This window comes from Mycobacterium sp. 852002-51613_SCH5001154 (genome assembly GCF_001667425.1).
Taxonomy (GTDB): Bacteria; Actinomycetota; Actinomycetes; order Mycobacteriales; family Mycobacteriaceae; genus Mycobacterium.
In genome coordinates this window covers 55,758-137,605 of record NZ_LZII01000065.1, presented here as the reverse complement: position 1 = coordinate 137,605, position 81,848 = coordinate 55,758, and the positions used below count along the sequence as shown (strand labels likewise).

General features: G+C 68.1%; 77 protein-coding genes and 1 pseudogene (1 of these 78 only partly in view). 44 read left to right on the top strand and 34 right to left on the bottom strand.

All coding sequences use genetic code 11. From position 1 onward, the window contains the following. The 12 genes and pseudogenes from A5750_RS26400 to A5750_RS18190 all read left to right on the top strand — a co-directional run. Positions 1–273 (top strand): annotated as a pseudogene (locus A5750_RS26400) (hypothetical protein); the annotation flags it as partial. A gap of 115 nt (positions 274–388) precedes the next feature. Next, positions 389–1,300, top strand: a complete 912-nt coding sequence (locus A5750_RS18240) for a Rossmann-like and DUF2520 domain-containing protein (protein ID WP_066955520.1) — start codon at positions 389–391, stop codon at positions 1,298–1,300. Continuing rightward, the gene (panC, locus tag A5750_RS18235) at positions 1,297–2,235 is read left to right on the top strand and encodes a pantoate--beta-alanine ligase (protein WP_066955517.1); all 939 of its coding nucleotides are present in this window, start codon (positions 1,297–1,299) and stop codon (positions 2,233–2,235) included. Before A5750_RS18240 ends, panC begins: the two co-directional genes overlap by 4 nt. Then, positions 2,235–2,654, top strand: a complete 420-nt coding sequence (gene panD, locus A5750_RS18230; RefSeq protein ID WP_066955514.1) for an aspartate 1-decarboxylase — start codon at positions 2,235–2,237, stop codon at positions 2,652–2,654. The genes panC and panD overlap by 1 nt, the downstream gene beginning before the upstream one ends. Positions 2,655–2,656: 2 nt before the next feature. Further along, positions 2,657–3,472 (top strand): type III pantothenate kinase, encoded by an 816-nt coding sequence (locus A5750_RS18225; protein WP_066955511.1) that lies wholly within the window; start codon positions 2,657–2,659, stop codon positions 3,470–3,472. Between the two features lie 48 nt (positions 3,473–3,520). After that, a complete protein-coding gene (lysS, locus tag A5750_RS18220) occupies positions 3,521–5,023 on the top strand; it encodes a lysine--tRNA ligase (RefSeq protein WP_066955508.1) in 1,503 nt (500 codons plus the stop codon). Positions 5,024–5,147: 124 nt separating this feature from the next. Beyond that, positions 5,148–5,486 carry a histone-like nucleoid-structuring protein Lsr2 gene (gene lsr2 / locus A5750_RS18215; RefSeq protein ID WP_066955505.1) on the top strand — a complete coding sequence of 113 codons (339 nt, stop codon included), beginning with the start codon at positions 5,148–5,150 and terminating at the stop codon, positions 5,484–5,486. Positions 5,487–5,799: 313 nt separating this feature from the next. Beyond that, positions 5,800–8,334: an ATP-dependent protease ATP-binding subunit ClpC gene (gene clpC1, locus A5750_RS18210; RefSeq protein ID WP_066955496.1), complete on the top strand. Its 2,535-nt coding sequence runs from the start codon at positions 5,800–5,802 to the stop codon at positions 8,332–8,334. Positions 8,335–8,403: 69 nt separating this feature from the next. Next, positions 8,404–8,784 (top strand): YbjQ family protein, encoded by a 381-nt coding sequence (locus A5750_RS18205; RefSeq protein ID WP_066955493.1) that lies wholly within the window; start codon positions 8,404–8,406, stop codon positions 8,782–8,784. 139 nt (positions 8,785–8,923) lie between these two features. Next, a complete protein-coding gene (locus tag A5750_RS18200) occupies positions 8,924–9,139 on the top strand; it encodes a CbtB domain-containing protein (protein WP_066955490.1) in 216 nt (71 codons plus the stop codon). A 4-nt stretch (positions 9,140–9,143) separates the two neighbouring features. Continuing rightward, the gene (locus tag A5750_RS18195; RefSeq protein WP_067264692.1) at positions 9,144–9,935 is read left to right on the top strand and encodes a CbtA family protein; all 792 of its coding nucleotides are present in this window, start codon (positions 9,144–9,146) and stop codon (positions 9,933–9,935) included. Beyond that, positions 9,932–10,477, top strand: a complete 546-nt coding sequence (locus A5750_RS18190) for a histidine phosphatase family protein (RefSeq protein ID WP_066955484.1) — start codon at positions 9,932–9,934, stop codon at positions 10,475–10,477. The genes A5750_RS18195 and A5750_RS18190 overlap by 4 nt, the downstream gene beginning before the upstream one ends. A 24-nt stretch (positions 10,478–10,501) precedes the next feature. Here the strand turns inward: A5750_RS18190 and A5750_RS18185 are convergent, their stop codons facing one another. From A5750_RS18185 to mhuD, 3 genes are all read right to left on the bottom strand, one after another. Then, the gene (locus tag A5750_RS18185) at positions 10,502–10,942 is read right to left on the bottom strand and encodes a pyridoxamine 5'-phosphate oxidase family protein (protein ID WP_067264690.1); all 441 of its coding nucleotides are present in this window, start codon (positions 10,940–10,942) and stop codon (positions 10,502–10,504) included. Between the two features lie 259 nt (positions 10,943–11,201). Next, positions 11,202–12,566, bottom strand: coding sequence for a serine hydrolase (locus A5750_RS18180; RefSeq protein ID WP_067264688.1), 1,365 nt, complete (start codon positions 12,564–12,566; stop codon positions 11,202–11,204). Beyond that, the gene (gene mhuD / locus A5750_RS18175; protein ID WP_066955475.1) at positions 12,541–12,861 is read right to left on the bottom strand and encodes a mycobilin-forming heme oxygenase MhuD; all 321 of its coding nucleotides are present in this window, start codon (positions 12,859–12,861) and stop codon (positions 12,541–12,543) included. The genes A5750_RS18180 and mhuD overlap by 26 nt, the downstream gene beginning before the upstream one ends. A gap of 63 nt (positions 12,862–12,924) precedes the next feature. Between mhuD and A5750_RS18170 the strand changes: the two genes are divergently transcribed. The 8 genes from A5750_RS18170 (at position 12,925) to A5750_RS18135 (ending at position 21,146) form a co-directional block, all read left to right on the top strand. After that, positions 12,925–13,695: an alpha/beta fold hydrolase gene (locus A5750_RS18170; protein WP_067264677.1), complete on the top strand. Its 771-nt coding sequence runs from the start codon at positions 12,925–12,927 to the stop codon at positions 13,693–13,695. 101 nt (positions 13,696–13,796) lie between these two features. Then, positions 13,797–14,132, top strand: coding sequence for a lsr2/espR transcriptional regulator (locus A5750_RS18165; protein WP_066955470.1), 336 nt, complete (start codon positions 13,797–13,799; stop codon positions 14,130–14,132). A gap of 5 nt (positions 14,133–14,137) precedes the next feature. Continuing rightward, complete coding sequence (locus A5750_RS18160) at positions 14,138–14,617, top strand: NADH-quinone oxidoreductase subunit B family protein (protein ID WP_067264673.1); 480 nt, start codon at positions 14,138–14,140, stop codon at positions 14,615–14,617. A gap of 41 nt (positions 14,618–14,658) precedes the next feature. After that, positions 14,659–16,590 carry a proton-conducting transporter membrane subunit gene (locus A5750_RS18155; RefSeq protein WP_067264709.1) on the top strand — a complete coding sequence of 644 codons (1,932 nt, stop codon included), beginning with the start codon at positions 14,659–14,661 and terminating at the stop codon, positions 16,588–16,590. Between the two features lie 5 nt (positions 16,591–16,595). Then, complete coding sequence (locus A5750_RS18150; RefSeq protein ID WP_067264706.1) at positions 16,596–17,546, top strand: respiratory chain complex I subunit 1 family protein; 951 nt, start codon at positions 16,596–16,598, stop codon at positions 17,544–17,546. Then, positions 17,543–18,205: a hypothetical protein gene (locus A5750_RS18145; RefSeq protein ID WP_067264670.1), complete on the top strand. Its 663-nt coding sequence runs from the start codon at positions 17,543–17,545 to the stop codon at positions 18,203–18,205. Before A5750_RS18150 ends, A5750_RS18145 begins: the two co-directional genes overlap by 4 nt. After that, entirely contained in the window at positions 18,205–19,671 is a 1,467-nt protein-coding gene (locus A5750_RS18140; RefSeq protein WP_067264662.1) for a proton-conducting transporter membrane subunit, read from the top strand. Before A5750_RS18145 ends, A5750_RS18140 begins: the two co-directional genes overlap by 1 nt. Further along, complete coding sequence (locus A5750_RS18135) at positions 19,668–21,146, top strand: NADH-quinone oxidoreductase subunit C (protein ID WP_067264658.1); 1,479 nt, start codon at positions 19,668–19,670, stop codon at positions 21,144–21,146. The genes A5750_RS18140 and A5750_RS18135 overlap by 4 nt, the downstream gene beginning before the upstream one ends. A 7-nt stretch (positions 21,147–21,153) precedes the next feature. Here the strand turns inward: A5750_RS18135 and A5750_RS18130 are convergent, their stop codons facing one another. After that, complete coding sequence (locus tag A5750_RS18130) at positions 21,154–22,065, bottom strand: A/G-specific adenine glycosylase (RefSeq protein ID WP_066955455.1); 912 nt, start codon at positions 22,063–22,065, stop codon at positions 21,154–21,156. On the opposite strand from A5750_RS18130, the gene A5750_RS18125 reads away from it, so the two are divergent. Together A5750_RS18125 and A5750_RS18120 are read left to right on the top strand one after the other, a co-directional pair. Next, positions 22,064–22,681, top strand: a complete 618-nt coding sequence (locus A5750_RS18125; RefSeq protein ID WP_066955452.1) for a carbonic anhydrase — start codon at positions 22,064–22,066, stop codon at positions 22,679–22,681. The genes A5750_RS18130 and A5750_RS18125 overlap by 2 nt on opposite strands. Before the next feature lie 137 nt (positions 22,682–22,818). Continuing rightward, positions 22,819–23,631: a hypothetical protein gene (locus tag A5750_RS18120; protein ID WP_156659631.1), complete on the top strand. Its 813-nt coding sequence runs from the start codon at positions 22,819–22,821 to the stop codon at positions 23,629–23,631. On the opposite strand, the gene disA is transcribed toward A5750_RS18120, so the two are convergent. From disA to A5750_RS18105, 3 genes are read right to left on the bottom strand one after another with little or no spacing between them, the layout of a single operon-like run. Next, the gene (disA, locus tag A5750_RS18115; protein WP_066955447.1) at positions 23,628–24,701 is read right to left on the bottom strand and encodes a DNA integrity scanning diadenylate cyclase DisA; all 1,074 of its coding nucleotides are present in this window, start codon (positions 24,699–24,701) and stop codon (positions 23,628–23,630) included. The two genes, A5750_RS18120 and disA, sit on opposite strands and share 4 nt — an antisense overlap. Then, positions 24,698–26,128 (bottom strand): DNA repair protein RadA, encoded by a 1,431-nt coding sequence (radA, locus tag A5750_RS18110; RefSeq protein ID WP_067264653.1) that lies wholly within the window; start codon positions 26,126–26,128, stop codon positions 24,698–24,700. The genes disA and radA overlap by 4 nt, the downstream gene beginning before the upstream one ends. 59 nt (positions 26,129–26,187) lie before the next feature. Further along, positions 26,188–26,736, bottom strand: a complete 549-nt coding sequence (locus A5750_RS18105) for a hypothetical protein (protein ID WP_067264649.1) — start codon at positions 26,734–26,736, stop codon at positions 26,188–26,190. Positions 26,737–27,033: 297 nt separating this feature from the next. On the opposite strand from A5750_RS18105, the gene carD reads away from it, so the two are divergent. From carD to A5750_RS18075, 6 genes are read left to right on the top strand one after another with little or no spacing between them, the layout of a single operon-like run. Next, a complete protein-coding gene (gene carD, locus A5750_RS18100; RefSeq protein WP_007166539.1) occupies positions 27,034–27,522 on the top strand; it encodes an RNA polymerase-binding transcription factor CarD in 489 nt (162 codons plus the stop codon). A 16-nt stretch (positions 27,523–27,538) separates the two neighbouring features. Then, positions 27,539–28,225 (top strand): 2-C-methyl-D-erythritol 4-phosphate cytidylyltransferase, encoded by a 687-nt coding sequence (gene ispD, locus A5750_RS18095; protein ID WP_067264646.1) that lies wholly within the window; start codon positions 27,539–27,541, stop codon positions 28,223–28,225. Next, positions 28,222–28,701 (top strand): 2-C-methyl-D-erythritol 2,4-cyclodiphosphate synthase, encoded by a 480-nt coding sequence (gene ispF / locus A5750_RS18090; protein ID WP_066955433.1) that lies wholly within the window; start codon positions 28,222–28,224, stop codon positions 28,699–28,701. Before ispD ends, ispF begins: the two co-directional genes overlap by 4 nt. A gap of 50 nt (positions 28,702–28,751) precedes the next feature. After that, on the top strand, positions 28,752–30,170 hold the full coding sequence (gene cysS, locus A5750_RS18085; RefSeq protein WP_067264644.1) for a cysteine--tRNA ligase: 1,419 nt from the start codon (positions 28,752–28,754) through the stop codon (positions 30,168–30,170). Further along, on the top strand, positions 30,171–31,103 hold the full coding sequence (gene rlmB / locus A5750_RS18080) for a 23S rRNA (guanosine(2251)-2'-O)-methyltransferase RlmB (RefSeq protein WP_066955427.1): 933 nt from the start codon (positions 30,171–30,173) through the stop codon (positions 31,101–31,103). It begins immediately after the preceding gene. Positions 31,104–31,108: 5 nt separating this feature from the next. Next, positions 31,109–32,083 carry a glycerophosphodiester phosphodiesterase gene (locus tag A5750_RS18075; protein WP_231989243.1) on the top strand — a complete coding sequence of 325 codons (975 nt, stop codon included), beginning with the start codon at positions 31,109–31,111 and terminating at the stop codon, positions 32,081–32,083. Positions 32,084–32,085: 2 nt separating this feature from the next. On the opposite strand, the gene A5750_RS18070 is transcribed toward A5750_RS18075, so the two are convergent. Next, positions 32,086–33,483, bottom strand: a complete 1,398-nt coding sequence (locus tag A5750_RS18070) for an NAD(P)/FAD-dependent oxidoreductase (RefSeq protein WP_067264641.1) — start codon at positions 33,481–33,483, stop codon at positions 32,086–32,088. A gap of 247 nt (positions 33,484–33,730) precedes the next feature. On the opposite strand from A5750_RS18070, the gene A5750_RS18065 reads away from it, so the two are divergent. From A5750_RS18065 to A5750_RS18045, 5 genes are all read left to right on the top strand, one after another. Beyond that, positions 33,731–36,925: an adenylate/guanylate cyclase domain-containing protein gene (locus A5750_RS18065; protein ID WP_067264639.1), complete on the top strand. Its 3,195-nt coding sequence runs from the start codon at positions 33,731–33,733 to the stop codon at positions 36,923–36,925. Position 36,926: 1 nt separating this feature from the next. Then, positions 36,927–38,168: a glycosyltransferase gene (locus tag A5750_RS18060; RefSeq protein WP_067264638.1), complete on the top strand. Its 1,242-nt coding sequence runs from the start codon at positions 36,927–36,929 to the stop codon at positions 38,166–38,168. 91 nt (positions 38,169–38,259) lie between these two features. After that, positions 38,260–40,887, top strand: coding sequence for a LuxR C-terminal-related transcriptional regulator (locus A5750_RS18055; RefSeq protein WP_067264636.1), 2,628 nt, complete (start codon positions 38,260–38,262; stop codon positions 40,885–40,887). A gap of 88 nt (positions 40,888–40,975) precedes the next feature. Next, positions 40,976–42,391, top strand: coding sequence for a cytochrome P450 (locus A5750_RS18050; RefSeq protein ID WP_067264633.1), 1,416 nt, complete (start codon positions 40,976–40,978; stop codon positions 42,389–42,391). Beyond that, on the top strand, positions 42,388–42,699 hold the full coding sequence (locus tag A5750_RS18045) for a DUF3303 domain-containing protein (RefSeq protein WP_066955410.1): 312 nt from the start codon (positions 42,388–42,390) through the stop codon (positions 42,697–42,699). The genes A5750_RS18050 and A5750_RS18045 overlap by 4 nt, the downstream gene beginning before the upstream one ends. Positions 42,700–42,794: 95 nt before the next feature. On the opposite strand, the gene A5750_RS18040 is transcribed toward A5750_RS18045, so the two are convergent. From A5750_RS18040 to A5750_RS18000, 9 genes are all read right to left on the bottom strand, one after another. Beyond that, entirely contained in the window at positions 42,795–43,637 is an 843-nt protein-coding gene (locus tag A5750_RS18040; RefSeq protein WP_066955407.1) for an alpha/beta fold hydrolase, read from the bottom strand. A gap of 115 nt (positions 43,638–43,752) precedes the next feature. Next, entirely contained in the window at positions 43,753–46,923 is a 3,171-nt protein-coding gene (locus A5750_RS18035) for an adenylate/guanylate cyclase domain-containing protein (protein ID WP_067264631.1), read from the bottom strand. A gap of 227 nt (positions 46,924–47,150) precedes the next feature. Next, the gene (locus tag A5750_RS18030) at positions 47,151–48,392 is read right to left on the bottom strand and encodes an SLC13 family permease (RefSeq protein ID WP_067264701.1); all 1,242 of its coding nucleotides are present in this window, start codon (positions 48,390–48,392) and stop codon (positions 47,151–47,153) included. Positions 48,393–48,397: 5 nt separating this feature from the next. Continuing rightward, the gene (locus tag A5750_RS18025) at positions 48,398–49,315 is read right to left on the bottom strand and encodes an MBL fold metallo-hydrolase (protein WP_067264628.1); all 918 of its coding nucleotides are present in this window, start codon (positions 49,313–49,315) and stop codon (positions 48,398–48,400) included. After that, positions 49,315–50,073: a LamB/YcsF family protein gene (locus tag A5750_RS18020; protein ID WP_067264625.1), complete on the bottom strand. Its 759-nt coding sequence runs from the start codon at positions 50,071–50,073 to the stop codon at positions 49,315–49,317. The genes A5750_RS18025 and A5750_RS18020 overlap by 1 nt, the downstream gene beginning before the upstream one ends. A 58-nt stretch (positions 50,074–50,131) precedes the next feature. Beyond that, positions 50,132–50,842, bottom strand: a complete 711-nt coding sequence (locus A5750_RS18015) for a sensor domain-containing protein (protein WP_231989242.1) — start codon at positions 50,840–50,842, stop codon at positions 50,132–50,134. A 31-nt stretch (positions 50,843–50,873) separates the two neighbouring features. Further along, the gene (locus A5750_RS18010; RefSeq protein WP_066955395.1) at positions 50,874–51,734 is read right to left on the bottom strand and encodes a metal ABC transporter permease; all 861 of its coding nucleotides are present in this window, start codon (positions 51,732–51,734) and stop codon (positions 50,874–50,876) included. Beyond that, entirely contained in the window at positions 51,731–52,555 is an 825-nt protein-coding gene (locus tag A5750_RS18005) for a metal ABC transporter ATP-binding protein (protein WP_066955392.1), read from the bottom strand. The genes A5750_RS18010 and A5750_RS18005 overlap by 4 nt, the downstream gene beginning before the upstream one ends. Beyond that, positions 52,552–53,493 (bottom strand): metal ABC transporter solute-binding protein, Zn/Mn family, encoded by a 942-nt coding sequence (locus A5750_RS18000; protein ID WP_067264622.1) that lies wholly within the window; start codon positions 53,491–53,493, stop codon positions 52,552–52,554. The genes A5750_RS18005 and A5750_RS18000 overlap by 4 nt, the downstream gene beginning before the upstream one ends. A 129-nt stretch (positions 53,494–53,622) precedes the next feature. Between A5750_RS18000 and A5750_RS17995 the strand changes: the two genes are divergently transcribed. After that, positions 53,623–54,702 carry a LacI family DNA-binding transcriptional regulator gene (locus A5750_RS17995; RefSeq protein WP_067264621.1) on the top strand — a complete coding sequence of 360 codons (1,080 nt, stop codon included), beginning with the start codon at positions 53,623–53,625 and terminating at the stop codon, positions 54,700–54,702. A gap of 93 nt (positions 54,703–54,795) precedes the next feature. Here A5750_RS17995 and kstR read toward each other — a convergent pair whose 3' ends face one another. Continuing rightward, complete coding sequence (kstR, locus tag A5750_RS17990; protein ID WP_197505457.1) at positions 54,796–55,395, bottom strand: cholesterol catabolism transcriptional regulator KstR; 600 nt, start codon at positions 55,393–55,395, stop codon at positions 54,796–54,798. 337 nt (positions 55,396–55,732) lie between these two features. On the opposite strand from kstR, the gene A5750_RS17985 reads away from it, so the two are divergent. Continuing rightward, positions 55,733–57,856 carry an acyl-CoA dehydrogenase gene (locus A5750_RS17985; protein ID WP_067264619.1) on the top strand — a complete coding sequence of 708 codons (2,124 nt, stop codon included), beginning with the start codon at positions 55,733–55,735 and terminating at the stop codon, positions 57,854–57,856. A 7-nt stretch (positions 57,857–57,863) separates the two neighbouring features. Here A5750_RS17985 and A5750_RS17980 read toward each other — a convergent pair whose 3' ends face one another. The 3 genes from A5750_RS17980 to A5750_RS17970 form a co-directional block, all read right to left on the bottom strand. Beyond that, positions 57,864–58,691: a class I SAM-dependent methyltransferase gene (locus tag A5750_RS17980; protein WP_067264618.1), complete on the bottom strand. Its 828-nt coding sequence runs from the start codon at positions 58,689–58,691 to the stop codon at positions 57,864–57,866. Positions 58,692–58,781: 90 nt separating this feature from the next. Next, entirely contained in the window at positions 58,782–59,315 is a 534-nt protein-coding gene (locus A5750_RS17975; RefSeq protein ID WP_066955376.1) for a hypothetical protein, read from the bottom strand. A 50-nt stretch (positions 59,316–59,365) separates the two neighbouring features. After that, positions 59,366–60,448, bottom strand: coding sequence for a ferredoxin--NADP reductase (locus tag A5750_RS17970; protein WP_067264615.1), 1,083 nt, complete (start codon positions 60,446–60,448; stop codon positions 59,366–59,368). Between the two features lie 156 nt (positions 60,449–60,604). On the opposite strand from A5750_RS17970, the gene hsaA reads away from it, so the two are divergent. The 4 genes from hsaA to hsaB are packed head-to-tail and all read left to right on the top strand — an operon-like array spanning position 60,605 to position 64,135. After that, entirely contained in the window at positions 60,605–61,789 is a 1,185-nt protein-coding gene (gene hsaA / locus A5750_RS17965; RefSeq protein WP_066955370.1) for a 3-hydroxy-9,10-secoandrosta-1,3,5(10)-triene-9,17-dione monooxygenase oxygenase subunit, read from the top strand. A gap of 2 nt (positions 61,790–61,791) precedes the next feature. After that, a complete protein-coding gene (hsaD, locus tag A5750_RS17960; RefSeq protein ID WP_067264612.1) occupies positions 61,792–62,667 on the top strand; it encodes a 4,5:9,10-diseco-3-hydroxy-5,9,17-trioxoandrosta-1(10),2-diene-4-oate hydrolase in 876 nt (291 codons plus the stop codon). Further along, positions 62,667–63,569: an iron-dependent extradiol dioxygenase HsaC gene (gene hsaC, locus A5750_RS17955; protein ID WP_066955365.1), complete on the top strand. Its 903-nt coding sequence runs from the start codon at positions 62,667–62,669 to the stop codon at positions 63,567–63,569. The genes hsaD and hsaC overlap by 1 nt, the downstream gene beginning before the upstream one ends. A 2-nt stretch (positions 63,570–63,571) precedes the next feature. After that, the gene (gene hsaB / locus A5750_RS17950; protein WP_066955361.1) at positions 63,572–64,135 is read left to right on the top strand and encodes a 3-hydroxy-9,10-secoandrosta-1,3,5(10)-triene-9,17-dione monooxygenase reductase subunit; all 564 of its coding nucleotides are present in this window, start codon (positions 63,572–63,574) and stop codon (positions 64,133–64,135) included. On the opposite strand, the gene A5750_RS17945 is transcribed toward hsaB, so the two are convergent. The 3 genes from A5750_RS17945 to A5750_RS17935 form a co-directional block, all read right to left on the bottom strand. Beyond that, positions 64,132–64,590 carry a hypothetical protein gene (locus A5750_RS17945; protein ID WP_231989241.1) on the bottom strand — a complete coding sequence of 153 codons (459 nt, stop codon included), beginning with the start codon at positions 64,588–64,590 and terminating at the stop codon, positions 64,132–64,134. The two genes, hsaB and A5750_RS17945, sit on opposite strands and share 4 nt — an antisense overlap. Positions 64,591–64,769: 179 nt before the next feature. Further along, positions 64,770–67,919, bottom strand: coding sequence for a serine/threonine-protein kinase (locus A5750_RS17940; RefSeq protein WP_067264608.1), 3,150 nt, complete (start codon positions 67,917–67,919; stop codon positions 64,770–64,772). 149 nt (positions 67,920–68,068) lie between these two features. After that, positions 68,069–68,671 carry a DsbA family protein gene (locus A5750_RS17935; protein ID WP_066955353.1) on the bottom strand — a complete coding sequence of 201 codons (603 nt, stop codon included), beginning with the start codon at positions 68,669–68,671 and terminating at the stop codon, positions 68,069–68,071. 96 nt (positions 68,672–68,767) lie between these two features. On the opposite strand from A5750_RS17935, the gene A5750_RS17930 reads away from it, so the two are divergent. Next, complete coding sequence (locus tag A5750_RS17930) at positions 68,768–69,598, top strand: arylamine N-acetyltransferase (protein ID WP_066955350.1); 831 nt, start codon at positions 68,768–68,770, stop codon at positions 69,596–69,598. Here A5750_RS17930 and A5750_RS17925 read toward each other — a convergent pair. From A5750_RS17925 to fadD3, 5 genes are read right to left on the bottom strand one after another with little or no spacing between them, the layout of a single operon-like run. Beyond that, on the bottom strand, positions 69,595–70,752 hold the full coding sequence (locus A5750_RS17925; RefSeq protein WP_067264605.1) for a pyridoxal phosphate-dependent aminotransferase: 1,158 nt from the start codon (positions 70,750–70,752) through the stop codon (positions 69,595–69,597). The two genes, A5750_RS17930 and A5750_RS17925, sit on opposite strands and share 4 nt — an antisense overlap. Further along, the gene (locus A5750_RS17920) at positions 70,749–71,705 is read right to left on the bottom strand and encodes an acyl-CoA dehydrogenase family protein (RefSeq protein WP_156664355.1); all 957 of its coding nucleotides are present in this window, start codon (positions 71,703–71,705) and stop codon (positions 70,749–70,751) included. Before A5750_RS17920 ends, A5750_RS17925 begins: the two co-directional genes overlap by 4 nt. Continuing rightward, positions 71,702–72,646, bottom strand: coding sequence for an acyl-CoA dehydrogenase family protein (locus A5750_RS17915; protein WP_066955342.1), 945 nt, complete (start codon positions 72,644–72,646; stop codon positions 71,702–71,704). Before A5750_RS17915 ends, A5750_RS17920 begins: the two co-directional genes overlap by 4 nt. Further along, a complete protein-coding gene (locus A5750_RS17910; RefSeq protein WP_067264602.1) occupies positions 72,643–73,788 on the bottom strand; it encodes an acyl-CoA dehydrogenase family protein in 1,146 nt (381 codons plus the stop codon). Before A5750_RS17910 ends, A5750_RS17915 begins: the two co-directional genes overlap by 4 nt. A gap of 1 nt (position 73,789) precedes the next feature. Then, positions 73,790–75,334: a 3-((3aS,4S,7aS)-7a-methyl-1,5-dioxo-octahydro-1H-inden-4-yl)propanoate--CoA ligase FadD3 gene (gene fadD3 / locus A5750_RS17905; protein ID WP_067264599.1), complete on the bottom strand. Its 1,545-nt coding sequence runs from the start codon at positions 75,332–75,334 to the stop codon at positions 73,790–73,792. Between the two features lie 48 nt (positions 75,335–75,382). Between fadD3 and ipdE1 the strand changes: the two genes are divergently transcribed. From ipdE1 to fadA6, 4 genes are read left to right on the top strand one after another with little or no spacing between them, the layout of a single operon-like run. Next, complete coding sequence (gene ipdE1, locus A5750_RS17900; RefSeq protein WP_066955334.1) at positions 75,383–76,531, top strand: acyl-CoA dehydrogenase IpdE1; 1,149 nt, start codon at positions 75,383–75,385, stop codon at positions 76,529–76,531. Further along, on the top strand, positions 76,528–77,316 hold the full coding sequence (ipdF, locus tag A5750_RS17895; protein ID WP_067264596.1) for a (5R,7aS)-5-hydroxy-7a-methyl-1-oxo-2,3,5,6,7,7a-hexahydro-1H-indene-carboxyl-CoA reductase: 789 nt from the start codon (positions 76,528–76,530) through the stop codon (positions 77,314–77,316). The genes ipdE1 and ipdF overlap by 4 nt, the downstream gene beginning before the upstream one ends. A gap of 43 nt (positions 77,317–77,359) precedes the next feature. Continuing rightward, entirely contained in the window at positions 77,360–77,962 is a 603-nt protein-coding gene (kstR2, locus tag A5750_RS17890; protein ID WP_156664354.1) for a TetR family transcriptional regulator KstR2, read from the top strand. 3 nt (positions 77,963–77,965) lie between these two features. Further along, complete coding sequence (gene fadA6 / locus A5750_RS17885) at positions 77,966–79,126, top strand: steroid 3-ketoacyl-CoA thiolase FadA6 (protein WP_066955326.1); 1,161 nt, start codon at positions 77,966–77,968, stop codon at positions 79,124–79,126. A 39-nt stretch (positions 79,127–79,165) separates the two neighbouring features. Here fadA6 and A5750_RS17880 read toward each other — a convergent pair whose 3' ends face one another. The 5 genes in view from A5750_RS17880 to A5750_RS17860 are tightly spaced (at most 42 nt apart) and all read right to left on the bottom strand, a layout consistent with a single transcriptional unit that may run on beyond the window. Next, the gene (locus tag A5750_RS17880; protein ID WP_066955323.1) at positions 79,166–79,597 is read right to left on the bottom strand and encodes a VOC family protein; all 432 of its coding nucleotides are present in this window, start codon (positions 79,595–79,597) and stop codon (positions 79,166–79,168) included. Next, positions 79,594–80,067 carry a helix-turn-helix domain-containing protein gene (locus A5750_RS17875; protein WP_369829491.1) on the bottom strand — a complete coding sequence of 158 codons (474 nt, stop codon included), beginning with the start codon at positions 80,065–80,067 and terminating at the stop codon, positions 79,594–79,596. Before A5750_RS17875 ends, A5750_RS17880 begins: the two co-directional genes overlap by 4 nt. Positions 80,068–80,086: 19 nt before the next feature. Next, positions 80,087–80,827, bottom strand: coding sequence for a hypothetical protein (locus A5750_RS17870; RefSeq protein WP_066955318.1), 741 nt, complete (start codon positions 80,825–80,827; stop codon positions 80,087–80,089). Then, complete coding sequence (locus A5750_RS17865) at positions 80,824–81,471, bottom strand: SatD family protein (RefSeq protein ID WP_067264590.1); 648 nt, start codon at positions 81,469–81,471, stop codon at positions 80,824–80,826. The genes A5750_RS17870 and A5750_RS17865 overlap by 4 nt, the downstream gene beginning before the upstream one ends. A 42-nt stretch (positions 81,472–81,513) precedes the next feature. Then, positions 81,514–81,848, bottom strand: the 3' portion of a protein-coding gene (locus tag A5750_RS17860) for a nitroreductase family deazaflavin-dependent oxidoreductase (RefSeq protein WP_082948223.1). The gene runs 88 nt beyond the window's last position; only the last 335 of its 423 coding nucleotides appear in the window; the start codon falls outside the window, past its right edge — the gene reads right to left on this strand; it ends in the stop codon at positions 81,514–81,516.

The window sequence follows — 81,848 nt, the reverse complement described above, 5'->3', positions numbered from 1 at the left end:
TGTCACGGACGATTCGGAGCCGGTCCAGCTACTGCCCGGCGTTCCGGGCCGCCACCACAGTCGCCACCCCCCGCCGCCGAGCAACCACCGCGCCTGGCACCGCCGCCCGCGCCGGAACACACGCCCCGACACGGCGGCGTGGACCCGCAGGCGGAGGGTTTGAACGGGATGGGCGAGGGCCCCTCGACCGGAGGCCAGTCGGTTGCCGACCTGTTGGCGCGGTTGCAGGTGCAGCCGTCCGAGGGCGGCCGCCGCCGGCGCCGCGACGGCTGAGCTGGGAGCTTCCTCACATTGGGTGCCGCCCGGTAATCGACTACAGTTTTAGTGACCGAACGGTACCCACCACGTGGGACCGGAACGAACGAAGAAATCTGTGAGGTCGTCTGCGATGGTGCAGTTCGACGGTTTGCGCCCGGCCAGGCTCAAGGTGGGGGTCATCTCCGCCGGCCGGGTTGGCACCGCGCTCGGGGTCGCGCTGGAGCGCGCCGACCACGTCGTGGTCGCGTGCAGCGCCATCTCCCACGTGTCGCGACAGCGGGCGCAGCGTTGGCTGCCCGATACCCCGGTGGTGGCCCCGCCGGACGTGGCCGCCGGCGCCGAGCTGCTCTTGCTGGCCGTTCCCGACAGCGAGCTCGCCGGCCTGGTGTCCGGGCTGGCCGCGACGTCGTCGGTGCGGCCGGGCACGATCGTCGTCCACACGTCCGGCGCCAACGGGGTGGGCATTCTCGCGCCGCTGGCCCAGGACGGTTGCATACCGCTCGCGATTCACCCGGCGATGACGTTCACCGGCTCCGATGAGGACATCAGCAGGCTGCCCGACACCTGCTTCGGCATCACCGCGGCCGACGACGTGGGCTATGCGATCGGTCAGTCGCTCGTCCTGGAGATGGGTGGCGAACCGTTCTGCGTGCGTGAGGAAGCGCGCGTGCTCTACCACGCCGCCCTGGCGCATGCGGGCAACCACCTGGTGACGGTGCTCGCCGACGCGCTCGAGGCGTTGCGGGCCGCGCTGCGCGGCAGCGAACTGCTCGGGCAGCAGTCCGTCGACGACCAGCCGGGCGGGATCGCCGAACGCATCGTCGGCCCGCTGGCCAGGGCGGCGCTGGAGAACACCCTGCAACGCGGGCAGGCCGCGCTGACCGGTCCGGTCGCGCGCGGTGACGCCGCCGCGGTCGCCGGGCACCTTGCCGCGCTGGACCAGGCCGACCCGGAACTGGCGCAGGCGTACCGGGTGAACGCCCTGCGGACCGCCCGGCGCGCCCACGCCCCCGCCGACGTCGTCGAGGTCCTGGCGGGATGAGACCAGGCAAGCCGCCCGCCTTCAAGGCCGGCGACCTCAATGTGTACTCGCGGCCGCAGGACGTCAGTGACGTCAGCCGGGCCCTGCGCCACACCGGCCGCCGGGTGATGTTGGTGCCGACCATGGGCGCGCTGCACGACGGTCACCTCACCCTGGTGCGCGCCGCCAAGCGGGTGCCCGGCTCGGTGGTGGCGGTGTCGATCTTTGTCAACCCGCTTCAGTTCGGTGCCGGGGAAGATCTGGACGCCTACCCGCGGACCCTGGATGACGACCTGGCGCTGCTGCGCGGCGAAGGCGTCGAAATTGTTTTCGCCCCAACGGCGGCGGCCATGTATCCCGACGGTCTGCGCACCACCGTGCAGCCCGGTCCGCTGGCCGCCGACCTAGAGGGCGGTCCGCGACCCACCCACTTCGCCGGCGTGTTGACCGTGGTGTGCAAGCTGCTGCAGATCGTGCGCCCGGACCGAGTGTTCTTCGGCGAGAAGGACTATCAGCAACTGGTGCTGATTCGACAGATGGTCGCCGACCTGAACCTCGACGTCGCGGTGGTCGGTGTGCCCACCGTCCGCGAAGCCGACGGGCTGGCCATGTCGTCGCGCAACCGCTACCTCGACCCGGGGCAGCGCGAGGCGGCCGTGGCGGTCTCGGCGGCGCTCACGGCGGCGGCGCACGCCGCCGACGCCGGGCCGCAGGCCGCGCTGGCCGCGGCGCGCGCGGTGCTCGATGCGGTGCCTGAGCTCACGGTCGACTACCTCGAGTTGCGCGACGCGGACCTGGGCCCGTTGGGGGCCAACAGAATCGGCCGGTTGCTCGTCGCGGTCCGGCTGGGCAGCACCAGACTGCTGGACAACATCTCGATCGAGATCGAAACTTCGCCGGCACCCGTGGGGCCGGACGGATATCGGGACACCCGTGAATCATCTTGGAGGAATTGATGCTACGGACGATGCTCAAGTCGAAGATCCACCGCGCCACCGTCACCCAGGCTGACCTGCACTACGTCGGCTCGGTGACCATCGACGCCGACCTGATGGAAGCTGCGGACCTGCTCGAGGGCGAGCAGGTGACCATCGTCGACATCGACAACGGCGCCCGCCTGGTGACCTATGCGATCACCGGGGAGCGGGGCAGCGGCGTGATCGGAATCAATGGCGCCGCAGCCCATCTCGTGCACCCCGGTGACCTGGTGATCCTGATCGCGTACGGGACCATGGAAGAGGCCGAGGCGCGGTCGTATGAGCCGCGGATCGTGTTCGTCGACGCCGACAACAAGGCGATCGACCTGGGCCACGATCCGGCATTCGTGCCCGCGGACGCCGCCGAGCTGCTGGATCCCCGAATCGTTGCGCGGTAACAGTGCTGCTCGCCATCGACGTCCGTAACACCCACACCGTGGTGGGGCTGATCTCCGGGTCCAAGGAGCACGCAAAGGTCGTGCAGCACTGGCGGATCCGGACCGAGTCCGAGGTGACCGCGGACGAGCTGGCCCTGACCATCGACGGCCTGATCGGCGACGACTCCGAGCGGCTCACCGGCGCGGCCGCCCTCTCCACCGTCCCGTCGGTGCTGCACGAAGTGCGGATCATGCTTGACCAGTACTGGCCGTCGGTGCCGCACGTGTTGATCGAACCGGGGGTGCGCACCGGCATCCCACTGCTCGTCGATAATCCAAAAGAAGTCGGCGCCGACCGAATCGTCAACTGCCTGGCTGCATTTCACAGGTTTCAAAGCGCCGCCATCGTCATCGACTTCGGTTCCTCGATCTGCGTGGACGTGGTTTCGGCCAAGGGCGAATTTCTCGGCGGCGCGATCGCCCCGGGCGTGCAGGTCTCCTCGGACGCCGCCGCGGCCCGCTCCGCCGCGCTGCGCCGGGTGGAGCTGTCCCGCCCGCGTTCGGTGGTGGGCAAGAACACCGTCGAATGCATGCAGGCCGGAGCGGTATTCGGCTTCGCCGGTCTGGTCGACGGTCTGGTCGGGCGCATTCGCGAGGACGTCGAGGGCTTTGCCGGAGACGATGTCGCGGTGGTCGCGACGGGACACACGGCACCGCTGCTGCTGCCCGAGCTGCACACCGCCAGCCATTACGACCAACACCTCACCCTGCAGGGACTGCGCCTGGTGTTCGAGCGCAACCGGGACACCCAGCGCGGTCGGCTGAAAACCGCGCGCTGAGACCACGTCAACGCAAGCTCGAAGACCGGTCATTTAAGCTGGCACGTCGTGAGTGACGCCGACCCAGCAGACCTGCCCGAGCAGTTCCGCATCCGCCGGGACAAGCGCGCTCGCTTGTTGGCGGAGGGCCGTGAGCCGTATCCGGTCGCGATCGAACGCACCCACACCCTGGCGCAGGTCCGCGCCGACCATCCCGACCTGCCGATCGACACCGCGACCGACGACGTCGTCGGCGTCGCGGGCCGGGTGATGTTTGCGCGCAACTCCGGGAAATTGTGCTTCGCGACACTTCAGGAGGGTGACGGCACCAGCCTCCAGGTGATGATCAGCCTCGACAAGGTGGGCCCCGAAGCGCTCGATGCGTGGAAAGCCGACGTCGACCTCGGCGACATCGTCTACGTGCACGGCAACGTGATCAGCTCACGCCGCGGCGAGTTGTCCGTCCTGGCCGATTCATGGCAACTGGCCGCGAAATCGTTGCGACCGCTGCCGGTGGCCCATAAGGAGATGAGCGAAGAGGCGCGGGTGCGGCAGCGCTACGTCGACCTCATCGTCCGGCCCCAGGCCCGGACGGTGGCGCGGCAGCGGATCGCCGTGGTGCGCGCCATACGCAACTCGCTCGAACGGCGCGGGTTTCTCGAAGTCGAAACGCCGATGTTGCAGACGCTGGCGGGGGGCGCGGCGGCGCGACCGTTCGTCACGCATTCCAATGCTCTCGACATGGATCTGTACCTGCGGATCGCGCCGGAACTGTTCCTGAAGCGCTGCATCGTCGGGGGTTTTGACAAGGTCTTCGAAGTAAATCGAGTCTTCCGAAACGAAGGCGCCGATTCCACCCATTCTCCGGAATTCTCCATGCTGGAGACCTACCAGGCGTACGGAACCTATGACGATTCGGCAGTCGTCACGCGTGAGCTTATTCAAGAGGTCGCCGATGAGGCGATCGGAACCAGACAACTACCGCTGCCCGACGGGAGCGTCTACGACATAGACGGAGAATGGGCGTCGATTCAAATGTACCCGTCGCTGTCGGCGGCACTCGGCGAAGAGATCACACCCGAGACGTCGGTTGAGCGGCTTTGGGCCATCGCGGACCGGCTCGGAATCGAGATTCCCCGCGATCGCGGCTACGGGCACGGAAAGCTCGTCGAGGAACTCTGGGAGCACACGGTGGGAGATACGTTGACCGCGCCCACCTTCGTGCGGGACTTCCCGGTTGAGACAACGCCTTTGACGCGCCAGCACCGCAGCATCCCCGGTGTGACCGAGAAGTGGGACCTCTACGTGCGCGGCGTCGAACTGGCCACCGGCTACTCCGAATTGAACGACCCCGTCGTGCAGCGGGAGAGATTCGCCGCGCAGGCCCGCGCCGCGGCGGCCGGCGACGACGAAGCGATGGTGCTCGACGAAGACTTTCTCGCCGCCCTCGAGTATGCGATGCCGCCGTGTACCGGAACGGGAATGGGTATCGATCGGTTGTTGATGTCTTTGACCGGACTGTCAATTCGAGAGACAGTTTTGTTCCCGATTGTTCGGCCGCACTCCACTTGAAAAGTGCAACTGTGCGGCTTGGGGCCGGATTGAGTATGCTGCGTTGTTATGGCAGATTGATGACCCGGGGAGGCTCACCCAATCTGCTCGGCAACTGTTCAGGACGAAATGCGAGGATAAGCTAATGGCGAAAAAAGTGACCGTCACCTTGGTCGATGATTTCGACGGTGCGGGCGCAGCCGACGAAACTGTCGAATTCGGGCTCGACGGGGTGACCTATGAGATTGACCTTTCGTCCAAGAATGCCGCGAAACTCCGCAGCGACCTGAAGCAGTGGGTGGAAGCCGGCCGTCGGGTCGGTGGTCGCCGGCGTGGGCGTTCCGGTTCCGGCCGCGGCCGCGGCGCGATCGACCGTGAACAGAGCGCGGCGATCCGCGAGTGGGCTCGCCGAAACGGTCACAACGTCTCGACGCGCGGCCGCATCCCGGCCGACGTAATCGACGCGTTCCACGCGGCGACCTGACAAACCTCTCAACCGGCGTCCGGGCGGCAGGCCTGGGCGCCGGTTTGTCGTTTCGCTGGCCGCGAAAAATGTCGCCGGTGAGTAAGGAAACGAATTGCCACTCCGCCACGTTGATTCAGTTACGGCGCTGTAATCACAGGGGAATCGCCCTAAACCGGCCCTGCGGGTCTTGAAGAGCAAGGAACCGCAAGGTTATGCCCCCTGGCAGGCCGACCATTACAGTGGATGGCAGGTATGCGATTCCGGCCCCAACGGGGACCGGTGGGCCACTGAGAGGCTAGTACCGATGGTGAGGGAGAGCAGGTAACCACCGATGTTTGAACGATTTACCGACCGTGCCCGCAGGGTCGTCGTCCTGGCGCAAGAAGAGGCCCGGATGCTCAACCACAACTACATCGGCACCGAGCACATCCTGTTGGGCCTGATTCACGAGGGCGAGGGCGTCGCCGCCAAGTCGCTGGAGTCGCTGGGCATCTCCCTCGAGGGCGTCCGCAGCCAGGTCGAGGAGATCATCGGCCAGGGCCAGCAGGCGCCGTCGGGACATATCCCGTTCACGCCGCGCGCCAAGAAGGTTCTCGAGCTGAGCCTCCGCGAGGCGCTCCAGCTCGGCCACAACTACATCGGCACCGAGCACATCCTGCTGGGTCTCATCCGCGAGGGTGAGGGCGTGGCCGCCCAGGTGTTGGTGAAGCTGGGCGCCGAGCTGACCCGGGTGCGCCAGCAGGTCATCCAGCTGCTGAGCGGCTACCAGGGCAAGGAGGCCGCGGAGGCCGGAACCGGTGGCCGCGGCGGCGAATCGGGCAGCCCGTCAACCTCGTTGGTGCTCGACCAGTTCGGGCGCAACCTGACGGCCGCCGCGATGGAAGGCAAGCTCGACCCGGTCATCGGCCGTGAGAAGGAAATCGAGCGGGTGATGCAGGTGCTGAGCCGGCGCACCAAGAACAACCCGGTGCTGATCGGCGAGCCCGGCGTCGGCAAGACCGCCGTCGTCGAGGGCCTGGCGCAGGCCATCGTGCACGGTCAGGTGCCGGAGACGCTGAAGGACAAGCAGCTCTACACGCTCGACCTCGGTTCGCTGGTGGCGGGCTCGCGCTACCGCGGTGACTTCGAGGAACGCCTGAAGAAGGTGCTCAAGGAGATCAACACCCGCGGCGACATCATCCTGTTCATCGACGAGCTGCACACGCTGGTCGGAGCCGGTGCCGCCGAGGGCGCGATCGACGCGGCCAGCATCCTCAAGCCCAAACTGGCCCGCGGTGAGCTGCAGACCATCGGCGCCACCACGCTCGACGAGTACCGCAAGTACATCGAGAAGGACGCCGCCCTGGAGCGCCGCTTCCAGCCGGTGCAGGTGGGCGAACCGACGGTGGAGCACACCATCGAGATCCTCAAGGGTCTGCGCGACCGCTACGAGGCGCACCACCGGGTGTCCATCACCGACTCGGCGCTGGTGGCCGCGGCCACCCTGGCCGACCGCTACATCAACGACCGGTTCCTGCCGGACAAGGCGATCGACCTGATCGACGAGGCCGGCGCCCGGATGCGGATCCGCCGCATGACCGCGCCGCCAGACCTGCGCGAGTTCGACGAGAAGATCGCCGACGCGCGCCGGGAGAAGGAATCGGCCATCGACGCCCAGGACTTCGAGAAGGCCGCCAGCCTGCGCGACCGCGAAAAGAACCTTGTCGCCCAGCGCGCGGAGCGTGAAAAGCAGTGGCGTTCAGGCGATCTCGATGTGGTTGCCGAGGTGGACGACAACGAGATCGCCGAGGTGCTGGGCAACTGGACCGGCATCCCGGTGTTCAAGCTCACCGAGGCGGAGACCACCCGCCTGCTGCGCATGGAGGACGAGCTGCACAAGCGGATCATCGGCCAGGTGGATGCCGTCAAGGCGGTCTCCAAGGCGATCCGCCGCACCCGCGCCGGCCTGAAGGACCCCAAGCGGCCGTCGGGATCGTTCATCTTCGCCGGCCCGTCCGGTGTCGGTAAGACCGAGCTGTCCAAGGCGCTGGCCAACTTCCTGTTCGGCGACGACGACGCGCTCATCCAGATCGACATGGGCGAGTTCCACGACCGGTTCACCGCGTCGCGGCTGTTCGGCGCCCCGCCGGGATACGTCGGCTACGAAGAGGGCGGCCAGCTCACCGAGAAGGTGCGGCGCAAGCCGTTCTCGGTGGTGCTGTTCGACGAGATCGAGAAGGCCCACCAGGAGATCTACAACAGCCTGTTGCAGGTCCTCGAGGACGGCCGCCTCACCGACGGCCAGGGACGCACGGTGGACTTCAAGAACACCGTGCTGATCTTCACCTCGAACCTCGGTACGTCCGACATCTCGAAGCCGGTCGGCCTCGGGTTCACCCAGAGTGGTGGCGACAACAACTACGAGCGGATGAAGCAGAAGGTCAACGACGAGCTGAAGAAGCACTTCCGCCCGGAGTTCCTCAACCGCATCGACGACATCATCGTCTTCCACCAGCTGACCAAGGACGAGATCATCCAGATGGTCGACCTGATGATCGAGCGCGTCGGCAAGCAGCTCAAGGCCAAGGACATGGCCATGGAGCTGACCGACAAGGCGAAGGCGTTGCTGGCGAAGCGTGGCTTCGACCCGGTGCTGGGTGCCCGCCCGCTGCGGCGCACCATCCAGCGCGAGATCGAGGACCAGCTGTCCGAGAAGATCCTCTTCGAGGAGGTCGGGCCGGGGCAGATCGTCACGGTCGACGTGGACAACTGGGACGGCGAGAGCCCCGGCGAGGACGCGGTGTTCACCTTCACCGGGGCCCGCAAGCCGCCGGCCGAGCCGGACCTGGCGAAGGCCGGAGCGCACGCGGCCCCTGAAACGCCGTAGCACTGCAGCAAACGGGTGGTTAATCTCTGACGGGATTAACCGCCCGTTTCGCAGCTAAGGAGTCCGCCTGTGCTGATCGTCACCACCAACGACCTTCCGGGCTGGGAGATTCAGCGCGTCTGCGGCGAGGTATTCGGGTTGACCGTCCGCTCGCGCAACGCGTTCTCCCAGATGGGTGCGGGCTTCAAGGCCATGTTCGGCGGCGAGCTGGCCGGCATGACCAAGAACCTGGCCGAGAGCCGCAACGAAGCGATGGGCCGGCTGATCGACGAGGCGCGTAAACGCGGCGGCAACGCGATTGTCGCAATGCGTTTCGACACGACCGAGATCGGTGACGTGTGGACCGAGATCTGCGCGTACGGCACGGCGGTTCAGGCCACACCGGTCACCGAGGCCGCGAAATACACGGCGAGCCAGCTGGGCTACGGCGCCCCACCGCCGCAGCATTGACCCCCGGTTTACACTGACTTCGTCCTGACGGGCAACGGAATCTGGTGAAAGTCCAGAACGGTCGCGCCACTGTCGATAGTCAGACCCATGGCCCGTCATCACCAACGGGGACGCGTATATCCCCGGAAGGAGTGCCATCGTGTCGAATCCCGAGCTGACCGGCAGCCGCACCCGATCGGTTGACCTGTCGGCGGCAAGTGCCGCGGTCTGGTTGGCGGCAACCGCTTTCCTGGCGCTGTTGGCGCTCTACTTCGTCGGCGTCGACCAGGGCGCGGTGTCGCTCTTCGGCAGCGATTCGCACGTGCACGAGTTCATGCACGACGCGCGGCACCTGCTCGGCTTCCCCTGCCACTGATCGCGTGGAGAAGCGTCTGATCGGACGCGGCCTGCTGGCCGGTGCAGTCGGCGCGGTGCTGGCGTTCGCCTTCGCCCGCGTCTGCGCCGAGCCGGTGATCGGCCGCGCGATCGCTTTCGAGGACGGCCGCGCCGACGCCGAGAACGCCCATGGCGTGCACGAGCACGGCGCCGAGTTGTTCAGCCGCGGAGTCCAGTCCACTGCCGGGTTGGGCTTCGGTGTGCTCGTCTTCGGCCTCGCGATGGGCGCGCTGTTCGGAGTGCTGTTCTGCGTCGTCGCCGCGCGTGCGACAAATGTTGGGGCGCGGGCGCTTTCGCTGCTGCTGGCGACGGCCGCGTTCGTCGCGGTCTATTTGGTGCCGTTCGTGAAGTATCCGCCGAACCCACCGGCGGTGGGGCAGGCGGACACGATCGGGGCGCGCACCGGCTGGTATCTGGTGATGCTGCTGGCGTCAGTGGTGCTGGCCGCCGCCGCGGCGTGGCTGGCGCGGGGGCTGACGGCTCGGTTCGGCGCGTGGAACGGCCGGCTGCTCGCGGTGGGCGGATACGTCGCGGCGGTTGCGGTGGTGATGATGTTGCTGCCGAACGTCGACGAGACGCCCGGACCGCTGCGCGACGCGTCGGGCGCGATCGTCTATCCGGGCTTTCCCGCCGACGTCCTCTACGAATTCCGGATGCTGTCGCTGGCCACCCAGCTGGTGTTGTGGGCGACCATCGGCGTGGTGTTCGCGACGCTCGCCGGGCGGCTGCGACAGGAGCGCGCCGGGAGTGGACGGGCATCGAGCATCGCGGCGTGACGGAGGTCGTCCGGCTGACCTTGGTGTCGCACGCGATGACCGATGCCATGGCGGCCGCGCTTTTCCCCGCCGACGAACCCCTCAACGACATGGGCCGTCGGCAGGCCGAAGCCGTCGCCCAATTAGGCCGTGACGCACGACATTTCACCGGGCCCGAGCGACGGGCCCGGCAAACGGCGGAGCTGCTGGGATTGGATGCCGCAACCGATCCGCTGCTGGCCGACCTGAATTGTGGTCGATGGCGGGGGAAGGGGCTTCAGGACGTGCCCCCCGGCGACCTGAGGGTCTGGCTGACCGATCCCACCCGGGCGCCGCACGGCGGCGAGTCGATCACCGACCTGATGCGGCGGGTGGCCGGATGGCTGAATTCGTTGACCGAGAGCGCGTCGGCCGCCGTCGCGGTGACGCACCCCGCGGTGATCCGGGCGGCGATCCTGCACGGCCTCGACTCACCCCCGAAATCGTTCTGGGGCATCGACGTTGCACCGATGAGTCGCACCGGACTGCACTTTCGCAATGGCCGCTGGACGCTACGCCTCTGACTGCGGCCGGACCGACCGAGGCGGCTATTCTCCGCCAGCGTCGTCGACGATGCGGATGCCGGTGATGATCTCCGGCTGGATCGCGATCATGGTGTCCATGGTCATGTTGACCCACGGGCGTAAAAGTCGTTCGTAGCGTGCGTGTTGCTGGGGGTCGGTGATCGTGGTTGCCCACCCGGTGACCGCCACGGTCCAGCCGGCCCGCCGCTGGGGATCGAGGCAGTCGGCCTCGTAGGCGACCACCACACCGGCGTCGGCGCCCGACCGCACCACGGTGGACACCTTGGCTGCCAGGCGGGTACGCACGATGATCCGCCCGTCGTCGACGAGATGGTTGACCAGTCGGATCGCGGGCAGTGCCCTCTCGGTGAACACCACCCGACCATGGTCGATACTGCCCAGCAATCCCATCGCCTCGCGGTCATCGATTTGGATCACCTCGCGCGGCGGTGTCAACGCTGTCATTCGCCAGTCTCCGCTCGATGCGCGCCACCGCATGCGTGACCGGTGCGGTCGCGGCGATCATGAGGCGCAGCCACTCTCAATTGCCGCCGAAGGCCCATCTGCACATACAAAACCGCGCTACCTCCGTCCGGACCCCCGACTCTGGCAGGTTATGCAGTTTCGTCTGGCGCCGCCCCGTCGGGAAGGGCCAAAAGTCCCGCGTGTATGTGGTCTGCGTCACTTTAGCCATCGGACGAATACCCTGCCGCTCCGCCAACCGCTAGCGCGGTGCGATGAGCGCGAAGGTCTGCTTGGCGACCTGCAGCATCCACCCGGTGACCGTCGGCCCGTGGTCGCGCGGCCAGTTGAGCTGGAAGCTGACCACGTACGGCTGCTGGGTTTTGTCGACGGCGTACCAGCTGAAGGTCAGATCACCGGGCAGCCCACCGGCTTTGGCGCCGATGTAAGGCCAGACGTTGCGGTCCAGTTGGATGCCCGCGACCGCTGAAAGGATCTGTCTGACCGGTGCGGCCTTGCCGACGGCGTCGGCTTGCAGGGCCGCATGGATGCGGCAGATGTCCTCGGCGTTGCCGTACCACTCCGCGCCGTAGGACGATGCCGGGGAGTGGGCACGGACCGGATCAGGTTCGTAGGGAGTCGAATTCGCCTGCTCCAACAGCTGAGCGCGGACTTGTGCTGACCCATGCTGCCATTGGGTGCGCAAGTCCGGCTTACCCCAGCCGACCGAGAACAGCTCGTACATCGTGGGGAACGGCGTCATACTGGCCGGGTCGTGGTGGCCCGCCGTGGCGAGCGCTTCTTCGATGGCGTGCGTGCCCAGCTTTCCGATCAGCAGGTCGGTCGCCATGTTGTCGCTGGTCGCGATCATCTTCTCGGCGGCCGTCCGAACCGAAACCTGCGCTCCGGCAGGCAGTTGCAAACCGGACGAGCCCACCGCGCGGCTCTTGTCGGTGACAGTCAGCTGATCGTCCCAGGAGACCGTTCCGTCCTTGATGGCACCCGCCAGGGCGTGCAGCACGTACAACTTGAAAATCGATGCGAGCGGCAAAGATTCACCGGTGTTGGTACCCGCCACCGGATCGCAGCGCCCGTTGTCGACCTTGGCGACCTGGTAGGAGTAGCGGGCGCCGGTCTTGCTCAACACCGCATCGATGTCGTGCCACGAATCGATCTTTGGTGCCTGCGTGTCGAGGTCGAACCGATCGACCGAGCCGCCGTCGTCGGTGTGGATTCGGATGTCTTGTCGCGCACCGTAGGAGGACGTCAGGTGCAACGTGGCCACGCTGGCGCCCAGATCGACGCCGTTGAGGGTGAACGGCCGGTCCCACCAAAGCGACTCCATGGTGGTCTCCACCGATTTGACCATGCCGGGCGCGGCCAGGGTGCCCACACCGACCGGGCCGATGGGCCAGTCCGAGTTGAGCATGTCCAGCGTCTGCTGTGCCCGGATACCGGGCGGCGTCCGCACGTCGATCTGCCGACCGGGATTGGCCGCGTTCGCCTGCGGTGAGGGGGAGGAGGCGCAACCGGGCGCGAACGTGACTACCAGTGCGGCGGCGGCACTCAACGCCACCGCGCGGCGCCGGGCCGAGTACCCGCTAGCCAGCCTGCTTGTTGCCGGCAACGTCCATCACAACCTCGAATTCCAGCAGCGAGGCCCCGGTCGCCACCGGGTTGGCCCGCTCGCCCGCATGGGCAGCAATCGCGGGCCCCTGCGCCCACGCCTGAAATGCCTCCTCGGACTCCCACTGCGTCACGACGAAGTAGCGGTCCTCGCCCTTGATCGGGCGCAGCAGCTGAAACCCGAGGAAGCCGGGCTGGTTGTCGACCGCGTGTGCCCGGTGTGCGAACCGCTTCTCCAGCTCCGGGCCGGCGTCGGCGGGCACTTCGATTGCGTTGATCTTCACCACTGGCGGCATGCCGCTAGGCTACCCCTTCGCCCGGCCTGTCCATCTGCAGGGCGGGGCACGCAGGATGGTGACATGCCCAGTGAACTGCTGACTTGCCGCGGCGGCCAAGGCGAGCCGTTGGTGCTGGTGCACGGCCTGATGGGGCGGGGCACCACGTGGTCGCGGCAGCTCCCGTGGCTGACTCGGCTGGGCGTGGTGTACACCTACGACGCCTTATGGCATCGGGGGCGCGGCGTCGACGACCCGAACCCGGTCGGCACCGAACGTTTCGTGGCCGACCTGGCCGACGCGGTGAGCACCCTGGAAACGCCGGTCACGCTGGTCGGGCATTCGATGGGCGCGCTGCACTCGTGGTGTCTGGCCGCGGAGCGTCCGGAACTGGTCTCCGCGCTGGTGCTTGAAGACATGGCCCCCGACTTCCGGGGCCGCACCACCGGCCCATGGGAACCGTGGCTACACGCGCTGCCAGTCGAATTCGGTTCCGCAGAGCGGGTATTCGAGGAGTTCGGGGCCGTTGCCGGACGGTACTTCCTGGAGGCCTTCGACCGCACCGCCACCGGCTGGCGCCTGCACGGACATACCGCGCGGTGGATCGAGATCGCCGCCGAATGGGGCACGCGCCACTACTGGGAGCAGTGGCGGGCCGTGCGTGCCCCGGCGCTGCTCATCGAGGCCGGCAACTCGGTAACGGCGCCGGGGCAGATGCGGGAAATGGCCGAAATGAACTCGGCTGCAACGTATTTGCATGTCCCCCAAGCCGGCCACCTGATTCACGACGAGGCGCCGCAGGTGTACCGCGACGCGGTCGAGTCCTTCTTAGCGGCGTTGCCTGCACGCGACTGACTCCCGAGTGCCTGGCCGCTCGATGTGACGACCTGTATCACCATATGATAAATTCTTCAATCGTTCGAATATAGAATGCTTGTAGTCTTCAGGAGATTTGCGTGACGCAGCCGCTGTACAAGCTCAAGGCCGAGTTCTTCAAGACGCTGGGGCACCCGGCGCGGATCAGGATCCTGGAGCTTCTGGTGGTTGGTGACAAGTCGGTCGCCGAACTGCTGCCCGAGGTCGGGCTCGAAGCATCGAACCTGTCCCAGCAGCTCGGCGTTCTGCGCCGGGCCGGGGTGGTCGAGGCGCTGCGGGATGGCAACACGATGATCTACTCGATCGCCTCCCCGGACATCGCCGAACTGCTCACGGTGGCACGCAAGGTGCTCACCGGGGTGCTGAGCGACCGCGTCGCGATGTTGGAAGGCCTGCGCGCCGGCGGTGCGGGGTAGCGCCGATGGGCTGGATCAGCAAAGTATTGCGCGTCGGCCGGATCGCCGAACCCGCAGCCCCGCCACCGGAGGCGACGACCGAGCCGCCTGCCGGGGTGCGTGGTTCGCTACAGATTCGGCACGTCGACGCGGGTTCGTGCAATGGGTGCGAGGTGGAGATCGCGGGCGCCTTCGGGCCGGTCTATGACGCCGAGCGGTTCGGCGCCCGCCTGGTGGCCTCCCCACGGCACGCCGACGCGCTCCTGGTGACCGGTGTCGTGACACACAACATGGTCGGCCCCTTGCGCGCCACGATCGAGGCCACGCCGCGACCCCGACGGGTGATCGCCTGCGGGGACTGCGCCATCGATCGCGGGGTGTTCGGCGACGCCTATGGTGTGGCCGGCTCAGTCGGCGAGACGGTGTGCGTGGACTTGGAAATCCCGGGATGCCCGCCGACGCCGAGCCAAATCGTCGCGGCCCTGCGGTCGGTGACCGGCCGGTGACCGCTGCCTTGGCGGCCCGCGTGGCGCCGGAACCAAACCTGTTGCATGCCAAGTACTCTGGGTACGTCAGCGCGGGCGTGCTGACCTCGCTGCTGGGTGGGGCGGGGATATGGGCCGGTGGGCTCGGAATGTTCGGCCCGGTGCGCGCCGTCCGCATCGGATGGTTGCTTCCGCTGGCGGGCGTCGAGCTGAGGCTCGATCCGCTGGGCGGATTCTTCATGGCGATCACCGGGGCGGTCGCGCTGGTGGTCGGGCTGTACACGATCGGATACGCCCGACGCGAGCGGCTGGGCCCCGTCACCCTGGCCGTCCTGCCGGCGTTCGTCACGGCGATGCTGCTGGTGCCCGCCGCGGGGTCGGTCACCACCTTCCTGCTGGTGTGGGAGTTGATGGCGGTCGCGTCGCTGGTGCTGGTGCTGACCGATTACACCCGCCCGATGGTTCGCTCGGCCGGCCTGGTGTATGCCGTGATGACCCAGTTGGGGTTCGTGGCGATACTGGTCGGCCTGCTGATGTTGTCGGCGGCGGGGGGCGCGGACCGGTTCGCCGACCTGCACCGGATACCGCAGGGCGCGTGCACCGCGGTGTTCCTGCTGACGCTTGCGGGGTTCGGTTCGAAGGCCGGGCTGGTGCCGCTGCACGCGTGGTTGCCGCGCGCCCACCCGGAGGCGCCGAGTCCGGTTTCGGCGCTGATGAGCGCGGCGATGGTCAACCTCGGGGTTTACGGCATTTGCCGCGTCGACTTGCAGCTGCTCGGCCCGGGGCCGCGGTGGTGGGGGCTGACCTTGATGGTCGTCGGCGGGGTGTCGGCGCTCTACGGCGTGGTGCAGGCGTCGGTGGCCACGGATCTCAAACGGCTACTTGCGTATTCGACTACCGAGAACCTCGGATTGATCACGCTGGCGTTGGGAGCGGCCACGCTGTTCGCGGCCGCCGGCGCGAACGGGCCGGCGACGATCGCCGCGGCGGCTGCCATGCTGCACCTCGTCGCGCACGCGGCATTCAAGAGCCTCGGGTTCCTCGCCGCCGGGTCGGTATTGGCCGCCACCGGGCTGCGTGACCTCGACCGGCTGGGCGGCCTGGCCCGCCGGATGCCGGTGACGACAAGCCTTTTCGGAGTGGCCGCGCTCGGCGCGTCCGGGCTGCCGCTGGGCGCCGGGTTCGTCAGCGAGTGGCTGCTGGTGCAGTCGCTGATCCACACTGCGCGAGAGCATTCCGCCGTCTTGGCATTGACCACGCCGCTCGCGGTCGGCGCGGTCGCGCTCACCACGGGGCTGGGTGTGGCGGCCATGGTCAAGGCGTTCGGTATCGGGTTTCTGGCGCGGCCGCGCTCCGAACAGGCCGCCCAGGCACGCGAGGCGCCGCGCACCATGCTGGCCGGTATGGCCATCGCGGCGGCCGCCTGCCTGATGCTGGCCGTGGCGCCCGCCGTGGTGGCACCAGCGCTGCGCCAGGCGGTCGCCGCGCTGCCGGCGGCCCGGGCAATGGAATTCACCACCCTCGGCGCCATGGTGCGCCTCCCGGGCGTGCCGGGCTCGATCGCACCCGGCGCGATCGCAGTCGGCGTCGTGGTGGCCACGCTGACCGCGGCCGCGCTGGCCCGTTGGCGCCGTAGCCGGCGGCCGGCGCCCGCCACATTGCCGCTGTGGGCCTGTGGCGCCGACGATCTCACCGCGCGAATGCAATACACGGCCACGTCGTTCGCCGAGCCGCTGCAACGGATCTTCGACGACGTCCTGCGACCCGACACCGACATCGAAGTCACCCACAGCGTCGAATCCCGGTATCTGGCCGACAAAATCACCTACCGCACCAGAATCGCGGACGCGATCGAGGAACGCTGCTACACACCGGTGATCCGGGCGGTTTGGGCCGCGGCGGGCCTGGTGCGGCGCGCCCACACCGGCAGCGTGCACCTGTATCTGGCCTACGGTGCGCTCGGTGTGCTGATCGTGCTGGTGGTAGCCCGATGAATGTCCTGGCCTATGTCGCGGGCGCGGCCCAGATCGGCGGCGTCGTGGCCGGGTCGCCGCTGGTGGTCGGGCTGACCCGGCAGGTACGCGCGCGCTGGGAAGGCCGCGCCGGCGGCGGCATCCTGCAACCATGGCGCGACATCGTCAAACAGCTTGGCAAGCAACAGATCACGCCGCGCGGAACCACGGTGGTATTCGGGGCGGCACCCGCGATCGTCGCCGGAACCACACTGCTGATCGCCGCCATCGCACCGCTGGTCGCCACCGGATCGCCACTGGATACCAGCGCCGACCTGTTCGCCGTGGTCGGTTTGCTGTTCGTGGGCACCGTCGCGCTGACTCTGGCCGGCATCGACACCGGCACCTCGTTCGGGGGCATGGGTGCCAGCCGCGAGATCACCATCGCCGCGCTGGTCGAACCCACCATTTTACTGGCGGTGTTCGCGCTGTCCATGCCAGCGGGATCGGCGAATCTCGGTGCGCTGGTGGCGCATACGATCACCCATCCCGGGCAAGTGGTGTCGCTGGCGGCGGTGCTGGCGTTCTCCGCGCTGGTGATCGTGATCGTCGCCGAGACCGGACGGCTGCCGGTGGACAACCCGGCCACCCATCTCGAGCTGACGATGGTTCACGAGGCGATGGTCCTCGAATACGCCGGTCCGCGGCTGGCTTTGGTCGAGTGGGCAGCCGGGATGCGGCTGACCGTGCTCTTGGCGCTGCTGGCAAACCTGTTCGCGCCGTGGGGCATTGCGGGGGGTCAGCCCGGTGTCGTTGACATCGTCATCGGTGTCGCGGCCGTGGCGGCCAAGGTCGCGTTGCTGGCGGGGCTGCTGGCCACCGTCGAGGTGTTCGTCGCCAAGCTGCGGCTGTTCCGGGTGCCCGAGTTGCTGGCCGGATCGTTCCTGCTGGCGTTGCTTGCGGTCGTCGCCGCCAACTTCTTCGTGGTTCCGACATGACGTACGGCTCGTTTTCGGTACTCGTCGACCTCGCCGCCGGCGGGCTGCTCCTGGCCGCCGTGCTGATCGTGTGGCGCCGCGACCTGGTCGCCATCATCCGCCTGCTGGCATGGCAGGGGGTCGCCCTGGCGGCCATTCCCGTCCTGCGGGGGCTGTACGACGGCGACGGTGCGCTCATCGGTGTCGGTGTGGCCGTGCTGATCTTGCGGGTTGCGGTGCTGCCGCGGCTGCTGGCCCGCGCGGGCGGTGCCGAAGCGCGATCGCGCAGGGAAGCCACCCCGTTGGTGAACACCGCCACGTCGCTCCTCATCACCGCCGCGCTGACGTTGACCGCGTTCGCCACCACCCGGCCCCTGGTGAATCTGCAGCCGGCCGCCACGACCACCGCCGTCCCGGCCGCCACCGCGGTGGTGCTCATCGCGCTGCTCGTGATGGTCACGCGGCGGCATGCGGTGTCGCAGGCCGCGGGATTCCTCATGCTGGACAACGGGATCGCGGCCACCGCGTTTCTGCTCACCGCCGGGGTGCCGCTGATCGTCGAGCTCGGCGCCTCGCTGGACGTGTTGTTCGCGGTCATCGTGATCGGCGTACTGACGGGCCGGCTGTCCCGCGCGTTCGGCGGCGCGGACCTGGACGCGTTGCAGGAGTTGCACGACTGATGACCGGTTTACTGCTTGCGGCGATCCTTACCCCGGTCGGCGCCTCGGTCGCCGTCCTGATTGCCGGATGGCGCCGGGCGACAGCGACGCTGATCGTCCTCTCGGCGGTCACGGTGCTCGCGTGTGGCGCGGCGCTCGCGTTGCGGGTCGGGTCGGGAACGCGGTTCGCGTTGGGCGGCCTGCTGCGGCTCGACGCGCTCACCGTCACGATGTTGATCGTCATCGGAATCGTTGCCACACTGGCCACCTGGGCGAGCATCGGGTACCTCGATGCCGAAATCGCGCACGGCCACACGGACACGCGCGGTGCCCGGGCATACGGGGCGCTGACGGCGGGCTTCCTGTCCGCGATGGTTGTCGCAGTGTGCGCCAACAACATCGGCGTGATCTGGATCGCGATCGAAGCGACCACCGTGATCACTGCCTTTTTGGTCGGGCACCGCCGCACCCGCGGCGCGCTCGAGGCGACGTGGAAGTACGTCGTGATCTGCTCGGTCGGCATCGCCATCGCCTTCCTGGGCACGGTGCTGCTTTACTACGCCGCCGAGCATGCCGGGGCGCCGGCCGGCGCGGCCCTCAACCTCGATGTGCTGGCGGCGCATGCGGGCGGGCTCGATCCGGGCATCGCTCGACTTGCGGGTGGGCTGCTGCTCGTCGGCTACGGCGCCAAGGCCGGGCTGGTTCCCTTCCACACCTGGTTGGCCGACGCCCACAGCCAGGCCCCGGCTCCGGTGTCTGCTCTGATGAGCGGGGTGCTGCTGTCGGTGGCCTTCTCGGTACTGATCCGCCTCAAGCCGATCATCGGCACGGCCACCGGACCCACTTTCATGCGGTCGGGCCTGCTGGTGCTCGGGCTGGCGACGCTGCTGGTCGCCGCCCTGATGCTCACGGTGACAACGGACCTCAAACGCATGCTCGCCTACTCCTCGATGGAGAACATGGGCCTGATCGCGATCGCCGCCGCGGCCGGAACCACCCTGGCCATCGCCGCGCTGCTGCTGCACGTCCTGGCGCACGGCATCGGCAAGACGGTCCTCTTCCTGGCTAGCGGACAGCTGCAGGCCGCGCACAACTCGACCGCGATAGCCGACATCCGCGCCGTGCTGCAACGCTCCCGCCTCATCGGTGTGTCGCTCGCCGTCGGCGTGATCGTGCTGCTCGGCATGCCGCCGTTCGCGATGTTCGCCAGTGAGCTGGCCATCGGCCGATCGCTGGCCGACGCCCGGCTCACCTGGGTGCTCGCCACCGGCATGGCGCTGGTTGCGGTTGCCTTCGCCGCGCTGGCCCGCAACTCGGGCCGAATCCTGCTGGGCGGCCCCGGCCCCGCTCCCGAAATCGCCGTCCCGCGAACGGTGGCGGCCGCCCTGCTCGTCGGCATCGCCGCATCGATCGTTCTCGGTGTCACCGCCGGTCCACTGACCGACCTGTTCACCGCCGCGGCCAGCAGCGTCGGGGGACCGCTATGAAGCCGCAATGGCAGCGCCACCGGCTGTCTCAGGGCAGATTGGCCGAAACGACAGAAGACCTGCTGGGCAAGGGGTTTCGGTTGGCCCTGGTGGCCGCCCACGACGACGGTGCCGCTCTACGTGTCGTCTACCTGTTCCTCGCCGGATATCCCGATCGCCGCGTCGAGCTCGAATGCGTTGTGCCTAAGGATGACCCGACGGTCCGATCGCTGGCCTACCTGTCCTTTCCAGCCAGCCGGTTCGAGCGCGAAATTGCGGACCTGTACGGCATCCGGTGCGTGGGCCACCCCAAGGCGCGCCGGCTGGTGCGCCACGCCCACTGGCCCGAGGACTGGTATCCCATGCGCGGTGACGCGTCGCCCGCCCCCAAGTTCGATGGCGCCGGCCGCTTCCCGTTCGTCACCGTCGAGGGTCCCGGCGTGTACGAAATCCCGGTGGGTCCGGTGCACGCGGGGTTGATCGAACCCGGCCATTTCCGTTTCTCCGTCGCCGGCGAAACCGTGCTGCGGCTCAAGGCCCGACTGTGGTTCGTCCACCGCGGCATCGAGAAGCTGTTCGAGGGCCGGCCGGCCGGCGCCGCGGTCGGTCTTGCCGAGCGCGTCAGCGGCGACACCTCCGCCGCGCACGCGCTCGCCCACTGCCTCGCCGTCGAAGACGCGCTCGGAATGGAGCTTCCCGACGAGGTGCACCGGTTGCGGGCGCTACTGGTCGAACTCGAACGTCTCTACAACCACGCCGCCGATCTGGGCGCGCTGGCCAACGACGTCGGGTTCGGGCTCGCCAACGCCCACGCTCAACGCATCCGCGAACAACTGCTGCGGCTCAACGAAAATGTCACCGGGCACCGGCTGCTGCGTGGTGCCATCCGCCCCGGCGGGGTCGCGCTGCGGGGGCTACCCGACGTCGGCGACCTGCGGTCCATTGCGGCCGACGTCGCGGAGGTTGCCGAGCTGACCCTGCGCAACTCCGTGGTGTACGACCGATTCGCCGGGACCGCCGTCCTACAGCGGGACGACGCTCAGGCGCTCGGTTGCCTGGGCTACGTCGCTCGGGCCAGCGGTATGCGCACCGACGCCCGGCTTGAACACCCCATCACCGCATTGCCCGTCACCGAGACCGACGCCGCCGGCGGTGACGTGCTGGCCCGATACACCGTGCGGCGCGAGGAATTCGCCGCGTCCACCGAGCTGGCCTGCCATCTGATCGAATCACACAGCGGGCCAATCGAATACGCCGAAGACGTGGCCGCGCCGCGCACACCCGGCAGCGGCATCGGCATCGTCGAAGGCTGGCGCGGCACCACCGTCCACCGCGTCGAAACCGGCGCCGCCAACCGGATCACTCGCGCGAAGATCGTCGATCCGTCATGGTTCAACTGGCCCGCGCTGCCGGTCGCGATGGCCGACACGATCGTCCCCGACTTCCCGCTGGCCAACAAAAGCTTCAACCAGTCCTACGCCGGCAACGACCTCTGACGCGCGATTACGCTTCGCCCGCCAGTGCGAACCGGCCGTCGGCCGTCTGCGTCACAAGGCCGTCGACCAGCAACGAATACAGGGCCCGGTCCCGCTGGGCCGTATCGGTCAACCACGCCACGTCCAGCTCCGCCCGGGTGACCGGAGAGTCGTTGCCGCGCAACACGTCCAGCAGGCGTCCGCGGACCTGCCGGTCGGTTCCGGCGTAGGTCTGCACCCGCCGGGCGCGCCCCTGTGCCGGGGGATGACCGGCGTCCCGCCACGCGCACCGGGTGAGCGGGCACAACCCGCACCGCGGCGTTCGCGCGGTGCACACCGTCGCGCCCAGTTCCATCAGGGCGACCGAATACCGCGGCGCCCTATCGTCGGTGGGCAGCAGCGCGGAGACGTCGGCCATGTCCCGCACCGCCGACGCCGAACCTCCGTCGGCCAGCCCGTGCACTGCGCGTGCCACCACCCGGCGAACGTTGGTGTCCACCACCGGAACCGGTTGACGGTAGGCGAAACAGGCGATGGCGCGTGCGGTGTAGCTGCCGATGCCGGGCAGGGTCAGCAGGGTGTCGACGTCGTCGGGAACCACGTCGCCGTGCTCCCGCGCGATGACGGTCGCGCACTCGTGCAAGCGCTTGGCCCGCCTCGGGTAACCCAACTTGCCCCACGCCCGCAGCACGTCGGCGGCGCTGGCCTCCGCGGTGGCCGACGGGGTGGGCCACCGCCGCACCCAGTCCGACCAGATCGGCAGTACCCGCGAGACCGGCGTCTGCTGCAGCATGAATTCGCTGACCAGGATCTGCCATGCGGTGACGCCGGGCTCCCGCCAGGGCAGGTCGCGCCGGGATCGTTCGTACCACTCGAGCAACTCATCGGCCGCAATATTTGGCCGTCCGTTTACCGGCGGATGCGGCATGATGTCAGCCATGCCTAACACCAGCCCAGTAACCGCGTGGAAAGCACTCAAAGAGGGTAACGAGCGATTCGTCGCCGGGAAGCCTCAGCATCCCAGCCAGAGTGTCGAACACCGGGCCAGCCTGGCCGGCGGGCAGAAGCCCACCGCGGTCGTGTTCGGCTGCGCGGACAGCCGGGTGGCGGCCGAACTCATCTTCGACCAGGGTCTGGGTGACATGTTCGTGGTGCGCACCGCCGGACAGGCCATCGACTCGGCTGTGCTGGGCTCCATCGAGTTCGCCGTGACGGTCCTCGACGTGCCGCTGATCGTCGTTCTGGGCCATGACAGCTGCGGGGCCGTCAAGGCCGCCCTGGCCGCCATCAACGACGGTGCGATACCGGGCGGTTTCGTGCGCGACGTGGTGGAGCGGGTCGCGCCCTCGGTCCTGATGGGCCGTCGCGACGGCCTGAGCCGCGTCGACGAGTTCGAGGAACGGCATGTGCGTGAAACGGTCGCCCAGCTCGTGTCGCGTTCGTCGGCGATCGCCGAACGGATCGCGGATGGCACCCTGGCGATAGCGGGCGCCACCTATCACCTCGCCGACGGGCGCGCGGCCCTGGTCGATCACGTCGGCGACATCGGCGAATAGCGGGCGAATAGCGGGCGAATAGCCGGCCTCAGCGGGGCCCCGGGCGGTCGTCACTAACACGGCGGTCAGCCAGCAAACCCCGCGACACGCCGAGGCGGGTCAGGCAACTCGACGTGACCTGGACCTACGCTGCAAACGTGCTGGATCTTGAACCGCGTGGCCCGCTACCTACCGAGATCTATTGGCGGCGCCGTGGCCTGGCCGTGGGCGTCGCGGTCGTCGTCTTAGGGATCGTGGTCGCCGCGGTCATCGCCTTCATGGGACACAACACGGGCGCCAAGCCCGCCAGTGCCGACAAACCGAATTCCGCTCAAAGCAAGCCCGGCTCGCCCGCGCCGCAGGCGCCTCCGCCGGCCGCGCCCGGGGAACAGCCCAACCCGGGGGTGCCGCCGCAACAGGGCCAGAACCCGGAGATGCCCACCCCGACGGCAGCGGTGCAGCCGCCGCCGGTGCTGAAAGAGGGCGATGACTGCCCCGATTCGACGCTGGCCGTCAAGGGCCTGACCAATGCGCCCCAGTACTTCATCGGCGATCAGCCGAAGTTCACCATGGTCGTCACCAATATCGGCCTGGTGTCCTGCAAGCGGGATGTCGGCGCCGCGGTGCTGGCGGCGTACGTGTACTCGCTGGACAACAAGCGACTGTGGTCGAACCTGGACTGCGCGCCCTCCAACGAGACGCTGATCAAGACATTCACCCCGGGCGAGCAGGTGACGACCGCGGTGACGTGGACGGGGATGGGGTCGGCGCCGCACTGCCCGCTGCCCCGGCCGGCCATCGGGCCGGGCACCTACAACCTCGTCGTGCAGTTGGGCAACCTGCGCTCGCAGCCGGTCCCGTTCATCATGAACCAGCCGCCACCGCCGCCGGGCCCGGCGCCCGGGCCGGGTCAGCCGGCCGCCGCGCCGCCGCCGGAGGCACCGCCGGTCGCGCCGGCCCCAGCCGGCTAACTAAGCGGATCGGAGATCGTCGACTCCGCGAGCTGCGATAGTCCCTCACGCACGTGGCGGGCCCACATCGCGCCGATGCCCTCGACCGACTGCAGGTCGCCGGCGCTGGCCGCCAGCAAGCCTTGCAGCGTCCCGAACGACCGGACCAGTAGGTCGGAGTGGGCGAACTGCAACCGCGGGATGCTGGCCAGCGCGCGGTAGCCGCGCGGGCTCACGGCCGAGTCCTGTGCCTCCGCCGTGGTCGGGTAGCCGAAAACCTTTGCCAGCGCGGTGAGTTCGAGCAGCTCGGTGTCCGAGAGGGCGTCCAGCTCGTCGAGTGTCGCGGTCATCTGCGCTTTGGACAGCGGCTCCGGGCTGGCGTGGTAGTCGCGCACGGTCAGTTCCCGCGCGATGTCGTTGCCGCCCAGCAGCTCGTCGAGCTGCAGCCGCAGCTGGCGACCGTCGGTGCCCAGCTCGACGACGTCGTAGTCGATCACCAGACCGATCCGCCGGACCAGCTCGAGCCGCTGCACCACCGTCATCACGTCGCGCAGCGTGACGAAGTCCTCGATCTCGGCGAGCGAAAGCTGCCTGCTGACCTCGTCGAGCCGCGTCTTGTACCGCTCGAGGGTGGCGATCGCCTGGTTGGCCCGCGACAGGATGGTCGCGGAATCGGCCACCACGTGGCGCTCCCCGCCGACGTAGACGGTCACGATGTTCATCGAGTGGCTCACCGAGATCACCGGGTAACCGGTCTGAATCGCCGCGCGTTCCGCCGAGCGGTGCCGCGTCCCGGATTCGTCGGTGGGTATCGACGGGTCCGGCACCAGCTGCACATTGGCCCGCACGATGCGGCTGCCGTCGGTGGACAGCACGACGGCCCCGTCCATCTTCGCCAGCTCGCGCAGGCGGGTCGGCGCGTACCGGACATCGAGGGCGAAGCCGCCGTCGCAGATGGCCTCGACGTTTTCGTCGTTGCCGATGACGATCAGCGCACCGGTGCGGCCACGCAGGATGCGCTCCAGGCCGTCTCGCAGCCCGGTGCCCGGCGCCAGGCGGGCGACGGTCTCACGCAGTGTCGGACGTGTCACAGCGTGTCATTGTGCGGCCCCGCGGTGTTACGCGTCCAGCCGTTGCGCGGCTCGGCGATGGCTTTCATGTGTTGCAGCGCCGCGACGATGGTCGGTGCCCGCAGCGCCCGCATCCCATCGGGCACGATCTCGCGGCGGGGGTCGTCGCCGTCCGGGATGAGCGCGATGCTGAATCCCTGGCGTGCGGCCTCGGCCAGCCGTCGATCCATGCCGCTGACCCGCCGCAGGTCGCCCGCCAGCCCCACTTCGCCGATCATCACCGCCGTCGTCGGGAGCGGTCGATCGGAGTATGCGGAGGCCAGCGCGATCGCGACGGCCAGATCCGAGGAGGGATCCGTCAGCCGCATGCCGCCCACGGTGGACAGGTAGATGTCGTGGACGCTGACGGGCAGCCTGCCGTGCTTTTCCAGCACGGCGCTGATCATCGCAGCCCGGGAGGGGTCGATGCCGCTGACGGCGCGGCGCGGGGAGCCGCCCCCTGGGGTCGCCAGCAGCGCCTGCACCTCTCCGATCAGCGGCCGCTTCCCGTCCAGCGTCACGGTGATGGCGGTCCCGGCGACGGGTGCCGGCCGTTGATCCAGGAAGAGGTTCGACGGGTCGGATACGTCCTCGATTCCGCTGTCGTGCAGCGTGAAACAGCCGACCTCGTCGGCCGCGCCGAACCGGTTCTTGATCCCGCGGACCATCCGCAGCGACCCGTTGCGGTCGCCCTCGAAATGCAGCACCACGTCGACCAGGTGTTCCAGCGAGCGCGGCCCGGCGATGGCTCCGTCCTTGGTGACGTGGCCGACCAGGATCAGCGCGACGCCGTTGGCCTTCGCGGCGGCGGTCAGCGCGGCGGTGACCGCGCGGACCTGCGTGACCCCGCCGGCGACGCCGTCGGCCTCGGTCGTGGACATGGTCTGCACCGAGTCCACGATCACCAGGGCGGGCCGCACGGTCGCGATGTGGTCCAGCACCGTGTGCACATCGGATTCGGCCGCCAGGTAGACCTCGTCGGCGCCGCAGCCGATCCGGTCGGCCCGCAGCCGGATCTGGCCGGCGGACTCCTCACCGGAGATGTACAGCGCGCGCCGGCCCGAAAGCGCCCAGCGATGGGCGACTTTGAGCAGCAGCGTCGACTTTCCCACGCCGGGATCGCCGGCCAGCAGGGTGACCGAACCGGGCACCACGCCGCCCCCGAGCACCCGGTCGAGTTCCCCGACGCCGGTCGAGCGGTGCTGGCTGGCGTTGGGTTCGACCGAGGTGATCGGGACGGGCCGGGAAGCGGACGCAGAGGCCGGACCCGCTCGCCGGCCGCCGACCGCGGTCAGTACCGGCGCCTCGTCGACGGTGCCCCAGGTGCCGCACTCCAAGCACCGGCCCACCCACTTGGCGGTGACGTGCTGGCATTCGGAGCAGCGGTATTGCGAGCGCGGATTTGCCACGCCATGACGGTATCGAGCCGGTACGACAAATCCCCGCTATGACAGGCGGTTACGCGCGCCTAGCTTTGCTGGGGCGGGTTCAACCCGGCCGAAACCGGCACCAGCACGGTGGCCTGGCCGGCCTTCTCGAAGTTGAAGGTGAAGTTGTACAGGAGGCCGTTGCTGACCGGCTTGGCTAGGGTGACGGTCGCCTTGGCGGCGTTGGTGTTGGCGCCCAAGGGTCCGGGCGCCACCCTCTGTCCCTCCGGCGTCCCGATCATCAGCCTTCCGCCGGCGGGCAGGCGGCCGTCTCCGCTCACGGCCACCGAGCCGACGTCGCTGGTGATACTGACCAATCTGTCCGGCACGTCAGGCGACTGGTTGATGGCTACCAGCACCAGATCGACCGTCCGGCCCGGCTGCACGGCTTCACCGGTCTGCGTGGCCTGCATGCGGATGTCGCGCAGTGCCACATTTTTGAAGGTGACCTTGTTGCCGTTGATGGCGGGCTCCTGGACGGCCATCTGCGATACCTGGCCGGCCCCGCAGCCACTCAGCAGGACCGCGAGCACCGCTACCAGGCCGACGAGCGCGGCCCGGAACGAGAGGCTGATCTCGAATCGGTTCACTCAATGCCTCCTGCTGGGCCGGTTCGACTGATGCAACTATGCACAGTAGTAGGAAGGTTTCGCGCGCGGTAGCGCGGGGCGTAAGACCAGCCCGGGAGCCCGTCCCGCGGGCTCCCTTACGGCGCTCAGGGGCCGCTCCCGGGGCCGAATAGACGCATTGGTAATGTGCATCACTGCACGTTCTGCTCCCCCTGTCAACCCCTAATCTGCGCGTGTTGTGCCCCTGACCTGCATCGTTGCTCCACGCGCGATTGGGCGGCCGTGTTAGACTGAAGTAACGAAAGGGGCTCGAATCAGATGATCTTCAAGGTCGGCGACACCGTTGTTTACCCACATCACGGTGCTGCGTTAGTCGAGGCGATTGAAACCCGCACCATCAAAGGGGAACAAAAGGAATATCTCGTCTTGAAGGTGGCGCAGGGAGACCTGACAGTTCGAGTACCCGCAGACAACGCTGAGTACGTCGGTGTCCGCGACGTCGTCGGGCAAGAAGGCCTCGACAAGGTGTTCCAGGTGCTGCGGGCTCCGCACACCGAAGAGCCGACCAACTGGTCGCGCCGCTACAAGGCCAACCTGGAAAAGCTGGCCTCCGGCGATGTCAACAAGGTCGCCGAGGTAGTTCGCGACCTGTGGCGTCGGGACCAGGAACGTGGCCTGTCCGCGGGCGAGAAGCGCATGCTGGCCAAGGCCCGCCAGATCCTGGTCGGCGAATTGGCGCTGGCCGAGAGCACCGACGACGCCAAGGCGGAAACCATCCTCGACGAGGTTCTGGCCGCCGCTTCCTGAAGGCCCTGACTCTTCGGTGGTCACGGGGACGCTCTCCTCGGGCACGGTTGTCGCAGTGGTTCCGGCCGCAGGGTCGGGCGAGCGACTGGGCGCAGGCATTCCCAAAGCATTCTGCGAGGTCGACGGGCGCACCCTGTTGGACCGCGCCGTCGAGGGTTTGCTGAAATCCGGAGTCGTCGACCACGTGGTCGTGGCCGTCCCTGCGGCCCGGGTCGACGAGGCTGCGCGGGCCCTGGGGGAGCGAGCGACCGTCGTCCCCGGCGGCGCCGATCGCACTGAATCGGTGAGCCTGGCGCTGGCGGCCCTCGCCGGTGAACCCGATTTCGTCCTGGTCCACGACGCCGCGCGTGCCCTGACGCCGCCGGAACTGATCGTGCGCGTGGTGGACGCCTTGCGGGCCGGGCATGACGCCGTCGTGCCCGCGCTGCCCCTGCATGACACCATCAAGGCCGTGGACGCCAACGGCGTGGTCCTGGGTACACCCGAGCGGGCCGGGCTGCGCGCCGTGCAGACGCCGCAGGGTTTCGCCCGTGACTTGTTGCTGCGGGCGTACCAGCGCGCGGGCACCGCCGATTTCACCGACGACGCCTCGCTCGTCGAGCATGTCGGCGGCCAGGTGCAGGTGGTCGACGGCGACGTGCTGGCGTTCAAGATCACCACCCAGCTCGATCTGTTGCTGGCCGAAGCGGTCGTGCGCCGGTGAGCGAGCTGCCTAGGGTCGGCCTCGGGGTCGACGTGCACCCGATCGAACCAGGCCGGCCCTGCTGGCTGCTGGGTCTGCTGTTTCCCGGCGCCGACGGCTGCGCCGGCCACTCCGACGGCGACGTGGGGGCGCACGCGCTGTGCGACGCGCTGCTGTCGGCCGCGGGGCTGGGCGACATCGGCGCCGTTTTCGGGGTAGACGACCCCCGCTGGAAAGGGATCAGCGGCGCGGACATGCTGCGCCACGTCGCCGATTTGGTGGCCCGGGACGGTTTTCGGGTCGGAAACGCCGCGGTGCAGCTGATCGGCAACCAGCCGAAGGTCGGTCCGCGCCGGGCCGAGGCGCAGCGCGTGCTATCGGAGCTGCTGGGGGCTCCGGTCGCGGTGGCGGCGACTACGACCGACGGGTTGGGCCTGACCGGCCGCGGCGAGGGCCGCGCCGCCATCGCCACCGCATTGGTGATCGCCGCCGGCTAAGGCGCGCGCAGCGCCGGGCAACTCGGAACCACCCGGTAAGCTGGCACGTCGTGACCGATCGCGCCCGCTTGCGGCTACACGACACGGCGGCCGGTGCCGTGCGTGATTTCGTTCCGCTGCGCGAGGGCCACGTCTCCATCTACCTGTGTGGCGCCACCGTTCAGGGTTTGCCGCACATCGGCCATGTCCGCAGCGGCGTGGCCTTCGACATCCTGCGCCGCTGGCTGATGGCGCGCGGCTGCGACGTCGCCTTCATTCGCAACGTGACCGACATCGACGACAAGATCCTCAACAAGGCCGCCGCCGCCGACCGGCCGTGGTGGGAGTGGGCGGCCACCTACGAGCGCGCGTTCAGCGCCGCCTACGACGCTCTGGACGTCTTGCCGCCGTCGGCCGAGCCACGCGCCACCGGGCACATCACCCAGATGGTCGAATTGATGGACCGCCTGATCGAAACCGGCCACGCGTACCCGGCGGGCGGCGACGTGTACTTCGACGTGCTCAGCTACCCGGAGTACGGCCAGCTCTCCGGTCACAAGATCGACGACGTCCATCAGGGCGAAGGCGTGGCCACCTGCAAGCGGGATCAACGCGACTTCACGCTGTGGAAGGCCGCCAAGCCCGGCGAGCCGTCGTGGCCCACACCCTGGGGGCGCGGACGCCCGGGCTGGCACCTGGAATGCTCCGCGATGGCCCGCACCTACCTGGGGCCGGAGTTCGACATCCATTGCGGCGGGATGGACTTGGTCTTCCCGCACCACGAGAACGAGATCGCGCAGAGCCGCGCCGCCGGTGACGGATTCGCCCGCTACTGGCTGCACAATGGCTGGGTCACCATGGGCGGCGAGAAGATGAGCAAGTCGCTGGGCAACGTGCTGGCCATCCCGGCGCTGTTGCAGCGGGTGCGACCGGCGGAGCTGCGCTACTACCTGGGCAGCGCGCACTACCGCTCGATGCTGGAATTCTCCGACACCGCACTGCAGGACGCGGTGAAAGCCTATGTGGGCGTTGAGGAATTCCTGCACCGCGTCCGCATTCGCGTCGGTGCCGTCCAGCCCGGCGAATGGACCCCGCGGTTCGCCGAGGCGCTCGACGACGACTTGGCGGTTCCGGCCGCGCTGGCCGAGGTGCACCACGCCCGGGCCGAGGGCAACCGCGCCCTCGACACCGGCGACCACGACGGCGCGTTGCAGCAAGCCCGCGCGATCCGCACCATGATGGGCATCTTGGGCTGCGACCCGCTCGACGAGCGCTGGGAAACCCGCGACGAGACGACGGCCGCGCTGGCCGCGGTCGAGGTGTTGGTGCGGGCCGAACTGGAAAGCCGGGAAAAGGCTCGCGAGCAACGCAATTGGGCGCTCGCCGACGAGATCAGGGATCGCCTGAAACTCGCCGGCATCGACGTCACCGACACCGCGGACGGGCCGCAGTGGGAGCTGTTGGCCCGCGAAGAAAAGCGCGACAACTAGATGGCCGGCAACTCGCGGCGCCGCGGGGCAATACGCAAAGCGGGCAGCAAGAAGGGACCCACCGTGGGTTCGGGCGGCCAGCGTCGCCGCGCGCTCGAGGGCCGCGGTCCCACACCGCCGGCGCACCTGCGTCCGAACCATCCCGCAGCCAAACGCGCCCAGTCGCCGCCGCGGCGGCCGGCCAAGCGCGCCACCGACGAGACGGAGACGGTGCTCGGCCGCAACCCGGTGCTCGAGTGCCTGCGGGCCGGCGTGCCGGCGACGGCGTTGTACGTGGCGCTGGGCACCGAGGCCGACGAGCGGGTCACCGAAAGCGTGACCCGCGCAGCGGATGCGGGCATTTCGATCCTCGAGGTGCCGCGTGCCGACCTGGACCGGATGACGAGCAACCACCTGCATCAGGGCATCGCACTACAGGTGCCGCCGTACGACTATGCCCACCCCGACGACCTGCTGACCACCGCGATCAACTCACCGCCCGCCCTGCTGGTCGCGCTGGACAACATCTCCGATCCGCGCAACCTCGGTGCGATCGTGCGTTCGGTCGCGGCGTTCGGCGGCCACGGTGTGCTGATCCCGCAGCGACGCTCGGCGTCTGTGACGGCGGTGGCCTGGCGCACCAGTGCCGGGGCCGCGGCGCGCATCCCGGTGGCACGGGCCACCAATCTGACCAGAACGCTTAAAGATTGGGCCGACCGAGGCATCCGGGTGATCGGCCTGGACGCCGACGGTGACACCGTCGTCGACGACATCGACGGCGCCGACCCGCTGGTGGTGGTCGTCGGATCGGAAGGCAAAGGGCTGTCGCGACTTGTCCGGCAGAACTGCGACGAGGTGGTGTCCATCCCGATGGCCGGGCACGCCGAATCGCTGAACGCCTCGGTGGCCGCCGGGGTGGTGCTCGCTGAAATCGCGCGCCAGCGCAGGGCTTAGCTCCGGTGCGCCGGCGGCCCGTGCGCCTCGGTGCCGCGCTGGCGCTACTCGTTGTGCTGGCGCCCGCGGCCGGCGCCCAAACCCCCGAATTCGACCTGCAGGCTCACCGCGGCGGGCGTGGGGAGACGACGGAGGAGTCGTTGCGGGCCTTCACGAAATCACTCGAGTTGGGGGTCAGCACACTTGAACTCGACATCAACATCACCAGAGACGGGCAACCGCTGGTGTGGCACGATCCGACGATCGACGCCGAAAAATGCGCCGACACCGGGCCCGCCTTCGCCGGCGATCCGCAGTATCCCTACGTCGGCAAGTTGGTGCACGAACTCACCCTGAACCAGATTCGCACGCTGGACTGCGGGCGGCGGCTGGTCGAATTTCCCGATGCTGAAGTTGTGCGGGGCAACAAGATAGCCGTCCTGGCGGAGGTGTTTGCGCTGGCCGATTCCTACCATGCGGCCGTGCGCTACAACGTCGAGACGAAGGTGGCAGCCGACAAGCCCGGCACCTCGGCCGACCCCCAACAGTTTGTCGACGTGATACTGGCGGCGGTCAGGTCGGCCGGCAAGGTCGGCCGCGTGGAGATCCAGAGCTTCGATTGGCGGACCTTGCCCATGGTGCGCCGGGAAGAGCCGTCAATTCCGTTGGTGGCGTTGTACAACGAGGACACCTGGGTGCCGGACTCGCCGTGGCTGGCCGGGGCGAACGCCACCGCCATCGGCGATCCGATGATCGGGGCGAAGCTGGTGGGCGCGGACATCATCTCGCCCAGGTACCAGCTGGTAGCCGGCCAGCCGTATGTCGATCGCGCACATGCGTTGGGGCTGAAGGTGATCCCGTGGACAGTCGACGATGCGGCCGCGATGCGCGAACAGATCGCCGACGGCGTCGACGGCATCATCACCGACTACCCGACCCGGTTGCGGGGCGTGTTGGCCGATCTCGGGATGCCGCTGCCGCCGGCCTACCACCGGGGTTAGCGTCAGCGCGGCGCTTCCACCAGAACGTCGGCGGGCGCGATATCGGCATCGATGCCGGGTCGGCGCGCGCGGGCAGCACGCCAGATCATGTTCGGGCGCAACAGTCGCGTCGCGGGGTCGACGAGGGAGGTCACTCTGATGAACTGATTCAGCGCTGCGGTGTCGCTTTCGGCCGCGGTGAGCACCCGATCGACGTACTTGTTGAACAGCCGAGCGACGAGCGGTGCGGTGCCGTGGATTTCGGGCAGGGCAAGGTCGGGGTTGGTCGATAGGTGCCAGGCTTGGCGGATCGGTGCTGCCGCGGCTCGGAAGTAGCGCCGCGCCAAATCGTCAGTACCGGCAGATAGGCAGTCGCGCAGCGCCAACGCCTCGAGCGCGGCGACCGTCATGCCCTGGCCGTAGACCGGGTTGAAGCTGCAGATCGCGTCTCCGATGACCAGCAGGCCCTCGGGGAAGCGCCGCAGCTTGTCGTAGCGGCGCCATCGACTGCATGGCGTCCGGTGCCGCACCGGTTCCCCGATGGGTTCGGCGGCTCGCACCGCGGCGAGCAGGTGGGCCGGCGCGCAGTCCGCCACGAAATCACACATCTCCGCAAGGTCGAGCGACGCCGGTTCCTGGCCGGCCACCCCCATCACCGTGAGCAGCCAGGTGTCGTCCTCGCAGTGCAACAGGCCGCAACCTCTCGGCCTGCCGGGCACGATACCGATGAGGAAGCCGAGCTCCCGCGGCGCTTCCGCCGTCATGCGCAGCGCCTGGCTCGCGTAGGTCAGCTGGACGTCGACGCGATCCTCATGCGGGCGGTCGTACCCCAAGTCGTCCAGCCAGGTCGGGGTGCGGGCGGCGCGCCCGGTGGCATCGACGACCAACTCGGCGGGCAGCGTGGTGGGCTCGCCGGTGCGGCCGCAGACCACCCGCACTCCCGTGACGCGGTGGCGATCCTGTGTCGATACCGGGCCCAGGATCACGTGTTCGTCGAGCAGGGTGACGTTGGGAATCTCGCGCAGCCGCGTGCGGACATGGTCTTCGAGAAAGGGCCGTGTCGCGCTGTACGCGGTCAGCCCCGTGGCGCTGCCGCGCCGCGCCATCAGATGCCCGCCGACGTTGTAGTAGAGCTCGGAGAGATCCTGGCCGTCGAAGTGATGCGCGCCGTCGAGAACCATCTCGTCGAGGACGCCGGGGAACATCCCCTCGATCACCTGTGCTCCCCGGGCCAACAGAGCGTGCAGGTGCCGTCCCTGCGGCACGCCCCGGCGGGCGGCGTGGGCATCGGGCAGCGGGTCACGCTCCACGACCGTCACCGTGTCGAAGAAGTCGGCTAGCGATCGCGCGGCCAGCAAACCGGCCATGCTCGCCCCCAACACCACCGCGTGACTGCCGATCTTGGCCTCTTTGTCGGACATCGCACACCGCCTTCGCTCACCGATAGCTGACAAAAGTCATGCTCACCGGCCGCCGTCGGAGGGGATAGCGTAGTCGGCTACGCCACTTGCGGGTGCCGAGTCAGCCGTCGTCCTGCAAAGCGCGGCGGAGTCCGACCAGCTTCTGGGCAACTCCAGCGAGCAGGTTTCGCGGATATGTGCCGCCCGCGGGGCGCTATGGGCGATCATGGGGATCACGCAAGGGCTTTACGGCGCAGGAGATCGGTGGATGGTTAGTCCGGTCAGCGAGGCCACCGGCCGATGTGGGCTGTGCGGCAACGACCTGCGCGCCAAGGCGCGCTTCTGCGATGTCTGCGGCGCTCCAGTCGTCCCAAGACCGGCCAGCGGCGAACGCAAACAAGTAACCGTGCTGTTCGCCGACGTCGTCGGCTCAATGAAGCTTGCGGCGGCCCTCGACGCGGAACTGCTCCAAGAGATCATGAACGAGATGTTCAACCGTGCGGCGGCCGTGGTTCAGCGCTATCACGGGACCGTCGATAAGTTCACCGGTGACGGCTTGATGGCGCTGTTCGGTGCCCCGGTGGCCCTGGAGGATCATGCGCTGCGGGCGTGCATTTCCGCTCTGGAGATCCAATCGGTCACCAAAGAGCTTGCCGCCGAGGTGCTTCGCCGTGCCGGCGCCACCTTGCAGGTGCGAGTCGGGCTGAACTCGGGGGCAGTGATCGCCGGCGAAATAGGTTCAGGCCAAGGAAGATACACCGCGGTCGGCCACCCCGTCGGAATGGCACAACGCATGGAGGCCGCCGCCCCTCCGGGTGGAGTCATGTGCTCGCTTTCCACGGCACGCCTCGTCGAGGAAGCGGCCCGGCTCGGTCCCGTCGAAGACATTTTCGTCAAGGGTGCCGACGCACCCGTGCCCGCGCGACAACTCCTCGCCATGGAATCCGAGCGGATGGTGTTGGGCCGCCAGGAAGGCCTGATGCTGGGCCGCGATGCGGAGATGCGCCGGCTGCAAACCCTGTTCGCCGCCCATTCCGGCTGCCTCGTTGGGATTGTCGGTCGCCCCGGGCTGGGCAAGAGCCGCCTGCTCAGGGAGTTCACGACGATCGCCGCAAGTCAAGGCGCCGACATCGTCGTCGCCCGCTGCGAAGCGCACACCAGCACGGTTGCGTTCCGGGCGTTGTCGCGCCTGCTGCGCGCCATGTTCAAGTTGGAAGGCCTTAGCGCAAGCGAGGCCCGCGAACGCACGAGCATGCAATACGCAGATTTGCTTGGACGGGACTCCGCCGACGCCCAAATCCTGTTCGAGGCCATGGGCATCGCCGACACCATGGCCCCTCACCTGCAGGTCAGCGCCGAAGCGAGGCGCCGACGGCTGATCGAAATCCTGGCGCATGCCGTTCGGGCACGCTCCACTTCGACGGTGTTTGCACTGGAGGACGCCCATTGGATCGATCAGCCCAGCGACGACGTCCTCGCTGATTTCGCGAGCACCCTCGACGGGACGACGTCGATGTTCGTCATGACCTACCGGCCAGAATTCCGTGGCGCGCTACGCAATCGATCGAACCAGACGGTGACGCTGCAGCCACTGACCGAATCGACGTCCGTCCGCCTTGTCCGCCAGCTCCTCGGGGGCGACCAGTCGCTGGGTGGCCTGGGCGAACGAATTGCAGCCGCGGTGGCCGGCAATCCCTTCTTCGCCGAGGAGATCGTTCGCGACCTTGCGGGCCGCGGCGTGCTCTCGGGCGGTCGCGGTGCCTACCGCCTGACGGGTGATGCCGACGAAATCGCCGTTCCGGCCACGGTGCAAGCGGTGCTTGCCGCCCGCATCGATCGGTTGCCCGCGACCACGAAGTCGATCCTCAACGCCGCGGCGGTGATCGGTAACCACTTCGACGTGGACGCACTGCACGCTCTGCTGCCGGAGAGCGCATCCACGAGCCTGGCCGAGCTGGTGTCGGCCGAGCTGATCGATCAGATCGAATTCGTTCCGCGCCAACGGTATTGCTTCCACCATCCGCTGGTGCGCACGGTCGCCTACGAGTCACAACTGAGCGCCGTCCGCGTGCAGGCCCACCGCCGGCTGGCCGCCGCGATCGAGGCGCGCGACGCGGGTGCCGTCGACGACAACGCGGCATTAATCGCAACCCACCTGGAGTCGGGCGGCGAACTCGTCCAGGCCTACCATTGGCATCTGCGTGCGGCGGAACGGCTTCGGCCGCGCGATATCCGCGCCGCCCGCGCGGAATGGGAGAGTGCGCGCCGCATCGCAGATGGGCTGTCCGACGACCACGAGGACGTGACCGCGATGCGAATCGCGCCGCGCGCCATGCTGATCTCTACGGCGCTTTACGTGAGCGACGCCGATGGCGCCGACGGTCTCTACGAAGAGCTTCGCGGTCTCAGCACGCAGGCCACCGACCTGACACCGCTCGCGCTCGCGACCGCCGGACTCATCTGGTCGTTCAGTATCAACGACATTCGGGTTCCCGAGGCCCTGGCGCTGGCATCGGAGCTCGAAGACATGGTCAGCGGCATTGTGTGCGATGCGGCGACCAGGGCCATAATCCTCAATTCGTTAGCATTCATCCGGTTTGCCAACTGCGAATTCGACGCCGCGCTAAGGGTCATTGACGCGATACTGACACTGGCTGGGGATGTGCCCGCGAACGAAACGGTTGCGGCGCAAATTCTTCGCGGAATCATCGGCATGTGCCTCGGCGACTGCAGTAAGGGCAAGCGGGATTTCCGGGAGGGCCTTGAACAAGCACATACGCTCGGCCCCCTCAACTACGCGACCATGTCGCATTACGCGGGAACAGTTGCGGTGCTGGGTCTGTGCAGGGGCGACGATTTGGTCGACGAGACGCGTGAGGCGTTGCGATGCGGGGAATCGCTGGGCGACGTCAGCGGCATCATCGCCACACTGTGGGCCCATGGATCGGCCCTGCTGCGCACGGAGAACACGTCGCGCGACGAGGCCATCGATCTGCTTGACCGCGCCCGCGTCCTGATCGAGGAGCACAAGCTGCATCACATCGGGATGACGAGCATTGCCGCCGATCTGGCGGTCGATGCCGCCCGCAGAGGACGGATCCACGAAGCGATAGACGATCTTCGCCCCACGTTCTTGCGGCACTCCGAGAGCGGCAGTCCAGTGTTCGTCGGCTGTACGGCCGAGGCGCTCATCGAACTGCTCGTTGAGCGAGGATCCGTCGAAGACCTCCGCGAAGCCCGCGACATCGTCGGTCGGTGGCACGTTCGGCGGCCTGGCATCGCGGCTACGGATCTGTGGTGGCTGAAATCCCGCGCGCTGCTGGCCCGGGCGGAAGGCCGCCCGGACCAGTACGCCGAACTGTCGAAGGCTTACCTCGAGTCATGCAACAAGCTCGATGCCCGCGGGCGGCAGCCCGAGGCACGCCGGATGGTCGATGAATCCCTTGCACTGCGGCGGGGCTGAAGTGGCGACGATCCTGGCGTACACCTCGCCCGCGCTGGGGCACCTATTGCCGATGAGCGCGCTGTTATCGGAGCTGTCGAGCCGTGGGCACGGGATTTATGTGCGGACACTCTCAAGCGGTGTAGACATCGGGCGAAAGCTCGGCTTCACGGCGGATGCGATCGATCCGCGCATCGAGGCGATCGAGCTCGGGGACAGCGAGGTGACGGCCAATCCTCTGGTCGCCCTCAAGCGTGGAGTTGCGAGCTTTGGCCGGCGTGCCGTGCACGAAGTCGCCGATCTCGGGGACGCGATAGCGCGGGTTGGTCCAGATGCACTGCTCGTCGACGTGAACTGCTGGGGGGCGCTGTCGGCGGCCGAAACCGGTGAGATCCCCTGGGCATGTTTCGTGCCGTACACGCCGCCACTGCGGTCGCCCGGCGTGCCACCGTTCGGCCCGGGTCTCAGGCCGATGTCGGGCGCGTTGGGCCGGTTGCGCGATGCCGCCGTGCGCATCGCGGTGGAGGGTCCGCTGCAGCGGGTGATGCTCCCACCGATCAACGGGATTCGTGCGGATCTCGAATTGCGGTCGGTCGCGTCGATGGACGAGTTCTTGCGCCGCGCACCGCTGCTGCTGGTCGCCAGCGGCAAGCCGTTCCAGTACCCGCAAACGGATTGGGGTGATGGGGTGCAGCTGATCGGTCCATGCGTGGTCGACCCCGGGCCGCACACCGTCCCCGATTGGCTGGCCTCAATCGACCAGCCGATAGTGCTGGTCACCACGTCATCGGAGAAACAAGCGGACACCAACCTGATCCGGACCGCGCTCGCCGCACTGAAGGACGAGCCGGTGCATGTGGTCGCGACCTTGCCCGCCGGGCGACCGGACGAAGTAGCGTCGACGCGCAACGCAACCGTGCTGCAATTCATCCCGCACGGCTTGGTGCTGGACCGGGCGGTGTGTGCCGTGACGCACGGCGGGATGGGCGCAACTCAAAAGGCGCTCGCCCGTGGCATACCGGTGTGCGTCGTTCCATACGGTCGCGACCAGCTCGAGGTTGCGCGGCGCGTCGAGGTGGCCCAGTGCGGTACCCGCCTGCCGGCAAAGAAACTCACACCGTCGCGGCTGCGCACCAAAGTGCGGGAAGCGATGACGATGACCCACGGTGCGAAACGGGTGGCGGCCGGATTCAAGGCCACCGGCGGGACGGCCCGCGGCGCGGATCTCTTCGAGCAGCGCCTCCTCGGCACCAACGTCAGCTGACTTCAGCAAAGGGTCTACGGGGTATAAATCGGTGCCACGAAACGTCGAGAAAGCCGCCCGCGTGACACCGCCGCACCGCTATAGTCGCCGCGTGATCAGCGGAGAGCCGTTGACCGGGCGTGACACTGAATTAGCGATCATTCGCCGCGCATTGAACGGGGCTGGCAAGCACTCCGGCGTAGTGATCGCCGGAGCCGCCGGTGTGGGCAAGACCAGGCTGGCCCGCGAAGTGCTCCGCTGCGCCGAGGCGTCCGGTGAGCGGACAAAGTGGATCGTCGGCACAGAGTCGGCTTGTGCGCTACCGCTGGGGGCGTTCATCGGGGCGCTCGGCGATGCGATGTCGGATCCACTGGCAAACGTGCGCCGAGTGATCGATTCGTTTGTCGCGCAACAGCATCGGGCTCGTGTGATGGTCGGAATCGATGACGCTCACCTGCTCGACGGGTTGTCCGCCCTTGTTGTTCACCAGTTGGCGCAGTCGGGCGGGGCCCGGCTGGTGGTAACGCTACGAACCGGCGGTGCGGAGCCCGACGCCGTGACGGCGTTGTGGAAGGACGGGCTGCTGGCGCGCATCGATCTCGAACCGCTTTCCGCCGGCGCAACACGCCAACTGATCGAGAGCACGCTTGGCGGTCCAGTCGACGCCCGAAGTGCGGCGAGGTTCCGGAAGCTGACCGGGGGAAATACCTTGTTCCTCCAGCAGCTACTAAGCGATCAGATAGCGGCCGGGCGGATGCGCAAATTGGCCGGGGTGTGGATGTGGGACGGCGACGTCGCGGTCTCGGCGAGCCTGTCGGACACCGTCGCGCGCCAGATGGGTCGGCTCAGCCCGGGAGTGGCACTCGTGGTAGACACGCTGTCGCAGTGCGAGCCGTTGGCCGTCGATGCGCTGTGCGATTTGGCGCGCCGGCGCGACCTGACGGTCGCCGAGAGCATGGGTCTGGTGAACGTCGAGCGCTCCGGTGGCGGCCTGACGGCCAGGCTGGCGCACCCGCTGTTCGGTGAGCTGCGCCGCGCGAGCGCCGGCGAGATGTATCTGTCGGGAATCAGGGGCAGGCTGGTGACCCGGCTGACCAAAGACGGTGACGCCGACATGCAGGCGACCGTGCGGCGCGCGCTGCTGAGGCTCCAATCGGACCTTGATCCCGACCCCGACCTTTATCTGGAGTCGGCGCGGCACGCCATGACGCTGCTGGATCTGGATCTGGCTGACCGGTTCGCCACTGCGGCTTCGCAAGCCGGGGCACCCGGAGCGGCCGGGGTGCTGGCAATGAACCTGGTGCTGCTCGGACGTGGCGAGGAGGCCGAGACCGAATTGCGCGACATGGCTGGCACCGTTTTGGCTGACGGCCATCACTGGGCGACGGTGCGGGCCGCCAACCTGGCCTGGATGCTCGGTAACCCGCAAGCCGCTGCGGCGATCCTGGACGGTCTCGCCGCGAGCCCCGAGACCCCGGCACAGGCGGCGGAGCGTCTGGCCGTCCAGGCCTGCCTGGACGCGATGTCCGCGCGCTGCGCGCTTGCGGCCGAACGGGCCCGGGCCGCATTGAGTTTCGAAGCCCTACCAGGCTTTCACGCGATGATGGCATCGCTTGCGCTGATCATGGCGATGGGTGCGCTGGGGGAGGTCGATGAGCTCGCGGACGTGGCCGAGCAGGCGCTGCGGCGCACGACGACGTCGTTCCAGGCGTCCCATATGCGGTTTTGGTTCGGGGCTGTTTACGGTCGTGCCTGCCGATTGACCGGGCGCATCGACGAATTCGTCACCACGGCAGAGCAACTGGCCGACTCCGCCCGCGACATTCCGGGTCTGGCGTATGCGAACCTGGCGCTCCTGCTGGGGAACGCCGAACTGGTGCGCGGTGCCGTCGCCGAGGCGGCCCGACTGGTGCACGAAGCGCTTGCCGGGGTGGAAAAACACTCCGTCACAACGGGTTTGCGCGCGGCGAGCTACTTCGCCCTGGCTGAGGCCCACGCCAAGCTCGGACAACCCACCGAGGCCAACGACGCTGTAGCTGGGGCGCGGTCGTGTGTGCCGCCTGACTTTTTGTTCATGCACACCGCCCTGTCGCTGGCTAGCGGTTGGGCGTTGGCAGCAAGCGGTCGTCTCAGCGAGGCCGTGACGAGCGCCCACCAGGCTGCTCAGCTTGCCCGCGAGCGCGGCCAGCCCACCCATGAGCTGGCCTGCATACAGGTCGCGGCCCAATGGGGCGACGCCTCACAGGCGGTGCGGGCACGCGAGCTAGCCGCGGCGTTGTCGCTGCCGCTGGCCAACGCTGTTGCCCTGCATGCGGAAAGCCTGCTCTCAGGTGATGGCGAAGGCCTGCTGGAGGCGTCGGCAGCGTACCGGCAGATCGGTGATCGGGCCGCGGCCGCTGACGCGGCGGCGCAGGCTTCGGTCGCGTTCAACGAAAGCCAGCAGCACAGGCGCGGACTGTATGCCGCGGCGTTGGCCAAGGAGTTGGCCCAAAAATGTGGCGGTTTATGCACGCCGGCGCTGCGCACGCCGACGGGCCTTAAGTTGTCGGGCCGCCAGCGCGATGTCGTCGAGCTCGTCGTGGCCGGCCTCTCAAACCGCCAGATCGCCGAGAATTTGGTGATGTCGGTGCGCACTGTAGAAGGACACGTCTACCGGGCGTGCCAGCGGGTTGGGGCTCAATCACGCGAGGCGTTGGCGTCGATCGTCAGATCCGGGCCGGGTGACTGCGGGACGGGCTGAGCCCAAATACTCGCGAAGTCGAGTAGCCGACTACGCATGTGAACGCACCTGATTCGGCAATACCGTGCCATTCGACAAAGGAGTCGGCATGGTCGAGATGCTCGAACAATCTGAAGTCAGGCCGCGCTCGCTGGCGCCGAAGAACCCGCTCCCGTATTGGCGGCAGGTTAAGGCGGTGCGGTCTTATGTCGACGGCATGCAAGCGCTGGTGGACGCCGGCGGCCCCATCACCCGGCTCGTGCTCGGTCCGAAGTGGCTGTTACCGAACGTGGTATTGATTGCCAGCCCGCAAGGCGCGCGTGATCTGTTGGGCCGCACCGACGAGATCGCCGACCGGGGCCGTACCCGCACCATGGTGGAGCTGCTCGCGCTGATGGGGGGCAACTTACTCGACCTTCCGCACGACCGCTGGCTACCGCGACGACGCGCGCTGCAGCCGATGTTCACCAAGCGACGGGTGGCCGGCTATTCGGGACACATGGCCGCGGCGGCGCAATCCGTCGCCGACGGTTGGCGAGGCGGCGCGCTCTTGGACCTCGATACGGAGTGCCGCAAGCTGACCCTGCGCGCACTGGGGCGCTCGGTGCTCGGGGTTGACCTCGATGAGCGCGCCGACGAAGTGGGTCGTGCATTGCGCGCTTCACTGACATGGGTTGCCGACCGCGCGGCTCGGCCGGTGAACCCGCCGCGGTGGCTGCCCACCAGAGGCCAGCGCGCCGCTCGCCGGGCCAACGACACCCTGCACCAGCTGGCGGCCGAGATTCTGAACGCGGTTCGTGTCGACCCCGATCTAGATGCCCCCTTAGTGCGCGCCCTCATCGAGGCGATCGATCCAGAGACCGACCGGCCGTTGTCCGACGATGAGATCTGCCACGAGCTGGTGCTGTTCATGCTCGCCGGCCACGACACCACTTCGACCACCCTGACCTACGCGTTGTGGTCGTTGGGGCGCCACCGCGACATCCAGGAGCAGGTCCGCGCGGAGGTCTCCGCGCTGGGTGAGCGGGCGCTGACCCCAGACGATGTGCCCGAGCTCACCCTGACCGTGCGCGTGTTGCACGAAGCGCTGCGGTTGTGTCCGCCCGCGGCGGGAACGATGCGCTGCCCCACCCGCGACATCGTCGTGGACGGCCATCGGGTCGAGGCCGAAACCATGGCGCTGGTGAGCTTTTACGCGCTGCACCGCGACCCCGCGCTATGGGAGGACCCGCTGCGTTTCGACCCGGACCGGTTCCTTCCGGAACGGTCGAGAGGTCGAAGCCGTTGGCAGTACCTCCCCTTCGGCGGCGGTCCGCGGTCATGCGTCGGCGACCACTTCGCGATGCTGGAGGCCACACTCGCACTCGCGACGATGATTCGCGCGGCCGAGATCGAATCGCTCGACGAAGACTTCCCGCTGGCAACACCGTTCACGGTGGTTGCCGCCGCGCCCATCCGCGCCCGTGTCCGTGCGCGGACCCCAGGCCCCGTCAAAACCAACGAAATCCCAAGGAGGATGCAATGAAGTATGTACTGGCGTGGACCTACCGTGTGAGCGGCTCGGCAGCCGAGAACGAAGAGTCCTTGCGGCGCGGGTTGGCCGTGTTCTCGAAGTGGACGCAGCCTCAGAGCTCGACGTATCACCAGTTCCTTGGTCGAGTGGATGGCAGTGGCGGTTTCGCCGTGGTGGAAACCGACAACCCGGCCGACTTGGCGGACACCACAAGCAAATTCGCCATGATCGCCGAATACCAGATCTATCCCGTCGTCGACATGGCCCAAGCTGCTCAGGCGCTGCAGGAAGGCGTGGAGTTCAGAGATTCGATCAGCTGAACGCCAGCCGCCACAGTGGTGGCGGTTACCAGGCGAGCAGACGCAGACTCGCTCAAACCCCGGGGCTGCGTCTGCTCGCGCTCCTAGACACCAGATCAGAGTGACCCGGTTGCGACGTAATCCCGCGGGTCGCGCCAGAACGCCCTAATGATCTCCACCAGTTCGTCGACCTGCGTCATGATCGGGGCCACATGGCCCTCACCGCATAGCTCGACGGCTCGCGCGGCAGGCATCTGAGCCACCGCGTTGTGGATCTGTGCGACCGGAAGGATCGGGTCCGCGGTCGTCACCATCATCACGGTCGGAGTGTCGATGCGTGGTAGCAGGGGATCAAGACCCGGCCTGTTCAACATGATCGACTTCATGGCGCGATGCATGCCGGCTCGGGGCGCGCCGCGGAATGCCTGCATCACGGCGGCGGCGTCATCGGGCTGCGACCGCATGAATTCCTTGCCGAGGATGGCGACTGCAACCGCATTCGTGAGCGGGGGAGCGGCACCGACGTAGCGATAGGCCCACACCATCGGCACGATCGTCATCCGTTCGCGGCGGCTGAGCGCTTGCACCGGGGTAGAGATCGTCGCCACGCTGCGGCACCAGTCCGGTGAACTGGCGGCCAGCGTGAGCCCGACGTGGCCTCCCCATGCGTTACCTAACCAGTCGACGGGCTTTTGCACACCCAAGGCGTCGAGTACCTCGGTAGCCGCCTTGGCACAATCGTCGAGATCGAAATCTGCTGTCGGATAACCACTTTTCCCGTGGCCAGGGCCATCGATCAGGACTAGGCGTCGGTCTTCTCGAAGCAGCCCGCGTAGCCGCGACCAGGAGCGGGAATCGACGAACAGGCTGTGCCACAGCACCGCAACAGATCCTTCACCTTCGACTTCGACGTGTAGGCGCCCGAGAACGGTATCGATCATGAGCTCGGAAAGCGGCATCTACCACCCCTAATAGCTCCAAGAACAGGAGTTCCGGTTCGTAGCATCAACCAGGCATGCGGCTTTGCGGTTGGTCTCATGTCTGTGTCCAACTGGATGCCAACCCGGGCTGTGGTCATGTCATCGCCTCTGCAATCGCCATATGCCCTTCGAAGCCAAGGTCATTGGCCATCGCGCAATACCGGTTCGCGAATGATCGGTATCCAGCGTCGTTGCCGCGAGCCTGAGCCAGCAGGGCACGAAGTCTCAGCAGGGGCAGTTCGTGCAGCACGAAGCCCGGGTCGACCGGAACCGCCGCTAACGTCTCGATAGCCGCAGCGGCCTCGGTGATGTCGGACTCGGTGCCTCGCCCGAGCAGTGATTCCACCAGCACCGTGACGGCAGGCCCACGAGAGGTCATGTCCCCTGAGGTGAATCTGAAGTCCACAGCATCGCGTGCCAACGCAATCGCTACATCGAGGTCGCCTACTCTGGCCTTTTCCTTCGCGATATCGGTGTCAACGAGCCGCAGCCACCACGCTGACAGGTCGTTCTGCGACGAGTCCTCGCCGAACGAGTTGAGCAGCTTCAAGCCAGCTGCCCGCTGACCCGGCCGGCGAACGAGTATGAGGCCGCGAATTATTCGCGCGCGATCCGCTGCGTAGTCGTCACCGGAACGCTTGGCCATCTCCAGCACTTCGGCGGTCTCCTGGACGGCCATCTGATCGGGTAGTACGGCACCATTGAGAACAGGAAAGCCGTACTTCCAAAAAAGGGACGTGGAGTAGTTCAACGTGTCCCCCGACGCCCGGCCCATCGAGGCTGCCTCGTCGAGGTCGTCACGAAAGCCGGGCAGTCCATGGCACAGTCGGTTCAGTCCACGAAACGCCAATGCGAGAGCCACCGGAACCCTGAGGATCGTGCTTGGCCTGGTCGGATCACCACCGGACGCATCGACGGCCAACTGGGCCAACCGCAATCCTTCGACGACCTCACCGGCTTGATACTTGGCATTGCTTGCTGCGCAGATGACATCGAGAACCAGCGCCGGCTCAACGCGCGTCTCGATTAATCTGGCGCATTCCGATGCGCCAGCAGCCGCCTCGCGAAACTTGTTGTGAAGCAACAACATCATCAGCATGCCGGCCGTTCCGCGCGCCAGCGACAGATCATCTCCAACAGCGGTGCAGAGCTGACGAAGTTCGTCAAATCCGGCTTCCTCGAGACTGATACCGAGTCTCCAGCTGTTACCGCAAATCAGCATTCGCGGTGCTATCCGCATCGCGGACCCGTCGGGCTCGTTGACGGGAAGGCGGTCGGCAACGTCGCGAGCCCGCTGCCAACTCGTATACACAGCCCGCACATCGCGGGACTGGGCCCATGCGCCGGCACGCATGTGCCAATTCCACGCCGCGCTGAGGTCTCCAGCCGCCTCGAGATGCTCAGCAATAAGCGCTGCGTTCGCGTCGCACGATTTCGGATCGCGTTCTTCGATCGCCGTGGCCAGGTTGCGGTGCAGCCGAGAGCGATCCGCCTTGAGTTGAGATTCGTAGGCCACCGTGCGGATCAGCGGATGCCGAAAGGCGTATTCCTGTCCGGGTGTGACCCCGACCTGGTCGATGAGTTCAGCTTCGACCAGGTCTCGTAGCTCGATGCCTTCCGCGATGCCGGCGAGCAGGTCCGACTCGAATCGGAGTCCGATGACCGCCGCGGCGTTCAACGAGCGTTTTCCCGCCGCACCGAGGCGATCGATGCGGGCGGCTATGGCAGCTTGCAGCGAGGCCGGGACACGCAGGTCCGTGGGGTGGTGTTGCGACACATAAGCGCCAGGCTCGCCGCCCACCACTCCCCGCTCGGCCAGGTCACGCACGATCTCTTCGGCGAAGAACGGATTGCCCGCGGCGCGTTGAGTAACTTGCTCGACGAACTCGTTGACCGATGGATCTGACCCGAGCAATTCGTTAACAAGTTCCGTGGAAGCGGAATCCCGAAGCGGCGAAAGCGAAATGGGATGTGAGCCCGGCAACCGGTCCAGCGGCCCGTGATACTCCGGCCGGTAAGTGATAAACAAAAGCACGCGCGTCAGCGGCACTGCTTTAGCGAACTCGGTGAACATCGCCTCGCTGATCTGATCGATCCAATGCGCGTCCTCGATCACGAAAATCGCCGGAGACGTCCGAGCGACCGCGGCCGCATTGAGCAATGACGTCAACCGGCGCGTGCGCGCGGCGGGATGAACGACCGGCAACGAGGCGCCGGGATCAGAGACGCCGAGCAGATCGTCCAGCAACAACAGGTCTTCAGGATCAGCCTCCGGCAGGCTGGCGCGAATCCTTGCGCGCGCCGCATCCGGTCCGAGGCCACCGATCGAAAACACATCCCGGATGAGTCGAGTCGCTACGTGGAATGGGATGTCGCTGGTGTGGGATTCACAGTAGGTCGTGTAGACCTCGACGCCGCGCTCGGTCGCAATCGCGGTTGTCTCGAGCACTAACCGACTTTTGCCGATCCCAGGCGGTCCTACCAGCCGGACCACGCGGCCGTTGCCGTCTTTCGCCTGATCGAGTAACCCGGCGAGGGTGCCGAGCTCCATGTCGCGACCCACCAGCTTCGACCGCCACCTGGCTGGGTGCCTGGTTTCCGTGATTGGTGCGAGCAGCCGGCGTGCGCCCACTGGTGTGCTGAAACCCTTGATGCACACTGCCTCAAGCTCACCCAACAATACGGAGGCCTCGACGAGCCGCGCGGTCGACTCGCTAAGCATCACCCCGCCGGGTGGCGCCACGGATTCCATGCGTTGCGCCATTCCGACTTCCTGCCCGACAGCCGTGTAACCGGCAGGGTCCGAGCCCATCTTGCCCGCAATCACCTCACCGGAATTGAGCCCGACTCGCAGCTCCAGCGTCACGCCATCCCCGTGGTCCACCTCGGCTGCCAGGCGCTCCACCTCCCGCTGGATGTCCACCGCGGCCAGGCAGGCGCGTAATGCGTGGTCTTCCAACGCAGCCGGTGCCCCAAAGATCGCCATGATCCCGTCGCCCGTGAACTTGTCCACCGTCCCGCCGTAGCGCTGCACCGCCGCCGAGGACCGGACAACCAATTCGGACATGATCTCGCGCAACCGCTCTGTACCTACCGCTGCGGCGATGTCCATCGAGTGCACCACATCGGCGAACAACACCGTCACCTGCTTGTACTCGGCGCGGGTGTCCGACCCGGTCAACGGCGACCCGCAGGCGTCGCAGAATTTCGCATTCTGGCGCAGTTCTGTGCCGCATGCCACGCATGCCACTTCAGCAGCCGTCATGCCAGCACCGCCCATCCGGGTCCCGACTCCCCGATGCGCAAAGAATAGGGTCTTTACCAGCAAAGAAGAGCGATATTGACACAGCGTTAAGTGGCGGCGGTGTCAGGGGCGGCTTTTGTGCCAGCTGCGGCGTCCGCTGACCTGGGGATCTTCAATCTGTCTCACGGGCGCCCCCTTGCACCAACCGCGCGCGGAGGCCCGGGAGCAGCTCGGGCATACCACCGGGGTTAAACGCCGAGCACCCGCGCCGACACCCAGAGCGCGACGACCGCGACCACCAGCGACACGGGCACGGTGCACAGCCCGAGGCGGGTGTATTCCCCGACTCCGGCGTCCACATCGTGCTGGCGAAGCACGCGCCGCCACAACAGGTTCGACAGTGACCCGACGTAGGTCAGGTTGGGTCCGATGTTGACCCCGAGCAGGACGGCCAGGATCGCGACCGGTCCGCTCGGCGCGACCAGTGGCAGCAGCACCAGGGTGGCGGGCAGGTTGTTCACGACGTTGGCCAGCACCGCGGCCAACGCGGCGATGGCGAGCAGTGCGGGCAGCGTCGAACCGGCCGGCAGCACTGCCGACATCGCTTTGTCCATGCCGTTGAGCATGACCGCCCGCACGACGACGCCCAGCGCGAGCACGAACACCAGGAACGACACGTGCGCCGAGCGCGCGATGTCCACCACCGACGTGTGCCCGCGGCTAAGGCTGCGCACGGCCAGGGCCGCGGCGCCGGCGAGCGCCACCCAGGCGGGGGCCACCCCGATGGACTGGGCGACCGCGAAGCCGGCCAGCGTCAGCCCGACCACCGCCAACACGAACACCGGCGGCCGCGGCGCCGGCCCGGGTTGCTCAGGGTGCGGCTGCACGCGCAGGTCGGCGGCGAAAAACCAGCGGAATACTGCATACAGCGTGACCACCGCGCCCACCCACGGCAACGCCATCAACAAGGTGAACCGCGTGAACGAAAGGCCGGCGGTGTGAAACGCCAACAGGTTGGTCAGGTTGGACACCGGCAGCAGCAGGGAAGCGCCGTTGGCCAGGTGCGCGGTGGCAAAGGCGTAGGGCCGCACCGGGGTTCGCAGCCGGCGGACGCCGGCCAGCACGACCGGGGTCAGCAACACCACCGCGGTGTCCAGGCTCAGAACCGCGGTGATCATGGCGGCGATGGCGAAAACCCGCAGCAGCAGGCCGCGCGACCCGACGCGTCCGCGCGTCATCGCCGCACCCGCCGCCTCGAACAGGCCCTCGTCGTCGCACAGCTTGGCCAGCACCAGCACCGCGCCCAGGAAGCCGACCACCCCCGAAAGACCGGCCACCTCCTCGAACGCCTGATGCACCGATATGGCGCCCACCGCGATCAGGACGAGGGCCGCGGGGACCGCCGCCGCCGCCTCCGGCCAGCCCCTCGGGCGCACGACGGCGAAGGCCAGGACGGCAGCGAGCAGCACCAGCGCAAGGGTCAGGTTCAATGTATTCAGGCCCAGGGGTTTTCGCGCCGCCACACCGTCGGCAGGTGCAGCGCGACACCGTCTGCTGCGGCCAACTCGTCGAGGATGCGGATCGAGGAGTCCAGGTCATCGCCCGCATAGGGCAAGGCCCGCAGCGGCTTTGACAGCGGCCGGAAGAAGTCGTCCCAGTGAATGAGGATCACCCGGCGCGCGCCCACCGCGCGCACGGTCTCGGTCCAGTAGTCGACCAGGTACGGCTTCGGTTGCAGACCCAGCTGTCCGGCGCTCAGATAGACGGCTTCGGCGCGGTGGCCCGCCAGCGCGCCCTTGACGAAACCGGCGCTGCCCTGGATCAGCAGCCGCCGGCCCGACGGACGGTGGTGCACCAGCGTCGACCAGGCCTCCCCGCAGCGATAGGCGGACGCCCTGACCGGCGGGGTCACCGGCGCCTCGATCACGCCGGGAAACCGGTCCGGCGGGCAGTGATGCGATTCGACCAGCGTCACGTCAAAGGCGCCCAACGCAATCGGCTCGCCGCTCGCGGCGACGACGAGCCGGTCCTCGGGCAGTCCGTATCCGCGCCCGACATTGGCCGCCGACCGGCCGCCGACCAGTCGTGCACCGGTGCGGTCGGCGACCAACGCGGAATCCAGCACGTGGTCGATGTGCGTGTGCACCGGGATCACGGCCTCCAGCCGGGACACCTTGGCCCGGGCCAGGCAACCATCCACGCGGGCCGGCGACGGCGCCACCCTGCCGGTCGCCACCCGCGCGAGGCCCGGTCGGGAGAAGTAGCCGTCGGTCAGCAGCGCCGACGACCCGTCGTCAATGAGCAACGTCGCCACGCCCATCCACGTCACCGACAGGGATCCGGGTTCGGCGCCAGGCGCGTCGAACCGATCCGCATACCGGCCGATGTCGGGCCGGCCGAGTTTCAGCCGCATCAGCCGAACGCCCCGATCTCGACGCCGGCGGCCGCGAGCCGGTCGCGGACGGCGGTCGCGATCTGCACCGCGCCGGGCGAATCGCCGTGCACGCAGACCGATTCCACGCTGACCGCGATCGGTGTGCCGTCAACGGCGGTGACCCGGCCGGAGGACACCATGGCCACTACGCGGTCGGCGATCGCCGCCGGGTCGTGCAGCACCGCGCCGGGTTCGCGGCGGGAGACCAACTGGCCGTCCGCGCGGTAGGCGCGGTCGGCGAAGGCCTCGGCCACCGTGCGCAGGCCGCGGCGCGAGGCCTGGTCGAAGAACGCCGAGCCCGCCATGCCCAGCACGGGCAGCGCCGGGTCCACCAGCCGCACCGCCTCCGCGACGGCGGCCGCCTGGTCGCGGTTGGACACGATCGTGTTGTACAGCGCGCCATGGGGTTTGACGTAGGACACCGCGGAACCCGATGCGTGCGCGACGGCCTGCAGCGCGCCGATCTGATACACCACATCGGCCACCAGGTCGTCGGCGGCGACGTCGATGAAGCGCCTGCCGAAACCGGCCAGGTCGCGGTAGCTCACCTGTGCCCCGACGCGGACGCCGCGCTCGGCGGCGGACCGGCAGACCCGTAACAATCCGGCTGGATCCCCGGCGTGGAACCCGCATGCCACGTTGGCGCTGGTGACGATCCGCAGCATGGCGTCGTCATCACCGAGGCGCCAGACGCCGAAGCCCTCGCCCAGGTCGGCGTTGAGGTCGATGCGGGCCACCCGCCCAGCTTATGGGGCGGCGCCAGTGCCATCCGGAGAGCCGGTCGTCTCCCCGTCGCTACCGGGTGACGACCGCGGCAGCGATCTGTTGGGCGACGTCGACCGCGGACGCACCGGGCAGGAAGGAGCCGCAGGCGGCCACGTCGATGACGATGTTGTTGCGCGCGGTGAGCGCGCGCTGGCACCGCCAGCCGTCCTCGCTGCCTACCTGCTCTTCGGACGTGCTGAGCGTGCCCCCGACCTGATGGGAATCGGCCACCGCCCACGCGATCTCGGGCTGGCCGGCGGGATGGTCGACGAAGCGGCGGTTGGCGCAGGCAGACCACCTCTTGACCGAGGCCTCGTAGAACGCGTTCGCCTGGCGGGCCGTGGGGTAGGCGATCACGGCTTGGTTGACGGAGTCGTTGCGCACCTTGGGGTCGTCGAAGCTGTCGTCCAGTCGCTCGCCGCGCACCGCGGTCCAGCCGGTGTCCGCATATACGGCCTGCTGGGCGGGCCCAGCCATCGCCAAGCAGCTCTTCTCGCTGAACGTCTGGGTGGAGTCCCACATCTCCTGGCTGCGATACCGGATCCGCATTCCCGCACCCAGGATGTCGTTGACCTTCCTGTCGTCGAGCAGCAGCCCGTCCAGGGCGGTGACGGCCACCGGGGCCTGCGTGAGCGGACCGCGGGTGTCCGCGGGCGCGGCGTTACCGCCGACGATGCTGGTGCAGCCGGCCGCGAGCGCACACACCGCCGCCTGCAGGAGGATTGGGAGTTGCCTACGCACCAGAGCCTTTCGGACGTCTGTGCCGACAAGCTTAGGAGGCAACTTCCCGCCGTCGTCCCAGCAGCCAGCAGAACAGATAGATCGCGAACGAAATCCCCGCGACGAAGACCGACACCGGGACACCCGGCGCCAGCGACAGCACGATGCCGCCGACGGCGGAAACCTCGGCGAAGACGACCGAGGCGACCATCGCCGCCGCCGGCGAGGCCACCACTCGGGCGGCCGCGGCCGCCGGCGTGATCAGCAACGACATCACCAGCAGCGCCCCGACGATCTGGACGGCCTGAGCGGCCACCACGCCGACCAGTGCGGCGAACACGATGCCCAGCGCGCGAACGGGCACGCCGCGGGCCGCGGCGACGTCGGGATCGACGGTGGCGAACAACAGCGGGCGGTAGCACGTCGCGATGACGGCGATGACGAGCAGGCATACCAGCGCCAGCATGCTCAGCCCGGTGTAGCCGACGCCGACTATCTGCCCGGTGAGCAGCGCGAAGCTAGTCGCGGTCCGGCCCGGATAGAGGTAAATGAACAGCACCGCCAGGCCCAGTCCGAAGGCCAGCACCACGCCGATGACCGAGTCGCGTTCGCGGGCCCGCCGTCCCAGAACGCCGAACAGCGCAGCCGCTAAAGCGCTGCCGACCAGTGCGCCCACCCCTACCTCGACGCCGACCAGCAGCGCGAAAGCCGCTCCCGTCAACGACAATTCGCTGGAACCATGCACGGCGAACGACATCTGACGCATCACGATGAACGGTCCGATCAACCCGGCCACCAGCCCCAGCAGCGCGGCCGCGAGCAGGGCCTGCTGGACGAAGTCGTGGCCGAGCAGGTGGGCGGTGACGTCGAAGTCGAGCAGGTGGGCCAGGACGCCGGTGAGCCGAGGGTTCACTGGTGGGCCCAGTCGGTCGGCTCGCCCACCACCACGTAGCGGTCTTTGACCTTCACCACCTGGATGTCGGCCCCATACAGCATGGACAGGGTCTCCGTGGTCATCACTTCTTCGACGGTGCCGATCCGGAATCGTCCGTCGACCAGATAGATCAACCGGTCCACGTAGGACAGGATCGGGTTGACGTCGTGGGTGACGACGATGACGGTGGTCGACGCATCGCGGCGGCGGCGGTCGATCAGGGCGGACACCAGCTTCGCGTTCGCCGGGTCCAGGGCCAGCAGCGGCTCGTCGCACAGCAGCAGCATCGGGTCGCTGACCAGCGCCTGCGCGATGCGAATCCGCTGTAGCTCGCCGCCCGACATCACCCCCACCCGGACGTCGGCCAGGTGTTCGGCGTTGACCTGTCGCAGCGCCTCGCGCACGGCCGCGCGCCGGCGGGCCCGGTCGGCGGATCTGCGTGGCACGCTGCCCCAACGATGTCCGTCGACGCCCAGCCGAACCAGGTCGCGTCCACGCAGCATCACGTCGTGGTCCATCGGTCGGTGTTGCGGCACGTAGCCGACGCGTCCGCTGCCCGAGGTCATCGGCTTTCCGTCCACCAGTGCGACCCCGGCGGACAGCGACAGCTGGCCCAGCAGCACCTTGAGCAGTGACGTCTTGCCGCTGCCGTTGGGACCGAGGACGGCGATGAACTCGCCGCGCGACACCGACAGGTCGAGGTGATCCCACAGCACGCGGTCACCGAACGCCAGCCGCGCCCCCCGCAGCGAGACGGTGTCCCGGTAGCGGTCGACGGCCGGAACCGCATCGAGGCTCACGGCTGTACTGACCGGCCGGACTGCAGCACCGTCAGCAGCTGGTTGACCGTGTTGCGCTGCCAGCTCAGGTAATCGGTCCCGTCGGGCAGCGTCTCGCTCACCTCGGTCACCGGCACGCCGGCGCGGCGCGCGGCGTCCCGCACGCCGTTGATCGCGGTGGTCGAGGTCTGCGGGTTGATCAGCACCGCCGACACCTGACGGTGGTCGATCAGGTCGAGGACGAAGGCCATGTCGGCCGGCGCGGGATCCGTTTCGTTCTCGTTGGCCGCGGTGAAGGCTTGCGGGGTGCGGTTGACCAGGCCGGACGCCGCCAGCAGGTAGTACGCGACAGGTTCGGTCGTGATGACCCCGGTGCCGGGGTAGGCGCTGGCGATGGCGTGTTCGGAGATGGCGATGCCGTCGGCGCCGCGGCAGAATTCGGCGGCGTTGGCGCGGTAGTCGGCGGCGTGGACCGGGTCGACGACGGCCATGCGGTCGGCGATGGCGAACGCGACCGATTTCGCGACGTCCAGGTTGTAGAACACGTGCTCGTTGGCCTGCTGCGCTGCGGTGCCGGAGTTTTTCAGGAACGCATAGGCGTCGATCGATTTCACGCCGGGATGCCCGGCCAGCACCTGGTCGACCCACGGGTCGTAACCGCCGCCGTTGTAGACGACCAGGCTGGCGTCGGTGATCGCGGCCGCGTCCGATGGACTGGCCTGGTAGGAGTGTGGGTCGGTGTCCCCGCCGGGCAGCAGGGTTGTGACCGCGACGCGACGGCCGGTGATGGCGCGGGCCACGCTGCCCCACACCCCGGTCGAGGCGACCACGGCGGTCGCGTGTGGATGCGCCGGGCTGGCGCAGCCGGTGGGCGCGGCGCCGGCAGCGAGCAGGAGCAGGACGGCAGGCAGCCAACGCGGTGCGTTGGCGGCCGCGCTTCGTCCCCGCTTGAGCGCCATGCGCACGTCCGATGTCCTCTCGCTGGCCGACTGGCCGACACATAATACTAATGAAAATCGTTTCCATTACAAAGTGACGAGTGGAAGCCGCTTAGGCGCGGGTGGGGATTCGCTGTAGCGTCACCGACTGTGAGCCCCGCACCGCGCCGGCGTGCGACTCTGGCGTCGTTGGCGGACGAATTGAAGGTTTCGCGCACCACGATCTCGAACGCCTTCAACCGGCCGGATCAGCTCTCCTCCGACCTGCGTGAGCGCGTGCTGGCGACGGCCAAGCGGCTGGGCTACCCGGGCCCCGATCCGGTGGCGCGCTCGCTGCGCACCCGCAAGGCCGGTGCGGTCGGGCTGGTGATGGCTGAACCGCTGACCTATTTCTTCAGTGACCCGGCGGCACGGGACTTCGTCGCAGGGGTCGCCCAGTCCTGCGAAGAGCTGGGGCAGGGACTGTTGCTGGTGGCCGTCGGGCCCGGCCGCAGCATCCAGGACGGGACGGGCGCGGTGCTCGGCGCCGGTGTGGACGGCTTCGTGGTGTATTCGGTTTGCGAAGAGGACCCGTACCTGCAGGTCGTCTTGCAGCGCCGGTTGCCGGTCGTGGTCGTCGACCAGCCGAAGGGGCTCGCCGGTGTGTCCCGGGTGGGCATCGACGACCGGGCGGCGATGCGCGAGCTGGCGGACTACGTGCTCGGGCTCGGGCATCGCGAGATCGGGCTGCTGACAATGCGGCTGGGCCGGGACCGCCGGCAGGGGCTGGTGGACGCGGACCGGTTGCGGTCGCCGGCCTTCGACGTGCAGCGCGAACGCATCATCGGCGTGTGGGAGGCGATGACGGCCGCCGGCGTCGACCCCGATGCGCTGACCGTGGTGGAGAGCTACGAGCACCTGCCGGATTCCGGTGGAGCCGCCGCCAAGGCGGCGCTGGAGGCCAACCCGCGGATCACCGCGCTGATGTGTACGGCCGACATCTTGGCCCTGTCCGCCATGGATTACCTTCGCGCACATGGCATTTACGTGCCCGGGCAGATGACCGTCACCGGCTTCGACGGCGTGCCCGACGCGGTCGGCCGTGGGCTGACCACCGTGTCTCAGCCCAGCCTGCAGAAGGGCCGCCGGGCCGGTGAGCTACTGCTGAATCCGCCGCGGTCGGGCCTGCCGGTCGCGGAGGTCCTGGCTACCGAGCTGATCCGCGGCCGCACCGCCGGTCCGCCGGCCTAGCTGTCGCGCGAGGCATGGCTGATGGCGGCGACCCGCCGCGCCCGGTCCCCCGCAAGCGGGAGGTGCCCCCAACGCCGCGCTTGCGATCGCCGCCTAGCCGCCGTTCTGGTCCCCGATCAACAACCGCACGGCCAGATCCAGCCGCTTGCTGACGTCGGTGGCGGAGGCGCGCCGGGTGAGCCAGGCGAGCAGATTGGACAGCCAGACGTCGGAGATCACCCGGGCGATGTGGTACTGGTCTTCGGTCGGTTCGCCCTCGGCCATCGCCCGGGCGAACATGGAGTCGATGAGCTTCTCAACCTGGTCGACCTCGCTGGCCGCGGAGGCGTCGGCGAAGACGTAGGCCCGCGTCATGGCTTCGGTGAGCAGGGGATTGCGCTGCATCGCACGGTTGAGCTTGCCGACCATGAAGTTGAGCCGCTGAAACGGCGTGCCCCCGGTAACCGACGAGCGGTCGGTCTTGGCGTCGATGCGGCTGAATTCCCGGCCCAGCGCCGACACCAGCAGGTGCACCTTCGACGGGAAATATCGGTACAGCGTCCCCACCGCCACGTCGGCGCGGTCCGCGACTGCGCGCATCTGGACCGCCTCGTAGCCGCCCTTGGAGGCGATGGCCATGGTGGCGTCCAGGATCCGCTTGCGGCGTTCCCGCTGTGCCTCCGAGCCGAGTTCGGACTCCGCCAATACCGCCACGTTCATGACCTCGCGCGGTTGCGAGTCAGAAGCGCGGCTCGCGTTGGCCCTCGAGTTGGCACCGGCTGGCATATGACGGGTTGCTCCTGTTCCTGGCGGCTCGCTTGCAAACGATACGCATGCTGAGTGTGAATTTCCCACCTCCGTACCGCCGGGACAGCCGCGTGTGCTGCTGTGATGGCGTTCGACTTGACGGTCGATCGCTGGCACTATTAGAACACGTTCTAGTCTGCGACGAGGCGGGTTGCGCAGCGACCCGAGACACGCAGGAGAATCGAGAGCTAGGGGTCGTAGGCCCCAATGTCACGTCGAGTCGAAGGACGCGGAGGTCCCGAGGGTGGTAGCGACCGTCACAGACGAGCAATTCGCCGCGCGTGCGCTGGTGCGCGACTGGGCCCGCAATTCGGCGGCGGGACCCGGCGGGACCACCGCGATCCGAGAGGTCGAGCAAGGCGACGCCGACGCGTGGCGCCCGGTGTTCGCCCGCCTCGCCGAGCTGGGCATTTTCGGAGTCGCGATCCCGGAGGAGAACGGCGGGGCCGGTGGCAGCGTCGAGGACCTGTGCGCGATGGTCGAGGAAGCCGCCAAGGCCCTGGTGCCCGGGCCGGTGGCGACGACGGCGCTGGCAACGCTCGTCGTCTCCGACCCCGAACTGCTGGCGCAACTGGCCGCCGGCGAACGCTTCGCCGGGCTGGCGCTGGACGGGGACGCGCAGTTCGACATCGAAAACTCGCGGGCCTCGGGCGTGCTGCCATTGGTGTTGGGTGCCGCCGGCGGGGGCGTCCTATTGCTGCCGGCCGGCGGGACCTGGCTGCTGGTCGACTCCGAGAGCGACGGCGTGCAGATCGAGGCCCTGGACGCCACCGATTTCTCCCGGCCGTTGGCCCGGGTGGTACTGACGTCGGCACCGGCCACCAAGATCACCGACTCGCCACAGCGCGTCGAGGAGCTGGCGGCGACGGTGTTGGCGGCCGAGGCGGCGGGCGTGACCCGCTGGTCGCTGGACACCGCCGTCGACTACGCCAAGGTCCGCGAGCAGTTCGGCAAGCCGATCGGCAGCTTCCAGGCCGTCAAGCACTTGTGCGCGGAAATGCTGTGTCGCGCCGAGCAGGCGGAGGTGGCCGCCGCCGACGCCGCACGCGCCGCAGGGGATAGCGATGCTGACCAGCTTTCGATTGCGGCCGCTTTGGCGGCGAGCATCGGCATCGCCGCCGCGAAAGCCAATGTCAAGGACTGCATCCAGGTGCTCGGCGGCATCGGCTGCACCTGGGAACACGACGCGCACCTGTACCTGAGGCGGGCGCACGCCATCGGTAGCTTCCTCGGCGGCGCCGAGCGCTGGTTGCGCCGCGTCACCGAACTGACGCAGGGCGGTGTGCGGCGACGCCTGGGGATCGACCTCACCGACGTCGAGGGCGAGCGTGCGGAGATCGCCGCCGCCATCGCGGAAATCGCCGCGCTGCCCGAAGAGAAGCGGCAGGCGGCGCTCGCCGAGGCCGGGCTGCAGGCACCGCACTGGCCGGCGCCGCATGGGCGTGGCGCGTCGCCGGCCGAGCAGTTGCTGATCGATCAGGAGCTGGCGGCCGGTGGGGTGGTGCGGCCCGACCTCGTGATCGGCTGGTGGGCGGCCCCGACCATCCTCGAGCACGGCACGCCGGAGCAGATCGAGCGCTTCGTACCGGGCACCCTGCGCGGTGAATTCCTCTGGTGCCAACTGTTTTCCGAACCGGGAGCCGGCTCCGACCTGGCGTCGCTGCGCACCAAGGCGGCGCGCGGGGACGGCGGCTGGCTGCTCACCGGGCAGAAGGTGTGGACGTCGGCGGCGCACAAGGCGCGGTGGGGCGTGTGCCTGGCGCGCACCGATCCGGACGCCCCGAAGCACAAGGGCATCACCTACTTCCTGGTGGACATGAAATCGCCGGGCATCGAGATCCGCCCGCTGCGCGAGATCACCGGTGACTCACTGTTCAACGAGGTCTTCCTGGACAACGTGTTCGTCCCCGACGAGATGGTGGTCGGCGCGGTGAACGACGGCTGGCGGCTGGCCCGCACCACGCTGGCCAACGAGCGGATTGCGATGGCCACCGGCACCGCACTGGGCAACCCGATGGAGGAGTTGCTCAAGGTGCTGGCGGAGCTGGATCTCGATGCCGCGCAGCAGGATCGGCTCGGCCGGTTGATCGTCATCGCCCAAACCGGCGCGCTGCTGGACCAGCGGATCGCCCAGCTCGCCGTGGGCGGGCAGGACCCGGGGGCGCAGTCCAGCGTCCGCAAGCTCATCGGGGTGCGCTACCGGCAGGCGCTGGCGGAGTTCATGATGGACGTCGCCGAGGGCGGCGGCCTGGTCCGCAACCACGCGGTGTATGACTTCCTGAACACCCGCTGCCTCACCATCGCCGGCGGCACCGAGCAGATCCTGCTCACCGTGGCCGCCGAGCGACTCCTCGGCTTACCGCGCTGACTCCAGGTCACACGCCTGAACCGAAGCGGTAACGCAGGCCCCGGCCCTGGCGACGGACCGGGGTGATCCGGAAGAGCGCTTGCATCAGCCACCAATACCACGGCGAGTAGTACCGGCGGATGTCTTCGGCGTCGGCGAACCACCACTCGCAGTCGAACACCAGCCCCGGCACCGCCCGTTCCAGCTCGCGCGGATCGCCTATGCTCCAATCCAATTGCGCGCCAGAGGCTTTGACCGGAGGGTAGCGCTGCAGGAGCCAAACTCCGGCCCGGCTATAGCCGTCCAGCAGCATCTCCCCGGTTCCGAAATGCCCCACGATGCGGCGCAGCATCGCGACGCCGTCGGCGCGCCGTAGGTACGGCGTCAGCCCCTCGGCGACCACCAGAACCTCACGGTCCCCGGCGATCCCGCCGAGCAGCTGCGGGTCGGTGACCGAGGCGCCGACAACGTGCAGTCCAGCGCGCGGTTCAAACAGCTTGCGGCGCAACGCGATAACATCGGGCAGGTCGATGTCGTACCAGTCGACCGTGGCCGGCGGGTTGACGCGGTAGGCCCGCGTGTCGAACCCGCAGCCCAAATGCAATACGACACAGGCGGGGTGATCGTCGAGGAATCGCATTACCCGCCGGTCGTAGGCCTTGGAGCGCACCGCGGAGGACTGCTGATCGCGACGGCGCATGCGCAGGGTGCCGAAGTCGTAGTCGAGGCGCCGCACGGCCCGGTCGGCTTCATCGTCGCCGAGGATGGAATCGGGCCGGCGGCTTTCCAGCGCCTTGCCGTAGAGGGTGACCAGCGCGGTCTGCTGTGTCCCCGTGAGTGTTACGCGCTCACCCATGATGTTCGCGGGGCATCCGGCGAGGTCGCCACCACGGTCGTGGATCGCACAATTTCACAGCCATGCACGCAATCTCGGCGAGCGGCGGCTCTAGGAAAACGTGGTCTGGGCGCAGGTGCTGGGCGAGGTGATGTTGACCCCGGGGTAGACCACCTGGATGTGGGTGCAGACGATGACGTTGTTGTCGGTCTTGGGCTGACCGGTCTGCCAATCGGTGGAGTCGATGCGGCCGGTCGTCTGGTACTTGTCCGGCGGGCCCTCACCGAAGTACACGGTGGTGATCTCGTCGGATCCCATCGACTTCATCACCCGCTCGTACTGGCCGGTGGCGTGCGCGTCCAGGTAGGCCAGCCGGTTCGACGACCGGATCTCGGTGGTCTGGCGGGCCCACAGCTCGTGCGGGAAGCCGGTCACCCCGTCGGGCGTCAGCATGTCCGCGCCGGCGGTGAAGTCGCAGTGGCCGTCGGACTTGAAGCAATTCAGGATGGTGCGCGTCTCCAGCTGATTGGGTCCGTCCAGCGGGAACAACGTGGTCGCGGTGTTGCTGGCCGCGCCGGCGACCGGGCCGGGCAGGAACGTCAGCGCCGATCCGACCACTGCAAACCCGGTTATCAGCCGCTTCATGCTGCTCCCCTCTCGGTTCGCCAACCCTAACGGTGAACCTAACCCCGCCACTACTCGTCGTAGGTGACTTCTACCGAATCAGATTCCGGGTGAGATTGACAGGCCAGAATCAGGCCGTCGTCGAGGTCCTGCTGCTCGAGCACGTCATTGACCTCCATGCTGACGTTGCCGCTGCGCAAGGTGCACGCACACGCACCGCAATGGCCCTCGCGGCAGGAGAACGGCGCATCCAAACCTTTCGCGAGCAACACGTCGAGCAGCTTGGCGTTGCGCGGCCACGACACGGTGTGGGTTTCACCGTCCAGCTGCACCACCGCGGTGGCCGGCGGCTGGTCGCCCGGGGCGGTGTCGTCGATCTTCACCGCCGCGAACGGGTCGGAGTCCAACGACTTGAACACCTCGATATGCACTTGCGGCGCGGGCACTTTCAGTGATTCCAGCGCTTCGCGGGCGGCATCCATGAAGGGGCCGGGCCCGCAGATGTACACCGGGCGATCGGTATACGGGGCGGCGAGCTTCGCCAGCGCGGTCACGCTCGGCATGCCCTGCAGCGATTCCAGCCAGTGCACCACCGTGAGCCGGTCGGGATATTTGGCCGACAGCTCGCGCAGCGCGTCGGAGAAGATCACCGACTTCTCATCGCGATTGGCGTAGAGCAGCGTCACCTGGCCGCTGCCCTCGGCGAGGGCCGATTTGCAAATCGACATGATCGGGGTGATCCCGCTGCCCGCGGCCATCAACAGGAAGTCGTCGTCGAGCGTCTTCGGCACGAAGTTGCCCGACGGCGCCAGCACGTGGATCCGCATGCCCACCCGCGCGTGCTCGCATAGCCAGTTCGACGCGTATCCGTCGGCGGTCCGTTTGATCGTGACGGTCAGCGCGTCGTCGGTGAACGGCGAACTGCACAGCGAGTAGCAGCGGGCCACCGATCCGGTGCGCTCGCTGGGAACGCGCAACGTCAAGAACTGGCCCGGTGCGTACCGCAGCCGCTCGGGCGGGATGTCGGGATCGCCCGGCTCGTCGGGCACCGCGAACACGAGCGACCGCGCGTCGTCCGTTTCGGCGACGACCTCGGCGATCTGCAGTTCAAGGACGTGGTCACCGAGCGGCTCGTCGAGATTGGCCTCGGCCAAGACCCATCCTCCCTCTCGTTACAACTAGAACATGTTACAGAAAAGCGGATTCGTATCGCTACCAGCCGCAGGAATACCCTGCTCGACACAAATCGGAACGTGTTCTAGTCTCTGGTGTAAGTCCGCTGAGTAAGTTTGGCCCAGGAGGCAAACCTAGTGACGTCCATTCAACAACGCGACGCGCAGTCGGTTTTGGCTGGCATCGATGATCTGCTGCCGCGGATTCGGGAGCGCGCTCAGGCGACGGAGGATTTGCGGCGGCTGCCCGAGGAGACCGTTCAGGAACTGCAGGACATCGGCTTCTTCACCCTGCTGCAGCCCGAGCAGTGGGGCGGCCTGCAATGCGATCCGGCCCTGTTCTACGAGGCGGTGCGACGGCTCGCCAGCGCCTGCGGGTCCACCGGCTGGGTGAGCTCGATCATCGGCGTGCACAACTGGCATCTGGCCCTGTTCGACCAGCAGGCCCAGGAGGAAGTCTGGGGCGACGACCCGAACGTGCGGGTCTCGTCGTCTTACGCGCCGATGGGCGCCGGCGTGGTGACCGACGGTGGCTATCTGGTGAACGGTTCCTGGAACTGGTCGTCCGGATGTGACCACGCGACGTGGGCCTTCCTCGGCGGTCCGGTGATCAAGGACGGCCGACCGGTCGACTTCGGCAGCTTCCTGATCCCGCGCAGCGAGTACCGCATCGACGACGTGTGGCATGTCGTGGGCCTGCGCGGCACCGGCAGCAACACGGTGGTGGTCAAGGACGTGTTCGTGCCGCGGCACCGGTTCCTCTCTTACAAGGCGATGAACGACGGCACCGCTGGCGGGTACCAGACCAACACCGCCCCGGTTTACAAAATGCCTTGGGGCACAATGCACCCCACCACCATCTCCGCGCCGATCGTCGGCATGGCCTACGGCGCGTACGACGCGCACGTGGAGCACCAGGGCAAGCGGGTGCGCGCGGCGTTCGCCGGGGAGAAGGCCAAGGACGACCCGTTCGCCAAGGTGCGCATCGCCGAGGCGGCCAGCGACATCGACGCGGCCTGGCGCCAGCTGAGCGGCAACGTCGCCGACGAGTACGCATTGCTGTCCGCCGGTAAGGAGATCCCGTTCGAGCTGCGCGCCCGCGCCCGGCGCGACCAGGTGCGCGCGACCGGGCGTGCGATCGCCTCCATCGACCGGCTGTTCGAGGCTTCCGGCGCCACCGCCCTGGGCAACGACCAACCGGTGCAACGGTTCTGGCGTGACGCGCACGCGGGCCGGGTGCACGCGGCCAACGACCCCGAGCGGGCGTACCAGATCTTCGGAAACAACGAGTTCGGGTTGCCGCCGGGCGACACGATGGTCTAGCCGTGACGGCCACAACGGGGGAGTTGACGTTCGAGTCGACCTCGCGCTTCGCCGAAGTCGATGTCGACGGCCCGCTGAAGCTGCATTATCACGAGGCCGGGGTCGGCAACGACCAGACCGTGGTGCTGCTGCACGGCGGGGGTCCCGGCGCTGCCAGCTGGACGAACTTCTCGCGCAACATTCCGGTGCTGGCGCAGCGATTTCACGTGCTGGCCGTCGATCAGCCCGGCTACGGGCTGTCCGACAAGCGCGCCGAACACGGGCAGTTCAACCACTATGCCGCGCGGGCGCTCAAGGGGCTCTTCGACCAAATCGGCCTGGGACGTGTTCCGCTGGTGGGCAATTCGCTGGGCGGGGGCACCGCGGTCCGGTTCGCCCTCGACTATCCCGACCGGGCCGGGCGGTTGGTGTTGATGGGGCCCGGCGGGCTGAGCATCAACCTGTTCGCCCCCGACCCGACCGAGGGCGTCAAACGACTGGGCAAGTTCTCGGTCGAACCCACCCGGGAGAACCTCGAGGCGTTCCTGCGGGTCATGGTCTACGACCAGAAGCTGATCACGCCTGAGCTGATCGACGAGCGGTTCGCGCTGGCCAGCACGCCGGAATCGCTGACCGCCACCCGGGCGATGGGAATGTCGTTCGCGGGGGCCGATTTCGAGCTCGGCATGATGTGGCGCGAGGTGCACCGGCTGCGCCAGCCCGTGCTGTTGATCTGGGGCCGCGAGGACCGGGTCAACCCGCTCGACGGCGCGCTCGTCGCGCTGAAGACCATTCCGCGTGCGCAGCTCCACGTTTTCGGGCAATGTGGGCACTGGGCGCAGGTGGAGAAGTTCGACGAGTTCAACAAGTTGACCGTCGATTTCCTGGGAGGTGCGTGATGAGCATCCGTTCGCTGGGTTATCTGCGCATCGAGGCCACCGACATGGCGGCCTGGCGCGACTACGGCCTGAAGGTGCTCGGCATGGTCGAGGGCAAAGGCAACACCGAGGGGGCGCTGTACCTGCGCATGGACGACTTCCCGGCCCGGCTGGTGATCGTGCCCGGCGAGCGCGACCACCTCATGGAGGCGGGCTGGGAATGTGCCAATGCGGAAGGGCTGCAAGAGATCCGGAACCGGCTCGATGTCGAGGGCGTGCCCTACAAGGAGGCCACCGCCGCCGAGCTGGCGGATCGCCGCGTCGTCGAGATGATCCGGTTCGCCGACCCGTCCGGCAACTGCCTGGAGGTCTTCCACGGGGTCGCGCTGGAGCACCGCCGCGTGGTCAGCCCGTACGGGCACAAGTTCGTCACCGGCGAGCAGGGCTTGGGCCACGTGGTGTTGTCCACGCGCGATGACGACGAGGCCCTGCACTTCTACCGGGACGTGCTCGGCTTCAAGCTGCGCGACTCCATGCGGATGCCGCCCCAGTTGGTCGGTCGGCCGGCCGACGGCGCGCCCGCCTGGCTGCGGTTCTTCGGCTGCAACCCGCGCCACCACAGCCTGGCCTTCCTGCCGCTGCCGACGCCGAGCGGCATCGTGCACCTGATGATGGAGGTCGAGAACTCCGACGACGTCGGGCTCTGCCTGGACCGTGCGTTGCGCCGGAAGGTGCCCATGTCGGCCACGCTTGGTCGGCACGTCAACGACCTGATGCTGTCCTTCTACATGAAGACACCCGGTGGGTTCGACATCGAATTCGGCTGCGAGGGAAGGCAAGTCGAGGATAACGACTGGGTCGCCCGGGAAAGCACGGCCGTCAGCCTGTGGGGCCACGACTTCACGGTCGGCGCCCGCGGATAATCATGTCTGCGCCGATCGATCCGCGGGCCTTCCGGCAGGTGCTGGGGCAGTTCTGCACCGGCATCACCATCATCACCACGGTGCATGACGAGGTCCCGGTCGGCTTCGCCTGCCAGTCTTTCGCCGCGCTGTCGCTTGACCCGCCGCTGGTGTTGTTCTGCCCGACCAAGGTGTCGCGATCCTGGCAGGCCATCGAGGCCAGCGGCCGGTTCTGCGTCAACGTGCTGACCGAGAAGCAGAAGCACGTTTCCGCGCGCTTCGGCTCGAAGGAGCCCGACAAGTTCGCCGGGATCGACTGGCACGCCTCGGAACTCGGCTCGCCGGTCATCGACGGGTCGCTGGCCTACATCGACTGCACGGTGGCATCCGTGCACGACGGTGGCGACCATTTCGTCGTGTTCGGCGCGGTTCAGTCGTTGTCGGAGGCACCCAAGATCAAGCCGCGGCCGCTGCTGTTCTATCGCGGGGAGTACACCGGGATAGAACCGGACAAAACGACACCGGCGCAGTGGCGCGACGACCTCGAGGCGTTTCTCACCGCCACCACCCAGGACACCTGGCTCTAGGGCGTCCCCCGGTAGGTCTCGTGCCCGACGGCCTCGGCGTCGGTCGTCGGCTCGTGCGACTCCGGGGACCGCACCGCGTTGGGATCGTCGTGCTCACCCGCTGGCTTCGCGGCGGCCTCCGGGTGCAGTTCATCGGCCCGTTTGAACTGCTCCTGCAGTTGTTCGCGCGACGCCGCGACCTCGCTCTGATGGTTGGCCGCTCGCTCCTGCAGCCGGGCGGCTTCGGCCGCCTTGGCCTCCGCCTCGGCCTGCGCGGCGCGGGCCTTGGCGGCCGTTTCCTGAGCGAGGGCTTCGCGCCGCTCGACCTTTGCCGTCTCCAGCTTGGCCTGTTCGCGGATCTCTTCGGCCTGCCGCTGCCGCCGGCGGTGCCGCATTCTGCTCAGTGCGACGAGGGCAACGAGAATCACCAATACCGCCGCGGCGGCGACCACGATCCAGATAGCGCTGCTATTCATCATGGGCTCCCATCAGGTCGGGTTTGCGCCTGGCGCGAGACGCCGGCTCGTAGTGGAATCCCCGTATCTGGCGCAAGTAAAACAATGGGCAGGGATCGGCGGCTCTGGCTGGTGACCTTGGCCTCTACCCGGCCGCCGTGGACGCCGAAATCATGAGACCGCGGGAGCGGAGACCGTCACTACATGAAGTCCAGCGCCTCCACGGTCGCGATCGGGCCCTCGTGGGTCGGCCGGTTCGCGCCGCCGATGCAGTAGACGGTGTTCCCGACCGTCGCCACCACCTCGGCGTGGCGCGCGGTCGGCATCGGCGGCAGGGTGCTCCACTTCGCGTCGGCGATGTCGTACATCTCGACGACGTTCAGCACCATCGTCGGTTCCTCACCGCCGACGACCACGATGCGGCCGTCGATGTAGGTCGCGCCGTAGCTCCCGCGCGGGGTCGGCATGCCCACCAGCTTGGTCCAGTTGCCCGATTGCGGATCGAACCGCTCGTTCGCCGCGGAGTTCTTGTCGGCGGAAAGGAACCTACCGCCGATCGCGTACACGTAGGTGCCGTCCGACACCGCGGCCAGATGTTCGCGCGGCGTCGGCATGTCGGCGGCGTCGTTCCACGAATTGCCGTCGAAGACCTCGGTCTGGGGGACGACCTGTTTGGCGTTCTGGCCACCCACCGCGACGAGCTTGTCACCCACCACCGCCGCCGCCGGCGCCGCACGCGCGTGCGTCAGATGCGGCAGCTCAACCCAATTGCCGCCGCGCAGCGCGAACACCTTGTCGGATGCGTTGGCCAGCTGATCGCTGGCACCGCCCAGCACCACCACCTCGCCGCGGTAGGCCGCCGCCGCCGCGTGATGCAGCGGGATGGGCAGGGGTGGCCCGGTTTGCCAGGCGCCGGTCTGCGGGTCGTAGCTCTCAACGGTCTGCAGCGCGACGCCGTTGCGCAGGCCGCCCACGATCCAGATCTTGTCGTTGACCACGGCCCATGCCGTCATCAGCCGGGGAGTCGGCGCGTCCGGCAGCGACCGCCACTGCGACGCCGGCTGGATCCGGCGGGCCGGCAGCTTCAGCGCCTCGGCCGACGACGTCAGCTGGCCGTCGCCGACGGCGGTCGACCCGCCGATCGCGTACACGGACTTCTCCACCGCGTCGACGGCCATCCCGTGCCGCGCGGTGGTCATGTCGGGCAGCGCGGACCAGGCCTTCGTCATCAGGTCGAAGGCGGAGACGCTCTTGAGAAGTTGGCCGGCCGACACGCCGCCCACCGCGACCAGGCGCCCGTCGACGATCGCCACGCCGAGGTCGCTGCGCGGCTGGCTCAGGGCGGGCAACGGCGTCCACGTCTTCGCGGCCGGGTCGTACGCCTCGACCGTCGCCAGGTCGGTGGAGCCGCTGGCGCCGCCCACGGTGTACAGCAGCTTCCCGTCCGAGGCCGCGGCCAGCATCTGACGCGGCGTCGGGATGGGCGCGCCGAGGGTCCAGGTGTTGCCATCGAACACCTCGGTCGTGTTCAGCAGCGCGCCGCTTGCGTCGACTCCCGCGGTGACGACCAGCCGGTCGCCGACCACGGCCGCGGCCGCGGCCGCCCGGGGCTGCAACAGGTGCGGAAGCTCGACCCAGCGGCTGTTGATGACGCGCCAAACCTGGTCGCTCGCAACGTTTTTACCGCCCTCGGACTTCCAGCCGCCGAGCACCACCGGGTTGCCCTGCCAGGTGACCGCCATCGCGTGCGAAACGGGGACGGGCAGGTCGTCGCCGACCTTCCAGCTGTCGATGACGGGGTCGTAGCCCTCCTGCAGTCCGGTCAGGCCGCCGTCGCTGCGGATGCCGCCGAAGATCCAGATGGTTCCGTCGGCCTGCGTGGTGGCCGCCGCGTCCCGCGAAATGCGCGCGTTGGTGATCGGTTTCCATTGCATGGGCGGCTGCGCGGTCGGCTGGCCGGACGCCCCTTTAGACCCGGCCTTGTTGTCCGGCGAAAGCGCGAGAAAGACGCCGCCGATGACCAACAGCACGACCGCGGCGACCGCTCCGGCCACCAGCGCGATGCGGTTCCGCTTCTTCCCCGGCTCCGCGAACCATGCGGCGGCCCGGTCCCTGGGGCCGCGCGGCGGGCCCTGGGCGCCGCCGTTTCGGCCCGACGGCGGGGCGGCGTTGGGTTGCCGCACCTTCGGTTGCGTCGCCGGCGCCTGCCCGCCACGCAGCAAGCTCGCCAGCTCAGCGGGCGCCGACTGCGGAAGGGCCGCCGTTTCCAGCGCATGTTCGAGCCCGAGCGGGGCGCTGATCGCGGAGGTCGGGTCGTCGTGCCCTCTCGGCCCACGCGTCGGTGCGGGCATGCTCGACGTGTTGGGGAGGGGCGGGTGCGCCACCTCGCTGTGGCCGCCGGGCGGGACCGGCTCGGCATACGGGGCATCCGCCGCCACGGCCGAGGGGCGTCCGGTGATCGCCATCGCGTCGGGTTTCAGCCCGTTGCGGCGCTGGGCGCCCTGTAGCTCGCGGCCGAACTCCTCGGCCGAGGCGGGCCGCTCGGCGGGGTCGATCGACATCGCCCTCTCGATCGCCGAGCACACCGCGTCCGGGATGCCGTCGGGCCGCATGTCCGGGATCCCGGTGGTGCTGATGCGCAGATACTGCGCGATCAGGTCCTCGCCCTTCTTGCGCTCGTGCGCGGCGTTGCCCGCGATGAGCGCATACAGCGTGGCGCCAAGCGAATACATGTCGGACGCGATCGTCGCCGGGTTGCCCGTCATGACCTCCGGCGCGGTGAAATCGATCGTCCCGGAGAAGAACCCGGTCGCGGTCTCATAGCCACCTTCGATGTGGGCGATGCCGAAATCGCTTAGTTGCGGCTCGCCGTAGTCATTGAGGAGGATGTTGGCCGGCTTGATATCGCGGTGCAGGGTCCCGGTCCGGTGCGCGGTTTCCAGTGCGCCGCAGAGCTTTACGCCGATGTGCAACGCCTCGGGCCAGGCGACCGGCCCTTCCCGGCGCAGCCGGACCGCCAGCGAGTCCGCCGAGTGATAGGGCATCACGATGTAGGGCTTGCCGCTCGGGGTCACGCCGACCCGCAGGATGTTGACGATGTTCGGATGGCCGGATAGCCCGCCCATCGCGTAGCCCTCGCGCAGGAACCGTTCTCTGCTGTCTTCGTCGATGTGGGACGGCAGCACCTTCACCGCAACGCTTCGCCCGAGCGCGGTCTCATAGCAGCAGTAGATGACGCCCGCTCCGCCGCGGGCCACCTGGCGCGCGTCCTCGAACCCCGCGGCCGCCAGCTCCGCGGCGATGCCGCTCGGTACCGGTGCGACATTGTCGGAATGGGGCTCTTCAGGCATTTGCTGGCGCTCAACCCTCCGCGAAATAGTGACAGGCGAGCTCAAGGTTAAGCGCTCAGAACCTCGCCGGTGTCTCTTTCGGCAACCTTCGTTCACCCGGTCGCGGGCCAGGGCCGGAGGAGTTAGCCGACGACGCGCGTCGGTAGCGCTCAGGCGTCGATGGTCGGCGGGCCCTGATGGGGGCGTTGCAGCTCGGCGAATTCCGGAATGCCGGCCATGGTGAGCACTGCCTCCAGCAAGCGAATACCGTCCTGCGTGTTCGGTGTTCGGGTCAGGACGGGGCCGGAGAACGCGTGGCCGTCGATCGCGATGATCGGGCTGCCGGCCTCGTCGCCCAAGGCGTCTTGGCTGGCTTGGTGCGCCCGCTTGACCGTTTCGTCGAAGCCGCTGTCGTCGACGGCTTCGGCGAGCCTCTCCTCGAGGCCGTTCTCGGAGAGGGCTTCCCGGATTCCTGCTGCGGTGAGGTCCTCCTGCCGCACATGGATCCGGCGGCCGATCGAGTCGTAGAGGCCCGCGAACGCGTCCGGTCCTCGCTCGGCGACGGCCGCCGCGAACAGGCGGCCCAGCCGTGTCGACCGCTCCATCATGCGTTGCTGTTTGGCGTCGGTGTCCTGGCCCTCGTTCAGCACCGCCAGGCTCATCTGCCGCAGGGCGACCGGGGTGTGCGTCGATTGCGCGGCGTCACGCAGCCAGCGCGCTGTCACCCAAGAGAACGGACAGACGGGATCGAGATAGAGGTCGACGTCGGCCACGGGTTCCTCCTTCGGACCAAGGCTTGGGGCTAGGGACGGCATACCCGCTACCGGCCGTCGCACGCCTGCCGATGGCGTTGGCAGCAGAATGGCCGTATGACGCTGAAGCTGGGCGAGTATTTCGATCGCATCGGTTATGGCGGCGCCGCGGCGCCCAACCTCGACGTATTGCAGGCCTTGGTGAGCGCGCACACCAAAGCGATTCCATTCGAAAACCTCGATCCGCTGCTGGGTGTGGCTGTCGACGACCTGAGCCCGGGCGCCCTCGCCGGCAAGCTGGTTCGGCGGGGCCGGGGTGGCTACTGCTACGAGCAGAACGGCCTGATGGGCTACGTGCTGACCGAGCTGGGCTTCCGCGTGCGGCGCCTGGCCGGCCGGGTGGTGTGGATGCGGCCGCTCGACGCGCCGTCACCGCCGCAGACACACACCGTGTTGGCGGTGACGTTCCCCGGCTCCCACGCTTCGTACCTCGTCGACGTGGGTTTCGGAGGCCAGACACCCACCTCGCCACTGCGCATCGAGACCGGCAGCGTGCAGCAGACGACGCACGAGCCCTACCGGCTGGAGGACCGCGGCGATGGCCTGGTCTTGCAGGCCCAGGTCCGCGGCGAGTGGCAACCGCTCTACGAGTTCAGCACCCGGACCGCGCCGGACGTCGACCTGCAAGTGGGCAGCTGGTTCGTCTCGACGCATCCCTCGTCGCACTTCGTCACCGGTCTGACGGCCGCGCGCGTGACCGACGACGCCCGACTGAACCTGGCCGGTAGGAACCTGGCCATCCATCGCGCCGACGCCAGCGAGAAGATCCGCCTGGACGACGCGGCGGCGGTGGTCGACACCCTCAGCGGGCGGTTCGGCATCAACGTGTCCGACGTCGGCGACCGCGGTGCCCTCGAGGCTCGACTGGACAAGATCCTGGACGCCTAAAGCCAGGGGCCGATCCGTCGCAGCGCCTCTTCGATGTCGCCGGTCGGCCCGGCGAACGACAACCGGACGAATGAGTTGCCGTGCGTGGTGTCGAAATCGATCCCCGGCGCGATGGCAACCCCGGTGTCGTCCAACAGTTTCGAGCAGAACGCGATCGAGTCGTTGGTGCGGTCCGACACGTCGGCGTAGACGTAGAACGCGCCGTCGGTGGGCGCGAGGCGGTCGATGCCGATCTGGCGCAGCCCATCGAGCAGCAGCGTGCGGTTGGTCGCGTAGTGGTGCAGGTTGCCGTCGGCTTCGGCGATCGCCTCGGGGGTGAAGGCCGCCACCCCGGCGAGTTGCGACAGCACCGGCGGGCAGATGGTGAAGTTGCCGGTCAGGCGGTCCACCGCTCGCAGCAGCGCCGGTGGCACCAGCATCCAGCCCAGCCGCCAACCCGTCATCGCCCAGTATTTCGAAAAGCTGTTGACCACCACGGCATCTCGTGATGTCTGCCAGGCGCAACTGGTCTGCGGCGCGCCCTCGTAAACCAGGCCGTGGTAAACCTCATCACTGATCAGTCGCACCCCGGACTTCTCGCACCACGACGCGATGGCGGCCAACTCGGACGGCGCTATCACGGTTCCGGTGGGATTGGCCGGGCTGGCGACGATCACGCCCTGGGGCGGCGGGTCGAGTTCGGCGAGCATCTGCACGGTGGGCTGGAAGCGGGTCTGCGGTCCGCAGGGGATTTCGACCACCTCGCATCCCAACGCGGACAAGATGTTTCGGTAGCACGGGTAGCCAGGACTGGCCAGCGCCACCCGGTCACCGGCGTCGAAGCACGCCAGAAACGCGAGCAGGAATCCGCCGGAAGAACCGGTGGTGACCACCACGTCGTCGGGTTCCACCCGAAGCCCGTGCTGGCGTTGGTAATCCGCCGCTATCGCCGCGCGCAGCTCGGGGGTTCCCAGCGTCACGGTGTAACCGAGCTCGTTGAGGTGCAGCGCGGCGGCCGCGGCCGCGCGCACCGGCTCCGGCGCTCCCACGCTTGGCTGGCCGGCCGACAGGTTCACCAGGTCGCCGTGGCTGCGCTGGCGCTCGGCCGCGGCCAGCCACGCGTCCATCACATAGAAGGGCGGGATGGCGGCGCGCAGCGCGACGTGGTCGTTCACGACGTCTCGAGCACCTCGGCTTCCAGTCGTGCGAGCAGTTCTTGCGGTGTGCTGAGCAGATGCGCGCTGCCGTGGGCGCGTTTGAAATACAGGTGCATGTCGTGTTCCCAGGTGATCGCGATCCCGCCGTGCAGCTGGATGCTCTCGGCGGCGGCGGTGCACAGCGCCTCGGTCGCGGCGAGGCGCGCGGTGGCCGCGTTGGTCGGGGTGGGCTCGTTGCAAGCGTCCGCAACGACGGCCTTTGCCGCGGCTATCGCGACGTACAAATCGGCCATCCGGTGTTTGAGGGCCTGGAAACTGCCGATCGGACGGCCGAATTGCACTCTGTTCTTGGCGTATTCGACGGTGAGCTCCAGGCAGCGTTCGGCGGCGCCGATCTGCTCGGCGGCCAGCAGGATGGCCGCGCTGTGGGTGATGCCGGGGTCGGTTCCGATCGGTTCGGTCGCCTCGGCCTCGAGCCGCGCGAGCCGCCGAGTCGGGTCCATGGGGGTCACGGGCTGCGTGTCGAATCGGGTCCACCGGCTCAACTGGCCATCGTCGAGGGCGACTACGACGTCGGCGATATCGCCGTTGACCACATAGTCGGCGTCGAGCACCAGCGCGCCGATCGAGGTGCCCTCGGCGAGACGGCCCAGCGTCTCGGCGTCGGGCTCGGGCGCGGCCAACAGGGCCAGCTCCGCCAGCGTCGTGCCCAGCAGTGGCGAAGGCACCAGCGCCCGGCCCAGCTCCTGCAAAACCGTTGCGGCATCGGCTAGTTCGCCGCCCGCCCCACCCAGCTCCTCGGGGATGACCAGCGCGGCGGCGCCCACCTGCTCACAGAGCAGGTGCCACAGCGACTCGTCGTAGCCGCGGTCGGACTCCATCGCCGCGCGCACCGCCGCCGGGTTCGCGTGCTTGGCCACCAGGGTCGCGACGGTCTCCCGCAGCATCTCCCGTTCTTCTGTCATCGTCATAGCGCCTCCAGCACTCGCCGCCGATGCGCCTCGGGCGTACCCCAGGCCGAACGCAATGCTTGCACCCGCAGCAACCAAAGCGACAGGTCGTGTTCCTGGGTGAACCCGATCGCGCCGTGGGTCTGCAGCGCCGACCGCGCGGCCAGCAGGCCCGCCTCGGACGCCGCCGCCTTGGCGGCGCTGACGTCGCGGGGCTCGAGTGATAAGGCCGCGCCATACAGCAGCGGGCGGGCCAGCTCGATCGCGATGTGCACGTCGGCGAGCTTGTGCTTGATCGCCTGATAGGAACCGATCACCCGGCCGAATTGCGACCGCTGCTTGGCGTAGTCGACGGTGTCGCGCAGCAGCGCCTCGGCGGCGCCGACCAACTGTGCGGCGGTGGCCAGCGCCCCGAACTCGTAGGCGCGCCGAAGATCCGCCTGCCACGCCCGGCCGGTTGGGGTCACGTCGTAGAGGGGCCGGCTCGGATCGACCGACTCGTGCCGGTCACCCGGCGTCGCTTCGGCGACGCCCTCGTCGGTTGCCACCAGCACCAGCCCGGCCGTGCCGGCGTCCACCGCGCGGGGGGTGTGCGGCGGCAGCGCGACGGTGGCGACCAGCTCACCGGAGGCCAGGGCGGCGCAGCGCTCGGCCTGATCGTCAGAGGCGAGCAAAACCGGTGCCACGGCGATGGATTCGGCCACCGGTCCGGGCACACACCACCGTCCCAGGCGTTCGAGCGCGACCACCAGGTCGACCGGATGGGCCTCGATGCCGTCGAACTTCTCGGGGACCGCCAGCGCGGTGACACCCAGGTCGGCCAGCTGGCCCCACACCTTGCGGCCGGGCGCGGTATCGCCCGCCGACCACGCGCGGATCACGCCGGGCAAGTCGGCCGCGCCCAGGGCGGCGTCGATGCTGGCCGCGAAGTCGCGCTGCTGTTCGTCTAGCGCAAATTTCACTTCTTGCCCCCGGACTTCTCGCGGGGCAGGCCCAGCAGCCGCTCCGAGATGATGTTGCGCTGAATCTCGTTGGTGCCGGCGTAGATCGGGCCGCCCAGCGCGAACAGCAGGCCATCGGTCCAATTGCCGGCGAGCTCGCCGTCGGCGGCGAGCACGTCGAGTGCGGTCTGGTGCAGCTCCACGTCGAGGTCCGACCAGAACACCTTGGTCACCGACGATTCGGCGCCCAGCTCACCGCCGTCGGTCAGCCTGGTCACCGTGCCGAAGGTTTGCAGCCGGTAGGCCTGGGCCTTGATCCAGCCATCGGCGACGCGGTCGGCGAAGGCCGGGGGAGAGCCGCTGTCCTTCCAGAGCTGCACCAGCCGCTCGGCGGTCGCCAGGAAACGGGCCGGGCTGCGCAGGGACATGCCGCGTTCGTTGCTCGAGGTGCTCATGGCCGCCCGCCAGCCCTCGTTCGGGGTGCCGATGACGTCGTGGTCGGGGACGAACACGTCGTCGAGGAAGATCTCGCCGAAGCCGGTGTCGCCGCCCAGCTGGACGATGGGGCGTACGGTGACGCCCTTGGCCTTCAGGTCGAACATGAAGTACGTCAGGCCGTTGTGCCGCTCGGCCGCCGGGTCCGACCGAAACAGCCCGAAGCCCATTTCCGCGAACGGCGCGCGGGAACTCCAGATCTTCTGCCCGTTCAGCAGCCAACCGCCGTCGGTTTGGGTCGCGGTGGATCGCAGCGAGGCCAGGTCGCTGCCGGATTCCGGCTCCGACCACGCCTGAGCCCAGATCTGTTCGCCGCTGGCCATTTTCGGCAGGATGCGGTCCAGCTGCTCTTCGGTGCCGTGTGCGAACAGCGTCGGCGCCAGCATCGAGGTGCCGTTGGCGCTGGCGCGTCCCGGGGCACCGGCGCGAAAGTACTCCTCTTCGAACACCACCCAGTGCAGCAGCGGCGCGTCGCGGCCCCCGTATTTCTTGGGCCAGGTGATCACCGACAGCCCGGCGTCGAACAGAACGCGGTCCCACTGCCGGTGCTGGGCAAAGCCCTCGGCGTTGTCGTAGGACTTCGTCGGGATGGAATCGGCGTTGGCCGACAAGAAGTCCCGCACCTCGGCCGCAAACGCCAGGGTCTCTTCGTCTAGTTCCAGATCCACTTCACGTCCACTCTCGCAGTTGTGGTTTGACCACCTTGCCGCCAGGATTGCGCGGCAACGCCTCGACGAACCGCACCGACCGCGGCGCCTTGAAATTCGCCAAATGGTCACGGGCGTAAGCGATCACGGACTGCTCGTCGAGGACGACGCCGGGCCGGGTCACCACGAACGCCCGTCCGACCTCGCCGAGACGCTCGTCGGGAACCCCGATCACCGCGGCGTCGGCGACGCCCTCCATCCGGGCCAGCACCTGCTCGACCTCAGCGGGGTAGACATTGAATCCGCCGCAGATGTACATGTCCTTGAGCCGGTCGGTGATGCGCAGGTTGCCGGCCGGGTCGACGGCACCGATGTCACCGGTGTGCAGCCAGCCGTCGGCGTCGATGGCGGCCGCGGTGGCGGCCGGGTCGTCGAGGTAACCCAGCATGACGTTCGGCCCGCGCAGCAGCACCTCACCGGCTTCGCCGGGACTTGTTGCGTCGATGCGCAATTCGAAGTCGGCGAACGGGCGCCCGCACGTCGTGGCGACGGTGATCGCGTCATCGTCCGCGCGGCACATGGTGCCCATGCCGTTCGCCTCGGTCAGCCCGTAAGCGGTCAGCACGATGTCGATGTCAAGCTCGGATTGCATGCGCTCGACCAAGACGACTGGGACGGTGGCCGCTCCGGTCACCGCGAACCGCAGCGAGCTCAGGTCGTAGTCCTTGCGCTGCGGATGGTCCAGCAGGGTCTGGTAAATCGTGGGCGGCCCGGGCAGCACGGTGATGCGGTGCTGCTCGATCGCCCGCAGCGCATGGGGCGGGTCGAAGGTCAGGTGCGGGATCAGCGTCGCCCCGGTCTGCAGGCAGGCCAGGATGCCGGCCTTGTACCCGAAGTTGTGGAAGAACGGGTTGATGCACAGGTAGCGGTCGTCGCTGGTGATCTTGCCGTTGGCGGCCCACGACGCCGAGGCGGACAGCGATTGCCGGTGCGCGCAGAGCACCCCTTTGCTGCGTCCCGTGGTGCCCGAGGTGAACAGGATGTCGCTGACGTCGTCGGGCGTGACGGCGGCGGCGCGGGCCGCGACCGCGCTGACGTCGGAGCCGCGGGAGATGAAGTCGTCCCACGTCCCGTCATCAGCCTCGATCGGAATCCGCACGATATGCCGCAGCGCGGGGAGGGCTTCAGGGCCCAAGCGGTCCAGGTCGGCGACGCGATCGTGCCCGAGGAATCGGCCCATCCCGAACAACACGGGCGCACCGGTGCGGGCCAGAATGTCGGCGGCCTCCTCGGCCGTATAGCGGGTGTTCAGGGGCACCATGGCCGCGCCGGCGTGGTGGATCGCCAGGCAGGCCACCACCCAGTGCCAGGTATTAGGCGACCAGATCGCCACGCGGTCCCCCGCTTGCACGCCGAGGCTGATCAGCGCGGCCGCCGCCCGGTGCACCTCGTCGCGCAGCGCGGCCGCCGTGAACGACCGCTCGTCGGTGATCAACGCGTCGTGACCGGGGAGTTGCTGCGCCAATCGATCGAGCGCCGCCGGTACGGTGCGCGGATCGCTCCCCATGAATGCTCCTCTAACAAAGCAAGTGCTTGGTAGGTTAGCCTACAGGGCATGCAGGACGTCGAGGAGTTCCGGGCGGAGGTCCGCCAGTGGCTCGCCGACAATCTGGTCGGCGAATTCGCAGCTCTCAAGGGCCTTGGCGGACCGGGGCGCGAGCACGAGGCGTTCGAAGAGCGCCGGGCGTGGAATCAGCATCTGGCCAACGCCGGCCTGACCTGCCTGGGCTGGCCGGTGGAACACGGCGGCCGTGGGCTCTCGACCGCGCACCGGGTGGCGTTCTACGAGGAGTACGCCAAAGCCGACGCGCCGGACAAGGTGAACCATTTTGGCGAGGAACTGCTGGGGCCGACACTGATCGCCTTCGGGACACCCGAGCAGCAGCAGCGCTTCCTGCCGAAGATCCTCGACGTCACCGAGCTGTGGTGTCAGGGCTATTCCGAGCCCGGCGCCGGCAGCGACCTGGCCAACGTCTCTACCACCGCCGAGCTGGACGGTGACCACTGGGTGATCAACGGCCAGAAGGTGTGGACCTCGTTGGCGCACTGGGCGCAGTGGTGCTTCGTGGTCGCTCGCACGGAGAAGGGTTCCAAGCGGCACGCCGGGCTGTCGTATCTGTTGGTGCCGCTGGACCAGCCGGGTGTGCAGGTCCGCCCGATCATCCAGCTGACCGGCGACTCGGAATTCAACGAGGTCTTCTTCGACGACGCCCGCACCGACGCCAATCTCGTGGTCGGCCAGCCCGGCGACGGCTGGCGGGTCGCCATGGGCACGCTGACCTTCGAACGCGGCGTGTCGACCCTCGGGCAGCAGATCCGCTACGCCCGTGAGCTTTCCAACCTGGCCGGCCTTGCGCAGCGCAACGGCGCCGCCGATGACCCGTTCATCCGGGAGCGGCTGACGCGGGCGTGGACCGGTCTGCGGGCCATGCGTTCGTATGCGCTGGCCACCATGGACGTTGAGCAGCCCGGCCAGGACAACGTGTCAAAGTTGTTGTGGGCCAACTGGCATCGCGATCTGGGCGAGCTGGCGATGGACGTGATCGGCAAGCCGGGGCTGACCTTGTCGGACGGCGAATTCGACGAGTGGCAGCGGCTTTTCCTGTTCACCCGCGCCGACACCATCTACGGCGGCTCCAACGAGATCCAGCGCAACATCATCGCCGAGCGGGTGCTCGGCCTGCCCCGGGAGGTAAAGGGATGAGCCTGTCCGAAGCTCCGAAAGAGGTTGCCGGGCACGGGCTTCTGCAAGGCAAGGTGGTCGTCGTAACCGCGGCCGCCGGCACCGGGATCGGCTCGGCGACGGCGCGACGGGCGCTGGTCGAGGGCGCCGACGTGGTGGTGTCGGACCACCACGAACGACGGCTGGGGGAGACCGCCGCCGAACTGTCGGGGCTGGGGCTGGGCCGGGTCGAGAGCGTGCTGTGCGACGTGACGTCCAGCGCGCAGGTGGACGCGCTGATCGCGTCGACCACCGCCCGGATGGGCCGGCTGGACGTTTTGGTTAACAACGCCGGGCTGGGCGGTCAGACACCGGTGGTCGACATGACCGACGACGAGTGGGACCGCGTCCTGAACGTGACGCTGTCGTCGGTGTTCCGCGCCACCCGGGCGGCGCTGGGCTACTTCCGCGACGCGGACCACGGCGGGGTGATCGTCAACAACGCAAGCGTTCTGGGCTGGCGGGCGCAGCACTCGCAGTCGCACTACGCGGCCGCCAAAGCGGGGGTTATGGCGTTAACCCGTTGCAGTGCAATAGAAGCCGTCGACTACGGGGTCCGCATCAACGCGGTGTCGCCGAGCATCGCGCGGCACAAGTTCCTGGACAAGACGACCTCGTCCGACCTGCTCGACCGGCTGTCGGCCGGTGAAGCTTTCGGGCGGGCGGCCGAGCCGTGGGAGGTGGCGGCCACCATCGCATTCCTGGCCAGCGACTATTCCAGCTACCTGACCGGCGAGGTCATCTCGGTGTCCAGCCAGCATCCGTAAGCGCCGGCTAGCCAAGCAAGCGCTTGGTTGATACTCTGATCGAGTGGACCGAGTGGCCGGTCAGGCAAACAGCCGCCGCGACGAGTTGTTGGAACTCGCCGCGACCATGTTCGCCGAGCGCGGATTGCGCGCCACCACCGTGCGCGACATCGCGGACAGTGCCGGCATCCTGTCCGGCAGCCTCTATCACCACTTCTCCTCCAAGGAGGAGATGGTCGATGAGCTGCTGCGCAGTTTCCTGGACTGGTTGTTCGCCCGCTACCGCGAGATCGTGGACAGCGAGGCCAACCCGCTGGAGCGGCTCAAGGGGCTGTTCATGGCGTCGTTCGAGGCGATCGAGCATCGGCACGCGCAGGTCGTCATCTATCAGGACGAAGCCCAACGGCTGTTGTCGCAGCCCCGGTTCTCCTATATCGAGGACATGAACCGCCAGCAGCGCAAGATGTGGGTCGAGGTGATCAACCAGGGCATCGATGAGGGCTATTTCCAGCCCGACCTCAACGTCGACCTCGTCTACCGTTTCATTCGTGACACCACGTGGGTGTCGGTGCGCTGGTATCAACCCGGCGGACCCCTCACCGCACAACAGGTGGGTCAGCAATACCTCGCCATCGTTCTCGGTGGGATTACCAAAGAAGGAGTCTGACAAATGGCAGAGGCGTATGTCATCGACGCTGTGCGTACCGCGGTCGGCAAGCGCAATGGATCGCTGGCCGGGGTGCATCCCGTAGACCTCGGCGCCCTTGGTTGGCGTGGGCTGCTCGACCGGGTCGACGTCGACCCCGCCGCCGTCGACGACGTGATCGCCGGCTGCGTCGACGCCATCGGCGGGCAGGCGGGCAACATCGCCCGGCTCTCGTGGCTGGCCGCGGGCTACCCCGAGGAGGTTCCCGGCGTCACCGTGGACCGGCAGTGCGGCTCCAGCCAGCAGGCGATTTCCTTTGGCGCACAGGCCATCATGGCCGGCACCGCCGACCTCATCGTGGCCGGCGGTGTGCAGAACATGAGCCAGATCCCGATCTCGTCGGCCATGACCGTGGGCGAGCAGTTCGGGTTCACCTCGCCGACCAATGAGTCCAAGCAGTGGCTGCACCGCTACGGCGACCAGGAGATCTCTCAGTTCCGCGGCTCGGAGCTGATCGCCGAGAAGTGGAACCTGTCGCGCGAAGAGATGGAGCGCTACGCACTGACCAGCCATGAGCGCGCGTTCGCCGCGATCCGCGGCGGTCACTTCGACAACGAAATCATCACCGTCGAAACGGAATCGGGGCCTTTCCGGGTCGACGAGGGTCCGCGCGAGTCGTCGCTGGAGAAGATGGCCGGCCTCAAGACGCTCGTCGAGGGCGGCCGGCTGACGGCGGCGATGGCCAGCCAGATCTCCGACGGCGCCAGCGCGGTGCTGCTGGCTTCCGAGCAGGCGGTCAAGGATCACAAGCTCAAGCCGCGGGCCCGCATTCACCACATCAGTGCCCGCGCGGCCGACCCGGTGTTCATGCTGACCGGGCCCATCCCGGCCACGCGCCACGCGCTGGAGAAGGCCGGGCTGTCGATCGACGACATCGACACCGTCGAGATCAACGAAGCGTTCGCACCGGTGGTGATGGCCTGGCTCAAGGAGATCAAGGCCGACCCGGAGAAGGTCAACCCGAATGGCGGCGCGATCGCCCTGGGCCACCCACTGGGCGCGACCGGCGCCAAGCTGTTCACCACCATGCTCAACGAACTCGAGCGCATCGGCGGCCGCTACGGCTTGCAGACGATGTGTGAGGGCGGTGGCACCGCGAACGTCACCATCATCGAGCGGCTGTAGGGCCCGCGGGGGCCGCTTTACCGCGAGCCGGGCGGGTGATCAGTTCCGGGCCGGATCGAACTCGAGTACCTGGGTGAGCCGAATGTTGTTTCCGGACGGGTCACGGAAGGAAGTGTCGATACCGTACGCCTGCGGCGTTGGAGGATCATTGAATTCGACTCCGCGAGCGGATAATTCGTCGTAGGCGGCTTGGCAGTCGTCGGTCTCCAGGAACAAGGTGCCACCAGCTCCCTTGGCCACCAGCTCTGCCAGTTGCGCGCTGGCCGCGGCGTCGAGCATCGGCAGCCCTGGAACGGGCATGAGAACCAGCCCGACGTCGTCCTGCCCGACGGGACCGACGCACAGCCACCGGAAGTTCCACGCTTCCATCGTCACGTCCGACCGGACCGCCCAGCCCAGGGTCTTGGTGTAGAACGCCAGCGCCGCGTCTTGGTCATGCACCCAGAACTGTGCGTTTGCGATCTTGATCATCGGTTCTCCTCACTCCGGTTGTCTCGCTTCGACGCTACGGACTTCGCGGGTCCGTCGTCTTCTCGAAACGTGCGGTTTTGTTGCCGCCCGTAGGCCTGCGCGACACAGCGCGGAATTCGTACGTGACGCTCGGCGGGTGGGAAGGTGGCCCGATAGCCCTGTGGCGTCACGCCGAACATGCGGCGAAAACTCGTGGTGAACGAGCCGACGCTTTCCCAACCCACCGCGACGCAAACGGCGGCCACCGTCCAGTCGGTCGTGCGCAGCAATGCGGCGGCTCGTTCGAGCCGCCGCGTCAGCACATACTGGTGCGGCGACTCGCCGAACGTCTCCTTGAAGCGCCGGCTGAAGTGAGCGGGTGAAAGGCCTGCCGCCGCTGCCAGGTCGGCGACGGACAGCGACTTCTGGTAATGCGCGTCGACGAAGTCTTTGGCCCTAAGCAGGTGCCGGGCTACCGGTGCGGATGCCACCCCCATAGTCTGCCCGCGATCACCGGGCGGCCAGCACCAGCGCGATCCCGCCGAGTGCCAGCAGCCAGCTCGTGAAGCTGCCCACCAGAAAATACTCGGTCACCTCGTCGATGCCGACGTCGCCGTTGCGGTTCTTCTGGGCGCTCAACTCGGGAAATCGGATGATGCCCTTGGCGGCGACGACGGCGCTGGCCGCCGCCACCTGGCCGCCGACGCCGAGGCTCAGGATCAGCAGCCGTTCCATTGGCCCCAGCAGCCGCCCGCCCTTGAGGCGGTCCGATGGCTGCGGCTCGCCCGCCGGGCGCACCGCCCCCACGGAGCCGAGCACAAGGCGCACCAACTGATTTCCGGTGGCGAACTGCATCAGCACCACACCGACGATCATCAGCAGCCGGGTCGGCGTGACGTGGCTCAGCGGCAGCTGTACCCATGCCGACCACCGCCCGACGACGCCGCTCACCCGGGTGGACCATCCGGACAACACGATCAGCAGCACCAGCGCGGCGGCGAATACCGCCAACGGGGCCGCTTGCCCGCGACCGCTACGTTCGCTGCGCAGGCATAGCCATTCCCAGACGACCGCCGTGGTGGCCGCGACCACGAGCAGCGGTATATCGCCGCCATGCCACAGCGCGCCCAGCGCCGCGCAAGCCAGCACGACGACCGGCCCGACCGCCAGCGGGGGCCACGTTGCGCGGACCGCTCGCCGGCACAGGTCGGCGACTCCGACAGCGAGCAGCAATACCGCAACGGCACTCACGGCAGGCTCCGAAGGTATTGAGAGGCAACGACAATCAGGTCCAAACCGTCCCGCGCGGCCCGCTGGGAGACCGCGGACGGGCTGATGCCCTCGGCCACGGCGAGCTCCTTCTTGGTTCGGCCGGTCATCAAGCCCCTCACAATCCGCAACGATCTTTCATCGAGCGATCCAAGCAGATGGTCCCGACAAATCAGGGCCGCGTTGACGGCGGCGGCGTCGGCGCGCGTGTCGTCAGCTGCCCTGAATGCGGTGCGCACCAGCGTGAAGCCGGGCTGTCGCTGAGTTTCCGCCGTCTGCTGGATGGCCTCGCGCGCGGTCCACCAGCCCGGCCCGTCCTGGATGCCGGCGCCGGCATCGAGGACGGTGACCATGCCCCAGCCGATGCCGAACCGGACGTCGGTCTCCGGCGCCAGCAGTAGGCGGATCGTCAATGCCGCGTCGATGGCCGCGCCGACGGTGGGGTAACTGCCCTGGAACTCGTCACCGACGGTGAAGGCGGGCGGGTCGATCGCGCCGGCGGCGGCCTGGCGCAGGACGGCGGCCACCCGTCGATGCAGGCCCGGCCGGTCGGCGGCAAGCCGGGATCCGACTACGTCGCCGATGACCGTCGCGCGTAGTGAAGGATTTTCCTTCACTTGGACCATATGAAGATTATAGCTTAAATTCCGCAGAAATTAGGCCATAGCTTAATCAGCAGGCCTGTCCTTGACACGGAGGAACTCCGCTATGCCGACGCGTTCGAAGGTGCGTCGCCGGGAAGTCGACAGCATGGGCAGGGCGTCGGCCGCGTCGATGATCTCGGGCCTGACCACCTCGTGCTTCTCGCCATGGGACGTGATGGTCGCTCGCCCTGCCGCACGAATGTTTTGCAACCAGTCGACGTCGGTGCCGTAGGGCAGCGGTACGACGAAGCCGTCGGGGGTTCGCTCGGCGACGACCGGTGTGGTGTAGACCTTGCCCGAGCGTCGTCCGGTGTGCTCGATCGCTGCCGCATACCAGTTCTTGCGGCCGGCCAGTCGCA

Coding starts and splice junctions, on each gene's coding strand:
- A5750_RS18240 (WP_066955520.1), top strand. CDS start 389: ATGGTGCAGTTCGACGGTTTGCGCCCGGCCAGGCTCAAGGTGGGGGTC.
- panC (WP_066955517.1), top strand. CDS start 1,297: ATGAGACCAGGCAAGCCGCCCGCCTTCAAGGCCGGCGACCTCAATGTG.
- panD (WP_066955514.1), top strand. CDS start 2,235: ATGCTACGGACGATGCTCAAGTCGAAGATCCACCGCGCCACCGTCACC.
- lsr2 (WP_066955505.1), top strand. CDS start 5,148: ATGGCGAAAAAAGTGACCGTCACCTTGGTCGATGATTTCGACGGTGCG.
- clpC1 (WP_066955496.1), top strand. CDS start 5,800: ATGTTTGAACGATTTACCGACCGTGCCCGCAGGGTCGTCGTCCTGGCG.
- A5750_RS18185 (WP_067264690.1), bottom strand. CDS start 10,942: ATGACAGCGTTGACACCGCCGCGCGAGGTGATCCAAATCGATGACCGC.
- mhuD (WP_066955475.1), bottom strand. CDS start 12,861: ATGCCGCCAGTGGTGAAGATCAACGCAATCGAAGTGCCCGCCGACGCC.
- A5750_RS18170 (WP_067264677.1), top strand. CDS start 12,925: ATGCCCAGTGAACTGCTGACTTGCCGCGGCGGCCAAGGCGAGCCGTTG.
- A5750_RS18160 (WP_067264673.1), top strand. CDS start 14,138: ATGGGCTGGATCAGCAAAGTATTGCGCGTCGGCCGGATCGCCGAACCC.
- A5750_RS18145 (WP_067264670.1), top strand. CDS start 17,543: ATGACGTACGGCTCGTTTTCGGTACTCGTCGACCTCGCCGCCGGCGGG.
- A5750_RS18140 (WP_067264662.1), top strand. CDS start 18,205: ATGACCGGTTTACTGCTTGCGGCGATCCTTACCCCGGTCGGCGCCTCG.
- A5750_RS18135 (WP_067264658.1), top strand. CDS start 19,668: ATGAAGCCGCAATGGCAGCGCCACCGGCTGTCTCAGGGCAGATTGGCC.
- A5750_RS18125 (WP_066955452.1), top strand. CDS start 22,064: ATGCCTAACACCAGCCCAGTAACCGCGTGGAAAGCACTCAAAGAGGGT.
- A5750_RS18130 (WP_066955455.1), bottom strand. CDS start 22,065: ATGGCTGACATCATGCCGCATCCGCCGGTAAACGGACGGCCAAATATT.
- carD (WP_007166539.1), top strand. CDS start 27,034: ATGATCTTCAAGGTCGGCGACACCGTTGTTTACCCACATCACGGTGCT.
- rlmB (WP_066955427.1), top strand. CDS start 30,171: ATGGCCGGCAACTCGCGGCGCCGCGGGGCAATACGCAAAGCGGGCAGC.
- A5750_RS18070 (WP_067264641.1), bottom strand. CDS start 33,483: ATGTCCGACAAAGAGGCCAAGATCGGCAGTCACGCGGTGGTGTTGGGG.
- A5750_RS18065 (WP_067264639.1), top strand. CDS start 33,731: ATGGTTAGTCCGGTCAGCGAGGCCACCGGCCGATGTGGGCTGTGCGGC.
- A5750_RS18050 (WP_067264633.1), top strand. CDS start 40,976: ATGGTCGAGATGCTCGAACAATCTGAAGTCAGGCCGCGCTCGCTGGCG.
- A5750_RS18045 (WP_066955410.1), top strand. CDS start 42,388: ATGAAGTATGTACTGGCGTGGACCTACCGTGTGAGCGGCTCGGCAGCC.
- A5750_RS18040 (WP_066955407.1), bottom strand. CDS start 43,637: ATGCCGCTTTCCGAGCTCATGATCGATACCGTTCTCGGGCGCCTACAC.
- A5750_RS18035 (WP_067264631.1), bottom strand. CDS start 46,923: ATGACGGCTGCTGAAGTGGCATGCGTGGCATGCGGCACAGAACTGCGC.
- A5750_RS18025 (WP_067264628.1), bottom strand. CDS start 49,315: ATGCGGCTGAAACTCGGCCGGCCCGACATCGGCCGGTATGCGGATCGG.
- A5750_RS18000 (WP_067264622.1), bottom strand. CDS start 53,493: ATGGCGCTCAAGCGGGGACGAAGCGCGGCCGCCAACGCACCGCGTTGG.
- A5750_RS17980 (WP_067264618.1), bottom strand. CDS start 58,691: ATGGGTGAGCGCGTAACACTCACGGGGACACAGCAGACCGCGCTGGTC.
- A5750_RS17975 (WP_066955376.1), bottom strand. CDS start 59,315: ATGAAGCGGCTGATAACCGGGTTTGCAGTGGTCGGATCGGCGCTGACG.
- hsaC (WP_066955365.1), top strand. CDS start 62,667: ATGAGCATCCGTTCGCTGGGTTATCTGCGCATCGAGGCCACCGACATG.
- hsaB (WP_066955361.1), top strand. CDS start 63,572: ATGTCTGCGCCGATCGATCCGCGGGCCTTCCGGCAGGTGCTGGGGCAG.
- A5750_RS17945 (WP_231989241.1), bottom strand. CDS start 64,590: ATGAATAGCAGCGCTATCTGGATCGTGGTCGCCGCCGCGGCGGTATTG.
- A5750_RS17940 (WP_067264608.1), bottom strand. CDS start 67,919: ATGCCTGAAGAGCCCCATTCCGACAATGTCGCACCGGTACCGAGCGGC.
- A5750_RS17930 (WP_066955350.1), top strand. CDS start 68,768: ATGACGCTGAAGCTGGGCGAGTATTTCGATCGCATCGGTTATGGCGGC.
- A5750_RS17920 (WP_156664355.1), bottom strand. CDS start 71,705: ATGACGATGACAGAAGAACGGGAGATGCTGCGGGAGACCGTCGCGACC.
- fadD3 (WP_067264599.1), bottom strand. CDS start 75,334: ATGGGGAGCGATCCGCGCACCGTACCGGCGGCGCTCGATCGATTGGCG.
- ipdE1 (WP_066955334.1), top strand. CDS start 75,383: ATGCAGGACGTCGAGGAGTTCCGGGCGGAGGTCCGCCAGTGGCTCGCC.
- ipdF (WP_067264596.1), top strand. CDS start 76,528: ATGAGCCTGTCCGAAGCTCCGAAAGAGGTTGCCGGGCACGGGCTTCTG.
- fadA6 (WP_066955326.1), top strand. CDS start 77,966: ATGGCAGAGGCGTATGTCATCGACGCTGTGCGTACCGCGGTCGGCAAG.
- A5750_RS17880 (WP_066955323.1), bottom strand. CDS start 79,597: ATGATCAAGATCGCAAACGCACAGTTCTGGGTGCATGACCAAGACGCG.
- A5750_RS17865 (WP_067264590.1), bottom strand. CDS start 81,471: ATGGTCCAAGTGAAGGAAAATCCTTCACTACGCGCGACGGTCATCGGC.